Source organism: Clostridium sp. CM039, from assembly GCF_055081075.1.
The window spans coordinates 1,614,798-1,730,140 of sequence record NZ_CM143649.1 but is presented as its reverse complement, the minus strand read 5'-3'; the positions used below and the strand labels follow the sequence as shown (position 1 = coordinate 1,730,140).

The 115,343-nt window shown below is 30.7% G+C and carries 112 protein-coding genes (1 of these 112 only partly in view); 91 read left to right on the top strand and 21 right to left on the bottom strand.

The annotated features are described in order from the left end of the window. From ACWJJ2_RS08190 to ACWJJ2_RS08090, 21 genes are all read left to right on the top strand, one after another. Positions 1–2,295, top strand: partial view of a phage tail protein gene (locus tag ACWJJ2_RS08190; RefSeq protein ID WP_462954193.1) — the 3' portion only. 486 nt of this gene lie to the left of the window's left edge; 2,295 of the gene's 2,781 nt are visible here — the last part of the coding sequence; the start codon falls outside the window, past its left edge; it ends in the stop codon at positions 2,293–2,295. A gap of 10 nt (positions 2,296–2,305) precedes the next feature. Then, the gene (locus ACWJJ2_RS08185) at positions 2,306–2,992 is read left to right on the top strand and encodes a distal tail protein Dit (protein WP_462954192.1); all 687 of its coding nucleotides are present in this window, start codon (positions 2,306–2,308) and stop codon (positions 2,990–2,992) included. Beyond that, positions 2,989–5,469: a phage tail spike protein gene (locus tag ACWJJ2_RS08180; RefSeq protein ID WP_462954191.1), complete on the top strand. Its 2,481-nt coding sequence runs from the start codon at positions 2,989–2,991 to the stop codon at positions 5,467–5,469. Before ACWJJ2_RS08185 ends, ACWJJ2_RS08180 begins: the two co-directional genes overlap by 4 nt. Positions 5,470–5,491: 22 nt before the next feature. Then, a complete protein-coding gene (locus ACWJJ2_RS08175) occupies positions 5,492–5,767 on the top strand; it encodes a hypothetical protein (RefSeq protein ID WP_462954190.1) in 276 nt (91 codons plus the stop codon). A 49-nt stretch (positions 5,768–5,816) separates the two neighbouring features. After that, positions 5,817–6,482 carry a BppU family phage baseplate upper protein gene (locus tag ACWJJ2_RS08170; RefSeq protein ID WP_462954189.1) on the top strand — a complete coding sequence of 222 codons (666 nt, stop codon included), beginning with the start codon at positions 5,817–5,819 and terminating at the stop codon, positions 6,480–6,482. A gap of 164 nt (positions 6,483–6,646) precedes the next feature. Further along, positions 6,647–6,850, top strand: coding sequence for a BhlA/UviB family holin-like peptide (locus ACWJJ2_RS08165; RefSeq protein ID WP_462954188.1), 204 nt, complete (start codon positions 6,647–6,649; stop codon positions 6,848–6,850). A gap of 11 nt (positions 6,851–6,861) precedes the next feature. Further along, positions 6,862–7,776, top strand: coding sequence for a GH25 family lysozyme (locus tag ACWJJ2_RS08160; protein WP_462954187.1), 915 nt, complete (start codon positions 6,862–6,864; stop codon positions 7,774–7,776). Positions 7,777–7,809: 33 nt separating this feature from the next. Beyond that, positions 7,810–8,259 carry a hypothetical protein gene (locus ACWJJ2_RS08155; RefSeq protein ID WP_462954186.1) on the top strand — a complete coding sequence of 150 codons (450 nt, stop codon included), beginning with the start codon at positions 7,810–7,812 and terminating at the stop codon, positions 8,257–8,259. Positions 8,260–8,397: 138 nt separating this feature from the next. Beyond that, complete coding sequence (locus tag ACWJJ2_RS08150) at positions 8,398–9,309, top strand: ATP-binding protein (protein WP_462954185.1); 912 nt, start codon at positions 8,398–8,400, stop codon at positions 9,307–9,309. Between the two features lie 12 nt (positions 9,310–9,321). Next, positions 9,322–9,624, top strand: coding sequence for an STAS-like domain-containing protein (locus ACWJJ2_RS08145; RefSeq protein WP_462954184.1), 303 nt, complete (start codon positions 9,322–9,324; stop codon positions 9,622–9,624). Between the two features lie 250 nt (positions 9,625–9,874). Then, entirely contained in the window at positions 9,875–10,372 is a 498-nt protein-coding gene (locus ACWJJ2_RS08140; RefSeq protein ID WP_462954183.1) for a hypothetical protein, read from the top strand. 82 nt (positions 10,373–10,454) lie between these two features. Continuing rightward, entirely contained in the window at positions 10,455–10,718 is a 264-nt protein-coding gene (locus tag ACWJJ2_RS08135) for a hypothetical protein (protein WP_462954182.1), read from the top strand. 87 nt (positions 10,719–10,805) lie between these two features. Continuing rightward, positions 10,806–11,165 carry a DUF5658 family protein gene (locus ACWJJ2_RS08130; RefSeq protein WP_462954181.1) on the top strand — a complete coding sequence of 120 codons (360 nt, stop codon included), beginning with the start codon at positions 10,806–10,808 and terminating at the stop codon, positions 11,163–11,165. 100 nt (positions 11,166–11,265) lie between these two features. Further along, on the top strand, positions 11,266–12,795 hold the full coding sequence (locus ACWJJ2_RS08125; protein ID WP_462954180.1) for a ComEC/Rec2 family competence protein: 1,530 nt from the start codon (positions 11,266–11,268) through the stop codon (positions 12,793–12,795). Between the two features lie 9 nt (positions 12,796–12,804). Next, complete coding sequence (locus tag ACWJJ2_RS08120) at positions 12,805–13,017, top strand: DUF3006 domain-containing protein (protein WP_462954179.1); 213 nt, start codon at positions 12,805–12,807, stop codon at positions 13,015–13,017. Positions 13,018–13,261: 244 nt separating this feature from the next. Next, positions 13,262–13,462 (top strand): helix-turn-helix transcriptional regulator, encoded by a 201-nt coding sequence (locus tag ACWJJ2_RS08115; protein WP_462954178.1) that lies wholly within the window; start codon positions 13,262–13,264, stop codon positions 13,460–13,462. Positions 13,463–13,610: 148 nt separating this feature from the next. Beyond that, on the top strand, positions 13,611–14,483 hold the full coding sequence (locus ACWJJ2_RS08110) for a ParM/StbA family protein (protein ID WP_462954177.1): 873 nt from the start codon (positions 13,611–13,613) through the stop codon (positions 14,481–14,483). Next, positions 14,474–14,671 carry a hypothetical protein gene (locus tag ACWJJ2_RS08105; protein ID WP_462954176.1) on the top strand — a complete coding sequence of 66 codons (198 nt, stop codon included), beginning with the start codon at positions 14,474–14,476 and terminating at the stop codon, positions 14,669–14,671. The genes ACWJJ2_RS08110 and ACWJJ2_RS08105 overlap by 10 nt, the downstream gene beginning before the upstream one ends. A 314-nt stretch (positions 14,672–14,985) precedes the next feature. Next, complete coding sequence (locus ACWJJ2_RS08100; protein ID WP_462954175.1) at positions 14,986–15,405, top strand: hypothetical protein; 420 nt, start codon at positions 14,986–14,988, stop codon at positions 15,403–15,405. Positions 15,406–15,419: 14 nt separating this feature from the next. After that, the gene (locus tag ACWJJ2_RS08095) at positions 15,420–15,773 is read left to right on the top strand and encodes a hypothetical protein (RefSeq protein ID WP_462954174.1); all 354 of its coding nucleotides are present in this window, start codon (positions 15,420–15,422) and stop codon (positions 15,771–15,773) included. After that, a complete protein-coding gene (locus tag ACWJJ2_RS08090; protein WP_462954173.1) occupies positions 15,770–18,118 on the top strand; it encodes a hypothetical protein in 2,349 nt (782 codons plus the stop codon). Before ACWJJ2_RS08095 ends, ACWJJ2_RS08090 begins: the two co-directional genes overlap by 4 nt. A gap of 174 nt (positions 18,119–18,292) precedes the next feature. Here the strand turns inward: ACWJJ2_RS08090 and ACWJJ2_RS08085 are convergent, their stop codons facing one another. Continuing rightward, complete coding sequence (locus ACWJJ2_RS08085; protein WP_462954327.1) at positions 18,293–18,445, bottom strand: helix-turn-helix domain-containing protein; 153 nt, start codon at positions 18,443–18,445, stop codon at positions 18,293–18,295. Between the two features lie 168 nt (positions 18,446–18,613). Between ACWJJ2_RS08085 and ACWJJ2_RS08080 the strand changes: the two genes are divergently transcribed. From ACWJJ2_RS08080 to ACWJJ2_RS08065, 4 genes are all read left to right on the top strand, one after another. Continuing rightward, the gene (locus ACWJJ2_RS08080) at positions 18,614–18,766 is read left to right on the top strand and encodes a ribbon-helix-helix domain-containing protein (protein ID WP_462954172.1); all 153 of its coding nucleotides are present in this window, start codon (positions 18,614–18,616) and stop codon (positions 18,764–18,766) included. Positions 18,767–18,991: 225 nt separating this feature from the next. Continuing rightward, positions 18,992–19,138, top strand: coding sequence for a hypothetical protein (locus tag ACWJJ2_RS08075; RefSeq protein WP_462954171.1), 147 nt, complete (start codon positions 18,992–18,994; stop codon positions 19,136–19,138). A gap of 575 nt (positions 19,139–19,713) precedes the next feature. Next, positions 19,714–21,027, top strand: coding sequence for an aspartate kinase (locus ACWJJ2_RS08070; RefSeq protein WP_165414486.1), 1,314 nt, complete (start codon positions 19,714–19,716; stop codon positions 21,025–21,027). Between the two features lie 67 nt (positions 21,028–21,094). Further along, positions 21,095–22,384 (top strand): homoserine dehydrogenase, encoded by a 1,290-nt coding sequence (locus tag ACWJJ2_RS08065; protein ID WP_462954170.1) that lies wholly within the window; start codon positions 21,095–21,097, stop codon positions 22,382–22,384. A gap of 350 nt (positions 22,385–22,734) precedes the next feature. On the opposite strand, the gene ACWJJ2_RS08060 is transcribed toward ACWJJ2_RS08065, so the two are convergent. Further along, on the bottom strand, positions 22,735–25,116 hold the full coding sequence (locus ACWJJ2_RS08060; RefSeq protein ID WP_462954326.1) for a homocysteine S-methyltransferase family protein: 2,382 nt from the start codon (positions 25,114–25,116) through the stop codon (positions 22,735–22,737). Next, the gene (locus ACWJJ2_RS08055) at positions 25,097–25,768 is read right to left on the bottom strand and encodes a vitamin B12 dependent-methionine synthase activation domain-containing protein (RefSeq protein ID WP_216302873.1); all 672 of its coding nucleotides are present in this window, start codon (positions 25,766–25,768) and stop codon (positions 25,097–25,099) included. Before ACWJJ2_RS08055 ends, ACWJJ2_RS08060 begins: the two co-directional genes overlap by 20 nt. A 237-nt stretch (positions 25,769–26,005) precedes the next feature. Here ACWJJ2_RS08055 and ACWJJ2_RS08050 point away from each other — a divergent pair, with 237 nt between their 5' ends. The 6 genes from ACWJJ2_RS08050 (at position 26,006) to ACWJJ2_RS08025 (ending at position 32,994) form a co-directional block, all read left to right on the top strand. After that, positions 26,006–27,223: a cofactor-independent phosphoglycerate mutase gene (locus ACWJJ2_RS08050; protein ID WP_216302872.1), complete on the top strand. Its 1,218-nt coding sequence runs from the start codon at positions 26,006–26,008 to the stop codon at positions 27,221–27,223. Between the two features lie 14 nt (positions 27,224–27,237). Next, positions 27,238–28,728, top strand: a complete 1,491-nt coding sequence (gene thrC, locus ACWJJ2_RS08045; protein ID WP_462954169.1) for a threonine synthase — start codon at positions 27,238–27,240, stop codon at positions 28,726–28,728. Between the two features lie 231 nt (positions 28,729–28,959). Next, the gene (locus ACWJJ2_RS08040; protein WP_220320016.1) at positions 28,960–30,429 is read left to right on the top strand and encodes an NAD(P)/FAD-dependent oxidoreductase; all 1,470 of its coding nucleotides are present in this window, start codon (positions 28,960–28,962) and stop codon (positions 30,427–30,429) included. Further along, positions 30,420–31,661 (top strand): NAD(P)/FAD-dependent oxidoreductase, encoded by a 1,242-nt coding sequence (locus tag ACWJJ2_RS08035; protein WP_462954168.1) that lies wholly within the window; start codon positions 30,420–30,422, stop codon positions 31,659–31,661. The genes ACWJJ2_RS08040 and ACWJJ2_RS08035 overlap by 10 nt, the downstream gene beginning before the upstream one ends. Next, positions 31,658–32,020 carry a DUF1667 domain-containing protein gene (locus ACWJJ2_RS08030; protein ID WP_462954167.1) on the top strand — a complete coding sequence of 121 codons (363 nt, stop codon included), beginning with the start codon at positions 31,658–31,660 and terminating at the stop codon, positions 32,018–32,020. Before ACWJJ2_RS08035 ends, ACWJJ2_RS08030 begins: the two co-directional genes overlap by 4 nt. 38 nt (positions 32,021–32,058) lie before the next feature. Further along, on the top strand, positions 32,059–32,994 hold the full coding sequence (locus ACWJJ2_RS08025) for an AEC family transporter (protein WP_165413204.1): 936 nt from the start codon (positions 32,059–32,061) through the stop codon (positions 32,992–32,994). Between the two features lie 149 nt (positions 32,995–33,143). Here the strand turns inward: ACWJJ2_RS08025 and ACWJJ2_RS08020 are convergent, their stop codons facing one another. Next, the gene (locus tag ACWJJ2_RS08020) at positions 33,144–33,788 is read right to left on the bottom strand and encodes a helix-turn-helix transcriptional regulator (protein WP_462954166.1); all 645 of its coding nucleotides are present in this window, start codon (positions 33,786–33,788) and stop codon (positions 33,144–33,146) included. A 189-nt stretch (positions 33,789–33,977) separates the two neighbouring features. Between ACWJJ2_RS08020 and ACWJJ2_RS08015 the strand changes: the two genes are divergently transcribed. From ACWJJ2_RS08015 to ACWJJ2_RS07990, 6 genes are all read left to right on the top strand, one after another. After that, the gene (locus ACWJJ2_RS08015) at positions 33,978–34,406 is read left to right on the top strand and encodes a flavodoxin (RefSeq protein ID WP_216302862.1); all 429 of its coding nucleotides are present in this window, start codon (positions 33,978–33,980) and stop codon (positions 34,404–34,406) included. A gap of 62 nt (positions 34,407–34,468) precedes the next feature. Further along, positions 34,469–35,161, top strand: coding sequence for a DUF3793 family protein (locus tag ACWJJ2_RS08010; RefSeq protein WP_216302861.1), 693 nt, complete (start codon positions 34,469–34,471; stop codon positions 35,159–35,161). Between the two features lie 375 nt (positions 35,162–35,536). After that, positions 35,537–36,682, top strand: a complete 1,146-nt coding sequence (locus tag ACWJJ2_RS08005; protein WP_216302860.1) for an efflux RND transporter periplasmic adaptor subunit — start codon at positions 35,537–35,539, stop codon at positions 36,680–36,682. Then, a complete protein-coding gene (locus ACWJJ2_RS08000; RefSeq protein WP_202881874.1) occupies positions 36,672–37,361 on the top strand; it encodes an ABC transporter ATP-binding protein in 690 nt (229 codons plus the stop codon). The genes ACWJJ2_RS08005 and ACWJJ2_RS08000 overlap by 11 nt, the downstream gene beginning before the upstream one ends. Positions 37,362–37,363: 2 nt before the next feature. Beyond that, positions 37,364–38,548 carry an ABC transporter permease gene (locus ACWJJ2_RS07995; protein WP_216302859.1) on the top strand — a complete coding sequence of 395 codons (1,185 nt, stop codon included), beginning with the start codon at positions 37,364–37,366 and terminating at the stop codon, positions 38,546–38,548. 57 nt (positions 38,549–38,605) lie between these two features. Continuing rightward, positions 38,606–39,040, top strand: coding sequence for a hypothetical protein (locus ACWJJ2_RS07990; protein ID WP_216302858.1), 435 nt, complete (start codon positions 38,606–38,608; stop codon positions 39,038–39,040). 198 nt (positions 39,041–39,238) lie between these two features. Here the strand turns inward: ACWJJ2_RS07990 and ACWJJ2_RS07985 are convergent, their stop codons facing one another. Then, a complete protein-coding gene (locus ACWJJ2_RS07985) occupies positions 39,239–40,165 on the bottom strand; it encodes a complement C1q domain-containing protein (protein ID WP_462954165.1) in 927 nt (308 codons plus the stop codon). A gap of 288 nt (positions 40,166–40,453) precedes the next feature. Here ACWJJ2_RS07985 and ACWJJ2_RS07980 point away from each other — a divergent pair, with 288 nt between their 5' ends. The 7 genes from ACWJJ2_RS07980 to ACWJJ2_RS07950 all read left to right on the top strand — a co-directional run bounded on the left by ACWJJ2_RS07980 (position 40,454) and on the right by ACWJJ2_RS07950 (position 47,104). Further along, positions 40,454–41,065, top strand: a complete 612-nt coding sequence (locus tag ACWJJ2_RS07980; RefSeq protein ID WP_216302856.1) for a DNA-3-methyladenine glycosylase — start codon at positions 40,454–40,456, stop codon at positions 41,063–41,065. 257 nt (positions 41,066–41,322) lie between these two features. Next, the gene (locus ACWJJ2_RS07975; protein WP_165413217.1) at positions 41,323–41,634 is read left to right on the top strand and encodes a hypothetical protein; all 312 of its coding nucleotides are present in this window, start codon (positions 41,323–41,325) and stop codon (positions 41,632–41,634) included. A gap of 157 nt (positions 41,635–41,791) precedes the next feature. Continuing rightward, complete coding sequence (locus ACWJJ2_RS07970) at positions 41,792–42,391, top strand: acetylglutamate kinase (RefSeq protein ID WP_253198159.1); 600 nt, start codon at positions 41,792–41,794, stop codon at positions 42,389–42,391. 373 nt (positions 42,392–42,764) lie between these two features. Beyond that, positions 42,765–44,021: a Bcr/CflA family efflux MFS transporter gene (locus ACWJJ2_RS07965; RefSeq protein ID WP_216302855.1), complete on the top strand. Its 1,257-nt coding sequence runs from the start codon at positions 42,765–42,767 to the stop codon at positions 44,019–44,021. Positions 44,022–44,045: 24 nt separating this feature from the next. After that, positions 44,046–44,801 carry a sulfite exporter TauE/SafE family protein gene (locus tag ACWJJ2_RS07960; RefSeq protein WP_216302854.1) on the top strand — a complete coding sequence of 252 codons (756 nt, stop codon included), beginning with the start codon at positions 44,046–44,048 and terminating at the stop codon, positions 44,799–44,801. Positions 44,802–45,072: 271 nt separating this feature from the next. Continuing rightward, on the top strand, positions 45,073–46,818 hold the full coding sequence (locus ACWJJ2_RS07955; RefSeq protein ID WP_216302853.1) for a sensor histidine kinase: 1,746 nt from the start codon (positions 45,073–45,075) through the stop codon (positions 46,816–46,818). Between the two features lie 121 nt (positions 46,819–46,939). Further along, complete coding sequence (locus tag ACWJJ2_RS07950) at positions 46,940–47,104, top strand: ATP-binding protein (RefSeq protein WP_216302852.1); 165 nt, start codon at positions 46,940–46,942, stop codon at positions 47,102–47,104. Positions 47,105–47,137: 33 nt separating this feature from the next. Here ACWJJ2_RS07950 and ACWJJ2_RS07945 read toward each other — a convergent pair whose 3' ends face one another. Next, the gene (locus ACWJJ2_RS07945; protein ID WP_216302851.1) at positions 47,138–47,737 is read right to left on the bottom strand and encodes a TetR/AcrR family transcriptional regulator; all 600 of its coding nucleotides are present in this window, start codon (positions 47,735–47,737) and stop codon (positions 47,138–47,140) included. A gap of 134 nt (positions 47,738–47,871) precedes the next feature. Here ACWJJ2_RS07945 and ACWJJ2_RS07940 point away from each other — a divergent pair, with 134 nt between their 5' ends. The 4 genes from ACWJJ2_RS07940 (at position 47,872) to def (ending at position 52,129) form a co-directional block, all read left to right on the top strand. After that, entirely contained in the window at positions 47,872–49,542 is a 1,671-nt protein-coding gene (locus tag ACWJJ2_RS07940) for an MFS transporter (protein WP_216302850.1), read from the top strand. 147 nt (positions 49,543–49,689) lie between these two features. After that, the gene (locus ACWJJ2_RS07935; RefSeq protein WP_216302849.1) at positions 49,690–50,418 is read left to right on the top strand and encodes an ABC transporter ATP-binding protein; all 729 of its coding nucleotides are present in this window, start codon (positions 49,690–49,692) and stop codon (positions 50,416–50,418) included. Further along, complete coding sequence (locus tag ACWJJ2_RS07930) at positions 50,411–51,595, top strand: ABC transporter permease (protein WP_462954164.1); 1,185 nt, start codon at positions 50,411–50,413, stop codon at positions 51,593–51,595. Before ACWJJ2_RS07935 ends, ACWJJ2_RS07930 begins: the two co-directional genes overlap by 8 nt. 81 nt (positions 51,596–51,676) lie before the next feature. Then, positions 51,677–52,129 carry a peptide deformylase gene (gene def, locus ACWJJ2_RS07925; protein WP_462954163.1) on the top strand — a complete coding sequence of 151 codons (453 nt, stop codon included), beginning with the start codon at positions 51,677–51,679 and terminating at the stop codon, positions 52,127–52,129. A 128-nt stretch (positions 52,130–52,257) separates the two neighbouring features. On the opposite strand, the gene ACWJJ2_RS07920 is transcribed toward def, so the two are convergent. After that, positions 52,258–52,833 (bottom strand): C40 family peptidase, encoded by a 576-nt coding sequence (locus ACWJJ2_RS07920; protein ID WP_462954162.1) that lies wholly within the window; start codon positions 52,831–52,833, stop codon positions 52,258–52,260. A 204-nt stretch (positions 52,834–53,037) separates the two neighbouring features. Here ACWJJ2_RS07920 and ACWJJ2_RS07915 point away from each other — a divergent pair, with 204 nt between their 5' ends. The 10 genes from ACWJJ2_RS07915 (at position 53,038) to dptH (ending at position 66,009) form a co-directional block, all read left to right on the top strand. Beyond that, positions 53,038–53,364 carry a hypothetical protein gene (locus ACWJJ2_RS07915; RefSeq protein ID WP_216302846.1) on the top strand — a complete coding sequence of 109 codons (327 nt, stop codon included), beginning with the start codon at positions 53,038–53,040 and terminating at the stop codon, positions 53,362–53,364. Between the two features lie 184 nt (positions 53,365–53,548). Then, positions 53,549–54,346: a nitroreductase family protein gene (locus ACWJJ2_RS07910; protein WP_216302845.1), complete on the top strand. Its 798-nt coding sequence runs from the start codon at positions 53,549–53,551 to the stop codon at positions 54,344–54,346. A 359-nt stretch (positions 54,347–54,705) separates the two neighbouring features. Further along, positions 54,706–54,936: a PspC domain-containing protein gene (locus tag ACWJJ2_RS07905; RefSeq protein WP_216302844.1), complete on the top strand. Its 231-nt coding sequence runs from the start codon at positions 54,706–54,708 to the stop codon at positions 54,934–54,936. Positions 54,937–55,162: 226 nt separating this feature from the next. Continuing rightward, positions 55,163–56,041, top strand: coding sequence for a MerR family transcriptional regulator (locus ACWJJ2_RS07900; RefSeq protein ID WP_216302843.1), 879 nt, complete (start codon positions 55,163–55,165; stop codon positions 56,039–56,041). A gap of 393 nt (positions 56,042–56,434) precedes the next feature. Then, complete coding sequence (locus ACWJJ2_RS07895; RefSeq protein WP_216302842.1) at positions 56,435–56,812, top strand: HIT family protein; 378 nt, start codon at positions 56,435–56,437, stop codon at positions 56,810–56,812. After that, on the top strand, positions 56,802–57,023 hold the full coding sequence (locus ACWJJ2_RS07890) for a phospholipase D-like domain-containing protein (RefSeq protein ID WP_326492864.1): 222 nt from the start codon (positions 56,802–56,804) through the stop codon (positions 57,021–57,023). Before ACWJJ2_RS07895 ends, ACWJJ2_RS07890 begins: the two co-directional genes overlap by 11 nt. 21 nt (positions 57,024–57,044) lie before the next feature. Beyond that, positions 57,045–57,380, top strand: a complete 336-nt coding sequence (locus ACWJJ2_RS07885; protein ID WP_462954325.1) for a phospholipase D-like domain-containing protein — start codon at positions 57,045–57,047, stop codon at positions 57,378–57,380. 289 nt (positions 57,381–57,669) lie between these two features. Beyond that, positions 57,670–59,457, top strand: coding sequence for a DNA phosphorothioation-dependent restriction protein DptF (dptF, locus tag ACWJJ2_RS07880; RefSeq protein ID WP_462954161.1), 1,788 nt, complete (start codon positions 57,670–57,672; stop codon positions 59,455–59,457). A gap of 2 nt (positions 59,458–59,459) precedes the next feature. After that, positions 59,460–60,872: a DNA phosphorothioation-dependent restriction protein DptG gene (gene dptG, locus ACWJJ2_RS07875; protein WP_462954160.1), complete on the top strand. Its 1,413-nt coding sequence runs from the start codon at positions 59,460–59,462 to the stop codon at positions 60,870–60,872. Continuing rightward, a complete protein-coding gene (gene dptH, locus ACWJJ2_RS07870) occupies positions 60,853–66,009 on the top strand; it encodes a DNA phosphorothioation-dependent restriction protein DptH (RefSeq protein WP_462954159.1) in 5,157 nt (1,718 codons plus the stop codon). Before dptG ends, dptH begins: the two co-directional genes overlap by 20 nt. Positions 66,010–66,068: 59 nt before the next feature. Here dptH and ACWJJ2_RS07865 read toward each other — a convergent pair whose 3' ends face one another. From ACWJJ2_RS07865 to ACWJJ2_RS07835, 7 genes are all read right to left on the bottom strand, one after another. Continuing rightward, a complete protein-coding gene (locus ACWJJ2_RS07865) occupies positions 66,069–67,259 on the bottom strand; it encodes a cysteine desulfurase family protein (protein WP_462954158.1) in 1,191 nt (396 codons plus the stop codon). After that, positions 67,256–67,645, bottom strand: coding sequence for a DndE family protein (locus ACWJJ2_RS07860; RefSeq protein ID WP_462954157.1), 390 nt, complete (start codon positions 67,643–67,645; stop codon positions 67,256–67,258). The genes ACWJJ2_RS07865 and ACWJJ2_RS07860 overlap by 4 nt, the downstream gene beginning before the upstream one ends. A gap of 2 nt (positions 67,646–67,647) precedes the next feature. Then, positions 67,648–69,810, bottom strand: a complete 2,163-nt coding sequence (gene dndD, locus ACWJJ2_RS07855; RefSeq protein ID WP_462954156.1) for a DNA sulfur modification protein DndD — start codon at positions 69,808–69,810, stop codon at positions 67,648–67,650. After that, entirely contained in the window at positions 69,800–71,422 is a 1,623-nt protein-coding gene (dndC, locus tag ACWJJ2_RS07850) for a DNA phosphorothioation system sulfurtransferase DndC (RefSeq protein WP_462954155.1), read from the bottom strand. The genes dndD and dndC overlap by 11 nt, the downstream gene beginning before the upstream one ends. A 2-nt stretch (positions 71,423–71,424) precedes the next feature. Next, the gene (gene dndB / locus ACWJJ2_RS07845) at positions 71,425–72,510 is read right to left on the bottom strand and encodes a DNA sulfur modification protein DndB (RefSeq protein ID WP_462954154.1); all 1,086 of its coding nucleotides are present in this window, start codon (positions 72,508–72,510) and stop codon (positions 71,425–71,427) included. A gap of 142 nt (positions 72,511–72,652) precedes the next feature. Then, positions 72,653–72,853 carry a hypothetical protein gene (locus ACWJJ2_RS07840; RefSeq protein ID WP_462954153.1) on the bottom strand — a complete coding sequence of 67 codons (201 nt, stop codon included), beginning with the start codon at positions 72,851–72,853 and terminating at the stop codon, positions 72,653–72,655. Positions 72,854–73,241: 388 nt separating this feature from the next. Then, positions 73,242–73,973: a MurR/RpiR family transcriptional regulator gene (locus tag ACWJJ2_RS07835; RefSeq protein WP_462954152.1), complete on the bottom strand. Its 732-nt coding sequence runs from the start codon at positions 73,971–73,973 to the stop codon at positions 73,242–73,244. A 298-nt stretch (positions 73,974–74,271) separates the two neighbouring features. Here ACWJJ2_RS07835 and ACWJJ2_RS07830 point away from each other — a divergent pair, with 298 nt between their 5' ends. From ACWJJ2_RS07830 to ACWJJ2_RS07795, 8 genes are all read left to right on the top strand, one after another. After that, positions 74,272–75,744, top strand: a complete 1,473-nt coding sequence (locus tag ACWJJ2_RS07830) for an FAD-binding oxidoreductase (RefSeq protein WP_462953095.1) — start codon at positions 74,272–74,274, stop codon at positions 75,742–75,744. A gap of 128 nt (positions 75,745–75,872) precedes the next feature. Beyond that, entirely contained in the window at positions 75,873–77,162 is a 1,290-nt protein-coding gene (locus tag ACWJJ2_RS07825) for an MFS transporter (RefSeq protein ID WP_462953094.1), read from the top strand. Further along, positions 77,140–77,934, top strand: coding sequence for an electron transfer flavoprotein subunit beta/FixA family protein (locus ACWJJ2_RS07820; RefSeq protein ID WP_462953093.1), 795 nt, complete (start codon positions 77,140–77,142; stop codon positions 77,932–77,934). Before ACWJJ2_RS07825 ends, ACWJJ2_RS07820 begins: the two co-directional genes overlap by 23 nt. A 2-nt stretch (positions 77,935–77,936) precedes the next feature. Further along, positions 77,937–78,881: an electron transfer flavoprotein subunit alpha/FixB family protein gene (locus ACWJJ2_RS07815; protein WP_462954151.1), complete on the top strand. Its 945-nt coding sequence runs from the start codon at positions 77,937–77,939 to the stop codon at positions 78,879–78,881. An 11-nt stretch (positions 78,882–78,892) separates the two neighbouring features. Then, positions 78,893–79,669: an SDR family oxidoreductase gene (locus ACWJJ2_RS07810; protein ID WP_462954150.1), complete on the top strand. Its 777-nt coding sequence runs from the start codon at positions 78,893–78,895 to the stop codon at positions 79,667–79,669. An 84-nt stretch (positions 79,670–79,753) separates the two neighbouring features. Continuing rightward, on the top strand, positions 79,754–81,187 hold the full coding sequence (locus ACWJJ2_RS07805) for an FGGY-family carbohydrate kinase (RefSeq protein ID WP_462954149.1): 1,434 nt from the start codon (positions 79,754–79,756) through the stop codon (positions 81,185–81,187). Positions 81,188–81,677: 490 nt separating this feature from the next. Beyond that, entirely contained in the window at positions 81,678–81,953 is a 276-nt protein-coding gene (locus tag ACWJJ2_RS07800; protein ID WP_462954148.1) for a hypothetical protein, read from the top strand. Between the two features lie 37 nt (positions 81,954–81,990). After that, positions 81,991–82,593 (top strand): glycosyl-4,4'-diaponeurosporenoate acyltransferase CrtO family protein, encoded by a 603-nt coding sequence (locus ACWJJ2_RS07795; RefSeq protein ID WP_462954147.1) that lies wholly within the window; start codon positions 81,991–81,993, stop codon positions 82,591–82,593. 182 nt (positions 82,594–82,775) lie between these two features. Here the strand turns inward: ACWJJ2_RS07795 and ACWJJ2_RS07790 are convergent, their stop codons facing one another. Continuing rightward, positions 82,776–84,128, bottom strand: coding sequence for an APC family permease (locus ACWJJ2_RS07790; RefSeq protein ID WP_462954146.1), 1,353 nt, complete (start codon positions 84,126–84,128; stop codon positions 82,776–82,778). Between the two features lie 441 nt (positions 84,129–84,569). Between ACWJJ2_RS07790 and ACWJJ2_RS07785 the strand changes: the two genes are divergently transcribed. From ACWJJ2_RS07785 to ACWJJ2_RS07720, 14 genes are all read left to right on the top strand, one after another. After that, positions 84,570–85,175 (top strand): sugar O-acetyltransferase, encoded by a 606-nt coding sequence (locus ACWJJ2_RS07785; RefSeq protein WP_220287010.1) that lies wholly within the window; start codon positions 84,570–84,572, stop codon positions 85,173–85,175. 90 nt (positions 85,176–85,265) lie between these two features. Next, positions 85,266–85,964 carry a DUF998 domain-containing protein gene (locus ACWJJ2_RS07780; RefSeq protein WP_258280738.1) on the top strand — a complete coding sequence of 233 codons (699 nt, stop codon included), beginning with the start codon at positions 85,266–85,268 and terminating at the stop codon, positions 85,962–85,964. 2 nt (positions 85,965–85,966) lie between these two features. After that, positions 85,967–87,058, top strand: coding sequence for a hypothetical protein (locus tag ACWJJ2_RS07775; protein WP_220287009.1), 1,092 nt, complete (start codon positions 85,967–85,969; stop codon positions 87,056–87,058). A 458-nt stretch (positions 87,059–87,516) separates the two neighbouring features. Then, positions 87,517–87,822 (top strand): nucleotidyltransferase domain-containing protein, encoded by a 306-nt coding sequence (locus ACWJJ2_RS07770; protein ID WP_220287008.1) that lies wholly within the window; start codon positions 87,517–87,519, stop codon positions 87,820–87,822. Further along, positions 87,803–88,195 (top strand): nucleotidyltransferase substrate binding protein, encoded by a 393-nt coding sequence (locus tag ACWJJ2_RS07765; protein ID WP_220287007.1) that lies wholly within the window; start codon positions 87,803–87,805, stop codon positions 88,193–88,195. Before ACWJJ2_RS07770 ends, ACWJJ2_RS07765 begins: the two co-directional genes overlap by 20 nt. Positions 88,196–88,450: 255 nt before the next feature. Then, positions 88,451–88,666 (top strand): hypothetical protein, encoded by a 216-nt coding sequence (locus ACWJJ2_RS07760; RefSeq protein WP_220287006.1) that lies wholly within the window; start codon positions 88,451–88,453, stop codon positions 88,664–88,666. A gap of 185 nt (positions 88,667–88,851) precedes the next feature. Further along, the gene (locus ACWJJ2_RS07755; RefSeq protein WP_220287005.1) at positions 88,852–89,220 is read left to right on the top strand and encodes a hypothetical protein; all 369 of its coding nucleotides are present in this window, start codon (positions 88,852–88,854) and stop codon (positions 89,218–89,220) included. Positions 89,221–89,240: 20 nt separating this feature from the next. Then, on the top strand, positions 89,241–90,995 hold the full coding sequence (locus tag ACWJJ2_RS07750) for a tetratricopeptide repeat protein (RefSeq protein ID WP_220287004.1): 1,755 nt from the start codon (positions 89,241–89,243) through the stop codon (positions 90,993–90,995). A 227-nt stretch (positions 90,996–91,222) separates the two neighbouring features. Next, a complete protein-coding gene (locus tag ACWJJ2_RS07745) occupies positions 91,223–91,384 on the top strand; it encodes a hypothetical protein (RefSeq protein WP_220287003.1) in 162 nt (53 codons plus the stop codon). Continuing rightward, positions 91,365–91,757, top strand: a complete 393-nt coding sequence (locus tag ACWJJ2_RS07740; RefSeq protein ID WP_220287002.1) for a nucleotidyltransferase substrate binding protein — start codon at positions 91,365–91,367, stop codon at positions 91,755–91,757. Before ACWJJ2_RS07745 ends, ACWJJ2_RS07740 begins: the two co-directional genes overlap by 20 nt. 333 nt (positions 91,758–92,090) lie before the next feature. After that, positions 92,091–94,025, top strand: a complete 1,935-nt coding sequence (locus ACWJJ2_RS07735) for a BglG family transcription antiterminator (RefSeq protein ID WP_462954145.1) — start codon at positions 92,091–92,093, stop codon at positions 94,023–94,025. Positions 94,026–94,254: 229 nt separating this feature from the next. Further along, positions 94,255–95,670 carry a PTS fructose transporter subunit IIC gene (locus ACWJJ2_RS07730; protein WP_253198271.1) on the top strand — a complete coding sequence of 472 codons (1,416 nt, stop codon included), beginning with the start codon at positions 94,255–94,257 and terminating at the stop codon, positions 95,668–95,670. Between the two features lie 27 nt (positions 95,671–95,697). After that, positions 95,698–96,144 (top strand): PTS sugar transporter subunit IIA, encoded by a 447-nt coding sequence (locus ACWJJ2_RS07725; RefSeq protein ID WP_462954144.1) that lies wholly within the window; start codon positions 95,698–95,700, stop codon positions 96,142–96,144. 128 nt (positions 96,145–96,272) lie between these two features. Further along, complete coding sequence (locus tag ACWJJ2_RS07720; RefSeq protein ID WP_462954143.1) at positions 96,273–96,584, top strand: hypothetical protein; 312 nt, start codon at positions 96,273–96,275, stop codon at positions 96,582–96,584. Positions 96,585–96,953: 369 nt separating this feature from the next. On the opposite strand, the gene ACWJJ2_RS07715 is transcribed toward ACWJJ2_RS07720, so the two are convergent. The 3 genes from ACWJJ2_RS07715 to ACWJJ2_RS07705 all read right to left on the bottom strand — a co-directional run bounded on the left by ACWJJ2_RS07715 (position 96,954) and on the right by ACWJJ2_RS07705 (position 98,832). Further along, on the bottom strand, positions 96,954–97,169 hold the full coding sequence (locus ACWJJ2_RS07715) for a helix-turn-helix domain-containing protein (RefSeq protein ID WP_462954142.1): 216 nt from the start codon (positions 97,167–97,169) through the stop codon (positions 96,954–96,956). Positions 97,170–97,243: 74 nt separating this feature from the next. Continuing rightward, entirely contained in the window at positions 97,244–98,305 is a 1,062-nt protein-coding gene (locus ACWJJ2_RS07710; RefSeq protein ID WP_462953225.1) for an IS30 family transposase, read from the bottom strand. Positions 98,306–98,409: 104 nt separating this feature from the next. Next, the gene (locus tag ACWJJ2_RS07705) at positions 98,410–98,832 is read right to left on the bottom strand and encodes a hypothetical protein (RefSeq protein WP_462954141.1); all 423 of its coding nucleotides are present in this window, start codon (positions 98,830–98,832) and stop codon (positions 98,410–98,412) included. 275 nt (positions 98,833–99,107) lie between these two features. On the opposite strand from ACWJJ2_RS07705, the gene ACWJJ2_RS07700 reads away from it, so the two are divergent. The 5 genes from ACWJJ2_RS07700 (at position 99,108) to ACWJJ2_RS07680 (ending at position 104,592) form a co-directional block, all read left to right on the top strand. Beyond that, the gene (locus tag ACWJJ2_RS07700) at positions 99,108–99,929 is read left to right on the top strand and encodes a sugar phosphate isomerase/epimerase family protein (protein WP_462954140.1); all 822 of its coding nucleotides are present in this window, start codon (positions 99,108–99,110) and stop codon (positions 99,927–99,929) included. An 85-nt stretch (positions 99,930–100,014) separates the two neighbouring features. After that, positions 100,015–101,067 (top strand): zinc-dependent alcohol dehydrogenase, encoded by a 1,053-nt coding sequence (locus ACWJJ2_RS07695; RefSeq protein WP_462954139.1) that lies wholly within the window; start codon positions 100,015–100,017, stop codon positions 101,065–101,067. A 40-nt stretch (positions 101,068–101,107) separates the two neighbouring features. After that, a complete protein-coding gene (gene iolG / locus ACWJJ2_RS07690; RefSeq protein WP_216304652.1) occupies positions 101,108–102,121 on the top strand; it encodes an inositol 2-dehydrogenase in 1,014 nt (337 codons plus the stop codon). An 18-nt stretch (positions 102,122–102,139) separates the two neighbouring features. Next, positions 102,140–103,036, top strand: a complete 897-nt coding sequence (gene iolE, locus ACWJJ2_RS07685) for a myo-inosose-2 dehydratase (RefSeq protein WP_220287598.1) — start codon at positions 102,140–102,142, stop codon at positions 103,034–103,036. A 146-nt stretch (positions 103,037–103,182) separates the two neighbouring features. Beyond that, positions 103,183–104,592, top strand: coding sequence for a sugar porter family MFS transporter (locus ACWJJ2_RS07680; RefSeq protein ID WP_462954138.1), 1,410 nt, complete (start codon positions 103,183–103,185; stop codon positions 104,590–104,592). Between the two features lie 322 nt (positions 104,593–104,914). On the opposite strand, the gene ACWJJ2_RS07675 is transcribed toward ACWJJ2_RS07680, so the two are convergent. Further along, the gene (locus ACWJJ2_RS07675; RefSeq protein WP_216304528.1) at positions 104,915–105,055 is read right to left on the bottom strand and encodes a hypothetical protein; all 141 of its coding nucleotides are present in this window, start codon (positions 105,053–105,055) and stop codon (positions 104,915–104,917) included. A 379-nt stretch (positions 105,056–105,434) separates the two neighbouring features. On the opposite strand from ACWJJ2_RS07675, the gene ACWJJ2_RS07670 reads away from it, so the two are divergent. Together ACWJJ2_RS07670 and ACWJJ2_RS07665 are read left to right on the top strand one after the other, a co-directional pair. Further along, on the top strand, positions 105,435–106,595 hold the full coding sequence (locus ACWJJ2_RS07670) for a MerR family transcriptional regulator (protein WP_220320537.1): 1,161 nt from the start codon (positions 105,435–105,437) through the stop codon (positions 106,593–106,595). Positions 106,596–106,678: 83 nt separating this feature from the next. Further along, the gene (locus ACWJJ2_RS07665; protein WP_216304526.1) at positions 106,679–106,912 is read left to right on the top strand and encodes a hypothetical protein; all 234 of its coding nucleotides are present in this window, start codon (positions 106,679–106,681) and stop codon (positions 106,910–106,912) included. 178 nt (positions 106,913–107,090) lie between these two features. Here ACWJJ2_RS07665 and ACWJJ2_RS07660 read toward each other — a convergent pair whose 3' ends face one another. Next, positions 107,091–108,125, bottom strand: coding sequence for a hypothetical protein (locus ACWJJ2_RS07660; protein WP_462954137.1), 1,035 nt, complete (start codon positions 108,123–108,125; stop codon positions 107,091–107,093). 487 nt (positions 108,126–108,612) lie between these two features. Between ACWJJ2_RS07660 and ACWJJ2_RS07655 the strand changes: the two genes are divergently transcribed. The 4 genes from ACWJJ2_RS07655 (at position 108,613) to ACWJJ2_RS07640 (ending at position 112,437) form a co-directional block, all read left to right on the top strand. Then, positions 108,613–109,098 (top strand): MarR family transcriptional regulator, encoded by a 486-nt coding sequence (locus ACWJJ2_RS07655; RefSeq protein ID WP_462954136.1) that lies wholly within the window; start codon positions 108,613–108,615, stop codon positions 109,096–109,098. 263 nt (positions 109,099–109,361) lie between these two features. Continuing rightward, the gene (locus ACWJJ2_RS07650) at positions 109,362–109,943 is read left to right on the top strand and encodes a flavin reductase (protein ID WP_220287611.1); all 582 of its coding nucleotides are present in this window, start codon (positions 109,362–109,364) and stop codon (positions 109,941–109,943) included. Positions 109,944–110,157: 214 nt separating this feature from the next. After that, positions 110,158–111,150 (top strand): alpha/beta fold hydrolase, encoded by a 993-nt coding sequence (locus tag ACWJJ2_RS07645; protein ID WP_462954135.1) that lies wholly within the window; start codon positions 110,158–110,160, stop codon positions 111,148–111,150. 291 nt (positions 111,151–111,441) lie between these two features. Beyond that, the gene (locus ACWJJ2_RS07640) at positions 111,442–112,437 is read left to right on the top strand and encodes a M28 family peptidase (protein WP_258280734.1); all 996 of its coding nucleotides are present in this window, start codon (positions 111,442–111,444) and stop codon (positions 112,435–112,437) included. A 177-nt stretch (positions 112,438–112,614) separates the two neighbouring features. Here ACWJJ2_RS07640 and ACWJJ2_RS07635 read toward each other — a convergent pair whose 3' ends face one another. Then, complete coding sequence (locus tag ACWJJ2_RS07635) at positions 112,615–114,852, bottom strand: ATP-binding cassette domain-containing protein (RefSeq protein ID WP_462954134.1); 2,238 nt, start codon at positions 114,850–114,852, stop codon at positions 112,615–112,617. Positions 114,853–115,343: the final 491 nt, after the last annotated feature.

Genomic DNA, 115,343 nt, shown 5'->3' with positions numbered 1-115,343 from the left:
ATTAAGGGTGTAGGGGCACTTAGTAAGATAGGTGTTAATTTTACAGCACAACAAAAAGAACAAATTAAAGCAATGATGGGCGTAGGTAATATTGCAGGGGCACAGAAAATAATATTGGGTGAACTTAAAACGGAGTACGGTGGAAGTGCTATAGCAGCAGGAAAAACATTCAACGGTCAAGTTACAATATTAAAAAATGGATTGATGGGTATGAGTGCTTCTATAGGTAGTACTGTATTACCTTATTTAACTAAATTTACAACCATGATTAATAACAATATGCCAAAAATCAAACAAGTTCTAACGAACATGATTGATGCTGTAGTGCCTAAATTTGCAGAGTGGATAAAACTAATAGGACAAATTGCAAAAGAATTATTACCAGACTTTAGTAGTGCTACTGATGGTGTAAAAGGTAAACTGGGCGGATTTGGTAGTGCTCTAGGACTAATAACAAAAATATTAACAACTATGAAAGATAATATTGGACTTGTAAAAGCAGGACTAATAGCATATGGAGTAGTAATAGGAATACAAACCGGCATAAACATAGCACATAATGCTCAACTTGTAATACAAAAAGCTTTACAAATAGCTAAAATGATTAGAGATAAAGCCGAAACAGTATACATATGGTTATTAATTGCTGCTGATAAAGCTCAGGCTATAGCTAAAGGAGCACTTGCTATAATAACAGGTACCGTAACTACAGCTCAATTAGCACTGAATGCAGCATGGTTAGCAAATCCAATAGGTGTTGTAATAGCTTTAATAGTTGCATTAGTGGCAGGATTAGTAATTTTATTCAATCATAATAAAAAATTTCATGATTTTGTAGTTAAATCGTGGGCCGTAATAAAAGAGGTTGTTGGAAGTGCGATTACTGCAATAGTTGGATTCTTTAAAGACTTATGGACTAATATTAAAGTTTGTTTAACAAGTATGAAAACAGGAATAAGCACAATTTTAACGAGCATAAAAGAGTTCTTTGTAAATACTTGGACATCTGTTAAAGCAAAAACAGAAAGTATTTTTAATGGTATAAAAGCATTTATGAGTATGGTATGGAATGGTATTAAAACAGCTGTAATGGCTACAGTTACCCCATTTGTTAATGGTATAACTAATATTTTTAATGGCATGAAAACTGGATTGACAACAATTTTTAATGGCTTGAAAACATTCTTTACTGGAGTATGGAACGCAATCAAATTAATCTTCTTAGGCCCGATTTTATTAATATGTGATTTAGTTACTTGCAACTTTACAAAATTAAAAGAAGATGCTATGAAAATATTTAACGGACTTAAAAATGCTTTTGGTGAAATATGGGACGGTATTAAACAGATATTCTTGGGCACTGTACAAGCAATTGCAGGGGCGCTGAGTGTAATTTGGGATGGTATGATAAATAGTGCAAAAGCAATTTTCAATGGTTTTAAAAGCTTTATGTCTAGTTTATGGGATGCTATTAAAAGTACAGCGTTAAGCGTTTGGAATGGTTTAAAAGCTGGAGTAACAGCTATTATAAATGAAACAGTTAATGGTGCCAAAGCAATATGGGATGGCTTTAAATCATTTATGAGCAACTTAGGTAACAGTATTAAGTCTAATGCAATAAATGCTTTTAATGGTTTAAAAGCATCCGTTATAAACATCTGTAATAGTACAGTTAATGGAGCAAAGAACGTATGGAATGGCTTAATGAGTTGGTTTAGACAACTACCTAGTACATTACAAAGCATTGGAAGTAATATGTTTAACAGTATGCGAAGCGGTGTAACTAGCACTATTAGTGGTGTTGGAAGTGCTATCCGAAGCGGAATTGGAAATGCGATTAGCTTCTTGAGAAATTTACCGTCAGAAATGATGGGTTATGGACGAGATATGATACAAGGTATGATTGATGGTATTTGGAGCATGATTGGTAATGTTACAGATGCAGTAAGCAGTGTTGGAGATACAATAAGAAGTTACTTACATTTTAGTGTACCCGATGAAGGCCCACTCACAGATTACGAGTCATGGATGCCCGATTTCATGCAAGGAATGGCAAAAGGCATAGATAATAACAAGTTTAAAATAACGGATTCGTTAAAATCTCTTACGTCTGACATGAAAGTTAACGCTAAAATATCTACAGAAGGTACAAAAGATGTTAATTTAAACCCAACTAGTAAAAATTCTAGTGGATTTACTATAAACATAAGTGGATTTGTTAACAACAGAAAAGAAGACGTAGAAGAACTAATGGAAGAAATGGCCTTTATCGCAAAGAAAAAAGGGTTAGCATAGGAGGTGGCAAATGAATAGTTTTATATGGAATGGGAAAGACAGTTATGAAGATTTCGGGATAATTATTAATAGGCTACCACCCGAGACTATTCCCGAGTCAGATATAGAAGAAATACCTATTATTGGTAGAGATGGAGATTTAACAATAGATAATCACGCTAAGAAAAGTTATACATTACCAATTGACTGTACTTTGTTAGATTCTAGTAGAATACAAGAAGTAAAAATGTGGCTAATGGGTGGCTTAGGAGATTTAATATTTAACTGGCAGCAAGATTATAAATATGAAGCTAAGTTAAATAATAAAATAGACATAGCACAAAGCATGGAGATATGCGGAGAATTTCAGATAATATTTAAAGTCAAACCTTACAAAAAAAGTATAAATGACAATATAATAACCTTAGAAGCCACAGGAACACTTTATAATAACAGTGGTGTAATTAGTAAGCCTATAGTTAAACTTTATGGCACAGGCGATATTACGCTCATGGTTAATAGCCAAACTGTAGAATTAACTAATATTGATGAATATATAACTATAAACTCAGATATGCAAAATGCTGATAAAGATACATTATCCCAAAACAATAATATAAATAGCGAATTTCCGATTTTAGAGATTGGCAATAATATGATTAGTTGGAGCGGAGCAGTTACGAAGCTAGAAATAACTCCTAATTGGAGGTACATATGATAAATTTATATGATAGCAAAACAACAAAAGGTAATTTTAATAATAATGGTTTAGTAGTTTTAAATGATTGTATTTCTTGCAAAGTCGTAAACGAATTAAACGGGATGTATGGGTTAGATATAGAATATCCTATAGATGAACACGGTAAATGGAAATATTTATTAGAAAATAATATTATAAAATCAGATGGACAATTATTTAGGATATTTCACAAACAAAAGAAATTAACTTCCGTTTTAATAAGCGCTAGACATATTTTTTATGACCTTTTAGACAACCTATTAGAAGACGTTAGACCAATGGAACTAAGCGGTGAAGGTGCTTTAGATTGGATATTAACACGTACACAATATCAACACCCCTTTACTTCCACTAGTGACGTGCAAACAGTTGCAACAAGATATTTTATACGTAAAAACGTAGTGGAAGCAATTATGGGACAAGATGGAATAATAAACAATTGGGGTGGAGAATTAGTACGAGATAACTTCAACATTGAATTATTAGGTGCTAGAGGACTTGATCGTGGAGTTTTAGTTGCTTATGGGAAAAACATACAGGGTATAGAAGAAACTTTAGACATAGACGGGTTATGCACTAGAGCAATGCCGAAAGGAAATAACGAATTATTATTACCCGAAAAGTATATTGATAGCCAGTATATTAATAATTATCCGCATCCAAAAATAAAGATTATAGAATTTAATGATATAGGAATAGATGAAACAAATGGTATAACATTAGAAATGGCTGAAACACAGTTGAGAGAAGCTTGTAATTCTTATTTATTAACAAGTAAATGTGATGTTCCTCAATTTAATTACAAAATTGATTTTTTAGAACTTAGTAAAACAGAGGAATATAAGAATTATGCAGTATTAGAAAGAGTTTATCTAGGCGATACAGTAACAATTAAACACAGTAAATTAAATATTAATTTAAAAGCTAAAGTAATAAAAATAACTAAAAATATTTTAACCGATAGAATTGAAAAGATTGAGTTAGGAAGTTTTAAACCCAATCTAGCTACTAGTATTAATAATGCAATTCAAGAAATAAAAAAAGAAGTAGTACAAGTTCAAAGCGATTATCAAAAAGCTATAGACAATGCTACACAACTTATAACTGGTAGTAAAGGTGGCAATGTAGTAATAAGACAGAGTCAAGATGGAAAGCCTTATGAAATTTTAATAATGGACACTGATAATATTAATACTGCGATGAATGTTTGGCGATGGAATTTGGGCGGATTTGGACATAGCGGTACTGGTGTAAATGGCCCATATAATACCGCAATTACACAAACTGGTAGTATTGTAGGTAAGTTTATTACAGCACTAGAAATAAGCGGGGAACAAATTACAGCAGGAATTATTAAATCTAAAAACAATAAAACATTTATAAATATGGAAGATGGAACGTTTAATTTAGCTAATAGAATTAAATTTGATGGTGATAAATTCGATATAGATATAGGCCAGATTGGTGGAACTAATTTACTTCAAGACAGTAATTTTGAAATGAATACAGTAGCTATAACTAGTGCCAGTAGTGATGTTAGCAACGCTTGGATAAATGGAGCAAATGAACCTAGTGCTTACAGAGGAGATAGGGTCTTATTCGTAGATAGTTCCAAGGGCGGAGATGTATATGTTTATACTAGTTTAAAGACTAATGTTAAGGCAGGAACTACTTACACACTAAGCTATTACTCTCGATGTGCGGGAGAAATCTCCACTGATTTTTCTGCTTCTTATATACAATACGACACCGGAGACCACTTTCTGCTGCCCTTCTCAACTAGATTGGGAAAGCAGTGGGTAAGAAACGTTGTTACTTGGACATGCCCACAAGGTATATCTAGCATACGATTCCGTTTTGGATTGAAAATGCTAGGTTATGCTTGGTTTAATATAGATTGTGTGCAAGTAGAAGAAGGGCAATATGCTACAGCATGGACACAAAATCAAAATGAATTAAAAACCGCATCGTTTGAAGTTAATGAAGACCACGCAAGATTTACTGGTGCAAATGGCAGTTATACAGAATTTAATCCATCACAAACCGGTTTGAAATGGCACAAAAACAGTACAGATGGTGGAAAAGATTATCATTATCTAATGTATATGGGTGAAGTTAACATAAAAAGTAATGGTGGTATATGGGATGAAAAAATAATAACACTTCCCAGTGAATTTAAAGGTAAAGATTTTAGTATAGTTGTTAGTATAGGAGGATGGAATATACCCTCATATCATTTTTTAGCTGATATACATAAAACATCATATGTAGAAAGTAAAGAAAATGGAACCATACGAATAGTAGCTTCTTTACATGCGATGAAAGCAGTACCTCAATTTGGTTGTATTGGTGGAGTATCAAGCGGAGATAACACTTTTGGTTGGTTTTTAGATGGAGATTTAATATATATAAACACAGTAGGAGATTTAACAATTGCTTATACAGTAACAGCATAATAAAAGAGAGGAATGATTAATTATGGATTATACACAAATAGAACATGAAGCAAAAATGACAATATTTTATAGCAAACGCACGGGGGAAATTAAATGCGTTTGCAGTGGAATACAAGATTTTAAAATGTACGGAAATGATGCAGAAGATTACAACTTGATTTTTAATTTAATTGTAATGAATAAAGACAATTATGTAATAGAAAATTCTCATAGATTCATTATGGATTTAACTTGTGTAATACCAGTGCTATGTATTAAAAAAGAGGAAGTTGATAAATACCCAATGGCATCTGCTTAAATTGCAGGTGCTTTTTATATGTAAAAAAATGTAGAGGAGTGGTGAAAAGTTGGAAAATAAATATAACGTAAAAATTGATCTAAAAAGCAGAGAGATTAAAACAGATGCTCGATTTAGAGTTGGAGACACAAACTCAGCAACCTTGGGAATTGAACTAACTAATAATAGAGAAGTTGTAGATATTACAGGACAAAATATAACATTTAATTTTCAGAAAGCTGACGGAAAAACAGTTACGCAGGATATGACGAGTGGAGTTAAAATTGTAGATGGAATAAATGGATTGTTTGATATCGTACTAAGAAACGAGACATTACAATGTGCGGGCATGGTAAAAGCAAATATAACATTTACAAAAAATGATGAAATTACTTCTACAATAATTTTTACATTTCCCGTAGATAATTCTATAGGCGAAGGGGAAATATCCAAAAACTATATAAATGCAGTTGAAACAAAGCTAATAGAATGGGAAAGTGCATTTTATGTTGCAGAAACAGATAGAGATAAAGAGTTCAAATTTATTGCAGACACATATGAACAAGCCAGTCACGATAATGTAAATATAGAATTAGTAAATGCTAGAAAAGGTGAAAAAGATGTAGGTGCTAGATTAGATAAAACAGATACAAATAATGTAAATTCAATAAATGCGATAAAGTCAGAATTGGCAAATATATCGTCACAACCTGAATTACTGTTAAGAGTATATTAGTAGCTTTAAAAACTGCTTAAACATAAGTAACTACTTAAGTTTAAGATACTTCTAGGTATTCACATACTGAATTATATTTATGACGTACTTGGAAATTAGCACGACACAACTAAGGCACTCGAGAGGGTGTCTTTTTCTATACAAAAAATTAAGGAGATGGTGGGATGGAAGCAATAATGGTTAAAGCAGTTTCGCAAGGATTGTGGTGTGCAATGTTTATTTGGTTGTTATTTTATATCTTAAAAGAGCAAAAAACTAGAGATGTAAAGAGTGAGGAAAGGGAAACTAAATATCAAACGATCATAGAAGGGTTAACAGATACAGTAAATGTAAAACTAGATAAATTATTAGAAAAAATAGAAAAATAGGAGGTTTCATCATGAAAGGTATAGATATAAGTAATTATCAAGGCAGTGTTGATTTTGCAAAGGTTAGAGCAAGTGGGGTAGAAATTGTAATACTAAAAAGTACAGAGGGTAGAACGTGGAAGGATAGTAATTTTAGTACATACTATGCTAATGCAACTGCAGCTGGATTGAAGGTTGGAGTTTATCACTACCTTCGAAATAATAGCACTCAAGACGAAATTGACAATTTTTTAAGCGTAATAGGAAATAGAAAATTTGATTGTAAGATAATAATAGATATAGAAGAGAATTTCGGAAGTGTAGCGCAGAACAGTAAAAGAGTAAGAGACTTTGCAGACATATTAATTTCAAAAGGATATGAAGTAGCCTTATATACAGGAGATTATTTTTTTAAAGATAATTTGAATAATTCTGTAAAAGATATTCCACTTTGGGTAGCACACTATGGTGGCACTCCATTTTCTAAAAATATAGGACATCAATACACAGAAACAGGCCATGTAAACGGAATAAGTGGGAATGTAGATATTAATAATTTTACAGATGGCATATTTTTAAAAGGATGCAATAATACTTCAAATATCAAGCCTTCTGATCCTGCGACAAGCGATAATGATTGGATTAGAAGATTACAACAAGAGTGCAATGCACAGGGATTTAGTAATCAAAAAGTGGATGGATGGTACGGAGAAAACACACTAAATGGTTGTCCAATGGTAAAGCCCGGTGCAAAAGGAACTATTACAAGGTTATTGCAAGAAAAGCTCAATGCTCTTACCTATAATACGAATGGTGTTGATGGAATATATGGATCTACAACTCGTAATGCTATATTTAACTACCAAAATAATCACGGGCTCAGCGCAGATGGAATATGTGGGAAAGACACATGGAGAGAAATAATAAAACAACAAAATATACAATAAAAAATATAAAATTAAGAGGAGAGTGTATTATAAATGAACAATTTTTTAACAATATTATATCCAATACTATTAACAATTTTAACAGGGGTTTTAGGTTATGTAGGTAAAGAGATAGTAAAACTAGTGCCTAAACTAGTATCTTTTGTGGTAGCTAAAATAGGGCTCACAAACTATCAAAAAAATAAACTGGTGGCATTAGATATTTTTAATGTAATAGAGGAGGATAAAAGACTAGGTAAACTAGTAAATTCTAAAATAGATAAATTTGAAACTCTTATAAAAATTAAAATACCGGGAATAACGGATTCAGATATATTACTATTAAGACAGAGTATTGCGGGAGAATATAATAAAGATAAGCCTATAATTATAAAGGCTATGGAAGAACCAGTAACTATAGCATCACCAATTATAAAATATTTTGCAGCGGATGGGATAACAGAACTAAAACCCATAATTATAACAGACCAAGTAGAACAATAATTTTAAGCCTGAGGTTAGAGAAATCTAGCTTCGGGCTTTTTCTATTTTTAAAAACATAGTATCATTAAATCGATTAAAGGGATTTGTACCTATTTGTAGAAGTATACATATAATATATGCAAGGAAGGGAATAATAAAATGGATAATCATAGTATAAAATTAAGCAAAGTTGTTTGTATTTCAGATATTATTGAACAGTTTTCGTTCTTATCTAAATTGAAAAAAAATTCAGAAATAGCTTTAAATATTGAAATTCCAGATAAAGTTTACCCAGAATATCTAACTATAGTTGTTTCAGTAATTAAATATTATAAAAATTTAGGTATAATTATTAATATAAATGTACATAATCCAAGTAATAATACTTATGTTTCAAGAATAAATTTCTATAAAGAACTTGAATTAGAACATGGTGAAGATTTCACAAGACATAATAGCACGGGTAAATTCGTAGAAATAACAAACTTTAATGGAACTAATAATGTGGATATAACTAATAACATATTAAAAATAATTAGAGATAAATGCAATGTAAATTCTAGTGTTGTGAGTTGTTTAAATTACTGTTTTTTTGAGATGGTAGATAATATTGAAAATCATGCTGAATCACCAATTGGAGGATATACAGTTGCACAAAATTATCCATACAGAAAAGAATTAAGGTTAGTAATTATAGATAATGGAGTAGGAATATATAAATCTCTAACTAAAACAGTGGGAACAAAGTACGGTGGGTTATCTCCGGAGAATTCACTTTTACATTGTATTAAAAAGGAAGTTACCAATGGAAAAGGAATGGGTAATGGATTATATCATGCCAAGGAGTTTATTGTAAATAACGGAGGTGATATGGAGATTTATTCAGGTTCTCACTGTCTTAAAATCAGTGATGGTAAAACTAAAGTCATTCATACTCCACATTGGCAAGGTACATTGATTTATGTTAGAATAAATACAAACACTACATTAAATTTTGAAAGCATATTCGGAAATGATGTACCGGAGACAGTAATTAATTCTGATGATTATATAGATAATTGTTTATGGTAGGAGGTGGATACAATGATATTAAATTTCAGTAACTTTGGAGAATCATTAGGCACAAGGAAACTTGGTTCGGAAATAAGAAGAAATGTTATATCTAATATAAGTTCTCAAGAAAAAATTGTTTTTGATTTCCAAGGAATAGACGTGATATCGAATTCATTTGCAGATGAGTGTTTTGGTAAGTTAATTGATGAAATTGGAATTATATTAGCTAAGCAAAAGACTACATTCACGAATACTAATAGTAAGGTTTCGTTTGTAATACGAAAGGCAATGTCTGACAGGATCAGGATAAATTCGAAAAGAACATGTTGTTAATAGAATGTAGAAAAGTCATGGGTTGCAAATAGTAGCTCATGGCGCTTTTCCCATTTCTGTATAAGAAATTGTAGTATGGCAATAATATATACGAAAAGTAAAATAAGTAATTGCATGTATAAAATCCAGTGCTACAACAATAGCACTGGATTTTATTTTTTTAAATTTTTTAATTTGGAATGAGTATTCAATTTAAAGGGATTTACATTTTCTTATAGAATTTACCTATATATGTGGAGGTAGTATGATTATGGATAATTTATATGAATTTGATACAAACCTATTGAAAACTTTACCTAAAGTTGATAAGAATACATTAACTAGATCACTTGGATTTTACCCGGCAGCTCCAATAACTGTAGTAGATAAAGAATCCGAAAGAAGACTACAAAGCATTGAGCAAAAAAGAAAAGAAAAGGAAGAAAGAGATAAGCGGAGTTTAAAACTTCAGTGCGAAAGCAACGAAACGCAAAAACTAATATTATTTCTTATGCAATGTGTAAATAAAGACAATAAAGAGATTATTCAAAAACTTGGTGGACTTATAAATTCCATAGAATTTGGTAACAACGTAGAAGAATGCAGTTTGCTTTTAATCCAAAAGGAACTTGAACATATTAAAGAAAACTCAAATGATTTACAAAGTGACTTTATTTCAGCAGCGAAACAAAACCTATTGGACAAAGGTGTAGATTATACAATCATATTTATTTTGCAAGCGCTTAAAACTATATTTTTAAAACCTTAAGATTAAAGGAAAACTTTACCCCTTCCAATTTAAGTAATATGTTGTATAATATTAATAAGAACATATGTTTTGGAGGGGTAATATGAAAATTGTAGCAAAACCAATTGAAGTTATATCTGTAATGGATACTAAAGGGAGCATTACCCCTTTGAGGCTAAGAATTGTGAGGGAAGATGAATCTTTACAAGTAATTAAAGTAGATAAAGTAATTACTAGAACACAGGAGAAGTTTGCAGGTAATTTAATGATTGTATTTGCCTGTCAAAGCCTAATTGGGGATAGTGAGAAAAGATATGAACTTAAATATGAACTCAATACTTGTAAGTGGATATTGTTTAAGATTTAATCGATTTTGTTAGATGCTGAATTTCATACTCAAACTAGGTTTAAAACATACGGACATGGCCAATACTTCTAAATAGAGGTGATGGCGATGTCTTTTATAAAATACGTACTAAAAACTAGAGATTTGGGACTAATAAGGAAGAAGTTAATTGCAGTGTACATATTAAATGTAACAGATATTATATTTACAATTTTTCTAATCAACACAGGTATGTTCTTAGAAATCAATTCTGTCATGGCACCATTTGTAAACAATAGTCAATTACTAAGCATATTAATTAAGGTAGTAATCCCATTTGTACTATTGTTTTGGGTATACCAAAGAATGAAAGATGCTACAGAAAAACAGCTATACCAGTCAAATATTATCATTAATGGATGCTTAATATTTTATGGAGCTTTAAATATATTACACGTTTTTGGGAGTATATTATATATAGTTTTATAAAGAGAATTCCAACAATAAAAGGAATTTTAAGTAATTGTGTGATTATGGTTGATATGGTATGATTCTATAGGAATTTAAATATAAGGGGGGACTAAAATCAATGAAAGATATTTTCAAATACATACCTGGATTTAGGACAGATAAGAAATGGAAAAAGATAGTTGCAATAATATATTATATATTTTGTTTACTTATGATGGTAGCTGGAATAGGTGCATTTTTAATAATGACATCCATCCCATTTATAGGATTTGCTATTCTAAGTCTCATAAAGAATAGAAACAAAGTGGTAGTGTTAACGCTCGTTGCAGGCATAATAATGTTTAGTATGGGGGCAAAATTAGATCACGAAATTTCTAAAAACATAACTGCAAGTTCGACAAAAGAGATTGCAACTAGTAAAATAACTCCTGAAGTAAAGACGAAAACTCAAGAAGAAATTAAAAAAGAATCTGTTGCAAAAGCTAAGGCTGAAAAGGAAGCTAGTGAAAAGGCAACTGTGGCCCAAAAGATTATAGATGATGCAGCTGCAAAGATGAAAGCAAAAGCTGATGCCGAGGCCAAGATTAAAGTGGAAGAAAATGGAGAAATGAAAGTGCATTACATAGATGTAGGTCAGGCAGATAGTATTTTAATACAACAGGGCTCGAGCTTTATGTTAATAGATGCTGGGAACAATGCTGATAGTGAGTTAGTTAAAAAGTACATAACCGATCAAGGGATTACTAATTTAGATTTTCTAGTTGGAACGCATCCCCATGAAGACCATATTGGCGGACTTGATTATGTAATAAATAGTTTTAAAATAGGAAAAGTCTATATGCCAAAAGCTATATCAACTACTAAAACATTTAAAGATGTAGTCAATGCTATTACAGCCAAAGGATTAAAAGCTTCAGCACCAACTCCAGGAGAAAGTTTTAAATTAGGGGAAGCGACATGCACTATATTAGCTCCTAATGGAACTGGATATAAAGATACTAATAATGACTCAATAGTTATTAAAGTAACTTTTGGAAATAACTCATTCTTATTTACTGGAGATGCAGAGGATGTATCGGAAAAAGAAATGTTATCAAAAAATTATGACCTTAAATCAGATGTACTTAAAGTAGGCCATCATGGTAGCAATAGTTCAACGACACAAGGATTTTTAGATAATGTCAGCCCCAAATATGCCGTTATAAGTGTTGGAAAAGGAAATGATTATGGTCATCCTGTACAATCAACAATGGATAAATTTAAAAATAAAAACATAGCGGTATATAGAACAGATGAAAATGGTACTATAATTGCTACATCAAATGGTAAAGATGTTAGTTTCAATGTAAAACCAGGTAGTTATAATGGAGCTAAAGAAAAGGCAGCAACTAATAATAATAGTGAAAGTGTAAGTAATAAAAAAGTAGTTGCACCTGTACCGGTTAAAGAAGCAGTAAAGGAACCAGTTCAAGAAACAGCTCCAGAGCAAACCAATAGTGGTGGAATGGTTTGGTTATCTGCGACAGGGAACAAATATCACTCAATAAATAATTGTGGTAAGATGAATCCAAGTAAAGCTAGACAGGTTACGTTAGAAGGAGCTAAAGCTAGTTATAGTCCATGTTCTAAATGTGGACCACCACAATAGGAGGAATTTATGAAAGTAATTATTGATAGATTTGAAGGAGCTTATACAGTGTGTGAAAAAGAGGATAGAACTATGATGGATATACCTAAAGATAAGATTCCTTCCGATGCTAAAGAAGGAGATGTACTTAGGATCAATAATAACATAATTACTATTGATATAGGAGAAACTGAAAAAAGGCGTAGAGAAGTTGAAAGATTAACTGAAGATTTATGGGAATAAAATTAACCTCGGCTGTTACACCGAGGTGTTATTTATTTTGACATTTAGATCTTAGATTATCGATAAATAACAATACTACACCCAGGGGGATCCCAGTGAGGTATTGTTTTTTTATTACTAAAATAAAAGGATATTTAAATTATAGACTATTTTTCAAATTTTATTCACTACATCCATCAAAATAAAGGAATAATTTAACATGTGCAGAATATAACTCATAAGATACTAAAGAGGGTGATTATATTTGGGTGTTAAAAATAGACTTAAGGAAATTAGAATGAGAGAATATTTGATGAGCTCTAGTGAATTTGTAAAGATTCTAGGTGTTCCAATAAGCACCTATTCACAGTGGGAGAATGGAAGTAATAATCCACCTCTAGGTAAAGCTTTTGATATTGCAAAAAAATTAAATAGAAAACTCGAAGAAATATGGTACTCAGAGTAGTACCATATTTTTTTACATAAAAATTAGTAAAAATATAAATTTATTTCTATAAAGTAGGAAACATTTTAGGAATATAGACATAATATATATTAAGGAATTAGAAAAACTACTAAAAACTTTGCAATATATAAATTAAATGGAGGAAGTAATGAAAAGAGGAATAGATGTTGGCAATTATAGTTTAAAAGAATTTCCAAATACTAATATTAAAAGCTTAGTAACTACAGAGGAAAATATTTTAGGATCAAAGATTTGTTTGGAATATGAGGGAAAACGCTTCTATATAGGAGAGGGGAATTTTGAAACAGAATTAAACAAAAGCAGTAAAAATAACTTTTTACCTTTGTTACTAGCGGGCATAGCATTAAACGGTTCCAATGATGATGTGTTTCAGCAAGTAGTTTGTGGTTTACCTATTAATCAATATAAGACTAACAAAGAGTCTCTGATTGACTTAGTACTTAGTGATAGGGTAAGAGAAATAAAGCTTAATGGAGAAAAGAGAAAAATTATAATTACTGATTTTGCAGTATATCCTGAAGCTTTAGGAGCATATTACTCGCTTGATATAAGTGATGATGTAATTATAGTTGATATAGGAGGGAGAACAACCGATATAGCTTATATCGCAGATGGAAAGTTAAAGGAATCTACTACTACCGTGGTTGGAACAATTGGTATCTATAAAGACATAGAAGATAAATTGAACTCCTTATATAGCTTAGATTTAGATATACCAATGGCAGAAAGGATATTAGATAAAGGGTATTTTGAGATAGATGGGGCCAGAACTGATCTAACTTTTGTCACTGATATACTGAAAAGAAATTTTAATAAAATTAATGATGAGCTGAGTATGAAGTTTCCGGCAAGAACTGAAAAAATAATATTAGTTGGTGGAGGCTATAAATTATTTGAAAAGGCTTTTAAGAAGAGATATGCGAATTCATTTGTGGCTGAAAATCCCATATTTGCAAATGCAATAGGATTCAAAAGGGTAGGTGAAATGTCATGGCAGTGAAACCAATAGCTTTAAGTTTTAAAGATAATCAAGAAGATATGGAACTCTATGTGTGGATTAAAGGCCACAGTAATTTAAGTGGTTTTATAAAAGATATACTGAGAACTGTTAAAGGAAATGAAATATCTAAAGAAGAAAATAAGAACTTAAAAGTTAAGAAAATGGAGTTAATAAATATGGATTTCTAATAAAAAAGACCATTTTCTGAGCGAAAATAGTCCATTTCATAATGGCGATACTTGTATCATGTCGCAAACCCTTACTGCTTGCTCTCGCTACACAGCCTCAAGTTAGCTTATTCATCTAACATTTGAAAGGTGCTACTTTTCACACTATATTAACTATTTGTTAACACGATATTAACAAACTACATGAAAGCTTGAATTAAATCTACTGCAACGATCATACCTGCACCAAATGCGAATAAAAACATGAACTCACGTCCTCTCTATTAATTTAATATAGTTTAACCAATATCCAATCAATTATACGGAGGGAATCAATGGAACTATTAATTATTAAAAATAATAAAACTATAGTTAATCATGAATTTAAAAGTTTAAGCAAAAAACATGCTGAGGATATGGAATTGATTGCGACTAAAATAAATGGTAATACCAGGACTAAAAGGGCAGCTGTGTTTTTGCTAGGTAGTTTACTGTATTTAAATGATATTGCAGTTATGGCAGCTAGTAAGGATCCTTTAAAAACATTACCCATGGTTGGTAACAAAATATATGGCATTATACAAATGTTTGGGTGGTTTATATGCGCAATAGGTTGCGCAGTTGCAGTTTTAAAAGCTCTTATGGAGGGTGATACAAAAAGTATTCCTAAAATAATGATGCGGTTCGGTATGGGATTTGCTTCACTTTATTTATTCCCAGCATTTTTAGATATGATTAAAGGCATATTCCAATAAAGGGAGGTAATATTATGTTATTAAATAAATTATTAGCAGTTTCAATTGAAAAAGTACCAATAGTTAAAAATATATATGATGCTTCAAATACACTTAAGAAACCTATATTTGATACAACTAAAATTTCTTTTATGGATAAAGCTGAACACTTTTTTAATGCCACCGACAAAATTATTACTTGGGTAACTCATCCAATATTGATTGTAAATGGTTTAGCTGGAGCAAGTTTTTATGTAGCATCTGCAATTGGGATTACTGGTTTGATATTTTATATTATTGGTTATAAAAAGGGCATGCAATATGTTGTTGGAAGTATAGTTGGTTATACTTTAATCCAAATAATAAACTGGGGAGCGAATTTGCTATGATAAGCATGAAATTATCAAAATATATTGAGATTATTAATCCTGTTTATGTGACTCTCAAAATTGTTCCAGATACGAGCATAAGAAATTATAATTCCAGTACAATATCAAAGGCAATGCATTACACATATAGGACTATAACTCAACGTATTCAAAAAGAAGAAAAAAAATTAAAATGGAAGTTTGAAATGCCATCAAAAGTTAGTTTTTTTATAGATATTAAGAAAAATGATGTTAGTTTTTATTTTATAGTACCAGAGCGCCATCTAACTTTGATAAAAGAAAAAATTACGAATACCTGGCCCAAGGCAGCAATTACAATTGCCGCTGAAATTAATCCCTTTTCTCGGGAGGCTGTTAAATACCAATTAAAATATGCTAAAGAAGATGCTATGAGCCTTAATTTGGATAAGAAATGTAATGAGCCTTTAAATGGTATTTTAAATGTATTAGATGTACTAGAGGAAGGGGATAGAGTAGGGATATTCTACAACTTCATACCAGTACAACAAAAGGGATGGAGACAAGAATATCAAAGGACAATGGATAAAATAAAAAAGAATGAGTTTATAGATAAGGAAAAATTTAATATCACCTATATATTAAAAACCGGAGCCATGATACTGATAAATTTGGTTCAAGATTTTATGGATACTCTTGGTGATTTTCTTGGTAGTGAACCTAAAAACACAACTTTAACATTAGCAGAAGTCGCTATGAGCAGTTTGATTTTAGAAGATGTAAAGAAACCAACTAGGGACACTATAAGTAAAAAAGATTCAACAGTAATAAATACACAAATATTAGTTATATCTGAAAGTGAGGATAAGCGTAGGCAAAACAATACAGCGATAGGAGTATGCGAGAGCTTTAGTACAATAGGGGATGATAATAAACTAATATATAAAAAGATTAAGCCTAAGAATGTATTTTACGTAAATGATTTCAAAATTGCAGGATGTGAAGAAAATAAATGTAGCATTGAAGAATGCCAAAATTTCTTAGAACTTCCAGGCAAAGAATTGTTAACCCAACATAAAATAATTGAAAAAATTGACGCATTAGAAACTAAGGTTCCTGAACAACTACAGACTGGGATTATAAGAGCCGGAATAAATAGGTATAAGGGCATACCTTCTAAGGTTTATCAAACGGAGGATGAAGAACTTAAGAACACTATAATGTGTATTTGTGGGCCTAATAGGAGTGGTAAAACCACATATATAGCTAATATAGTAAGAGATGTAATGGAGAATGGAAGAAGTGTAATTCTACCTGATTTTTGTGGTAAATGTGAGTTGTCAGATGCACTTGCAAAAGTTATTCCAGCTGACAAAATTATTAATATAGATTGTAATGACCTTAAGAATGTACAGGGATTTGGCTTCAATGAAATAGTACCTCGTGATGAAAGTATAGAGGCTAGATATATTTGTGCTAAGAAAAAATCTGCTAAATTAAAAGAGTTAATTAATTTAATTAACTCGGGTGAGTCAGATTTAGAGGGCAGAATGGAAAGATATTTAGAGTTTGCTGCACTTGTAGTATTTGTGAGTAATGGTCCTGTAAATGATGTATTCAAAATTATAAAAGACCATGTACTAAGACATAAATATATTGATAGTATCCCTACGGAGCTTGATGATACTATGGAGGAATATGTGGAGGAATTACTTGAGATTGACGAAATAGGCAAAAGTGCAGATAATAAAGGAGAAGTTATTGGAACCAAGATGGGAAGCACCTCTGCAATACTTAGCCGGATACATCGCCTGAAAGAAAATGCATACATTGAAAAAATGCTTAAGAAAGATTGTAAGGATAATATAAATTTAATTGATGCTATGCAAGGTGGCAAATTAATTTGTATAAGGATGAGCACTGATATGTTTGGAACCAATGCGGAAAAAGATATATTCGTGTGTTACTGGATGGTTAAGATGTGGGCAGCGCTACAAAAAAGATTTAATGATGTAGAAACAGAAAATCTAACTCAGACAGTGATCCTGATTGATGAGTTATACCAGGTGAAAAATTGTGAAATATATTTGACTAGTATATTAAGCCAAATAGCTAGGCACAGAATTAAAATTATTTTAAGTTGTCACCATCTCGCACAAATTCCAGTAATTCAAAATGAAATGAAAAGTGCGCTCTGTAGTTATACATTTATAGCTGGTAGCAACAAGAAAAACTTTAATGCTATGAAAGAAGAGTTTGTTGATAAAGGATATGAACTGGAAGACTTACTACATTTAAAGAGACATAATGCGTTGAATTTATTAGCGTATGAAGATGGATATTGGGCAGGGATAACACAATTACCACCACCAATTAAGAGGATATAGTATAACGATATATCCTCTTTCTATGTTATTATCAAAAATACTCAGCTTAAGACCATATGATTATTATAGGTAATATCTATAAGGGGTATTTACGTAAATTGTATTAGAATTGAAATTAACAGGGAGATATTTTAAAATAAATCCACCACCAATAAATAAGAGCCTTATTAACTCTTATTTATATTTTATCAATTTACTAGGGACCACATTAAGGGTTTTGCTTATTCTTATTAATAAACCCACCTTAATATCCCATTTATTATTTTCAATTTCACTTAAAAAGTTTCTGCTTATGCCTATTTTTTTGGCGAGTTGTTTCTGCGTCATTCTTTTAGCCTTTCTAATACATTTTATCTTTAGTGTGTACATTTCCATGTTTTAATTATATAAATATAGTGGTATCGGTGTATACAGGTAAGTTATGGTAAGTGACATAACCTTGTGAGTCTTGTTTGCATATTATGTTCCTTATATAATTTATTAAGAGGTGATGGTATGTTAGTACACAGGGTTAGACTGGGAAGTTCAGTAGATAAAAAACTAAATGAAGGATTGAGAGAATTATCTAAACAAACCCGGATACCAATATCAAAGCTTTTGGATGAGGCTATTGAGTTAGTTTTAAGGAAACATTCTGCTGAAAAGTAGGGTGTTTTGTTATTTTTTGTAATAATTTGCTGTGAAATTGTCGAAAGTGTCGAGGCGCTCGACACATTTTGGATTTATAATGAATATGTGGTAAATAATAATAAAAACTTTAAAATTTAAAAAAATAAGAAAAATATTACTATTTGCAAGTAAAATTACGAACAACTGTTCTTTGCTTGATGCAAATAAAATGCTATGTTTTATGAATACTTAGGGGGATAACAAATGACAAATAATGATGCAATAACAAAATTAAAAGAAAAAAACGCTGTATTAGAAGTGGAAAATAAAAAATTGAAAATTATGAATGTGAAACAGGAAGAAGTTATTAACCATATATACAAAACATTAAAGGCTGTTGCATTTTTATAAATACATAAAAAGCCACGTAATGATAGTAATTCATTACGTGGCTTCGTCAAAAATTCGTCAAAAATTAATATTAAACATTAACTAATTTTCATTATATAGGTTTTAGATAGTTTCACTTAAAACGTTCATATCATTAACATTAACTAATGTTTATTATATTATTTTTTAGATTTATCATATTAGAAATAAAGAGTACTAACCCAAGGAGGAATGGATTTGAAGAATTCCATATCCAGTAATTGTATGTAGTTTTATAATCAAAATAATAATAAAAGCTGTGAAGTTATAACTTCACAGCTTTTATTATTTAAAAAAAATAGATTATGTGGCATAAATATGTCGAAAATCAGGTGACATTTTGTAAAAAACGAGTATAATTAATTCAACACTAAATTACCATTAATTCATAGTACAGGAAACAGGGCGATATTTTCTGAAAGGAATATAAGTGAATATTTCAGCTCTGCAGGATATGGGTTAATAGATTTTTTTATAAAAGGTAATTTATATGGGTGCCTTCTGTAAGTTGGAATTCATAAGTTTTTTTAAGTTAAGACATTTAGGGGGTAAAAATTATGGAGGTTATAGTTGCAAAATTTGGTGGGAGTTCAGTATGCGATAGTAAACAATTTCAAAAAGTAAAAGATATTGTCTTGTCGGATGTTAGGCGGCGTTATGTTGTGCCATCAGCTCCCGGGAAAAGAAATAAAGGTGATTATAAGATTACAGATCTTTTATATTTGTGCCATGAGCATGTAAAAAAATCACTACCATTTGATGAATTATTTAAATTAATTGAAGAAAGATATACTGTTTTATGTAGTGAATTAAAGATTTCTATTGATATGTCAAAACATTTAAGAGAACTTAAAGAAAAAATAATTAATGGAGCTTCAGAAGAATTTGTAGCAAGTAGGGGAGAATATTTTAATGCTTTAATATTAGCCGAATATTTGGGGTACGAATTTATTGATGCTGCTGAGATTATTTTTTTAAAGAAAAGTGGACGATTGGATGAAAAGGCAACCTACGATGCCGTAAAGACTAGGTTATCAAAAGTAGAAAAAGCGGTAATTCCAGGATTTTATGGTTCTTCCAAAGATGGTGAAATAAGAACCTTTTCAAGAGGTGGTTCAGACATTACCGGGGCAATAATTGCTAGAGGTGTAGGTGCGAAGCTATATGAAAACTGGACAGATGTGTCAGGTCTCTTAATGGCGGATCCTAGTATTGTTAATAATCCCAAACTTATTGAAGAGGTAACATATAAAGAACTTAGGGAACTTTCATATATGGGTGCAAATGTTTTTCATGAAGAGGCAGTTTTTCCAGTTAAAAATCATGGAATCGCAATAAACATAAAAAATACTAATAAGCCAACAGATAATGGAACCTTTATTTTAAGTAATAAATCAGAAATTAAAGTTGGAAACATTACAGGGATAGCAGGAAAAAAAGATTTTACAGTAATAGCAATGGAAAAGACACTTATGAACAAAGATATAGGATATCGTCGCAGGATTCTTTCAATTCTAGAAAGTAATAATGTATCTTTTGAGCATATCCCATCTGGGATAGATTCAATTTCATTGGTAATTGACGATTCTGAATTAGAGAATAAAATTGATGAAATATTAGAAGAAATTGAAAATCAATGTAGTCCAGATTCACTAATAATTCACCCAAATATGGCTTTAATGTCAGTGGTTGGAGAGGGTATTATAAGAACGAAGGGGATATCTGCTAAAGTACTTAGCGCATTATCAAAATATGATATAAATATTAGAATGATCAATCAAGGGTCAAGTGAGTTAAGCATAATTATTGGTATAGAAAATGAGGATCTTGAAAATGCAATTAGGGCAGTTTATAAAGCATTTGAAAATTAATAATTACCTGTGGATAAGAAATAATATTTAAGAGCCGCAAGAGACAATTTAAAAGGGGGAAATTAATATGGAAAAGGTAAAAATAGCGATTTTAGGTTTTGGAAATGTTGGGACAGGTGTATGGAAAATACTTCACGAAAATAGAAAAGAAATAATGAAACGTTCAAATTATGAAATAGAAGTTGCTAAAATACTCGTAAAAGATATAAATAAAAAAAGAGATATAGATGTACCTAAGGAAATATTAACAGATAGTATTGATGATATTATAAATGATGAAAGTATAAAAATTGTGGTTGAACTTATTGGTGGAAGAAAAGAAGCTAAGGAGTATATGATACGCGCAATGAAAGCTAAAAAACATATTGTAACTGCTAACAAATTAGTTATCGCGAACTGGAGCGAAGAGTTATTTAAAACAGCAGAGGAAGAAAACGTATTATTTTATTATGAAGCAAGTGTGGCTGGTGGAATTCCAATAATACGTGAAATAAATGAGAGTCTTACAGCCAATAGGATTGAACAGATAATTGGAATTATAAATGGAACAACTAATTACATATTAAGCAAAATGACAATGGATGGAATTAGTTTTGATGAGGCACTAAAAGAGGCTCAAGAAAAGGGTTATGCTGAAGCAGATCCAACCTCTGATGTTGATAGCTTTGATGCTGTATATAAGCTTGCGATAATGTCTTCTCTAGCATTTGGAACTAAGGTAGATCACGATTGTATTTACAGAGAAGGAATAAGAAGTATTAGTGATATAGATATAGAATATGCTAAAAAATTTGGTTATACAATAAAGCTTTTAGCAATAGCTAAAGAAGAAAATAATAAATTAGAGTTAAGAGTACATCCAACAATGATACCTTCGAGCCACCCAATGGCAAATGTAGCCGATGCATTTAATGCGATTATGATAAAAGGAAATGCAGTTGGAGAATTAATGCTATATGGAAAAGGCGCTGGAGATTTACCAACTGGGAGTGCAGTTGTAGGTGATATAATATCCATATTAAGAAACAATGTGAAGCCTTCTGATGCAAGGGCCCTAAGTGACGAAGGTGATTTTAAAAGAGTGAAAAAATCAGAAGAAAATGAATCAGAATTCTATATCAGACTTAACGTTAAAGATAAGGCAGGAGTTTTAGGAGATACAGCAAAAATTTTTGGAAATAACAATGTTAGCATCGTATCAGTTACTCAAGATGTAATGCTTGAAAATTATGTAATATTGGCATTTATTACACATAAGAGTGAAGAAAAGAATATACGAAATTCATTAGAAAAAATAAAAGAACTAGAAAATGTAAACAAAATAGAAAGTATAATAAGAATAGAATCATTTAATTAATAGAATAAAAACAATCAACAATTTAATGGATTTTTTCGTCCTTCGATTTCCTTCCAGGGTCGAGCAAGGGTCCCGACATTGAATATAGATATGCATAATGGTATGAACTATCGACCAGAGTGACTCGAAATAAGAAGCGCAGAAACATTGAAATTCCATTTAGAAATTCTTGTTTTGCCAATATTAAATACTCGTGAGCCTGACAGGAAGTCAGGCTAGTGAACCGGCCGTAAGCCGAATGTGAGCGTCAGAGAATTTAATATTTGCAAAAGATTAGAATTTCTTAATGGAATTTCACGTTTCAAGCTCTTATTTCGAGTCACGCGGTCGAAAGTTCATAGGATGCACTCTTATTCACACTTGAATAATTTTCTCGCAAATTTTACAGTTTGAGTTGCATCTTTTGCATAATAATCTGCTCCTATCATTTTTGAATACTCTTCATTTAAGACAGCGCCTCCAACAAGAACAGTGCAATCCAAGTTATTGTCTCTAAGTGCTTTTATTGTTTCACCCATGCTCCTAACTGTTGTGGTCATAAGTGCACTTAAACCAACTAATTTAATGTTTCCGCTGCGAACTGCATTAACAACTATATCCTCGTGTACATCTTTACCAAGGTCAATTACCTCAAATCCATAGTTTTCGAGTAGGATTTTCACTATGTTTTTTCCTATATCGTGTATATCTCCTTTAACAGTTGCAAGCACAATTGTACCTTTGCTAAGTTTTTTATCCGTGCTTGCCATCATTCTTTCTTTGATTACCTCAAAAGATTTCTTTACTGCTTCTGCAGATTGTAATAATTGAGGAAGAAATATTTCTCCGCTTTCATATTTTTGGCCCACAATATCAAGTGATGGAATTAGATATTTGTTTACAACTTCAAGTTCTGACATAGTTTTCAAAAGTTCTTTTGTTATTTTCGAAGATTCTTCTTTCAAACCATCAATAATAGTTTGATTTAAATCTTTAGCATTTACAACTTCTTTACCAACTGGTTTTCCTTCAAAGGATGAATAAGCATCTATATATTTTTTTGAAGCTTTATCTTTATTCCATAAAACATTAAATGCATTAATAGTCGCCATCATATCGGGGGATAGAGGATTGAGTATTGGTGCATCAAGGCCAGCGGTTAATGCTGCAGCAAGGAACGTTCTATTTAATAGTTCTCTTTGTGGTAAACCAAATGATACATTGCTTACTCCAAGAGTAGTTTTAACTCCTAGATTAGATTTAACAAGTTCAACTGCTCGAATTGTCTCTTTAATTTCACTTTGCTGCGCTGATGCAGTTAAAACAAGACAATCTATTATAATATCTGATTTATCTATTCCGTACTCTTCAGCCTTTTGTACAATTTTCTGGGCTATTTTAAGCCTGCCTTCAGCCGTTTTTGGAATGCCATCCTTGTCAATAGTTAAACCTATTACACATGCACCATATTTTTTAACAATTGGAAATATGGAAGCCATTACTTCGTCTTTACCATTAACAGAGTTTATTAGTGGTTTTCCGTTATATATTCTCACTGCTGACTCAATTACGTCACATCTAACACTATCAATTTGAAGGGGAAGATTTATTACGCTTTGTAGTTCTTTTATTGTTCGTATCATAACCTCATGCTCGTCGATTTCAGGAAGTCCCACATTTACATCTAGTATATCTGCTCCTGCATCTCTTTGATTAATAGCTTCATAGAGTATATAGTCCATATTATTATTTTTTAAAGCCTCTTTAAGTTTCTTTTTGCCTGTAGGATTTATTCGCTCACCGATAATTTTTATTTGTCCTCCAAGGACTACTGTTAAAGAGGGGGAACTTACTGCCGTTATTCTTTTAACATCACGGCGTACAGGCTTTAATTTTTTAAGTTCAGCCTTTATAGCTGTTATATGCTCGCAAGCGGTACCACAGCATCCACCGAAAATCGTAACACCCATTTCTGCCATAATTTTTGCATACTGCGCAAATTCATGGGCCTGAACATCGAAAACTGCGTCTCCATTTACAAGTTTAGGAAGACCTGCATTAGGTTGGACTATAACAGGAATACTTGAGTACTTAAGTATTTTTGTTATTATTGGAAGCATTTCATTTGGTCCTAAAGAACAATTTACCCCAATTGCATCTACTCCAAGACCTTGAAGTACGTTCACCATAGTTATTGGGTCTGTTCCCGTTAATGTGCGCTCGTCACCTTGATACGACATTGTACATACTATTGGAAGAGAACTATTTTCTTTTGCCGCAAGAATGGCAGCCTTTGCTTCATAAATATCTGACATTGTCTCAATAAGAATTATATCAGCGCCTTCCCTAGAGCCAATTTTAATCTGCTCTGCAAAAGCCTCATATGCATTATTGAATGATAATGTTCCAAGTGGCTCCATTAATTGACCAATAGGGCCAATATCAAGTGCAACAAGATTATCACCAGCCGCTTTTCTTGCAATTCTCACAGCACTTCCAACAATACCTTCAACGGTATATTGCGTGTCTTTAAGCTTATAACTATTGGCACCAAATGTATTTGTGGTAATAACGTCACTTCCTGCATCTAAGTATTCTCCATGTATTTTTTCAATGATTTCTGGGTGCAATATATTATAGCTTTCTGGTAATTCACCCATCTTAATTCCGTATTTTTGCAGCATTGTTCCCATAGCTCCATCAAATAATAAAAAATTATTAAAGTTTATTTTTCTACACACAATATCTACCATCCTTTCTGAATTCACAATTTTTATTTTTACAAATTTTACATTTTTGTAATTTGTCAATTGATTTTAAACTTGCAACTTCACTAAGACCTATAAGTGCTGTTACCGATTTTCTTGGTATCATGATACTATTTTCAGTAATAGATAGTCCTATTTTTTTATAAGCATCTAAAACATTTAATATTTCTGACCCATTATCAATAGAGAAGTCTCCATATCCAGGGCTGTATCTAGTTGTAATATGCAAATTATCTATTAAGGCATTTTTCATAATCTCATCTTGCAACTCATTACATAAGGTTTCTATTGCGGTGGTTGCACAGGCGTCCATAATTAAACCCTTTGTAATATTAAATCTTGAATAGTAAGATATTCTACTATCCACATTTATCCCTAATGTTGCGGCCATAACCACACATTTTCTTGAATTTACTAGGAGATTTATTATATCTGCATCTTTTAAAACTAACGTACTACCCAAGAGGAAAATCTGATCATTTTTTCTTTCAATATCAAAAATTTCATATACAAAATTTTCTTTACATATGTCAATAATCTCACCGCAACATTCATCAACTAAATCAATTATACTCTTATTAATAATTTGATTTTTATAGCCCAAATATCTTAATACTTCTTGTTTATCAATTACCATAGTACGCTCCAATCAGTTTTACTTTTAGAATAAAGTATAAATACAATAATTGCAAATATAATATATTTTATGAATATTTATGAAATGTATGTTTGCATTGACATTTGATTTTATATGAGTTACAATAAAAAACAATAATTTGATAAAGCTCTTTTTTACGTATAGTAGTATAAAGAATGATAGTCAGATGCTTATGGTTAATACATATAATAAATAATAATAAAAAGGAGTATTAATATGAAATATATTGTAGTACTAGGAGATGGAATGGCAGATTATCCTGTGAAGGAACTTAACGACAAAACACCTCTTCAATACGCTAATACGCCTACTATAGATTATATGGCAAAGCACGGCACTCAAGGATTAGCGAAAACTGTGCCAGAGGGTATGCCGGCAGGCAGCGATACAGCAAACATGGCTGTTTTGGGATATGATCCATTTGTGTACTATAGTGGACGTTCACCATTTGAAGCAGCAAGCATGGGAGTCCAAATGTTAGATACAGATGTAACATTTAGATGTAATTTGGTAACGGTATCTGATGACCAGCCCTATGAGGAAAAAACTATGATTGACCATAGTTCTGATGAAATTACAACGCAAGAGGCAGGAATATTAATAAAAGAATTAAGTGAGTATTTAAACGCTGAGGCAATAAAGTTTTATCCAGGTATTGGCTATAGGCATCTTATGATATGGGATAACGGACCATACTCTTGGAAACTTACACCACCACATGACATTCTAGATAAAAAGGTAAAGGATTATATGCCTAAAGGACTTGGTAGTGAAATATTTGAAGAAATGATGAAAAAAAGTTTCGAATTTTTATCAGGGCATGATATAAATAAAAAGAGAGTAGCAAGGGGACTAAAGCCAGCTAATTCAATATGGATCTGGGGTGAAGGAAAGAAACCGCTCTTATCTAGCTTTTATAAAAAATATAATTTAAAAGGCTCAGTAATTTCTGCTGTTGATTTAATAAAAGGAATAGGAATGTGTGCAGGGATGGACATTATTGATGTAGAAGGGGCTACTGGAAATATTAATACTAATTTTAAAGGTAAAGCAGAGGCCGCTCTAGGCGAAATGGCAAAGGGGAATGATTTTGTTTATATTCATGTTGAAGCTCCAGATGAATGTGGACATAGATGTGAAATAGAAAATAAATATAAAGCCATAGAGTACATAGACAATCAAATAGTAAAGGTTATAAAAGATGAAATGGATAGAACTGGTGAAGATTATAAAATGATAATACTCCCAGATCATCTTACACCACTCGTACTTAGGACTCATACAGGAGAGCCGGTTCCGTTTTTAATATATGAAAGTAATAAAGAAAAGGACAACCTAAATGGCTCTTATAATGAATTCGCGGCTAAAGAGACAGGACTATATTTTCCGGAAGGATATAAGTTAATGGATTACTTTATAAAAGGTAGTATATAGGGGGAAAAAAATTTATGAAACAAATATATTATAAGAGTACTCGCGGAAATGAAAAAGAAGTAAAATCCGCAGAAGCTATTGCAAGAGGACTAAGCGAGGATGGGGGACTTTTTGTACCAACATCAATACCAAAGTTAACTATAGGACTTGCTGAATTATGTCATATGAATTATAAAGAATTAGCATTTACTATAATGAAAGAATTTTTAACTGATTACGATGAAAAGGATTTATTAGAGTCTATAGATATGGCTTATGATGAAAAGTTTGATGTGTCAGCTATTGCGCCGATTTCAAAGAATGGTGGATTATATTTTTTAGAATTATACCATGGACCAACTTTAGCATTTAAAGATATGGCTTTATCAATATTACCTTATCTTTTAAAAAATGCAGTAAAGAAGTTAAACATTGATAAAGAAATGGTTATTCTTACGGCCACATCTGGTGATACAGGCAAAGCAGCACTAGAAGGTTTTGCAAATGTAGAAGGCACAAAGATAATAGTCTTTTTCCCACAGGAAGGTGTTAGTGAGATTCAAAAAAGGCAGATGTTAACGCAATCTGGGGATAATACTTTTGTAATAGGAATTGATGGAAACTTTGATGATGCACAAAATGGAGTTAAACAGATGCTTACAGATGAGGGCCTTCTCAATAGATTAGAAGAAAATAATAAAATGTTCTCATCAGCTAATTCAATAAATATTGGAAGACTAATACCACAGGTTGTATATTATTTCTATGCATATGCTCAGCTTTGTAATATGGGAGACATAAAAATAGGGGAAGAGATAAATTTCTGTGTTCCTACTGGTAATTTTGGCGATATATTGGCAGGATACTATGCAAAGAAAATGGGATTACCAATTAAAAAGCTAATTTGTGCTTCAAATGAAAATAAAGTATTATTTGATTTTATAAATACAGGCACATATGATAGGGTAAGGGATTTTGTAATTACTATGTCCCCTTCAATGGATATATTGATTTCAAGTAACCTTGAAAGACTTTTATATGCTATAAGTGGGGAAGATTCAAGTAAGATAAAAGACCTTATGAATAAGCTTAAAAAAGATGGTAAATATGAGATTGATGATGATATGAAAAAAGGGCTAAAGGATTTCTTTGGAGGCTATGCAAGTGAGGAGGATACGGCAAAGGCAATAACTGAGGTTTATAAAACTACTAATTATGTAATTGATACACATACTGCAGTTTCCTATGCGGTTTATCAAAAATATTTAAAAGAATCAAAGGATAGTGCGAAGACAGTTATTGTGTCGACGGCAAGCCCATATAAATTTACGCCAGATGTTATGAAATCAATAGATGCAAAATACACAGGGCTAAATGACTTTGAATTAATAGTGGAACTTAGTAAAATAACAAAGGTCGATATTCCAGTAGGGATAAAAGATTTAGAAACAAGACCAGTACTTCATAAAACTAAATGCGCAAAGAATGAGATGCAAATACAGCTTGAAAAGATTCTTAAAATATAGTAGGATCAACCTATTGTTAATATTAAATTCCCTCAGACTATTTAATTAGTTTGAGGGTTTTTCTTTTATTAATAACAGGGTTAGACATAATTGGTTAAATATTGAAAGGATTTATTGACAATATATTTATAAATAGTTAGAATAGTATTGAGGTAATTTAGTATACTCAATCAACTTAATATGAAAACTTAAATATTTATATTATTGAAAATAGAGTAAGGGGTGATGTAATTGAAAAAGCAGCAATATGATGTAATCGTTATCGGATCAGGAGTAGTTGGTAGTGCAATTGCAAGGGAACTTTCAAAATATGAAATTAATATAGGTGTATTAGAGAAAGAACTAGATGTAGTATGTGAGACAAGTGGTAGGAACAGTGGAGTGCTTCATGCAGGATTTAACAGCAAACCTGGAACACTTATGGCAAAATTTTGTGTACAAGGATGCTTAGGATTTGATAAAGTTGCAAAAGAATTAGATATACCCTTTAAAAGAACGGGGAAACTTGTAATAGGCTTTAGTGAAGAAGATATGGAAGGATTAAAAGATTTAAAAGCACTAGGAGAAAAAAATGGAGTTCCAGGTCTTGAAATTGTAGGTCGTGAAAAAATTAAAGAATTAGCACCTAATGTAGAAGGGACAGCAGCTTTATATTCTCCAATGACAGGTGTATTGGATCCATTTATATATACAATTGCATTAGCAGAAAATGCTTGCCAAAATGGTGTGGATTTTTATTTAGGTAGAGAAGTAATTAACATTGAAAAAAAAGAAAGTTGTTATAAAATTACTACAAAAAATGGAGAAACTTATTATAGTAGATGGGTAATTAATAGTGCTGGATTAAATTCTGATAAAATAGCAGGTCTGGTTGGTGTTACAGATTATACAATATATCCATGTAGAGGAGAATATTTTATTCTTGATCAAAGCATAGGCAAGTTTCTTGAAATTCCAGCCTATCCAGTTCCTAATAAGAAAGAGGGAGGTCTTGGTGTACATCTTACGCCTTCAATTCATGGCAATATATTTATCGGACCAAGTGCTCAGTATATAGATGAAAATGATAACTATTCATCAACTGAGGATGTTATGGACATGCTTATAAAAGAAGGCACAAAAATATTGCCTCAAATTAAAAGAGAACATTTTATTAGAAATTTCACAGGAATTAGACCAAAGCTTGTTAGTAAAGAAAAAGGTGGATATGCAGATTTTGTAATAGAAGAAAGAAAGGAAATCCCTAATGTAATTAACTTAATTGGAATTGAATCGCCAGGACTCACTTCAGCAGTCCCAATTGCAGAATATGTAGTAGAAAAAATTAAGAACAAGGAGAATTTAAAAGAAAATAAAAAATTTAATCCTATAAGAAATGCAGTAGTAAAGTTTATAGAACAATCTGAAGAAAAACAAGATGCACTTATAAAAGAAAATTCAGATTATGGAGAAATTATTTGTAGATGTGAGAACGTTACAAAAGCAGAAATTATACAAGCAATAAGAAATCCATTAGGAGTAGATACATTAACAGGCATTAAATATAGAACAAGATCTATGATGGGAAGATGCCAAGGTGGATATTGTCAAACTAGAATTGCAGAAATAATTATGAAAGAAAAAAATAAAAAAGTAGCTGAAATAACTTATTTAAGAGAAAATGGAAAAATGTTTTCTGGGGAGGTAAGACAATGGAAGTAATTCAAAAGGAAGCAGTTATAATTGGTGGTGGCCCAGCTGGGCTTGCAGCAGCTCTAAAACTAAAAGAAGAAGGTATAGAAGATGTTTTAATATTAGAAAGAGAAGAAAAGCTTGGTGGAATATTAAAACAATGTATTCATGATGGTTTTGGTTTACAAAGATTTAAGCAGGCGCTTAGCGGTCCTGAATATGCGGCTAGATTTGTAGAACAGGTAAAAAAAGCGAATATTGAATTACAAACAGGAGCGACTGTAATAAATATTACAAATAACAAGGAGGTTACAGCAGTTACAAGGGAAGGGCTAAAAAAATATAAAGCTAAAGTAGTGGTGCTCACCATGGGTTGTAGAGAAAGAACAAGAGGAGCTATAAGCATACCTGGGACAAGACCTGCAGGTGTATTTACTGCTGGAGTAGTTCAAAGCTATATGAACCTAAAAAATATTATGGTTGGAAAAAGAATTGTTATACTAGGTTCTGGAGATATCGGACTTATAATGGCAAGGAGACTTACACTAGAAGGAGCAAAAGTATTGGCCGTAATAGAAAAACTACCTTATCCTAGTGGATTGCCAAGAAATATAGAACAATGTTTAAATGACTATAATATTCCCTTATATTTAGGTCATACGGTAACAAACATCAAAGGAAAAGAAAGATTGCAAGCAGTAACAGTGAGTGAATTAGATAAGAATGGACAAATTATTTCAGGCACAGAAATAGAATATCAATGTGATACATTAATACTATCTGTTGGTCTTATTCCTGAAAATGAGTTATCTCTTAAAGCTGGAGTAAAAATTGATGAACGAACTAAAGGACCTATTGTGGACGAAAATTTACAAACTAATGTAGAAGGAATTTATGCAGCCGGCAACGTGCTTCATGTGCATGATTTAGTGGATTTTGTATCTGATGAAGGAGAAAATCTTGCTAGGGCAGCAGCAAAATATATAAGAAATGAAAAACAAAATGAAAGTCATATTTTAATAACAACAGATAAAACTATTAATAATGTAGTTCCACAAAAAATAAGTGGGAAGCAAGATGTAGAAGTAACTTTAAGGGTTAGTAGGCCTTCAAGAGATGGAGTTATAGAAATTGTGCAGGGCGAAAAAGTGATTAAATCAAGGAACTTTAAAAAATTGAATCCTGCAGAAATGATACGCTTAACATTAAAAAAAGAGGATATTATTAGTGAAGAAAACATTAAGGTGGTGGTATCACAATGAATAGAGAAATGACATGTATAGTTTGTCCTAATGGTTGTGAATTAACTTTAGAACTAGAAGAAAACATTATCAAAAATGTAACTGGAGCTTCCTGTAAAAAAGGAATAGCATATGCAACGCAAGAAATACAAAATCCTAAGAGAACTATTTCATCATTAGTTAAAGTAAATAATGGAGAAATGCCACTGGTTAGTGTAAGGACAACAACATCTATTCCTAAAAACAGGATATTTGATGTTATGAAAGAAATTAAGAATATAGAAGCTGATGCACCTATAGAAATTGAACAAGTGATTATTAACAATGTGTTGGGTCTCGGCGTAGATATTATTGCTACAAAGTCTATAGGTAAGAAATAAATCATTATAATTAATACGACAATTAAAGGGGGGTATTTATGGAACTTTTAAATGCTTTTGGTAGTATATTTAGTATTGTTATAATGATAGCTATTGGATGGTGGCTAACGAAAAAAAATTGGATGGATAAGTCCGGTGCAAAGCTATTCGCAAAAATTGTTATCAATGTAGCGTTACCGGCTTTGATGATTAGCAATCTTATGAAGGATTTTGACAGGGCAAAGCTTTTAAGTTTAGGGAAGGGTATTATAGTTCCAATAATTTCAATAGCTCTTACTTATTTAATTGGCAAGACCTTTGTAAAAGTTTTTAATGTTACGAAAAATAGACGTGGTTCCTTTGCATCTATGTTCTTTGTATCTAATAGTATATTTATTGGATTGCCAGTAAATTTAGCTCTATTTGGTTCAAAATGTGTTCCTTATGTTTTGATATACTATATAGTTAATACTACATTCTTTTGGACTATAGGTGTTTTTGAAATAAGTAAAGATGGGAATGGAGGATCTAATAAATTTGCATCACCGGATACTTTAAAAAGAATATTTTCACCTCCTCTAATGGGATTTGTAGTAGCTATAATATTAATACTTTTAGCTATTCCTGTACCTGCATTCCTAATGGATACTTGTAAATATTTCGGAAATTTAACTACCCCTTTATCTATGTTATTTATAGGTAACACAATTTATTATGTAAATTTAAAAGGAATACGTTTTAATAAGGATATGTGGGGCGTTTTATTGGGAAGATTTATAATATCGCCACTATTGGTAGTGTTAATATGTAAATTCATTCCTTTGCCTCAAATCATGAAAAATATATTTATTATTCAAGCAGCTATGCCAGTAATGACTACTACTGCTATAGTGTCTAAATCTTACGATGCAGATTACCAATATGCTGCTATTATGATTGCTCTATCCACGTTGTTAAGTCTATTTATAATTCCTATATATAAAATACTCCTTTGATAAGATATATGAAACAAAATAAAGAATATATAAAAAGCCTTCTTTTCATTTAAATAAGTGAAAAGAAGTCTTTTTAATAAAAATTTACTTTGTTTCAAAGGCATCTAAAAAAACGCTTGGGAGTTGTTTAGTAACACCATAGGCATGCTCTAGATGGTCCTTTTTCTATATTCATTAGGTGAAACGCTTACATATTTCTTGAAGGTGGTACAAAAATGACTTTGACTATTAAACCCGGATTTGGTAGAAATCACATCTAAAGGATAAGAGGAATTATCTAGGATATCTTTTGCCACATTTATTCTATATATGTTTATATATTCACAAAATTTAAAACCGGTGTTCACTTTAAAAAGATAACATAGATAGTTGCTACTTATATGAATGTGAGTTGCAACTTTTTCTAGGGTTATTTTTTTCTCAATATTTGAGTGAATATAGGCCAAAGCATTGTTTACAATTTCATTTTCTGATGCTTTTTTACCATTATTAATGACTTCCGTGTAGCTTTTAATAATTTTTTCTCCTAAAGAAATTAAGTCTTCCTTCAAATGACAAGTGTCCATGAGCTTAAGATTTTTATAGCATAAGTCCTCCAAGGGGATTGAATTGTTAATACAGAAATAGGTGTATATAAAGATATTAATTGAATATATTAGTTTTTTTAATTCATCTGGGCTACTCGACGAAGATAAAAGTATATTTATCTTTTTTATATATATGGCATTGGCAGTTTCTAAGTTGTTATTTCCAATACTTAAGACCAGTTCAGTGTGATTGAGTAAATTTTTCATCGCATCTCCTTAATATTTTTAAAAAAGACAATAATAATTTTAAAAAACCTCTAACTTAAATATATTATAATATAATCAAGAATGATAATCAATATCAATTCAATAAGATAATATAAATTAAGTCTAAAAATGCATTGGAATTATTACCACATGAATGTACAAAATATTTTATATGAGGAGGAAATTGATTTGAAAAATGTAGTTATTATTTATTGGAGCGGAACAGGGAATACAGAGGCTATGGCAGTAGGGATTATGGAAGGGGCAAAAAATGTAGATGCAAACGTTAGACTACTTAATGTGAACGATGCAAAAGTAGAGGACGTAATAAATGCAGATGGAGTAGCTTTGGGATGTCCATCTATGGGCTCAGAGCAGCTTGAGGAATCAGAAATGGAACCATTTATTGAGTCAATTGCGAGCGCAATAAGCGGAAAAAACACTATTTTATTTGGTTCTTATGGATGGGGCAATGGAGAATGGATGGAGGATTGGCAAGAGAGAATGGAAACATATGGTGCTAACATTATAGTAGATGGACTTATAATTAATAACGATTCTGATAAAGAAGGTATTGAAAGGTGTAAGGAAATAGGTGCGTTATTATCAAAAAAATAAAAGTAAATTTAATATGAAGTTGATAGTGTTAACACTATTGTGAAATTAATGGAGGGTGTTTTATGGGAATAGTAGAGTTAAGGGGATTGTTAGAAATTGTAGATGGTTATGATGATTTGGAGTATTTATTTTCAGTTATAATACGTAATGCAGGACCAACTATTAAAAAGCATAAGACATCATCTTTAATTAATTTTAGTAATAGTAATAGAAACTCAAATAACATATGGGAAAGATATAAAGATGAAGTGAAAGCTAAACTAGATATTGATTACTTTGAATTAAAAAAGGATATAACAAATACGTTTGTACTATTTTATAATAAAGAAAAAATCAAGTTAAGTATAAGCGATAATAAAAACATGGAATTTTTAAAAAGATTTGGATACAATGAAAAAATGAATATAAAGGAATGTTTATTGCTTTTAGGCAAAAGATTCGAAAATATGTGCCCTCACGAAATTGGGATTTTTTTAGGCTATCCTCTAGAAGATGTAGTATCCTTTGTTGATTATCCAAATGCTAAATGTAAAATGGTAGGTTATTGGAAGGTATATCATGATATTGAAAAAGCAGAAATTATTTTTAATAAATATGATGAAATTAAATTTACCATCATGAGATTAATGATGAAAGGGATGAAACCAACAGAACTATTAAATAAAGTTAATCAATTAAAACAAATAGAAGAACAAAAGCGTGGAGAATCTATATTTCAATATATGGAAAGCAAAGATATGTATAGAGTTCAATAATATTAATTAGTATATAGTGAATCTAGAGTAAAATAAACGGTGAAATTTTTTAAATAAAATTTCACCGTTTTAACTTTTATATATTTAATTTTAATATCGACTTCAGAAGGAGATAATTAGATTAAATTCCGTTTATGTCTAAATAATGACGATTAATGCATTTTGTATTGAATTATAGATCTTTATGAAATATGATATAAATAAAGCATGCTTAAATAAGGAATAAAACCATATTTATGGATGCAAAAAAATCATAAAACAAAGTTTTTGCTGCAAATGTTGTAAATCAAAGAAGAATGTGGTAAAATAATTCTGAAAGTTGTTATTAATTTAACATTTTTTTTTATTTAAAGTGTATTTATAGGGGGGAAATCTATGAAAAAGAAACATATTATTTTTTTAAGCATTATTGGTGTAATAATACTATCTGGAATTATTGCATATGTAGTTAAGAACAATAAAGATTCAGCAGGTAAGAAAGGTAAAGAAGTAGCTTTATATACAATACCGGCTAAAGAGAAAATATTTGTAAACGGTGTTGTTGTTCCTGAAAAAACGGAAAATATATATAGAGATGAAACAAAAGGAACAATAAATAAGGTTTCGGTTACGAATGGACAAGTAGTAAATAAGGGTGATGCTCTTTTTACATACAGGAACAGTTTGGTTACGGATGAGATAGATAAGGGAAACCAAGAAATTACTAATGCTAACAAGCAAAAAAAGAAATTAGTCGATAAACAAGAAGAAGCAAAACAACTTTTAGAAAAGCAGAAGGAAGAAGCAAAACAACAAGCAGAACAGGCTGGTGTCGATCCAGCTGCCATGGGTGCATCGGCTGCAGCAGGTACTGAGGCTCAAATTAGTGGCTACTCAGATCAAATAGATGCTGTGCAAGCACAAATTGATACTTCAAAAGGGATGCTTAAAAATTCAAAAGAGAAAGAATACACTTATATAAAAGCTCCTATAAATGGAAAAGTAATATTAAATGATTCTAAAGATATGACGAAACCATATATTGTAATAGAGTCTACTACAGTTTATGTAAAAGGAAATATTAATGAAAAGGATCAAACAAAGGTAAAGGAAAATCAAAAAGTGGATATACTTATATTCGCTATAAATAAAACCATAACAGGAAAGGTGAAAAGTGTAGGAAATAGTCCAGCAGCGCCAGATGCAGCGGCTGGGGCGCAAGGTGCTACAGGTGGAGCTTCTGCTATATCTTATTATGATGCAAATGTATCCTTGGATTCACAAACAGATGTTATCAATGGTTTTCATGTACAAGCCACAGTGAAACTTAAAGAAGAAGATATGAAAATACCAAAGAGTGCAATACTTGAGGAAGCTGGAAAGCAATACGTGTTCAAGGTTGTGGATAAAAAGTTAAAAAAACAAGCAATTACTTATAAAAAAGGTGTGGAATCAGAAGTTGTTGTACTTAGTGGGCTAAATGAAAATGACCGTATAGCGAAAACTACTAAAGAAATGAAGGAAGGTATTTCTGTTGAGTAATCTTATTGAGTTAACAAATATTAATAAGTATTATAAGTTAAAGGATTCTAAATTACACGTATTGAAGGATATAAATTTAACTATAGAGCAAGGTGACTTTGTTATGATAATGGGGAAATCAGGTAGCGGAAAAACTACACTTTTAAACCTTCTTGGTTTTCTTGATCATTTTGATAATGGAAAATATGCGTTTAATGGCAAGGATGTTACTCATCTTAGTGAAAATGAAAGATCAGAACTTAGAAATAGTTATCTGGGGTTTATATTTCAACAGTTTCATTTGATAGATTCATTGACTATTGGTCAGAATGTTGAGCTTCCTTTGCTTTACAAAGAAGGCACTGATGTACCTAAAAAAGAAAGAGCACACCTTGTAGAAAAATATTTAGATACGGTAGGATTGCTTCATAAAGAGAAGCAATCACCTTCACAATTATCTGGAGGACAGCAACAGCGTATTGCAATAGCAAGAGCTCTCATTAATAATCCTTACGTGATTTTAGCTGATGAGCCAACAGGCGCTCTAGACAGTAAAACCAGAGAGGAAATTATGAATATACTAAAGAAACTTAATGAAGAAAATAAAACAATAATAATGGTAACACATGATGACGATTTAACTAAATATGCTAGCAAAGTAATCCATTTAAAAGATGGAGTGATAACAAAGGTGGATTAGATATGTCTATAATAAATTTAATCAAAACTTCAGTATACAGTCTAAAATCACATAAATTAAGAGTTTTTCTCACAATGATAGGAATAATCATAGGTATAAGCTCTGTAATATCCATTATGTCAGTTGGTAATGGGTTAAAGGTAAAAATGAATGAATCTATGGCGGATACAAGCGCAAATAAAATAAATGTTAATTTTGAACCAGAAAACGTTGATGCGGATTTAACCTTGATTGAACCCTTTAGCAAATCCGACCCATATTCTCTTAAAACAGTGGCTGGAGTAGAAAAGGTTGAGGAATCAAAGGATATGCAAGGAATGGGCGGATATACATCAGGCGAGGCTGCGTATTTTGATAAAAAAGAATACATTGGACTAGAAGATTATGATGATAAAGAAATAAATGTTAAGTATGGCCGTTCTTTCAAAAAAAGTGAAAATTCTAAAAAGTTAATTATATTGGGTTATAAAGCAGCAGAAAAACTTTTCGAATCTCCAGAAAAGGCAATAGGTAGTGGAATAACAGTAAATGGAATTATATACGAGGTAGTAGGAGTTCTAGAAAAAGAGGGTGCATTCTCTCTAACAGGGGAAACAAGTTTAATTTCAAAGGAGTCAAAAGAAGATATGAATACAGAGACCGCTATTTCAAGCTTAGATGTTTATCTTAAAGCTGGTGAAGATAAAAATAAGGTTTTTGAAAACATAAAAAAGGAGCTTATAGTGGCTCATCCTAATTTAAAAGGTGAGTATAAGCTTCAGGATCCTCAGGCAGCGACTAAGATATTTGAACAAATTATTGGGTATTTAACTGCTTTCATAGCATTGATTAGTGGTATTTCCTTATTTGTTGGGGGAATAGGTGTAATGAATATAATGTATGTTTCTGTAACTGAGCGGAAACGAGAAATTGGTATACGTAGGGCTATTGGGGCAAAACCTAAAAGTATATTACTCCAATTTCTTATAGAAGCGATTATGGTGACAGGGCTTGGTGGTTTACTTGGTATATTATTCGGATTTATTTTTTGTAAAATAATTGGTGTATTTATGCCATTCCCTCCAGTTATGAGCGGAGAAAGCGTTATAGGAGCAACTGCAATCTCTGTTATTATTGGAATAATTTTTGGAATTATACCAGCAATTAATGCATCGAAAATGGATCCAATTGAGGCTATTTACAATTAAATCTTGGTGAAAGCCATTATTATATTATTATAAAATACATTTGTTGGAGGTAAAATTATGGAAAACGTTAAAAAACCAAAAGTAGGAGCAGGTATAAAAACAATGTCGATTATTCAATTGATTGTTAGTGTATTTGGATTATCTAGTATAAAAAACTTTTCTAAGAAAGATGAACTTAACGCTGCGAATAAAGCTGCGGGTGAATTATTAAATATGGTTCTTCCAGAAGTCACAAATTTAAGTATAACTATTGGGTTGGTATTCTCAATAATATTAGCTATAAGTGTTATTTTGATTTTAATGAAAAAGGAATTAGGGATATATATTTATTTTATTGCTACAGTGGCTCAAATAGCATATACAATTGTAAATAATGGATTTAATCCTTGGATGCTTGCTGCTTTAATAATGCCTGCACTTATGGGATTCTTTATTTGGAAGAAAAGAGAAATATTTAGTACTGACACTAAAACAGAACAGATAGATGTATAGTACCTGTTATTAATAAGAACAAAGAATAATATTAGATTAAAAATCCTGTTAACTTACTATGTTAACAGGATTTTTAGCATTTGATGTCACAATAAAAAGATGTATAATGCCATTCCTAAAATATTTTTAATTATGTAAAAAGGCTGCCGTCGATAGGCAGCCAGTTAAGGTAATAAAATTAGTTATAATCTGTTGATGTTAAACAATTCTGAAGACAGATATAGTTCCAATAGCCCCAGCTAGACCTGCAAGTACTATACTAATAGGACCATTTGAATTGTTAGCAAATCTAAAAGATTGTCCTGCTGTTGCGGCATAAACCTTGTTAGAGCCATTTACAGTTGGATTTGTTACTAAAATAGATATACCACCAATAACAACTCCACTAGGGGATTCTTCTAAATCAAGTTGTAAAGCAAAGGTTAAAGGATCTGGAGTAACAGCAAACTTCCAGTCGATTACATAAACACCTGTTGTATTAATTGTAAATATACCTGTTGTTGGATCATAACTTAAATCAGGTCCTACAATATCTACAGTATCATAAATAATAGTGCCGCCAACTGGAATTGATATTTTATTTGTTGTTATAACACCATTTGCATACGAATTAAAACTTGGACCAGTTGCTCCAGTAGCTCCGGTTCGTCCAGTTGCACCAGTTGCTCCAGTTCGTCCAGTAGCTCCGGTTGCTCCAGTTGCACCAGTTCGTCCAGTTGCACCAGTAGCACCGGTTGCTCCGGTTCGTCCAGTAGCACCGGTTGCTCCGGTAGCTCCAGTTGCTCCAGTAGCACCGGTTGCACCAGTTCGTCCAGTAGCTCCAGTTGCACCAGTAGCCCCAGTTGCTCCAGTTCGTCCAGTAGCTCCGGTTGCACCAGTTCGTCCGGTTGCTCCGGTTCGTCCAGTAGCTCCAGTAGCTCCAGTTGGTCCAACTATGCATTTTATACAGCAAGGATGACAACGATCGTGTTTGTCATCACAGTGTGGTCTATCGTCACAGCGGTCTTTATCATTACAGTGTGGTTTGTCATCACAATTGTGGTTTTTAGGAATTAAAAAGTCATAAGGTTCATATTCATCGTCAGATTGATATTTTTCAGAAGAAAAATCATTGTATTTATTCAATATAGATACCTTCCTTATTAATAATATTTTTTCTATTTAAAGAGCTTGTACTTTCTCTTATTTAAGATGTTCACACTTTCTATACATAATATGCAGATGCCTTGTTTTGTGTTAAAGATATACATTAAAAATTTAGTTGAAAAAGTACTATTCCAATTATTGATGTGAAAATTATTTGTTTTGCAAAAAACAGTTATGTTCGTCATTGATTAAAAATGGTTACTTATATATAATATAAAGATATGGTTAAAAATAGATATTTATTATAGGTTTTAGGAGGAAGTTGGAATGAGACTTATTAGAGAATTTTATGCCAGAGAAGCTTTGCAGGTTGCTAAGGAACTTTTAGGAAAAACACTTGTACATGAAGTTAATGGAGTAAAGTTAAGAGGAAAGATAGTTGAAACAGAAGCATATATTGGATCAATAGATAAGGCTTGCCATGCTTACGGGGGAAAACATACACCAAGACTTGAGACTCTATATGGTATGCCTGGCATCGCATACGTATATTTTATTTATGGGATGTATCATTGCTTTAATGTAATAACAAAAGAAGAAGGAATTGCTGAAGGGGTTTTAATTAGAGCTATTCAGCCAATAGAAGGTCTAGACGAAATGTCAAAGCTAAGATTTAAAAAAGGTTATAATGAATTGACAAAAGCTCAAATTAAAAATTTAACCACAGGCCCCTCTAAGCTCTGTATAGCTATGAATATAAATAAAGAAAATAACAAACAGGATTTGTGCATAAGTGAACTATATATTGAAGACGCAGTGGAAAAAGAAAAAATTGAAATTATAGAAGCTAAGAGAATTGGAATTGATTATGCAGAAGAAGCAAAGGACTTTCTATGGAGATTTTACATTAAAAACAATATTTGGGTATCTGTAAAATAGAGAAATTACATCATCTCTAAACTAATCTGGTATTTTTTGAATGGTTCTTAATCCTGTCTTTACAAGATTATAATGCATATCCACCATTTATATACTTCCTTTCGCTAATAAGTATTAAAACTTCTATTATAGTTATATGATTATTATTTAAATCTTGGTTAGTTGGCTGAATAGGGAATGTTTCTTTTGATAAGAAAATTGACTATAATAATATTGATATTGAATCATTATAATAAAAATGAAGGGAAGTAATCGGAATGAGTTTTTTATTTAAAGACAATGATAAAAAAGATGGGGTACAAGAAATTAAGTTTGGGAAGATTATAAATAAAAATAGAAAAATTATAAGGGAGGCAACATTTAGAATATTAAGTACTGCAATTATATATAATGATGAAGAAGATTATTATGATACATTGGCAACATGTGTTAATGAAAATAATGTAATAGAAACAATAAGCATAGAGGGATTTGATATACATGAAAATGTAGTAGATCTTAAAGGTGCGTATATTGACTATGAAGAAGATTCAGAAGTAAACTTCACTGGGACAATATACTATTTGTAATTTTATGTAGATTATGAAAAGAATTGAAAAAAATAGAGAGGTTAGTATATCGTATACTAACCTCAATTTGTTATGCCCTTCTATATTCCTTTTTTTATGGGTACTTATTGCTCACATAAGCATATTATAGTATAAAAATTAGAAAGTGGTGATAACAATGTATTTATTTCCATATGATGCATCTTGGATGGTGGCGCAACGGCACATTACTGAGCCTAGGATAATTAGTGAAGCAGAAGTAGATTTAAGAAATATTATGCGGATACTTTGGGAACAACATATTGTCTGGACGAGGATGACAATAACAAGCATAATAAAAGATTTACCAGATGTAGATTTTGTTACTAAGCGACTTCTTCGAAATCCAACAGATTTTAAGTTAGTATTAAAACCTTTCTATGGGGATGAAATTGCTTCTCAATTTAGTGAGTTATTTAAAAGTCATCTTGTCATCGCCGCACAGCTTGTTAAAGCAGCCAAAGCTGGCTATAGTAAAGAGGCAGCAGATGCTGAGAAAAGATGGTACGCAAATGCAGATGAAATCGCAGTTTTCCTTGCTAGAATCAATCCTTATTGGTCTCAAGAAAATTGGAAAATAATGTTATATGAACACTTAGCTATGACCAAAGCAGAGGCAATCGATATACTTACCAACAATTACGAAAGAAGCATCGCAGTATACGATGAAATTGAAAATCAAGCCCTAAAGATGGCAGATGTTATGGCAGAGGGCATTGTTAAACAATTTTCAAAATAAGTTATCAATTCATCTTCTGCAAAGCTGTGCAGCTCTGCAGGAGATAATTTAATTATAAAAAGTATAGATAATTAAAGGCATATAGGGTAAAATTAAAAATATGGCACTTTATGGTTAAACAAAGGAGGAGTATTTTGGAGATTAATCAAATATCACAATTATTAACACAAGCTAATACTAGTGCTAATATTAATGACATAAATAATTCAAGTCAAGTTAATGCTTTGTCACCACAGGCGATAATTTAGGAAAATCCTAATTGAAGTTTATCAGGAATGGAGCAGGAGAAATCCTGTATTTTTTTTTGTGTAGGTTTATAAGGACATGTAATAACTTGAATGATGTAATATGCTATTATTTTTGGAGGCAAAGAATGGAAAACGAAGAAAAGATATGTGACAAAAAGGAAAAGAAACAAAAATATTTGGGAGATAAGGGCTTCATAATGTTTATAGCTTTTTTAAGTGCATTTATCCCATTATCTACAGATATCTATCTACCAGCGCTTCCTAAAATGGTTGAAAGCTTTAACACATCGGAAGGTCTAGTAAATCTTACATTAATATTTTTCTTTATATTTTACGCTGTAGGAACCCTATTTTGGGGACCCCTTAGTGATAAATACGGAAGGAAAAGAGTATTACTTATAGGATTATCTGTATATACTATTGGAAGCATTTTATGTATATTTTCTGTAAATGTTTACCAACTAATTTTTTATCGTATTCTGCAATCAATTGGTTGTGGGGCTGCAACAGCGGTGGCAACAGCTATAGTAAAAGATGTATATAGTGGTAGGAGGAGAGTAACCATAATAGCTTTAGTTCAGTCTATGGGAATGATATCACCTATAATTTCTCCAGTTATAGGAGCAATGATACTAAGTGTTCTTTCTTGGCGTGGAGTATTTGTGGTGCTATCTATAATAGGAGCTTTAGCCTTAGCTGGAAGCATAGCCATGGAAGAGACACTAGAAAAAAGATATACAGGAAGTATATTTAAATCCATAGGAAGGTTAGGCGTAGTTGCAAAAAATAAGAGCTTTATGTCACTTCTTATAATACTTTCACTGATATCTGCTGCTTCTATGTCATTTATATCATCCTCCTCGTATATTTATGTAAATGGCTTTGGATTAAGTGAAAAGGTATATAGTTATTATTTTGCTTTAAACGCGGTGTTTTACCTACTAGGGCCTTTACTATACATTAAATTATCAAAAAATTATCATAGTAATTCAATAATAACTGTCTCATTTATTGTGTTTAGTATAAGTGGGGTATTCATTTGTACGATAGGTAATTTAAGTCCTTTATTTTTTACATTATCATTAATTCCTGCGTCTCTCTTTGGTAACATTATGGCACCTGCAAGAACTAACCTTTTGCTTGAACAGTTACAGGGCGATATTGGTGCAGCATCCTCATTAATGAGTTGCGCAATGACCTTTTATGGTAGTATTGGTATGTTTATAATTTCTTTGAATTTTTCTAATAAAATAGTGGTAATGGGACTAATGCATTTAATAATAGGAATTATAAGCCTTATAGCATGGCTGATTATCTCTAAAAAACCATATATTAGACAGGTAACCTATCATATAGAGGTAGCAAATAAAAATGCTGAGTAATTATTTCAGAAGAGGGGTAAAATAATGGGAATCATTCATATGTTTAATTTATCAACGATGCAATGGATATGTTTAATAATATCGGCTGTCTTAGTAGGCGTTTCAAAGACCGGAATAAGCGGGTTTTTGATGCCTGTTATACCAATTATTGCCAGTGTATTTGGAGGGAAGGAATCTACAGGTGTTATACTTCCTATATTAGTAATAGGGGATGTTTTTGCAGTGTACTATTATAATAGACATGCTAAGTGGGAAAATATAAAAAAACTTTTGCCATGGACAATCATAGGGTTACTACTAGGTGTTATAGTTGGAAACTTTATTAATGATAAACAATTTAAGGCCGTTATATCTATTTCAGTTTTACTTTGCTTAGTCGCTTTAATTTATACTGAAAAAAAAGGTGAAAATATAAAAGTCCCAACAAATAAATGGTTTTATGCAATGGCTGGAATTGCTACTGGCTTTACATCCATGATTGGTAATGCTGCAGGACCTATATTCAGTGTGTATTTGTTAACTATGAACTTCAAAAAAAACGATTTTATGGGCACAACGGCTTGGTTTTTCTTACTTGTTAATTTGGCCAAATTACCATTGCAAATTTTATTCTGGCATAATATTGCCTTTAAGACAGTTTTACTTAGCATTGGTATGGTGCCAGCAATTGCATTAGGAGCCCTTTTAGGGATGCTTATGATTAAAAAAATTAATGAAAAAAACTTCAGATATATTATTATAATCATGACATTTATAGCAGCAGTAAGACTATTGGTATAAATTTAGAAAAAACAGTAATTCGATTTATAATCATATTCTACGCACAAGGATATAGTAGATTTAATGATTTAGATGAAATTTTTTCTTTTCCCAATTTTGATAAATAAAAATTATTAAATAAATGAAAAAGCTGTGAAGTAATTACTTCACAGCTTTTAATATTAGATATAGAATTTTTAATATCCTATACGACAATATTCCCCTAATTTAGCAAAGTTACTATGATAGAATGTTTTTAATAAGAGGGTATGTTACTTAGGAGGAATTATTTATGAGGAAAGTTAAATTTTCAGAACTAATAAATATTGATTCACTAAAAAAGATGGCTGAAAATATTTATGCTGCTGTAGGCATTAATTTTGGAATTGTTGATATAGACGGCACAATTATTATTGCAACGGGATGGCAGGATATATGCACTAAGTTTCATAGAGTTCATCCAGTTACATGCATGCAATGTTCCATTAGTGATCAATATATTAGTGACCATATTATGGATGGTGCATATATCTCTTATAAGTGTCTAAATAATATGAGGGATATTGCATTACCTATTGTTATTTCCGGAGAACATTTGGCTACGATTTTTTTTAGCCAATTTTTTTATGAAGATGAAGTAATAGATAAAGAATATTTTGCAGCACAAGCAATAGAATTAGGGTTTGATGAAAAAGAGTATCTAGATGCGTTAAGCAAGGTGCCTGTTTATTCTAAAAAGAAGGTTGATCATATAATTGAGTATTATTCAGGGCTTATTATGACGCTTGCCGAAAGTGGTTTAAGGCAACTTACGTATGAAAATTCTCAGAATGAACTTGAAAAAAGCCAAAAATATCTAAGCGCAATTTTTAATTCCGTAAGTGATTCAATATTCATTCATGATGTTTATGGAAATATAACGGATGTAAATGGAACTGCTACCACTATGTTTGGTTATTCTCGAAATGAATTAATAAGTATGAATGTATATGATATTATCTCAAAAAAACAGGACAATATTGAGCTTTATATAGATGCATTAAGTAATAAGAAAAACGGTAAGGACCATCTGATACAAGAGTTTATAGTTAAAAATAAAAGTAACAAAGATTTTTGGGTAGAAGTTAATGTTCATGCTACAAAGATTCATGAAGATGAAGTAATTATAGCAACTGTGCGGGATATTACAGAAAGAAAAAAGAATGAATTAGCATTACAGAATGAGGCTGCTGAAATAGAGAAGTTAAGATCTGAATTTTTTGCTAATATTTCTCATGAGCTAAGGACTCCGTTGAATATAATATTAGGTACAATAAAAATCATTGAAATGGGCGTTAATGATGAAAAAAACCCTATTAATAGAGAAAAGATTATTAATAATATAAATATTGAAAAACATAATTGCTTTAGATTGCTAAAATTAATAAACAATTTAATTGATTTAACTAAATTGGATGTAGGTTTTTTTGAACTGAATATGGTTAATTGTAACATTGTTAATATTGTGGAGGAAATTACGTTATCTGTAGCAGAGCATTTTAATAATAATGGCTTAAGTCTCATATTTGATACTGATATAGAGGAAAAGATAGTGGATTGTGATCTAGAAAAAATTGAAAGAATAATGCTTAACATGCTATCCAATGCTATAAAGTTTACAACTCTTGGTGGAAGCATATTTGTTAATATATATGATGGTGAAGAATACATAACTATTTCGATTGAAGACACAGGCATAGGAATACCGGATGACAAGGTAAATCTAATATTCGATAGATTTCGGCAGGCGGATAAATCGTTTACAAGGAAATATGAAGGAAGTGGTATCGGATTATCGCTTGTTAAATCGCTGGTAGAAATACAAGGTGGGACAATAACAGTTGAGAGTAAACATGGAGTTGGTACTAAGTTTTTTATAAAACTTCCTGTTAAGGTATCGAAGCATGATAGCAAAGAAGAAAGTATTAAGTCTATTGATAATAGCATAAACGATTTTGAGCAAAGAATAAAAATTGAGTTTTCAGATGTCTATAAATAGGATATGATGGATAATATTTAATACCTAATCCATTTCGGCAAGTAGAATCTTCAAGAACTCACCTCCACAAAGATAGACGAAGCCACACGATCTGTGTAGCTTTGTCTATCTTTGATTTAATTTGGTTGAAAATGCAATAAAATATGGTGTGAATGATGGGAAAATTAATATATTACTTAAAAAGATAGATAATGATAAAATATCGATAGTGGTTTCAGATAATGGTGTAGGTATACCTAACAATGAGATTCCTAATATCTTTGAGCTTTTTTATGATGAAATCTAACTTTGGGCGAATGTATTAATGTTTCTCTAATCTTTATAGTAATAATTTTTTTATTATTTCTGCACATTCTTCTATTAAAATATCTTTGTCTAGATTTGATTTCTCATTAAAAATAATTTCATGACAGGTACCTTCAATTAAAGAATATAACAAAAAATTCTTTTCACTTTTGTTTTTTAAATTTAGATCAAAATTTTTAAATTCTTCTTGATATTTATTAAGCAAAAGTTTTTGTTGCTCACGAACTTGGTATCTAATTTCATTATCTATATAGCATAATGTCATCATTTCTTGATGAAATTTTGAATATATTTTGTGGCTTTCTAGTATTATATTTATAGTGGTGTTTATCATTAAATCCAAATCATTTGTATCTTTAATTTTACTCAGTTCCTTAACGCTATGATTGTAAATAGTGTTCCCATATAAATTTGTGACTTCTAAAAATATATCCTTTTTATCCTTAAAATATGCATATAGACTCCCCGTAGCGAGCTCTGCTTCCTTAGCGATTTCGGCTGTATTAGTGTTAAAATATCCTTTATCATTAAATATTTTTAATGCAGCATCAATTATCTTTTTTCGCTTTTCAATTGACCTTTTTTGAACCGGTATTCTTATTTTACTTTTCATAATATCACCTGGTTAAATTTTAATATAAATAATATATTTTGTCAATAATATGAATTTCGTTTCATGTTATTGACATTTTTAGATATAAAAACTATAATATGAATATGAAATGAGTTTCACATTAGGAGGGTCTTATGAAAAAAAGTAAAGTTATTCTAGGTTTTACAGCATTAATTATCGGTTGTTTTTTAGGAGTTCTGGATAGTACTATAGTAAATATAGCATTACCAGATATAGCAATTTATTTAGGAAAAAATATTAATGATGTAAGTTGGATTACAACTGCGTATTTGTTATCATTTTCAGTTTTTCTAATTATAGGTTCTAAAATTGCAGATCAATTCGGGAGAAAGAAAATTCTAATAATAGGGCTATTTATATTTGGGTTATCATCACTACTTTGCGCAGTGGGAAATTCATTTATATTTTTGATCATTATGAGATTTTTTCAAGGGATAGGTGCTGCAATTATAACCCCAGTTGTTTTACCTCTAGGACTTGAGATTTTCGGCAAAGAAAAAAGAGGCTTTGTAATAGCTGTATCAGGTGGAATTACGGCTCTGGCAGCTGCTGTTGGTCCACCTATAGGTGGTGTGATTCTCCAGTATTTAAACTGGAAATATATTTTCTATGTTAATGTTCCAATGTCTATTATAGCTATACTTTTTGCAGTTATATCTTTAAATGAATCTTATGATACTACTGTTTCAAAAAAAGTAGACATTCTAGGTGCAATTTTACTTATGATAAGTATATGTTGCTTAGTTTTCCCACTTCTTAAAGGAAACGATTATGGATGGCAATCAAAAACAATAGTATCACTTTTTTGCATATGCATTTTATCAATTATCGCATTTTTATTTGTTGAAGTTAAAACTAAGGAACCAATGCTACCACTTAATTTGTTCAAGGAAAGTACCTTTACGGCCTCTTGCATTTTATATATGACGGCAGGTTTTGCAACAGCTTCGCCACTTTTATTATTAAATTTTTATTTAGAACAGATATTTAACTATTCTCCTCTTAAATCTGGACTTGTACTGATGACTCTTTCACTAGCTTCGGTATTAGGTATTCCCCTAGGTAGTATTTTGGTTAAAAAGATTGGAGCAAGACTTGTTAATTTCTTAGGAATAATTATTGTTGGAGTAGGTACAGTGTTGTTATCGCAGATAAATATAAACACTTCAATAACAAGCATGAGAACAACGCTTGTTATTATGGGAATTGGATTTGGATTTTCAGTACAATCAATCGCTTCATCAATAAAATACCTACCTGTAGAAAAAAGTGGTATGGCATCAGGAATTATTAATGCTGCAAGACAAATTGGGATGTGTGTAGGCATTGCAGTTCTTGTGAGTATATTAAACACTAATGTGACAAATGCAACTAATAATATTAAACAAGATGTTACGACCAAAATAAATTCACAAGCAAACCTAGATCCAATTATTAAAGAAAAAATGTTAAGTAAAGTTAATAATTTAAATCAAAATTCAACGTCATTTTCAAAGGAAGACGTCATTAAGGATATTGATAATCAAGGTAAAATGATGATAGCTAAGGTACCTAATGATAAAAAAATAGTAGTTTTAACGTCAATTAAGGAACAAAAAAACAAAGTAGAATATCTAATAAACTTCGGTCAAAATATTAAAGATAAGGAACTAAGCAACGCTTTTGATAATACGTTTGTAGTTTCCTATGCTATAGTTTTTATATTGTCTATATGTGGTCTATTTACTGATAGAAAACTACGAGAGGATGAAAAGATTATGCACCATACCCTTGGGGATAGATAAGTCGGAAAAAACCACGCTAAAAAATAGTAAACTATGGTATAATTTACTTATAAATTGTTGCAAATTGTCAGAACTTACGAAGGTAAACAGTTGAAAGGGGCAATTTTAAAAATATATCAATAAGATTTTACGCAAGGGGGAATTAAATTGTTAGAGGTAAAAAACCTTACTAAAAAGTTTAAAGATTTTACAGCGGTGGATGGAGTTTCTTTTGAAGTTAATAAAGGAGAAATATTAGGTCTCATCGGAGAAAATGGAGCTGGAAAAACAACTATAATGAGAATGCTTGCAACTATGCTTAAGGTAACAGAGGGGGAAGGAAAAATCTCAGGCCATGATTTAGTAAGTGAGCCTGAGAGTATTAGAGAGGAAATTGGAATTCTATTTGGTGGAGAGGTTGGCCTATATGACAGGCTTACAACAAGAGAAAATATAATGTATTTTGCTCAATTAAATGGAATGAACGCATGCGATGCCAAGAAAAGCATTGAAGAGCTTACGCGAGAACTTGAAATGAGTGAATTTATAGATAAAAGGGTAGGGAAATTTTCAAGAGGTATGAAACAAAAGGTAGCAATTGCAAGAAGTATTGTCCATAAGCCTTCAGTTATGTTATTTGATGAGCCAAGTACCGGACTTGATGTTTCTGCCACAAGACTCATTCAAGATTTTATATTTAAGTGTAAGTCAGAAGGTAAGGCTATAGTTTTCTCAAGTCACAGTATGGTAGAGGTTGAAAAGCTTTGTGATAGAGTTGTAATAATACATAAGGGAAAAGTTGTGGAACATGGAACAATAAGTTCGCTTAAGGCTAAATATAATAATGAAGACATGGAAGATATTTTTGTTAATCTTATTGGAGGTAATCATGAATAAATTAGTGAGTGTAATATTGTTTAAAGAACTTAAGGACATGCTTAGAGATAAAAAGACAATAATAGTAAGTTTGTTAATTCCTCTTTTATTAATGCCTATACTTAGCTTTATTATGGGGAAAACTATGAATAGTGCTGAGGATTCTGTTGAAAAAAATATAAATATCGTGATGGTCGATAAGGGAAATAGCAGCATTGGGAAGATATTAAAAAATGATAAAACTATTAAATTTAAAACGGGCATTGATGGGAAAGCCGCAGTAAAGGATGGAGAAGCACTACTTTTTATAGAAATACCAAAGGATTTTGATGAATCTATTTCAAGTGGTAATGTTTCTGATTTAAAGATTTTTTATGATAATACAAATACAAAATCATCTATTGCACTTAGCAAGGTAACGGAAACAGTAGATAAATTAAGTAAACAAATAGTTGCAAATAGATTAAAAAAAATAAATATTGATGCAAAGATATTAACCCCGATAAAAATTGCTGAAACAAGTTTTCAAAAAGAAGACAAGGCACAAAGTCAAATGTTATTAGGTATAATGATTCCTATGTTTATACTCCTTTACAGTGCAACAGGGACAATTGCAGCAGCCACAGATCTAGGAGCAGGTGAGAAGGAAAGAGGAACACTTGAACCACTTTTAACAACAAAAGCTGGGAGACATTATATATTAACAGGAAAACTCTTTGCAATAACAATAATGGGATTTATAGTATCGGTATGTTCAATGATTGGTCTTCTAATTGCAATGAAAATACCTGGTGGAATGTTCGGAAACGGAAGTTCTTCAGTTGGTCTAAGTTACAAAGCAATAGCCTTAATTGGAGTAATAGCAATAATAACAACGATGTTTTTCGGTGCACTTGAACTAGCGGTAAGTATATATGCTCGTTCCTTCAAGGAAGCTCAAACTTATTTGGTACCATTTTCAATAATTCCGATATTTGCCGCTTATGGAACTATGTTTATGGATTCAAAAAACATACCTTTTCTTTATTTTAATATACCATTGCTTAGTGTAAGCTCAGTGGTTAAGGAACTTACAAGTGGAATTTATAATTATGGTCATATAGGAATAACAATAGTATGGTCCATAGTTTATACGATAGTTGCTATTATGCTAGCAAAACATATGTTTAATAAGGAAAGTGTAATATTTAGATCTTAATAATTTAACCTGTAAAATAAACGAAGGAATTAAATTGTATAATTAGAAAATCGAGAGCATAGCAAAGTAGGTGTAATTTAAATGGCATTAAGACAAATTAGATTTTTTGATGATGAGATACTAAGAAAAAAGAGCAGAATAGTTGATGTGGTAGATAATAAAATAAGACAAATACTAAATGATATGGCAGAAACTATGTATAATACAGAAAATGGCGGAGGATTAGCAGCTCCACAAGTAGGTATATTAAAACAATTAGTTGTAATAGATATGGGGCAAGGACTTATAAAACTAGTTAATCCAAGGATAATTAAGCAGGAAGGTATTCAAGAAGTTACAGAGGGATGTTTAAGTATTCCAAATACATTTGGAAAATTAAAAAGACCTGAAAAAGTAGTGGTGCAAGCATTGGATGAAAATGGTGATGAAATTATATTGACTGGTACAGGAGATTTAGCAAAATGTTTTTGTCATGAAATAGACCATTTAGTAGGTATTCTTTTTACTGATTTAGTTACTGAATATATAAAGTAATGTTATTGAACTTAACCATGTTAAATGGATACTAAAAATAAACAACTACCGTAAATTATATTGAATTTACGTAAGCTGGCATCGCTTTTCATATGGTGTCAGCTTTGCTTTTAGTTGAATATATCTGGTTATTTTATTATCCTTTTACCTATTATAAATTTTTCTTTATAATATCCAGTTAACTCAGATGTTTTTATAACATCACCAGTTTTAGGGGAATGTATAAATTTGCTGTTTCCGATATAAATTCCTACATGGGATACTTGAGATGGAAGATCTGGGTTTGTCATAAAAAAGACTAAATCCCCATTTTCAAGATTATTTATATTAATAGAAACACCTTTATTTATTTGGTCCATAGTTGTTCTGGGTAAATTTATACCAAAATGTTTATAAGCATACTGAATAAACCCAGAACAATCAAATCCACCTTTTACATATTTACCTGTAGCATCTAATATTGCGGGAGTTGTACCACCAAATAAGTATTTCATTCCTAAAAACGTATTTGAATATGACACTAAATCATTACCAGTTATTAATGATTCATATTGTTGTCCATTTTTAATATATTTAGCTTTGTTTAATGGAGTTTCAAAATTCGAAAAAATAACAAAAATCATATATACTATTGTTACTACTAAAACAATTAACATTATTAACCAAAGTCTTACTGGATTCCTTTTATTAAAAGATTTTCTCATATTGCCCCCCACACTACAATGTTTAATATAACCTTATATTAAATTACTATATCATTTCTAAAAATATTCTAAAATGTTTAGAAAAATCAAGAACTATTACAATACTTACTAATAGCCAATTTTGATTAATAGACAAATTTATACTATAATATATTCATCAAGAATGTGATTGAGAGCATTTAGATATTGGGGAGAGGATAATATATGGAATATATAGGAATGTTAGCATTCTTTTTAGCTATTTCAAATATGGGATTAAGTGATAAAGTTAAAAAACTAAAAGAAGATGTTAAAAAAATGAAGAATTCAATGAAGGGGGAAGTCAAAATGTCTGAAATACTAAAAGAACTTGAAGGTAAAAGATGTACGCTTACAGTGAGTGGAAGTTTAGGGGAACTAATAGATTGTGAAGTTATAAATGTGGATGGTGAATGGATGAAGGTAAATCAATTTGCAAAAAAAGATCAACGTAAAATAAGGATAATTAGAATTGATAATATAAATAATATAAATGATGTGTCAATAATCTAATTTCTATTAAGTATAATGGATAGGTATTTAGCGTCTATCCATTATTTTTTTTATCGATAGGGTTACATCATTTTCAATATGTAATGTGATGTATTACCCTAATTTAGCAAAGATTATATGGTAGAATGGGTCGAATGAAGGTTTAGATAATAAAATGTGAAATTTTAAAAAGGGGATGAACAAGATGGATTTTATAACTGTAAATGAAAAAAAATGTATTAAATGCGAACAATGCATTGTGGAATGTCCAGCATATGTTCTAAAGATGGGAGAAAAGGGACCAGAAGAAGTAGCAAATACCACTTGCATTGCCTGTGGACATTGTGTTGCTATATGCCAGATGGAAGCTATAGATAATAAAAAAACACCACTCGCACAACAAGTTGATGCAAAAGATTTTGCTAAATTAAATGCAGAGCAGGCGGAGCATTTTCTAAGGTCACGTCGTTCTATAAGAAATTATCAAGATAAATCTGTATCAAGAGAAAAATTAACAAAATTAGTTGATATTGCAAGGCTAGCACCTACTGGAAGTAATAGTCAAGGTATATCATTTGTTGTAGTTGAGGACAAGCAATTAGTTAAAAAAGCTGCTGAACTTACTATTCGAATGATAGAAAAATCTCCACTAAAGGATGCATTAAAAGGATTAATCAGTACTTATAGGGAAGACGGGATTGATTCAATTCTGCGAGGTGCTCCAAACTTAATTATAACCACTGCAGACAAAGGCTTTTCAAACGGGAGGGCTAATTCTATTTCTTGTCTGACTTATCTAGAATTATTTGCTCCTTCACTAGGACTTGGAACTTGTTGGGCTGGATTTTTTGAGTATTGTGCATCCATTAAGGGTTCACCAATGCTTAAATTATTTAATATTCCAGAAGGAAAGACGATAACAGCTGCCGTTATGGTCGGATATCCTAAGTATAGCTATAAGAAATTAGTTGATAGAAATTCATTAGAGGTTACTTATATATAATATTATAGGGAGATTAAGTATGTTACATACAATTTTAGGGGCTCATTAGCATTTACTCTAAATTTTCAACTGTTAATAAAGTAATTTAAGTTAAAGTCCTAATCAGTGGACAATATAAATTTCATTGATTAGGGCTTATATATATTGTACTGTGTGCTTAAACATTCTCTTTAGAAATCATTTTTGGTGGTTTTTATAGTTTTGAAAATTATATAACAAACATTTATGATATAATTGGTACATATTATAGTATGGGTGATATTTTTGATAGTAGTGATAATTAAATTATTTATATAGTTAAAATTATAAAAAAAGTTAATGTAGGGACCTTCTAAAAATTAAAAATTGGAGGAATAATTATGCAAAAAAAATTATATAAGTCTACCACAGATAAACAAATAGACGGCGTTTGCGGTGGTATTGCTGAGTATTTTGATATAGATGCTACAGTTATCAGATTAGCATGGGTACTTTTAACGCTAATATATGGTATAGGTATATTATTTTATATAATATGTTGTGTTGTTTTGCCAGTTAATCATAATACTCATTATGATGATGACGATACAATTCAATTTAAAGAATTATAAATGTAGGAACTTATGCTGGACAAACTATAAACTATCTACATGTACACTTGTTTTCCAGATATATAGGTGATGTGACTGATCCAAGGGGTGGGGTAAGGAATTTAAAAGAAGCTTTAATTGAGTATAATGGATAGGCATTTAGTGCTTATCCACTATTTTTTTGTCAATTGACTATTGACAGTTCCCCTAGAGGATAGTTTAAACTCAATTTTAGGAGGCGATGATAATGAAAATTAATGAAGTGATGAAAGAAACGGGAGTAACTAAAAAGGCAATTTATTATTATGAAGAGGTGGGACTTATTAGACCCCAAAAAGAGGAAGAAAGCAATTATAGAATTTATACTATGGATGATATTAATAGACTAATTACTATTAATGCTTTAAGAAAATTGGATTTCTCTATTAAGGATATTCAACTTATATTATTAGAAAAACAGGATGTTGCACAAGTTATAAAAAAACAGTTAGACATCATCAATGAAAAAATTAAACTGCTCGATAGCAGTAAAGGAGTGTTAGAAAATTTGATTGAACAAGGAATAGATTCAAATATTGATAATTTAAGGGTGTCAATTCAATGTTTAGAAGCCAAATCTAAAAATATTGCTGGATATATGCAAAAGGAACTTCATAGGATACTACCAGGTAATATGGGGAAAATGTTTGCGATTCATTACGGACAGTTTTTGGACGAACCGCTAGATACTAAAGAAAAAGAGAAGGCTTGGATGAACCTTATAAATTTATTAGATGCTAAGGAAGAGGTTCAATATGCAGAAAATATAAAAGAACTAATTGATGAAATGTTTGGAAAGTATAGCGACAAAGATCTGATGGAATTAAATGAAAAATCGAAAAGTGTAACAAACAAAATATTAAAGCGAGATGTGGAAGTCAGTGAGGAAGTAAAAAATGAGGTCAAAGCAAAAATTGTAGAATACGAAAAAACGCCTCAATATCAAAAAGATTTAAAATTTCAGCGGTTTATGATGGATAATATAGCTCCTATTTTCAATGAGATTGAAATATATTTATGTATTTTAAGCACTAGATTTGAGAAGTTCAATAAAATTTTACGTGCTTCAGCTAGCACTGAAAATTAGGTACCCATTTTCTTAAGATTATATTATGATAAGGCAGGGATAATCCTTGCCTTTATTTTTATTTGTTATAGTTATGATAATAGTATAAACGATTTTGCACTCAGAATAAAAGTTGAGTTTTCAGATATATAAAAATAGTTTAGATATGCTTGACCAACGGATAATTTTAGAGGTATTGTATTGATATGATTTAATTAGAATCTTGTTAATTTAACAAGAATTTAATTCAACACTTAACTGCATTATCTAATAACATGCTGAAACCATTGATTCTATGGAGTTAAGTCTTAGTTTATAATTTAGTTAGATTTAACTAAATTTAATAATAGATTTTAACAATGAAAAAAGCAGTATGGATTCATACCTTAATACAAAATAAAGGCGGCGATACTAATGTCAGAATGTATATTTTGCGACTACGATGAATCAGAAATAATAGTAGAGAATAAATTGGCCTTTGCTATACTAGATCATTTCCCAGTAAATAATGGTCATTGTTTAATAATACCAAAGAGGCACTTTGCTAACTTCTTTGAGGCAACGGAGGAAGAGGTTAAATCAATATATAAATTAATGCACGAGGTAAAAGAAATGTTTGATATTCAATATGAACCAGCTGGATATAATATAGGTATAAATGTAGGGACTTATGCTGGACAAACCATAAACCATTTACATGTTCACTTGATTCCTAGGTATATAGGTGATGTAGCTAATCCAAGGGGTGGAGTAAGGAATTTGAAAGAGGCTTTGGTTGAGTATGATGGTTGAAGTAGATGTAATTAATAAAGGTATAATTACCAGTGATTCTATTGCGTTTAAAGAGGCAACTCAAGATTATGATTCAAACTGTTCTACGGGAGACAATGATTATTTGCTCCCTAAATTACAAGCTTCATTAAAAAGGGCAAAGAGCATAGATATTATAGTAGGATTTTTAATGGAATCAGGTGTTAAATTGCTTATTAACGATTTAAAATAGGTAGCAGATAGAGGAGTTAGAATTAGAATTTTAACAGGAAATTATCTTAATATCACTCAGCCTCAAGATTTATATTTAGTAAAGGATGCTCTAGGTGATAAAGTAGATTTAAGGTTTTATAATATTGCTAACAAATCATTTCAACCTAAATCATACATATTTGAATATGAAGAGGATGGAGATGTTTTTATAGGATCTTCCAATATGTCAAGTTCTGCATTAACTAGTGGCATTGAATGGAATTATAGATTAAATAAGAATAAAAACCCAGAAGATTTTACACATCTTAAAAATGTTTTTGAGGACTTATTTTTAAATCATTCTATAATTATTGATGATGAAATGCGGCGTTTATAGTTCCATTCTTTCGTAAATCTAAAAAAAATGATAAATAAATAGTTGGATTCCCATTGAAATTTTAGCTTTGTATGATGGATAGGCAATTAGTGCTTATTCATTATTTTTTTTGTCACTTATAGAGGAGATTACTACTTTTGTTAAAAATATGGTAAAATAGGAATGTAAATTAATATATAAATTAAATGTGATGATGAAAAGAGTTTAGAAGTTATAGATAGTGAGTATGAACCAAAATAGTCAAGTACAGGATAATAGTGGTATAAACTTCCTAGAAGGAGGGAATATAGTGAGCCATGTAAAAGAATGCTTAATAGAAGAGTTAAAAAAATTGAAAGAGTCATCAAAGGAAGCAGTAGAAACCCTAGATTCTTTAAGTGAGTTTAAAGAGTACATGCATGTAAAAAGAAAAGTTCAAGATGAATTATATGACTTAATAGAAAAATCATCAAAATCACCAAAATCTCAATTAATATTGGTTTGTGGTGGAGTTGGTGATGGGAAATCTCACTTGATATCATATTTTAAAAATAAATATACAAGCTTAATGGATGGATTTGTTCTACATAATGATGGCACTGAAAGTTTAGATCCAGAAAAGACTTCAATTGATACTTTAAATGATGTATTACAAAATTTCTCGGATGATAAATTAAATAATGGTGTAATCAAAAAATGCATATTAGCTATAAATTTAGGAACATTAAATAACTTTATCGATTCAAAATATGGATGCAATTTTAATGAATTAAAACAGTATGTAGCTGATAAAAAAATATTAGAAACTAACTTAGCTGAAAATTGTTTTGATGATGATAGATCATTTCAGTTTATAAACTTTAGTGATTATCATATGTATACTCTAACTGAGGAAGGGGGAAGGTCTCAATACATAAAAGATATAATAAATACAATTACTGGAAAAGATGAAAAAAATCCGTTTTATACCGCTTACAAAGAAAAATGTTGTGACAGCTGTGAGTGCAGTGAAAGATGTCCAATTAAATATAATTTTGAATTATTAATGGATGAACAAATTAAGAATAAAATTATAGACCTATTAATAGAAGTAATAATTAAAGAAAAAATAATTATTTCTACAAGAGCCTTTTTAAATTTTATGTATGACATTATTGTAGATAATCGTTTTGATAATATAACATTATTAAAAATTAAAAACAAATTAAAAAAGATAAATTTTAAAGAGTATTTAGAATGTATGATGCCGAATATTATTTTTGATCATAAAGATTTATCTAAAATATTAGAGGCATTAGAAAAAATTGACCCTATAAATTTAAGAGATGAAGAAATGGATTCAATTATTATAAAATTCAACAATTCTAATAATTTATTTAGTATATTCACTGAAAATATTGATATTAAAGATAACAATTATTTAATATTAGCTTTGAACAATAAATCTTTAAAAGAAGAAAAACTTGATACCATTAAAGACAAAGAGGCATTAAGAACAAATCTAATTAAGTATTTCTTAAGATTGTATTCATTTAAATACATAGGTGAAGATATTTCGTTTAGAGATGATTTGTATTATGACTTTATAAAGGATTTATACTACTGGAATAATGGAGACAAAAGGGAACTCAAAAAGATACTCTTAGATGTAAAAGACGCAATATACAAATGGAACGGTGACAATAATGAAAAAGAAAGAATTAATATAGTCATTGGTAAAAATCAAGGTAAATATAAAGTAAGCCAGAAATTAAATGTTATAGGTGATATTGAAAATTATATTGAAGAGAATGATGAAGAATTATTTAAGTTTATACCAGAAATGATCTTAGAATTTAAAAATAAAAACAACAGTAAAATTGAAAAAATTGCAATTGATTATCATTTATATAAATTACTTATGAATATTAAAGATGGATACAGACCTAATAAAAAAGACAAAAATAACTACATTAATTTTGTTGAGTTCATGAATAAAATCATGCCATTAGGTTCACAAAATGAAGAGCTATCATTTGAATATAATATTGCAGGGGTAATTAAAAAGTACAAATTAGAATTTGATGACTATGGCGAATATAGTTTTATGGAGAGATAATTATGAGATATACAATAAATTTTGATGAAATTAAATGCGATTATAAGTTTAGTGAAGAAAAAAAATCATTACAACACAATGCAGGTAAGAAAATAACTATTTTACCTTATACAACCCAATATAAAGAGATATTTAAAACAAAAATCATAAATTTTTCTTCATGCATAGGGGAATTCTCACGAAGGCTCACTAACAGATCAGAATATAAGGAAGACATAAACGCAGACTTAATAAAAAATGTTATGAATAAAGTTAAAATGGAAGAAGAAAACAAAAGTGCATTCAAGGGTATAATTAAAGAATTATTCTTCGACAAATATGAGAAAATTGAAATTTTTCATCCGAAGGTTTTAAACTACATAACTAGTGAGGATATAACAAATAAAAAACTTGGACAGTTCTTATTCGATGTACTTGTAAATAAGGATGAAGAAGTTATAGATATCATAAAGACTGCATATATTGATAAGCCAGAGAATATTCTTTTGAAGCTTGTTGTAGGATATTTGCCTGAATTAGGAGAAATAAATAAGGCGAGTAAAACTACATACAGAAATTTTATGCCATATATATCAGACTTATTTATGGAAGACCTTAAATATATGTTAGATAAACCGACCTTTTACACTAACAGTATAGAAAAATTATTGATGTATTATTACTTCTTTTATGTTTCACAATTATCAATCAATTTAAATAGGATGTTTGAAGCAGATATAACTAAACCTATTGAAATATATTTCAATTTGGATTGGGAGAGGAATATTTCTAAATCTAGGATAAGCTATTCCAATGGTTGGAAGATTATTGAAAATTCTACAACTACATTATTTTCGCATGCTAACTGTTTGGAACTCTTGAATCATAGTGATAAGGAATCGAACTTCACATACTTAGATTTAAAGAATATTATAGGGGACATGGATAGTGAAGAACTAAATGAATTCAATTCAAATATTAAAATGTTAATTAAAATTTATAAGGACCATATAGATGATGTTGATTTTGATTCTTGTAATCTTGCAGTTCACTATGAGAATGATGAAGCGTTTCAACAGGTATATGAGTTGTATAAATTAATAAACTATCAATTTGTGAATTCTGGAAGAAAAGGTAGACAACTTGATTATAGCGCTTGGTTTACAGAGTTTTGCAAAGTAAACTTTCTAAGAAGAAGAGGACAATCAGGATACACCTTAAATTTAACAGAAGACAATTTAATTTTCATAACTAAGTTATGTACAAAAAACAAGGAGAAATTAAAATTAAAAGACTTATTTAAAGAGTATGAAAGACGTGGTATTTTTTTTGATAGAGATTCTCAAAACAAGATAGTTCAATTATTTGAAAAATTAAATATATTAGAAAAAAAGAGTGATAGTGGGGATGCACAATATGTTAAATCTATTTTATAATTATTTATCAAAAAAAATTATCAGTTATTTGAATGAAGTAAACGTTAAAAATGGTGATAAATTTAATATACAATTTGAAAAAGAAGCTCAGGTAAAATGCTTATATGACGAGTTAGAAAATGCTTGTACGGCAGAGGAATTTAAATATACAGCAAGTATTGATGAGTACAGAACGTTTAGTTTTAATGTTAATGGAGTCAAAGTTATTGTTGCGGCAACTATTAATAATATTAAACCAGACTTTTTAACATTATTACGTAATAAAGCAGGAAGTAACGAAGAATATTTATTTAAAAATACGGCAATATTATTTATTCATAATTCTACTCTCGATAGTATTGTTGGTGGTACTGTAAGCTTTCAAAGAGAAGGAATGCCTTTTCATATAAAGTCTATAGTTGAAGACATAACAAAAGAAATAAAAGAGAGTAATCTTGAAAGGGTAGATAAACTTATAGTTAAGTTTGACTTAGATAAAAGAACAAATCAAGTTCATGAGGACAACACATCTTTATTTCAGTATGAGGATGTATTAAAGGTATTAAATAGTGATGGAATAAAAGAAGCGGAATATAGAAATTTTGGTTTGTTTTATGATCGAAAATTAAATGATGAAATTATCAGCGAAAAGGATGCATTTAACAGATTAAAAGACAACGCGGATATATTTACAAAGGTAGATAATATACATAAATATGGTGATCCAGAGCAACAATTAGAGAAGAGTTTTGATGATGAGGGTGTGGATAAACTAAAAAATCTTAATTGGGAAGATATTAAGTATAAAGATGTTAAACACTCTATGGACACAAAAAAAGATAAGAAGAAATTGGAATATGAAGAATGTAAATTATATGACATTGATGAAAGTGAATATTGGGATAAAGAAGAAGGCTCAGGAGTGGCCAAACAGAGAATTAGAAATATATTAATTTTTAATAAGAACAAATTAAAGAAGATCAAAATAGAGTATATTTTTGATGATACAATGAGACAAAAAAATATAACTTTAGGCAAAAACCAAGAAGCAACAGCTAAAGCTTCTGGAAAAAAGTTAATAGTTGAAATAGAACATGAAATAGATGGAATACATTTTAATAGCATAAAATATGAAGATAAAGACAGCAGTAAGGTTAAATTTGAATTTAAGATATTAGTTCTTGACTTTGATAGCAGCATCTTTGGAAATGAAGTTATAAAAACAAATTACAATGTCTGTATGAAGGGAAAGGAAAATCTCTTACTTCTTAATGTAGAAGATAAAGAAATAGTTTTAAATCCAACAGCAGCATCTATTGTTAAAGTAGCATTATCTGAAACAAATGGAGAGATTATAATTTCTTCATTAGATGAAAGAGTGGTGATATACAATGACTTAGGAGCTGATGAAACTACTGGTATTATTAAGTTTAATTTGAATATTGATGAGATGATTATACCATTAGCAATTAAGGATGAGGGTAGCAAAGCGGTAGTGATAACTGGTCAAAGCGTATGGTGTTTAAAAAGAGAAAAGAAAAGTAGTTTCCAATATATTAATAATAAATTAATACAGGGTACTAGAGATTATTATGCAAGAGATGAGTTTAGGGAAAACATAATAAAAGAAAAAGAAATAATTATAAGTGGCGGATTGTATTTCACTGAAAAAGACGATGAATTAACCTTAGAGGATATTGATTTAGATGGAGAATTAAAAGTATCTTATATGCAGTTAATTGAGTATTATAAAGTTAATGAACTAATACCAAGTATAGCTTATTATAATGAGGAATTAATTCAACTAAGTAAAAATTATGTAAACAAGTACTTAGAAGTGGCAGACAACATTAAAAACGGTGATTACATAAAAAGTGAAGAGGAAAAAAATTTATTAAAGATAGGTACAATAAACAAAGAAGACGGAGATCGGGAAATAATATTAACACCGCTACATCCTTTAAATGTTGCTTATCAAATTAGATTAAATGAGGTAGTAGGAAGTGAAGAAATTCCTTATGAACTAACTAAAAAATTAGATTCAATATATTTACTTCCATATCTTTGCCCAAGAGAAGGTAACCTTTATAGGCCAGTGGAACAACAACATTCACCAGAATGGAAGTATTATGTTGATTATAAATTACCAAGGTATAAAGGCTCAAGAAACTTTGTTTCAAAGTTAGTTAGAGAAAAGATTGATGAATTCATTGAGCACTTCTCTTATATGTTTGAACTTACGCCAAAGGCGGCTATTAAAATTAATCTTATAAATACAGGAGATTGTAAGGAAATATTACAAGGTATAATTGAATTTTACACTTCTAAGCTTTTGAAGAAAGTAAAACCAGAGTACTTGCTAACTATAGATATAAATATATACTCTGATAAAGATACTTTAAATGTATTTGAAGAAATGTCATTTTACAATACACCAGCAGAAACAGAAGAAAACTTAGGGGTAGACTTTAAATTTAACGATAGTAGTAATGATTACTCAAAGGAGGATGTATTAAGTATTTATAGAGACAAGGTGCATTTTTATAAGAAGAATAGTGAAAGTAGTAATTATGAATATTGTCATGTATCTTTTTATGAGATGGATCAATATGCTGAAGAAGAAGACAGTATTATGAATGATATAAAGACAGGAGTCTCCTTCGAAGGGTTAATATCAGGGGTACCTTCTAAGTTTCTAGGAAGCTCTTATAGAACTGGGTTTGGAATCAAGTATATGAAACAACATGAGAGTAACAGTTTATTAAAACTGGCTATAAAATTAAATTCTTTAGTTAAGGTTATAAAAACAAATTCACCTTATGAAGAAAACACTTGCAGAACAACTTCAATATCAGAAGAAAATAAAAAGCTATTAGATAAAATTTATGATTCTTCACATTGGGTAACATTCATAGATCCTAAAGTTGATTTAAATTTCTTTAGGAATGATGAAGAAGCAAAAGACTTATTAATAATTCACTATAGTGATCAATATACTTCAGCAAGTGGATATGATGCAATTACTGTTACACGTAAATCTAAACAGTATGAAGCGATAATAAATGAGTTCTTACATGAAAAAAACATGGACTGTAAACCCGGTGCAGCAATAGATGTTATAAATTGCTTTAATGCTGTAAATGGAGATTGGTTACTAAGATTAATATCAAGTAATTCCCAATTCCCTAGAGAAAAACTAAGTATAATTTCAGCTATAAAATTAAGCCTTGCATATTTCTACAACCCTAATATAATATGGGTACCAATTTCTTTAGAAGAAATTCTAAGAGTATCTGGTGGGGCGGGATTAAACAAAGCTGATGGATTATTCTCAGTCAAAAATCTAGGTGGAAAAGGAAAATACTCAGATGATCTACTACTTGTAGGAATAGAAAATACTGGTGAAAAACTAAAGCTTCATTTCTATCCAATAGAAGTAAAAATCGGAAAAAATCAACCAGGTGTTATAGAAAAAGCATTAGAACAAGCATACAAAACCAGAGAATTTTTTGAAATAAACCTTATAGATGAAGAAGATGAAAAGAGAAAAGCAAGCAAGAAAATCTATAGAAACTTCATCATGCAACTAGTTATAGTAAGTGCAGAGAAAATGAAATTATACAACATCTTGGGTGAACAGCATTGGGATGACATAATTGAATCAGAGGTTAGAACTAAACTTCTAAATGATGATTATATTATAAGCAATGAATTAGATAAATATATAGGTCGTGGTGCGGTAATGTCATTTAAAGAAGGGGTGATATACAGCACAGCCTCAAAATTTGAACAATTTAAAGAGCAAAGATTTAAAGTCATAAATCTTTCTGAAGAAGAAGGGTATAGGCATATTATATCTAATATATATGAATTAAGAGAAAGAATCGTTAATGGAGACACTGATTTTGTAAAAGAAGAACTATTATGCAATATGTATGGAGTTCCAGAGGGGGTATCTCTTACTGACAAAACAGTTACTGGGAAAAACGAAACTATTTATTTTCCAAAAGACATACCTATGGAAATTTTATTTGGATATGAAGCATTAACTAATAAAGAAATAAAATGGTATCCAACAGACACAAATAAAACCTTCCATACTAATACTGGTATAATTGGAACAATGGGTACGGGAAAAACTCAGTTTACAAAGTCCTTAATATATCAGCTTCATGCTAATGAAAAATATAATGTAGGTGGTAAAAAACTAGGCCTATTAATATTTGACTATAAGGGCGACTATATAGATAGTGATTTTGTGAAATCCACTAATGCTAAGGTGTATAATATTTTTCATTTGCCATATAATCCTTTATCATTAGTATTAACAGGAAATCCAAAGCCGCTTTTGCCACTTCATACTGCGAATACGCTAAAAGAAACTATTTCTAAAGCATTTGGATTGGGTGTTAAACAAGAAACATTGCTCAGAGATAAAATAATGGAGGCATACGAGAGAAGAGGGATAAGTAAAGCCAATAAAGACACTTGGAGTAATCCAGCACCTACGTTAAACGATGTGTGTAAATTATATCTAGAAAATGAGGATGTTAAAGAAGACAGTCTTTATGCGGCACTTATGGATATATATGAATTTGAAATTTTTGAACCAGATATGAAAAAAACCAAATCTTTGTTTGAACTAATAGATGGAGTAACTGTAATTAATTTAGCAAGTTATGATACAGGTATACAAAACTTAATAGTAGCAATAACACTAGATATATTCTACATTCAAATGCTTGTGTTGGGTGAAAGTAAAACAGAAGGTCAGTACAGGCAGTTAACAAACTTAATATTAGTAGATGAAGCCGACAATTTCTTAAGTAAAAACTTTGAGAGCTTAAAGAAAATACTAAAAGAAGGAAGAATGTTCGGAGTAGGGACAATACTTTCTACTCAGTTATTAAGCCATTTCTCTACAGGGGATAATGAGTATGCAAACTATATTTTATCTTGGATAGTTCACAATGTATCTGATTTAAATAATAAGGATGTTAAATTTATATTTAACACTAAAAATAAAGCGGAAGAAGACAATGTATATGGTAAGATAAAATCACTAGAAAAACATCATAGTTTAGTTAAGTTTGGTAATGCAGATAGACCTATTTATCTTAGAGATAAGGCATTTTGGGAATTTATGAAAGAAAAATAAAATGTATATATAAAAATACAGCCTAAGCAACTAGGCTGTATTTTTTAATTAAATATAGATTAAATTTTAGCTTTTATTATGTTTTCAATGTTACTATTTTTCCCCAGGGTAATTCGAATAAAGCTACTACTTTTATTTTTAAGATTAATTTCTTTAATAACATAAGAAGGTTCTCCAATTCCACAAGCAGACCCAGAGGAAATAGCAACCTTATCTGCCATATCCTTAATCATAATATCATTAACAATACTAGGAATTAAGACTCCGATAACTCCAGGGATATGATGTTCTGGGTCTCCTAAAAATTCAACACCAGGATGTCTCTCAGCAAGCATTTTCTTAGTTTCAATTTCTAATTGAGAAATTTTCTTAATATATTCATTCATATCTCTTTTAGCGATTTCACAAGCTTTACCAAAGCCTACAATGTTATGAACAGCAGAAGTTCCAGCTCTATACCCTCTTTCTTGTAATCCACCATGAATTAGTGATGTCATTTTAAAATCTGAGAGACTGTTCTGTCTTATAAATGCTGCACCAACGCCTTTTGGTCCATATATTTTATGAGCTGACGCGGAAAGAAAGTCTACAGGAACCTTTTTAACATCTATATTTATTTTACCTAATACTTGAGTGGCATCTGTGTGGAACAGTAGACCTCTTTCTTTTGCTATAGCACATAACCTTTCAATATCGTTTAGTGACCCAATTTCATTGTTTCCCCACATAAAAGAAGCAAGTATGGTGGTTTCTTTTATTGCATTTTTAAATTGTTCTTCTTGTACTTGAGCATATCCATTTACAGGAAGAAAGGATACTTCATAACCACGATCTATTTTCTTAGCCAAACTCTTTTTCTTTAGAAATTGGCTAGCGACTGTGCTTTCAGATTTATTCCAAAATACATCTCCATTTAAGAATTTGCAGGTTTGGAGAATTGATTTATGTTCAACGGTAGAAGTGATTATGTGATTTCCTTTTTCTTCATAGTATTTTTTATAGTCAGCTACTCCTTTAATTATAAAATTATTACTTTCAGAAGCGCCTCCTGTAAAGATTATTTCTTTTGGTTCTGAATTTATTAAAGCTGCGATTTGATGCCGAGCTTTTTCTACGGCTTTATCTGCATTCATAGCCAATGTATAATATCTACTAGATGGGTTACCATACTCCTCTTTTAAATATGGTAACATTGCTTCTAGTACTTCAGGATCAATTGGAGTAGTAGCGCTATTATCTAAATAGATCATATATTAGAATCTCCTTTTTGTAGTAAGTTAGTTAAAAGTTTTTCTAAATTACCACCTGAATACTTATATATTTTCGATAGAAGTTCAGCACCTCTATCCATATGAAGTTTCATATAATGTGGGTAATATTCATCATCAGTTATATGTCTTCCAAGTTTAACTTCTATAAGTGATTTATATATTGAATCAAAATCACCAGTAACGGTGGCTCTTTGAAGGTCAAGGCCAGTAATGTCTGCATTTTTGTATTCGTCTATAGAAGTTGATTCATTCAATGACATAGAAACGGCCATTTTACTCAAAGTAAATGGTTTAAGGTTTGAGCTTTTGCTTAATTCTTCAAATATTTCTTTTGTTCTTGTTGATGTTCTTAACCTAAATCCCATAATTACACCTCAAAATATCTATTTTCGACTTCGGTTTTTCTTAAATCAGTATTGTATAAAAGTAAATACTCGTCACATACATAGGGTTTAATAACATTATACAATTCAGAATCAATTTCTTTATTAGTAGAAAGAATAATTACCTGTTTACTTAATTTTGGTAGATACTTAGTACTTAAAGAGTTTCTATGAGTTTCATCTATACGAGCATAAGGAGTATCAATTATAAATGGTATTTCTACACCAGAACTTTTTATAATAGCCCAAATTAAGCAAAGTATATAAATCTGTTTTTCCCCATTTGAAAAATCATTTATATTGACTTTTGTACTTAGGTTAATATAATTAATTGAAAAGTCGTTTAAAATTTTATCCTCAAGTGCTTTATTAGTTTCGGCATTATAGTGCTTAAATAAATCTTTTAAGAAGTTTGGACCATACTTTTTAGATAAACCATCAAATCCAATATTTTTTATTATATTTACTATATCGGTAGGAACATAATCCTTGTTTATGTAAAGAGTAGAGTTAAAGTTATCGTCAATAATAATGCTGTTTACATAGTTGTCTTTTCTAATAATAGTGCTAAATATAGCTATAAACTCATCCTGTATTAAAGAAATCTTATCTCTAGTTAAAGTAGTAAGTAATTCATCTAAATATGAGATAAGGCTGTTAGAAATATCCAGAATATTAATGTTTTGTAACAGGGTAGTGTAATCATTCTTTGCTCTAGTAAGATGGTATTCTTTGTTTTTTAAATCTTCGTACTTCGATTCAATAGTTGCTTTTTTTACAGCTAAAATACTTTGAATTTCTGTGATTTCTTCATTTATTGAATGGATTGATTCTAAATAGCTATTCAATATATCTTCAGAAATTGTTAGATTTAACTTTTTCCTTAAATCTTTTAATATAGAACCTATTTTTGCAGTCCTAGCAAAATTATCATTGATATTTTTACTGACATGAGATCCTTTTGATAATATATTATCTATAGTGAAATTTATTGAATTTTTCTGTTCATTTGATAATTCTAAAATATTAGATACATTTTTTATTTCTTCATAATCATACATATTAGCAAGGAGAGTTGACGCTATTTCATTGTAAATATCATCAGATTTACTTGTATTGATATGATGCTCTAAAAATGATTGTTTTATAATTCTACCAGACAGCTTATCTTTTATACTGTTATATGAATTTAATGAATCCTCTTTATGTATTTGAGTCTTTGTATCTTTTAAAAGATCAGTTAATAATAAAAATGGAAGAGTATCGTTACAAAAATCCTTAATAGATTGATGTATATCGCTACGTTCATTTTCAAGTCTTGTAATTTCTGAATTTAAAGCAGTTCTTTCACCCTCTAAAAGTCCACCACTATTTTTAAAATTATCTTCAATTTTAAATCTGTTAATTATTAGGTTGTCAAGATGTTCTTCATTTAAAATTATAGTTTTCTTTAATTTTAATATCTCATCTTTTATAGATTTCGTAGTAGTAGATAGTTCATCAAATTTATTTTGAGATTCTTCTAACTGAGCACTAAATTTTGATTGAGTTCTTTGATGAGTAAGCAATTGTTTCTTTAATACTTCAAAAGTATCATAATTAAATAGTTCAAGCACTGATTCCTTTAGGTTGGTACTAGCATTTTTACCAGTAAAGAAATCACTTAATTCTTCACCATCAAAGAAGAAAAAATCAAATAATGATGGCGGAAGTACAGATTTTAAATATTTATCAAAATACAATTTATCTTCTTCATTTAATTCTTTGCCATTTAAAAACACTTTAAATGACTCATATAGCTTTTGATTAGAATAAGCCCATGAACGTTTTAAATAATATTCTTTTATTTCAGTTCCTTCATTAAAAGAAATACTTAGAGCTATTATACATTCTATCTCTTCATTTTTAAATGCATTGTCATTTATATTGTTTTTAATCTTAGTTAAGTAATTATGATTTTGACCTAAGTAACCATAAGTTGTAGGTCCATATATACATAATTTTATTGCTTCGAATAATGCTGATTTGCCAGAGCCATTTTCTCCACCAATTAAAACAATGTTTTTGTTACTTTGAGGAGTAAATGAGAATGTAGTTTCATCTTCATATGATCTGAAATTTTTAAGTGTAATGCTGTTAATTATCATTTTCTATCTCCTCAACTATACTTTTGTGCAAATACCTTTGATTAAGGATTTTATTAATTGATTTATCTAAAATATTTCGGTTAGTAAAGCATTTGTATTTATTGGTTTCTATTAAAAGCTTATTAATCAAATCATCTGAAATATTATGCTTTTCACATAGAGTAGATATTTCTGCTAATGTATGATTATCAAAAATAGCCTTTTTATAATCATCCCAAGGGAGTCTTTCTCTTGTAACATCATGATATAAGTCCACTAATGTTCTACAAGTTAAATCTTCTTCTTCGTCCCATATTCTATCTATTGATTCAAGTTCTTCCGTTGTTATAAGTTCAATTTCAAATTCTTCATTTATAAGTTCTTGAGTTTCTAATAGTTTTTTTAATATTAATTTTCTTGCTTTAAAGTTAAAAGGACCGTATCCAACGACGTTAATGAAATCACCTTTATCATCAGTTTGTATTTTAGATTTATCTATTATTACATTCACTGTATTGTCTATTAGTGGTAGTAGTTCTAAATAAATTTTATCTTTATCAGTAGAAATGATATCTTTGCCTTTTTCTATAGAAGTATGAGAAATCTTCAAATCAATATAAGGTTCACCATAATCATTAGTAAAAATATGGTCATCATTTATAGTGTAATCATCTAAAAAAGGAAGCTTTTCTAAATAAGCTTTTTTATAATAATGATTTCCATCTCTTCTATATTGCATTCTATATTCATGTCGGTTACGAATACTTAAAATCCAAGACCTGAAATCTAGTAGTGGTTGAAGCCAATCTTCTCCATTTTCAATAAAACCAGTAAGGGATTTATCTTCACTTACAACGGTACAGAGCCAACATCCAAACCTGGAATTTCCACATGAAGGGTTTTCATTATCATTAGTAACAGTAAATGGGCATTCTCCAGCATCTGCACCCCTATATAGTTTAAATAAGTCGTTGTTGCTTGTTCTCCAAGGAGTCTCTCCATTATTGTTAAGTAAAATATCCCAAACGTTATCAGTAGTTAATTCTACAATTGGATTATACACATAAGTATTTTTAAGGGAAACATGAGGGGTTAAAAGGTAACCATTAATTTCTCTATTTCTTATTCTTATACCTCTTACTATGCTTTCAGATTTTCTTACGCCAAGAAGAACGACAACCTCACCATTTTCTTTAACCTTTTCTTGAATGAATTTGTTAGAGGGTTTAATCTTAAGACGCTCAGTGCACCATCTAAATCTTACAGAAGTAGGGGTAGGTAAGCCCTTGCCAATTATATTAGTCCAATAAGTATTAGTATAATCTGGATGAACCATATGCGTATATAATGGTAGTCCTTGATCTTTCGCACTATTATTTATTAACTTAGAGTTTTCTTTTAAATAGCCAAGAATTATTGGGTTTTCAATTAAAGTATCGGAGGATACAACATATATATCCTTAAATCTGTCTTCAGGTGATAGACTTTGTAGCATCATAAACGTTAATTGAACTACAGCAGTACTATCTTTACCGCCACTATAACCTATAACCCAAGGTCTTTTATCATTTTTGTATACTCTTTTCATCTCTTCGAGTATGTCATTTACTGTTTTTTGTAATTCTATATTCATAATTAATCATCCTTTTTGCAATCTTTTTCTAGTTTTCGCTCTTCCTTAGTGAGAGGAAGATTTAACTTAGTTTTTATCAGATTGTTAGTTAGTCTTACATAAGAAGCACTCTTAACGATTCTACCAGTAGGACCAATTACTCGATCTTTCCAATCATCTAAATTAGATCTGTGCCAATCTATGGTTTTAATGTTATAAAGTATTTCTTTCCAATCATTAGGGTTGTTTTTATATAGATAATTTCCAACTAAGCCTAAAGCCTCGAGAACAACACCATTAGAACTAATATAATCAGCCCTAAAAAGATGAGGATTGATATCTTTATTGAATACAAATTGCCATTCCCTCATATGTTCACACAATTCATCCCAAAATTCTTTTACGAAAGTAAATGTTTTAGAATCTTTTATGTTTAGTTTGCTCACCAATTTTTTATTAGTCTCATTTATGCTGCTAAGAGTAAAAAGTTTAGGAGAAAACTTGGACAAAGATGGATTTTCTTTATCTGTAAAATGCTTTAAATACTTATTTTCTTCAAGAAGAGACTTAGTAATCATAGCTATTGGATCTTTTGAATCGTACAATATACCAATCGATTTAGATACGTTAATAGCATGTTTATTTAAGTCGGCAAATATTTGTTGACTTCTTTTTAAACCCTCATCAATAAATAAAACAACAGATATTGTTTCATCACCAATTTCAGGTGCAATTTTTAAAGATTCCTCTATGGCTGCCCTTCTATGCTGACCGTCATTTATAAGAAGTCTACTATCCATAGAAACCTTAAGGGTACCTATTTTTTCATCAAAGTCTTTATTTAGAGGAGAAAATTCAAAATCACCATCTATTGAAGCCGTTACAGACGAGAAAACATAATCCTTTGGATTATTAACAATATATGATGCCATTTCAGGAATTCTAGTCTTATTAAGAACTCTCTGAGCTCGATGCTCTGGTGGCAATTCATTCTCGTTAAATATAAATAGCTTAGATAAAATTGAAAGGGGACACATTATAACAAAAAAGTCCCTAGTTGCTTGAATTCCTTTGATTGCAGGGAATGTATAAAAAAAATTCGTTCTCATAATATTACTCCTACGTACGTATAAGTACTCTTAAATAGTATATTACGTACGTATATATAAGTAAAGAGTTTTATGTTGGAAAGAGAACGAAAGTTCGCTAAAATTAGAGAGGTGTACATGGAAATAAGTAAGCAGGGTACAATTATGGTATGGTATTATGATCAATTATTTCAGAAGAAGCACCTGCCAATGAGAGTCTAGAATGAATGTATTCTATAGCCTCAGTCTCTGAAAGCCCTTCAAAATCATAATTTATTATGATCCTTTGCTTTAATGCTTCATATAACTGTTCTTCTAAGATGTTATTAAGTATAGAGGTAGGGTTGGAAATCCAAGATAACATAGAATTACGAAGAAGGATACGCCTCTGTATATGGAAACAATGGAAAAGGGGCAGAACGAGATTCAAGGAACTTAAAAAGAAAGGGCTATCAAAACAAAAGGCTTGGGAATATGCAAATACACGAAGAAGTTATTGGAGAATATCCAAGAGTCCAATTATGAAAATTGCATATAAAGATAAAGATAAAGACCTAGAAAGTCTAGGTCTAATCAGTATAACAAAATATTATCTTAGAACTTGTTAGTTATTATAGAACAGCCTTGTACCGAACGGTATGCAGGGTGGTGAGAGAGGTCGGCTAATCAAATAATGATCAGGGCCACTAAAAACGGACATTGCAAGTACCTCCGATCGTAGGATAATAACTATGATATAACTTACGTAAATACTATATATCCTCTTGCTCAGTATTTATTTGTTTTTGTTCAAGATTATCCTGACGATTATTAAAAATAATACGTTGAATAACTTCCTCTATGAAAATAAAAAAAACGATTCTTGATTTTTCATAAGGTTTTAAAATATCTGGTTGAAGGAATTTTGACATCCAAAAGATCTTACTATAATTAGTTAGTAAGGATTCATTGTATTCTTCAACAATCAATAAAACTTGACAATTTTTCTCTTTTGCAAGGTTGTTAATTCGTTCGAAAGACTTGAATTTACCTGTTGTAGAAAAAATAACAAGTAGACTTTTGTCATCAAGTAAACTCTCCACAGAAATTTCATCAGGGACAGCAATAACAAACTTATTTGTGTTGATTCTTAGTTTGTATTCAAAATATTGGGTAGCAATAAACGAAGGGCCATAACCAAAAAGAATAATTTTTTTATAAGAATTTAACAATTCAATAAATTCATCAACTAAAGATATATCAAAATCATCTATAAAATTTTTAATTCGTTCAAGTTCTATTGAAGATCTGTTTTCTGGAAGGTTCTTACCATATAAAAAATCAATATATTGTTTATAATTATTGAATCCAAGCTTTTTCGCAAATTTAGAAATCTTAGACACAGAACAATCACAGGTTTCAGCTGCTTTTGTTATTGTAATATGGGTAGCAGTTTTTGATAAAGTAATAAGAGTTTCATTAATCATTTTTTCTAAAGGATTCAATTTGTTAAAGTCAATATTTATCATAATCACTATTAGATAATCTCTATAGACAATCTAAATTTACTCCTTATTTTATTAAGTAATTTAACAATTACTTGTATTTTGATTGTAACACTAGTGAAAGTGTTAGTAAAGTCATTAAATAAGGATATTCAATAAAGCGTGGAAAGTTTTCCGTTTAGAAAGAACAATAAAGATGAAAGCGAATAATTTTCCTAAAAAACGTTGACATACAATTCTGACTATAGTATTCTATCATTGTAGACCGAATGAATTAGAGGTTAAGGAGGCAATGTATATGAATAAGGAAAAAATACTAGAAGATTTGAAGTGCATTTTATTAGAAGAACAAATTAATACGAATTATGATGATTTGTATGATGCATCGGCAGATCGCTATAAAAAATATGCAAAAGCTAAAAAAGTACTAGATGTTCCATTACCTACAGCAATTGTGTTCCCAAAGTCTGTGGATGAGGTCAAATCCCTTTTAATGTATTGCAATAAAAATAATGTTAATGTAATTCCAAGAAGTGGTAAGACTGCAACAGAAGGTGGCCTAGAAAACTGGAAGGAACTAACACTTGTAATTGATGGTAAGCACCTTGATAAGATTATTGAAATTGATGAATATAACATGCAAGCAACAGTACAAGCAGGAGTTCCTCTACAATTAATTGAAGATGAACTTAGAAAGCTAGGATTTACAACAGGACATTCTCCACAATCTAAACCAGTTGCTCAATATGGTGGACTGGTAGCAACAAGAAGTATTGGACAATTCTCAACTTTATATGGTGGAATTGAAGATATGGTAGTAGGATTAGAATGTGTTTTCCCAGATGGACATATTTCAAGAATTAAGAATGTTTCACGTCGTGCAGGAGGTCCTGATATAAGGCACATTGTTATCGGCAATGAAGGAACACTATGTTATATTACAGAAGTTACGGTTAAAATATTCAAATTTTTCCCAGAGAACAATAAGTTTTATGGTTACCTTGTAAAAGATGTTGAATCTGGAATCAAAGTATTAAGAGAAGTTATGGTTAATGGGTATCGCCCATCTGTTGCTCGAACATATTCGGAGGAAGATGCAAGACAACATTTCTATCACTTTTACAAAGGTAAATGTGTATTGATATTTATGGCTGAAGGAAATAAAGGAATGGTAAATGCTATTTGTGAAGGGATTGAAGATGCAACTGAAAAATTCAATGATAGCATTATTGAAAAAGTTGATAGCAAACTTATAGAAGATTGGTTTAATCATTTGAACTGGTCACAGCAAGATATTGATGATGAGTTCCAAGGAATGATTGATAATGATAAGCATGATGGATATACAACTGAAATTTCAGCTAACTGGGAAATGCTTCCTAAAATATATGATGCTGTTCTTAACAGGATTAAAAATGAATTTAAGCGTGCAAACGACTTGACAATGCTCGGTGGACATTCATCTCATAGTTACATAAACGGAGCTAATATGTACTTTGTTTATAATTATAATATCAATTGTGCACCAGAAGATGAAATGAGAATATACCACCATCCAATACAAACAATTATTGTAGAGGAAACAATAAAACTTGGAGGATCTATGTGTCACCACCACGGAATTGGCAAGTTCCGTAATGAATGGACAAAAGCAGAACATGGTTCAGCATATTATATGTTAGAAAAATTAAAAGAAGCTTTTGATCCAAATGGCATTATGAGCTTTGGAACTATTTACCCACAAGAAGAAGGCATTAAATATCAAAAATAAACTACTTACATCGGCTTAAGAGTAAATTCTTAAGCCGATGTAATACACACCAAGAAAAGGATTACAAGACTTAAAGTGTGTCTAAAAAACCTTTAAAATAAAAATTAGTTATTGAGGGGGGGAAATGTATGAATAATAAAAATTTCAAAAGGTATTTTCAACTTATGCTAATCGTTTTAGCAGCAGGAGCAATATTCCCTATCATTTATTTGAAGACTAATTATCAGGAAACTCTTTTACAGGTTTTCAATATGACATTACCTCAATTGAATTCTATTTATTCAGTACTCGGAATTGTATGGGTAGTTGGTTATTTTCCGAGTGGGTTATTAAGTGATAAATTTTCTGCCAAGTGGTTATTATCTATTTCACTTATTGGAACAGCAGCAGCTGGCTTCTGGTTTGCTCAAATTCCTAGTTACAACAATGTAGTTGTTATTTACGGTATATGGGGTATATTCTCCGTATTTACATTCTGGAGTGCTCATATGAAGATTGTTAAATTACTTGCCAAGAAAGAAGAAGAAGGACGATTTTTCGGAATACTTGATGGTGGACGTGGTGTAGTAGAAGCTTTACTGGCAAGTCTTGCACTTTATATTTTCACTAAGGTAATAGGAGGCAGTACAGGTTTAGCAGATAAGAGGTCAGCTATAGCATCAATTATATATATGTACTCAATAGTGGTATTTGTGGTTGGTATACTTGTTACAATCTTCGTTGAAGATGATAAGAAGGCTGGATATCAAAATGGCGCTAGTGCAGCTACTAAACAAAAGGTTAAGTTATCAGATTTTGCGGGGGTATTCAAGAATAAATATGTGTTTATAATGGGTGGAATTATATTCATGTCCTATGCAGTATATTGGACAGTTTATTACCTTGGAGGGTTCTTACAATCTAACGCTGGAGTAGATGCTGTAAGCGTAGCAACTATTATGGTAGTTGTACTTTGGATGAGACCTATAGGTGGAATAATTGGAGGATTTTTAGCAGACAAATTTGGGAAAGAAAAAACTCTTAGTTGTGCACTTTTAGGTGCGGTAGTATGTCTTCTCCTAATAGCGCTTTTACCAACTAGTTTAAGTAAGAACACGTTCTATGTGTTAATTGTATTAGGAGGAATATTCTTATATGCCATTCGTGGTACTTATTGGTCATTGCTTGGTGACGCAAAGATTGACGACAAGATAATGGGAGCAGCAATAGGATTAATATCTTTAGTTGGATACCTGCCAGATATTATATTACCGATATTTAATAGTTCTCTATTTAAGACCTTCGGAGATAAAGGTGGATATAATGCATACTTCATAGCAAGTGCAGCAATGGGCGTTGTTGGTATAGTATTAGTAACTGTGTTTACTACTCTTAATAAAAAGGAGAAAGCTAAAGTTGAAAATTATTTGTCTAGTTAAGTTCGTTCCAGATGTGGATAACTTTACGTATGATTATGAAAAAAATGTATTAGTTAGAGAAAATGTAAAGTTAATCCTTAATCCAGAGGATGCCTGTGCCTTAGCCTTTGCTTTGAAAATAAAAGAAAAAAATTCAGAGACTTTTGTTGAAATAGTTAGTATGGCTCCAAAAAGCACTATTCCTCTCATAGAGGATTTGCTGAGACTCAATGTGGATAAAGCAACACTTATATCTGATAAACGCTATGTGGGCAGTGATACCTATGTAACCAGTAAAATTATAGCTAAGTATTTAAGGGAAGAGGAATATGATTTCATTCTTACTGGAAGTCATTCCTTGGATGGGGATACCGCGCATATCCCTTCACAAATTGCTGAAATGTTACAAATTAGTCAGCTATCTAATATTGTCAAGGTTTATGAGGAGAGTTTAGAAAATGGTAGTGTGATAGTACTGGTTGATTGTGAAAAAACCTTCTCAAAATATGAGATGGCACTTCCAAGTGTTCTAAGTATAGGAAAAGAGAGCAAATATAAATTGCCTTTTGTAAAATATAAGGATTTAGAGCTTTATGTACGAGATAGGATATCAGTGATTACAAATGAAGAATTGGAGTTTCTTCAAGATGAAGTTGGTATTGAAGGGTCATTAACGAACGTAAATAGAACCTTTGTGAGGAAGTTTCAAAAGAAAGAAAAAGTGGTTGTGCATAATGATGATGAAGGAATTGAAATGGTGTATAAATTTTTAAAAGATAAAGGATTTGTTTGATTATGAATAGAAGTTTAATTTACTTTGATGAAGAAGATTTTCAAAATTCCATAGATTTATTAGAAGTAGTAAATCAGATTTATAAAGATAGTGAATATGAAACTTATGCTATTTGTTTTAATCATAATGATGGAGTAATTGATGGTAAATTTGATTATCTAATTACCATTCAAAATCAAGAGATAAAGAATTATGATGTTCAAAACATAACAAATTGCATAGAAGAATTACATCATATTTATGATTTTGATAGCATACTAATTCCGGCCACCTACTTAGGTAGAATGCTTGCTCCAAGACTATCAATGAGACTTAAGGTTGGCTTGGTTGCAGATGTTACAGCCATTGAGCATAATAATGGTAAAGTAGAGATGGTAAGACCGGCATTTAGTGGTAAAATTTTGGCTGGTATTGTTAACAGGAATTGTAAGACCATTATGATGAGTGTAAGACCAAATGTATTTGTCTATACCACAGATACTTTGAAGAAAACAGAAAAAATTAACTTTAAACCAACTACCGTGGAACCAAGCAAAATTAGACTACTTACAACAATAGAAAAAGAAAATGTAAAAGATATAAGAGAAAGTGAAGTTTTGGTTTCAGGTGGAGGGGGTGTAATAGAAGATTTTGCACATCTATATTTCTTAGCCCATGAATTGAATGGAATGGTGTCTGCGAGTAGAAGTATCGTTGATAGTGGTATTGCTTCTCGAAGTATTCAAGTAGGGCAATCAGGAAAAACTGTGAGTCCCAAATTATACATTGCATTAGGCATTTATGGATCACTTCAACATATTGAAGGATTAAAAAATGTTGAAAATATAATTTCTGTAAATATAAATAAGGATGCGCCTATTTGTAGTTTGGCAGATATTGTTGTTGAAGGAGATGCCATAGAGTTTATTGATAAGTTAGTAGAAAAAATAAATAAAAGTAGAATTTAGGGGGAATAAAAATGAATATTACAGATTTTAAAATGGATTATTTTTCTTTGAAAGGTAAAAATGCAATTGTAACTGGTGGTAACACTGGCTTGGGTCAAGCGTTTTCTTTATCACTGGCAAAAGCAGGAGCAAATATATTTATGCCAAGTTTTATGCCAGATGACGCAGAATTTAATAAATTAATCGAAGAAGAAGGCGTAAAAGCGATATATATGGAAGGTGACATAACAAAACCAGGTGTTCCAAAGGCAATAATTGATAAATGTGTTGAAACATTAGACTCAGTGGATATTTTAGTAAACTGTGCAGGGATCTGTTTAATTAAACCAGTACTAGAGTTTGGTAGAAAAGAATGGGATCCAATGATAGCTATTAATCTTACAGCAGCATTTGAAATGACTCATGAAGCTATACAATATATGATTCCACAAAAGAGCGGTAAGATTATTAACATCTGTTCAATGTTCTCTTTCCTCGGCGGACAATGGTCACCAGCTTATACTGCTTCAAAGGCCGGTATTGGAGGTTTAACAAGAACATATGCTGATGAATTAGCACAATATAATATCCAAGTTAATGGCATTGCACCAGGATATTTTAAAACTAAAGCTGCAGAATTTTCAATGAATGATCCAGAAAGAAACAAAAGGATTATGGATCATACACCAGAGGGAAGATGGGGAGATGTTCACGATTTAATGGGATCAACAGTATTCTTAGCAAGTAAGGCTTCCCAATTTGTAAATGGTCATGTTTTAGCAGTTGATGGTGGTTACTTATTGAGATAATCAAATAACAAATGCACACAAAACTAAGGTTTTTGTTTTAATAAAAACATTAGTTTACTACAAAAATTTTTAGGGGGAAAACAAGTGAGCGATAAATATGTAATTGGAGTAGATAGTGGTTCCCAAAGCACAAAAGTTTTTATTTTTAACCAAAAGGGTGAAGTTATTTGTAGCGTGAGCCAAGGGCTTAACCCAATGATTACAAGAAAAGCTGGTTATGTTGAACATCCAGATGATGATTTATGGGATAGTCTTAAGACTGTATTCCCAAAAGTAATGAAGGAATTTAAAGGCGATATTAAAGATATTGTAGGCCTTGGACTTTGTTCTATTCGTTGTTGCAGAGTATTTATGAAGAAAGATGGTACATTAGCAGCACCAGTTATGAGTTGGATGGATGTGCGTTCGTATGCAAAATTTGAAGATGATTCAGAAATTGGATATACATGTCCAACTTCTGGATATTTAACACATCGGTTGACAGGAGAATTTAAGGATACGTCTGCAAACGCTTTCCAATGGCAATTTCCTGTAGATATGGATACATGGGATTGGTCTAAAGATGAAGAACATTTCAAGAGTTTTAATATTCCTAAAGAAAAATTATTAGAGCTTAAGATGCCAGGAACAATACTTGGATATATAACTGAGGAAGTGGCAAAAGAAACTGGACTTCTAGCTGGACTTCCAGTTGTTGCTACTGCAAATGATAAAGCAGTGGAGGCTCTTGGTTGTGGGCTTATAGAGCCTAATGTAGGACTTATTTCTCTGGGCACATATATAGCTTCTATGGTTTGTGGTAGTAAAAATGAACCTGCTCCTTCTAATTTTTTTACAAATTTATCATGTATTCCAAATGAGTATTTGTATGAAAGTACTGGTGTCAGGCGTGGAATGTGGTTAATTTCTTGGTATAAGAGCATTATTGGTGAAGAATATGCTGCTAAAGCAAAAAATGAAGGATATTCTGTGGAAGATTATTTAGAAAAAGAAGCTGTAAATGTACCAGCAGGTTGTGATGGATTGTTAACAATTCCTGATTGGCTTGCACCAGCAGACAAATTATATAAAAAAGGGGTTATTCTTGGATTTGATGGACGTCATACAAGAGGACATATCTACCGCTCATTACTAGAGGGAATTGCATTAACATTAAAGAATCATTACGATGCTATGACATGTGAACTAGGTATTAAACCTGAAAAGATTATTATATCTGGTGGTGGCTCAAATAGTGATCTTTATATGCAAATTTTTGCAGATATATACGGTGTAAAGACTGTTAGAAATAAAGTGAATGGTGCAGCAGCCTTAGGATCAGCAATTTGCGTTGCTGTGGCTACTGGTTTATATAAGGGTTTTGATGAAGCAGTTAATAATATGGTAAAACAAAAAAATGAATTTATTCCAAATGAGGACAATCATAAGATATACAATAAAATAAATTCACAAGCTTATAGAGATTTACCTAAGCTTATGGAAGAAACATTAAAAATAGTTTATAATGCATGTAATTAATCATAGTGTAGATTACCAATTATAGGTGGGGAGGATACATATGAAACCTTTGATACTAATTACAAATGATGATGGTGTATATTCCCCAGGTTTATGTGCAGCTGCAGAAGCTGTACAAGACCTGGGGAATTTGCTTATTAGCAATCTCAGTCGCAAGTTCTTTCAGAAAATGCCCCGGGGGATGTTAACAAATTGTGAAAGCAATTTGTTTTGCTATCAGATTGCAGGGATGAAAACCTGAAACATATATTTCGGTAGTTTTTTAGACATTAAAATATAATCCAATGACAGTTATAGAATGTCAATCATAGTGTTTAAGCAAATATTAAAAGTGATTACTGAACGGGTGGAATCCCTTCAAATATATTAAGATTAAAATAGTTAAGTAGCATATATTGAAAAATCTAACGACAATTCTCCTTAATTATGAAGCAATTACCATATGATAAAATAAAGTATTAGATTATTTAATTCCTTATACTTGAAATTAATGTTATATTTAGTATGCAATCAAACTACAATTACGACAAAAGAAATCTCAAGTGATTCTGATATAGATTATTATGTTTTTAAAATAGATACATGGAAGAAGCGTCACAGAAAAATTGAAGTGGTTGTAAAGCTTTATAATGGAGAGTTAAATTTAGATAATGTAAAGCTCTGTGATGGATACTGTTATCAAAGCTTAAGTTTATGTGTTATAGATGATGTATTTTTAATTGGAGTAAAACATACAAGTACTAGAAATCCATTAGAGGTTACTTAGATATAATACTTTATATAAGAAGGGTGGTGCATACAACATGAGCAAAGTAAAGCAAAACACATTTCTCGAGTGTGTTATTGTAGTGATGACCACAGGTGGGGTAGGGTTTTTAATTCTATTCCCTTTTATGAGTATGAGCTCCTTAACATATAGTATTTCACTAAACCTCTTACTGATGATTTGGATGTCTATAGTGGAAACATTATTGAGGCCGGAACTCAAATCATCTTATTTTAATTGTCACCGGATTGAGGATGAAGGTAAAATATACAGGTATCTTGGTGTTAGTTTTTTTAGAAAATTACTAGTATTAAGTAATTGGGAGAGAAGTAGAAAAAAGGAAACTCCTATCAGAAAATCTTTAATTTTATTAGAGTATTATGAATACAGAACCCGGACTTCTGAATTTGGACACGTAATTATAGCTATTATAATTGCAATCATTACCGTATATGTTTGTATGGCATATTCATTTAAGCAAACAATATGGTTAATATTTTTTAATATATTTCTTAACATATACCCTATTATTGTCCAGCGGTATAATCGGCCACGGGTACGGCGAGTGATTAATAAACATAAGTTAAAACATCCTAATTTTGCTAAAGAAATTGATAATATAGTGAAGTTTTATTACTAGGTATTCTTTGTATCATATAAAATTATTAGCAACCTCTAAGCTTTGTTGTTAATACATATATAAATACTTTAAAAGCCACTTCCGAAAGGAAGTGGCTTCTGCTTATTTGTTAATATGGTATATCAATAATCGTGATTAGAAACTTATCTTCATTACAACATCTTTTAATTAGATATTAGCTTCTAATTAAGTTCTGTTTTGTTCGAAAACATAGAACCAATAGCCATTATAATTGCAAAGATAATTAGATATGCAACAACTGCCATTTTATGAGAAAAACAAGCAGCAATTATCATGAATATGCATCCTGCTAATGAAATAATAGGCATTACGAATCTTTTAAATGAGCTTAGATCCTTTTCTTTTTTCATTATCATAATAAAAATAGGAATATATAATGCATAAATAGTAACTATAGGTAATTCTGATGAATCAAAACAAAAGAATCCGAACCAAGGGTTTGTTAAGTTAGCGCCATAGAAGTATAATAACCATATAGCACAAAGAAGTAGTCCCAGTATAGATGAATTTGTTGGCATATTAGTCTCACTATCTATTTGTTTAAATATTTTTGGTTTTGGTCCAAAGCCCCTTGCTGCTAATGAATAAATACCACGAGTACATCCGAGCATTAATCCATTCAAAGTTCCGAGGCAAGAAATAATAACAAATACAAATATTAGAGAACCAAATGTAGAGGAGAATGTTTTTTGAAATGCCAATTTAGCTCCAGCTTCTCCGCCTTTCATCATAACTTCGTTTGTTACAGCTCCAGCTAGTCCTATGTAGTAAAGAATATAAACAGCCATAATTAGAAAAGTTCCTCCAATAAGAGCAAGTGGAAGATTTCTCTTTGCATCTTTTAATTCAGCATTGATACTTGTAGCAATAATCCAACCCTCATATGCAAAAGCTGTAGCAACAACTGCTGTAAATAATGCATTCGTAGTATTTACTTCTTTTACTACTGTTGTAAAATTAAACATAGTCATACCATTATTGATACCTACGATTGTCCCAATTATACCCATTAAAATCAGCGGGATTAGTTTTATAATAGTTGTACTAACTTGAAATTTACCAGCTAAAACTGGTGATAATGCATTTAAAGCATAGCTACCTATCAAATATAGACATGCGATAGTCATACACTCTCCACCTGTAATTGGAAATCCCAATAATACGCAGGTATATCTAGCTGAAACCCATGATAAAACCGATGTCAATGTTGGATAGTAAATTAGTGCCATAAACCAGCCAACATAATATCCATATTTCTCACCCATAGCAGCTTCTGCATAATCAACTATACCATTTACTTTCTCGTATTTAGTTGCCATTACAGCAAAAGTATAGGCGCAAGAAATCATAATAATACCGCCAATAATCCAAGCCAAAATACCTAGTGGAAGACTTCCTCCAGTTGCAGTTAATACTTTTTCTGCCTTAAAAAAAACACCACTGCCGATTACGATGCCAACAACCATTGCTATTGCAGTCATTAGCCCGTACTTTTTTTCTAATTTTGGCTTCATAATTAACCATTCCTTTCGTAATTTATAATTTTCAGATAATTGATTATATCATTATATTTTACTTTTTTATAGGGATAAAACCAATATTATTGTTGCCAATATTTACATCTTTGTATATCCTTCAAATTTGTATTTTGATAAATACTATCGCCTAAGGGGCCTGGACAGCAACCTGAAAAAAGGTAGCAAAGCGACAGCTCATATCATTAGATATTGGTTTACTTTATTAAGAGTGTATTGATATTCTGAAAGTAACACAATATCAATTGAGTTACTTTCATATTGAGGCTATTACCCATTTTAAAAGAATTGTAAATATACATAATTCATGGTAATTATGGTATGATTAAATATATATTTTATGACAAAGTTGTAAAAAGATACGACGTATGAATCTTTTATATTCTGTGAATTAAATCTATTATTTTTAGGAGGCAAACTATGAAAGAAGAAGAAAAAATATTTGCGGGCAGGCTGTTTGATGCCCGTACGAAAGAACTTCGAGATATTAAGCATAAGGCACATATTCTCTGTCAGAAATTCAATTTGCTTGAAGAGTATGATGAAAGTCGTCTGCCAATTATTAAAGAATTTATCGGAAAAATAGGAGAAAAATATTATTTCCAAGGCCCTATACAATTTAATTATGGGTGTCATACGTTCATCGGTGAGAATTTCTTTGCGAACTTTAATACCACGATTTTAGATGATGGTAAAATTTATATTGGTAATAATGTTATGTTCGGACCTAACGTTTCCCTCATGGCATCATCACATCCACTCATTTCGGAAGAGAGAAGTGCCATGAAATATATGGATGGCCATGTGTCTATGTCCGAATACGCAAAGGAAATCTACATTGGAAACAATGTTTGGATTGCTTGCAACGTGGTGGTTTGTGGCGGTGTTCATATTGGAAATAACGCAGTCATCGGCGCTGGCAGCGTTGTTACAAAAGATATCCCAGATAATTATATTGCATACGGTAATCCGTGCAAGCCAATAAGATTAATTACAGAAAAAGATTCAAAGTTAAGCTTACTGTAATTTTTTAATATCCAGTATACGGTAATAATATTATAATTAATTAATAAATTTGTTATGTAATAATAAGATAATATCGGGAGGGTGTAACCAATGAAAAAAATTGAAAAAATATCTATGCCACTGGGGATGGTTGGTGTAATTGGATATATGCTACATACTATTATTGGAAACTTGCTATGGAAACAATATAATGCCATTACAACAGATATTAGTTCTCTAACAGCAGTTGGTGCTCCAAATGCTGTAATCCTTAAATTTTTTACAAGTGTATATGGTATTTGCACAATTTTATTTGTGGCAGGACTTATCATTAAATCTTTTAGAAAATATCACTTGGTAACACGAGTAGGATATGTTGTGATGATGATTATGCAGATTGTTTCCATGGTTGGCTATAGCCTTTTTCCATTGACGGGTGATAAAACGGTTATGAATTTTCAAAATAGGATGCACATCGTAGTAACAGTTGTGGTAATGTTCACTACAATTTCATCCTGTTTTATACTTGCAGTTGGATACTTAAAGCAAGAAAAAATAAAAAAACTCGGAAGGTTTGTTTTAATAATGTCCATTGTTATAACACTAACAGGAGCAACCAATCCCATAGGAATGGGTATGAGACTTAATATTTTAGGATTAACAGAACGATTGGTTATTTATTCCTTGCAATTTATGATGTTTACACTATCCTATTATTATACTTTCAATAAAGATGAGAAAAGTTATTTGGATACCTCAGCTTTAAAAGTGGGGGTATTTTATAAGTTTATGGTGAAGGAGAAATTGTGATTATGCGTAAGTTCAAATCACCATTTATATTAATAATAGCATCAATGTTAATAGTACTAGTATTACTTTTTTTACTCCATATGAAACAATCTAGAGAGAAAGCAACTTCTAATAAAGACTTTAACATAGGAGTAATTGAAACAACTGAACAAGATAATAAAAGCGACTTAACTTTTTACAATAAAGATTTAAAAAAAACTGGAACACAAAAAATTAAATTAGGGTCCATGGGTTCGTCATTTGACCTTCCAAGAATGTATGGTAAGAATATGTATGTTGTTCCAAAAGGAATAGGTAATCAGAAAGAGTTAACTGTAATTATGGAATATAATACTGAAACTAGTAAATATAAAACATATGATATGAAGCAGCACGGTATAAATAGTTTTGCTGTTAATGATAAAGCAATCTACAGCGCAAACACTTTAAGTAATGAATCCATAATAAGTTGGTATGATAAGCGTTCGGGAAATGTAAAAACAATATCGAAGGAAGGGATTTATATTGACCGTATTGACTTGTATAATGGTACTTTATATGCTTTTGCAATGGAGAAAGATAACGATGGAAATAAATCTCATTTGTATTTAATTGATACAAAAAGTTTTAAGATTACAGATATAATAGATATAAGTAAAAGTGGTGAAGGCCACAATTACTCAACTAAAATAGGTGATGATATTTATTTTACTAACCAATATGAAGTATCTGATACTGAGCGAGGATCCTATAATTTAAGTAAATTTAATATTAAAAATAAAACTGTTTCAAACATAAAGCTTAAAGAAAGGTATCCATTTCAAATATTAAATTATAAAAATAAATTAATAATATCTCATTATGATTTAGTTCAAATGCAAGGAAATAAAATTACTATATATGACCCCGGGACTAATGAACAAGATGTTGTAACTCTTGAAAACAATTTGGGACAAATAAGTATTAAAGATGATAAGCTTTATTCAAAGGATGGAGAATATTTATATGTTTACAGTATTAACAATAAAACTTTTAAATTAATAAACAATGTTGATATTTATACAAAGAGAAAAAATATCCTATTTTATTATGTATCCGGATTTTTTACTAAATAGAGGTAAATATAGATAAACCTTATTTTTTATGTATTGATGAAATTTTACCTGCGTTCTATTAATATGAGAAAAATTTGCTTATACAATGCATGAAACTATAGTGAAATATTTACCGTCACAAGTTACAATTGAGTTGAAAATGGTCTTAACATTTAGAAGAACTGTTAGTCAATAGTGTAGTAGCAAGGCGGTTAGAAGGCTGTAACTTCAGTTCTTCGTAAAATATAATTTGATGACATTTATAGAATACCCATTATAGTTTTTAAGTTTATAGTGTAAAAATTATTAAAGCATTCATATATTCACCTAAAAGCTTTTTATAGTTTATTATTTTTAAGTGTTTTTCAATATTTTAGTTTTAAATAATTTTATATGTGCTAAAATAATAAATATGGTGAAAACTAGTATCTAAAAAATGCATAAAATTCAAGAAATATATCTAGAAAGGTAATAATAAAATGATTGATGAAAAATTGGTTGTTAAATTAAAAGAAATTTTTGAAAAGTATAAAGAAATTGAAAAAGTAATATTATTTGGCTCGAGAGCGAGGGGCGATAATAAATATAATTCAGATATAGATATTTGTATAGTTGGGGCAGGAATGATGCACTTGACATTAGCTAATATAAATATGGATATAAGCGAAATAAATACGCCTTTAAGTTTTGATATATTATCATTTAATGAGTTAAATAAAGAAGAATTAATAAAGAATATATTAAAGGAAGGGGTTGTTATATACAATGGGAAAGAGATTAGGTGAAAAAGTAAGCGATTTTGTAAATGCCTTAGCTAGATTGGACGAAGCATTAAAAAAGGATATTACAGATGATATAATAATTGATGGAATTATTCAGAGATTTGAATTTACATTTGAGCAAAGTTGGAAAGTTATGAAGTCGTATTTAGAAGAACAGGGTATAATAGACGAGGCAATATCTCCACGGAGTACTATTAAGATAGCATATAAGCATAGGATAATTGTTGATGGGGAAATTTGGATCGAAATGATGTTAGATAGGAATAGAACATCACATATGTATGATGAAACAATAGCTAGAAATATAGTTGAGCGAATTAGAAAAAGTTATATTACTGAATTTAATAATTTAAAAGTTTTTTTGCAAACATATTAATGAGATATCGAGAAGCAAGAACGTCATTTAATTTTGTGAAATTGTTTTATATAGAAGATGACTTATCTTTATATTTAAGAAAAATAAACTTGAACCAGAGCAAACAAAACAAATGTTTGCTCTGGTTCTTTTTTTATTACATTAATATACTGATTTATGTTGATGCACAGAAGAAGAGCAAGGGTATATGCAAGAATTATTTGAGATAGTGTTTCATAGATTGACTAATCGAAGGAGCGCCATATATGTAGCCCAATGATAGACTTATTGAATTTAAATAGAGGCAGTAGAAATGATTTTGCATATCTCGATGGGAAAGTATTACTGATTCTATCCAAGGATGATGAGACATTTAGTGGGGGAATAAAGCAGGGATTGATTGAACTAATGCCAAATCCGAAAATATGTGATTATTTAAGTGGTGGACATCTTGCTTTGTTTTTAAAAATAGATTCATATATTAAGCAATAACCCCCCCCAACACATCTCCAAGTTATTCTAAGTTTTTAGCTTCTAAATATTAGTATGGTGTAATATATGGCATATTGAGACTTACTTATAAATAGTATTAAGATAGTCGTTATAATTTATTTTATATATTTAAATATGATTCGAGGGACCTCATAATATGTTTTGAGTGAAGGGAAGTATTAGAAATGAATAAAAGTAAGCAAGAAAAGTGGAATTTATTATCTGCAGTTATGTTCATTGTGTCATCAGTTATGATTTATCTAGGATATGATAAACTTACAAACTATTACTCTAGTGATGTGTCATCTTTAACTAAAAATTCTTATGTTGGAGGAGATGCATACAATTATATTATTAATGGAACTAGGGCAACTTCTTTTTTTGTCTTAGCAACAATGTTTGCTATCCTTGGAGTTAGCTTCATTATGATTGGATATTTGGATAAAATCAGCAATATAAAGCAAAGTGAGAGAATCATCAATCTTTTAGAGGGTTTAAACGAAAATAGTGGACCTAAAAACGATAATTTAAATAATACTCTACCACCACTTTAATAAATCCGGGGGGGACAATAATGGCTGGAAATAGATATACAAATATCAGGTATATAGATCTTAATTATTGGTTTAAAGATTGGCCAATAGAAATAATTAACGGTTCTTTACTTTATGATGTTACTTACGATAATGTTGTTCTTCAGTTGAAAATATGTAATATATCAAATGAAAATATTTCATCAGTATATATTTCAGTTGAATGTTTTGATGATGCTGGAGATAAAATGAATGAAAACAATAATATCATTATACATTCTTATCAAGACTTGGACGTAAAACCCAATAATACTTTTGGTGAAAATGTGGCTGTACCACTTATAAATAAAAATGTAAGAAAAGTTAACATACATGTTCAAAAAGTTGTTTATAAAAATGGAGATATTAAGAAAATAAATAAAGAATGTCAATTAAATAAAATAACCGAAAGAACTAGGATAAATGTTTTAGGGGACATGTTAATCGGCGAATTAAAAAGAATTAAATTAGAAGGGAATTCTTTCGGTATTGAGTTCATTCCAGAAACTTTAGAAGGGTTAGGTTGGTTATGTTGCTGCGGAAGATTAAATAATATCTCTAACTTAGCGTGTTGCAGATGTGGACGAGATAAAACATGGCAGTTTGATATTATCAATAAAGTGTATTTAGAAAAGTCCTATAATGATTATCAAATTTACCAAGAAAAAATAAGGTTAAAAGTGAAAAAGGAAAAACAAAGAGATGAGGAAGAAAGAGAAGAACAAATTAAAATTCAAAAAGATATAGCACAAAAGAAAAAATACAAAATGATTCAAACAGCTAAAGTTAGTTCTCTATTGACAATATTATTATTTTTTATTATTTTTGCATCTATTAGGTATATAAAACCAATGGTAATAAAAAACCAACAATATGGAAATGCAATAAAGTTATTAAACGGTGGAAAGTATAACGAAGCATTACTAATATTTGAAAATTTACTACATTATAAAAATGCTGATGAAGAAATTAAGGAAACACATTATAGATATGGAACTGAGCTATTAAAAAGCAATGAATTTGACAAAGCATTGTCGCAGTTGCAGCAAATATTGAAATATAAAGATAGTAAAAAACTAATAGATAAGACACACTATCAATTTGGTAGAAAATTAATGAATGATAAAGATTACTTAATTAGTATAGAAAACTTCAATAAAATAACAAAAGGAAATGTTGAATTTTATTCTAATGCACAAGAAAATATAGAAGAATGTAAAAAACAATTTATAAAGTTAAATGTAACATTGGCAAATGAGGCTATAAGTAGCAAGGAATATGATAACGCTGAGAAATATATAAATGAACTTTTAAAATTGGATAGTAAGAGTGCTGATGCTAAAAAATTGAAGAGTACAATTAATAGCAATATTGCAGAAGATAATATAGCGTTAAAGGTATCCTTAGCAAATAAGTTGAATAATAACAGCAATGGGGAAGTAAAAGAATCTTATTTAGATCAAAAAGAGTTATCTATGAGTGGGGCGATAAATAGGAATCTAAATGTTCATATGAAACTTTTTTTTAACAGCAATGAGGTTTCAGGAACATATTATTATGATAAGTATAAAACGGACATTATACTTAAAGGCGTTTATGATATGGACAATAATGTTACCATGAATGAGTTGGATAATAATGAAAACATTACAGGCGTATTCAAAGGGAAGATTTTTTCAAACGGGGAGTACATTGGTAGTTGGTCGAATCTTGATGGAACAAAAGAAATGCCCTTTGCTATTAAGTTATGCAATTAAAAATCTTTTATGGATAGAAAATTTAATTAACGTGATTTATGCCCAGTACCAAATAATGAATGTAGTTAATAGTGTAAAAGTTATTAAAGCATTCATATATTCACCTAAAAGCTTTTTATAGTTTATTATTTTTAAGTGTTTTTCAATATTTTAGTTTTAAATAATTTTATATGTGCTAAAATAATAAATATAATTCAGATATAGATATTTGTATAGTTGGAGCAGGAATGATGCACTTGACATTAGCTAATATTAATATGGATATAAGCGAAATAAATACGCCTTTAAGTTTTGATATATTATCATTTAATGAGTTAAATAAAGAAGAATTAATAAAGAATATATTAAAGGAAGGGGTTGTTATATACAATGGGAAAGAGATTAGGTGAAAAAGTAAGCGATTTTGTAAAAGCCTTAGCTAGATTGGACGAAGCATTAAAAAAGGATATTACAGATGATATAATTATTGATGGAATTATTCAAAGATTTGAATTTACATTTGAGCAAAGTTGGAAAGTTATGAAGTCCTATTTAGAAGAACAGGGTATAATAGACGAGGAAATATCTCCACGGAGTACATTTAAGATAGCATATAAGCATAAGATAATTGTTGATGGGGAAATTTGGATCGAAATGATGTTGGATAGGAATAGAACATCACATATGTATGATGAAACAATAGGTAGAAATATAGTTGAGCGAATTAGAAAAAGTTATATAACTGAATTTAATAATTTAAAAGCTTTTTTGCAAACATATTAATGAGATGTCGCGAAGCAAGAACGTCATTTAAATTTGTGAAATTGTTTTATATAGAAGATAACTTATCTTTATATTTAAGAAAAATAAACTTGAACCAGAGCAAACAAAACAAATGTTTGGAAGGTTCTTTTTTTATTATCTTAATATACTGATTTATGGGAAAAGTGTAAATTTGAATATGTTTATATTAGAGATATTATAAAGATGGGTTTTGGTATAATATAATTTGTGAGGTGTAATAGATATGTTATCATGTATAAAAAGTATACATTTTAGAAGATTAAGAATGAGAGGAATAAAAAACAATTAAATATTAATATAAGGGTGGTAAACATGATATGTAATTTAAGATTGCAAAAGATTTTACACATATTATTATGTGTTGATAAGATAGTTACTGGAGAATATCTCTGTAATACATTAGGCGTCTCATCTAGAACTATAAGAAGTGATATAAAGGAATTAAACTATATATTAGAAGATAAAGGTGCAATTATTTTATCTGAAAAATCAAGAGGGTATAGAATTGAAATTCTTAAAGAGAAAACATTTAAGGAGTTCTTAAGTGAGAACAAAGAAAAGGATATATCTAATAATTTAACAGCTATAGAAAGGGCAGAATATATAATAACAAGGTTATTAATAAATGAGTTAAAAGGAATGGAAGGAATAACTCAAAATGAACTCGCAGATGAATTATATGTAAGTTTATCATCATTAAAGAATGATATTAAACTTGCAAAAAATACTCTAGTAAAATTTAGTACTGATATAGAGAAGATTGGTAATAAGGGAATTAAAATTACTGGAAGTGAAGAGAATATACGTTATTGCATCAATAGATATGTTTTAGCTAGTAATAAAGAAATAAAAAATAACGTGCATATCCAAATAAAGAAAATTTTAGGAGAAAAAAACACATATATAAATTATATAATTAAAAATAATATTTCTAAATTCAATTTTAGATTATCGGACATAGCATATAGAGATATACAATCTTATTTAATAATAATGATTACTAGAAACTATTATCATAAAAATATTTCTTATGATGCGGATATTAGAAAAAAGTTAAAAAGAGAATCAAAAATTAAGATAGCTAAAAGTATATGTAATGAAATAAAGGATGAATTTGGAATTGATTTAATCGAAGAGGAAATGTTATATCTGACTAAACATATAATGGCAAGTAGTCATATGGAAACAAGCAAAGAAACAGAAGAATATTATGTAGAGGAAGATGCAATACTACGAAAAATATTAGCATCAATAAATAATAGTTTTAATATCAATTTTACTAATGATAATATGCTTATCAATTTCTTAGGTCATCATCTTAAAGTATCAATAAATAGAGCGAGATATGGAATTAGGGTAGAAAATTCTATGCTGAGTGTAATAAAAAATAACTATCCTTTTGCATTAGAGCTTTCACTTCTCGCAAACAAGATTATTAAAGAGGAAACAGACCTTAATTTAACAGAAGATGATATTGGATTTATTGCTCTACATTTTGCAGCAGCCATTGAAAGAAAAAATAAAAACAGAGAATCTAATGCAAAGAAAGTCATAATAGTATGTACAACAGGTGTTGGGACATCTCTGCTTCTTAAAGTAAAGTTAGAATCCCATTTTAAAAATAGGTTAAATATTGTAGATACTATTCCGCGATATGAATTAAATGATGACGTAATAGAAAAAGCAGATTTAATAATATCTACAGTTCCTTTAGATATTAGATTAGATAAGGTTATATATATTAAAAGCTTATTAGATAGTGAAGAAATTAAGCTTATTGAAGAAAAGATAGACAATAAAATTAATAATACAAATGGTCTTGTAAGTAAACTTAAAGAAAATTTATTCTTTAAGAATGTTGTGGCTAGTAATAGAGACAATTTACTAGATTTTATGACAAAAGAATTAATTAAAAGAGATTATATAAATGAAAATGTAAGAGAAAGTATTTTTAAAAGAGAAGAGATAGCTAGTACAGAAATAGGCGAATTAGTTGCGGTGCCACATCATATGAGCGAGGACATAAATGAGTCTTTTATTGCTGTTGCCGTATTAAGGAAGGGAATTACTTGGAGTAAAGAACAAGTACAATTAGTTTTACTTATAGGTATGGCGGTTAAAGATAGGTATGAATGGAAAAATTGTTTAGAGCATTTATATAAAAATATTATAGACATTGAAGTTGTGAAAAATATTATTAAATGTAATGATTTTGAAGAATTAAATAAGATAATAAGCAAATTTTAAAGATAAAACTTCGGTGGGAGGATAAATCTCCTTCTGAAGTTTTATTTTTGCTGCATCTAAGATGATGATTTAAAAGAATTGTAATTAACTAAAAGTAGATATTTAATTTCCGCTATAACAGGAAAAAGTGTATCTATGAATATGTTTACATCCAATATATAATAAAGACAAGAAATGAATAAAGCATTTGAAGTTTCTTAATTAATAAAGTAAACGGAGGATGAAAGATATGAAATTATTAGCAGTTACATCATGTCCAGTTGGAATTGCACATACTTATATAGCCGCAGCAAAGTTAAGTAAGATGGCAAAGAAAATGGGAGTAGAAATTAAAGTTGAAACTCAAGGAGCAACGGGCGCAGAAAATGTAATAACAGAAGAAGATATAAGAGAAGCTGATGGAATAATAATTGCAGCTGATAAAGCAGTAAGTTTAGAAAGATTTGAAGGTCTTCCAATGATAGAGTGTCCAATAACTAGAGCTATTAAAGAACCAGATGTTCTAATACAAATGTTTTTAGATGGAAAAGTAGAAAAGAAGAAAGAAAAAAGGATGAAGAGTGTTGATGAAAGTAAGAAGGAATTAAAATCTAAGCAACCAACTTTTTATAAGCACTTAATGGGTGGCGTTTCATATATGATTCCAGTTGTAGTTGTTGCAGGACTATTAATAGCAATGGCACTTGCATTTGGTGGAAAACCTACTAATGCAGGACTTGTAATACCAGATGAATCATTTTGGAAAATTATAGAGAAGATAGGTGGAGCAGGATTCCTATTCATGGTACCAGTATTGTCTGGATTTATTGCGTATTCAATAGGTGATAGACCAGGTTTAGTACCAGGACTAATTGGTGGATATATTGCATCGAATGGATCTTTTTATGGGTCAGAAGCGAATGCTGGATTTTTAGGCGGTATAGTAACAGGATTTTTAGCTGGATATATAGTTAAGGGATTAAAATCAATTAAAGTTCCAGACATGATTAAGCCAATAATGCCGATAATAGTAATTCCAATTATATCAACATTGGTAACGGGATTAGTATTTATATTAGTTGTAGGTGGACCAATAACAATAACATTTGAAGCATTAAAAAGTTTTCTAGTAGGTTTGTCGGGCACAAGTTCAGTAATTTTAGCTACTATATTAGGTGCAATGGTCGCATTTGATATGGGTGGACCAGTAAATAAAACAGCATTCTTATTTGGTGTTTCAATGATAACAGCAGGCAATCCAGAAATAATGGGTCCTATTGCAGCAGCAATAGCAATTCCTCCAATAGGAATGGGTATTGCAACATTCTTAAAAAAGAAATACTACAGTAGTGAAGAATTAGATGCTGGTAAAGCAGCATTTGCAATGGGGCTTTGTGGAATAACAGAAGGAGCAATTCCATTTGCTTCACTTGATCCTTTAAGAGTTATACCATCATTAATGGTAGGTTCAATAGTTGGCGCTAACATAGCTATGTTAGGTGGAGTTGCTGATAGAGTACCACACGGTGGCCCAATAGTTGCTTTAATGGGTGGTATTGACGGAATATTAATGTTTTTAATAGCAATAATTGTAGGTTCAATTGTTACAGCATTAATGATTAATTATCTAAAAGGTATGAAAATAAGAAAAGAGCAAAAAGCTTAAAAAATAAGGAATACAAGGAGAAAAAATATGAGTAAATTATTTGATGTGAAATATATGGATTTAGATTTAAATACATCTGAAAAGTTTGAAACTATAAAACATTTAGCAAACTTAATAGATGAAAGATTAATAGACGTAGATAAATATGTAGAAGATGTTAAAGCAAGAGAATCAATATCAACAACAGGAATAGGTGATGGAGTTGCTATTCCACATGCAAAGTCAGCCTGGGTTAAAGTACCAACAGTTGTTGTGGGGAAAAGTTTAAGTGGAATAGAATGGGAAAGTCTTGATGATGAACCGGTGAACATTGTATTCCTAATAGCAGTACCAGAAGATGGAAAGAATGAACACTTAAAGATTCTTCAAAGACTTGCTATAAGCTTAATGGACGATGAGATTAAAGAAGAAATAGTAAATGCAACAGATAAAAAAGTTATAGAAGAATTATTAAATCACAATACAGAGGGATAAGTAAAATAGTAAGCTATGAATGTAGAAAATTTCTAAATTCATAGCTTTTTTATATAATAACAACTAAATTAGATACAGATTGAATGATTTAATAGAACTTGTCTGGATTTTATATCCGTATGTTTTCTATGACAAGAGACGCTAATGAATTTTTCCATGACGAAAAAATTGATGGAGATATTTATTTTTCAGGAGGATATGATTTGCTTCAAGAAGTTGAACATATATTTTCCTATGATGAGATCGAGCATTATGAGGAATTAGGGATCGATGCCTATGAAGAAGATTCTTTTGAAATTATTAGATGGTTCTCGGAAATATGGAAGAAAATTATTGGAACAAAAATCAACATTCCTTCGTACTTATGTTTACATGACGATATAAGATCTTTTGATCTAATAAATATGGAATGGATTTCAGACGATGAAAAGTGGATATAAAAATAAACTATCAACCAACTAATTATCGCGATTGCAACGATATTAATATTTAAAAATGTTGTGAAATGACCAGGTTCGGATTCAGATGTTGAGCCGATAAAAACTATCACCTTAAGTATATACTTAAGTGATGACAGCTACGAAAGTTGCTCAATGTCTGAAACGAGCTATTGAACGATCCCGCGTTAGCTCTACTATAGAGATTAAATCTTTCTCCTCTTTTGTAATCATTTCACCCTTGTCACAGCAAGAACAAATAGTTATATCTATTCCCCTCTTATTTATTTTTCTATTTAGATTTTACGATAATTGTATTTAATGCAATAAAATTCTGCCTATTTTATTATGAGATATTAATGTTTAAGTCTACTACCGCGTTCTTTTTCTATATTCATTGGGGGAAACATTCACATATTTCTTAAATGTAGTACAAAAATGACTTTGACTATTAAAACCAGATTTAAAATAAATCACATCTAGTGGATAGGATGAGTTGTCTAAGAAATTTTTTGCTACATTTGTTCTACATATGTTTATGTATTCACAAAATTTAAAACTAGTATTCTCTTTAAAAAGATAACACAAGTAGTTTCTGCTTATATGAATGTGAGTGTAGATTGCAATATAAAATGTCCGAAATTTTCAAGAAAAATATAATGTTAAGTTGTAATGGTTTTCTGTTCCATCATATTGGCAGATAAACCGTTGAAAATCCTTCTTGGATAATTGTTGATCCAGTGCTGTATTCGCATAATTTGTTTTTTAGAGAATGCTGAAATATCCACACCTTTTGGGATAAATCGTCGTATCATTTTATTGATATTTTCGTTTGTGCCTCGCTCCCATGAACTATATGGGTGAGCATAATACACTTTAGTTCTCTTTCGTTTATTTCTTACTGAGTTCTCAATACCCTCGAAATCAAGGTTCTCACAGCCGTTATCACAGGTGATTGTTTTAAATGTTTTCGAGAATAACATTCCCATTTTACGCTCCAATTTGTCCAATTCTTTCACGACAGCCGCCTGTGATTTAGATGGTATTTTAAAGACTAACTCCTTACGAGTTACTCTTTCACTTAACACCATCAAGACAGTTTTTGTACCCTGTTTGCCAACTACAGTGTCCATTTCCCAGTGGCCTATCTCATCACGTGCAGCTACCGCTGCAGGTCTCTCCGATATGCTAGTTCCTTTGGTATTGTTATACGCTGATCTTATTTTTTTATAGTTTCTCTTTTTAGCATTCTTTTTAACAGGCAGATCTTTGTTACTTATATTTAAAAACAAATTATTATCCAAATAGTTATACACAGTTTTGAAGCAAATAGTTGTTTCAAATTGTAGATCTTTATTTGTGATATTTTGAATAGCTGCATACGGAGATTCGCCATCTATACCAATAGCTTTTTCTAAGTACTTCACCAATTTATGATCTTTTCCTATTTTTAATGCAGGACCTTTAGCGGTACCTTGTTTGTCATGCTCTGACTGCCCAATTTCTGCGCTATATTCCATGCGAGTGGTTAAGTCACTATTCAATAGTTCTACAATTCCTTTAGCAATTTCACGCCTTATTGTACGTTCTGAACGCCCACCTATTTGCTCCGCAATACGAGTTGAATTAAGTCCCATTTTGTGTAAAGCTTCTAACTTTATGCGTTCCTCGTATGTTATGTGTTTACCTTTTCTGCTCTGTGTGATAAAATCTAATTGACTCATTTGAAATCCTCCCGTATATGTTGGTTTAGTCACTTAACATTATACAAGAGTATTTCTCTTGAGTCTTTATTTTTTGTTACTCTTCGGTCATTTCATTATACAACTTACCTTATATGAATGTGAGTTGCAACTTTTTGTAAGGTTATCTTTTTTTCAATATTTGAATGAATATAGGCCAAAGCATGTTTTATAATTTCGTTTTCTGATATTGATTTATCATGATGAATGGCTTTTATGTAGCTCTTAATAATTGCTTTCCCTAAAGAAATTAAATCTTCCTTTAAGTGATAATTGTCCATAAGATTAAGATTTTTATAGCATAAATCCCCCAAGGTTATGGAATTGTTGTTGCAGAAATAGGTGTATATAAAGATGTTAATTGAGTAGAGCAGTTTCCTTAATTCATTTGTATTACTGGATAATACTAAAAGTACTTTTACCTTTTTCATATATATCATATTGGCATTTTCTAAGTTATTATTCTTAATGCTTAAGGCAAGTTCTGTGTGATTGAGTAAATTTTTCATAGCATCTCCTTAATATTTTAAAAAAATATAGTAATAATGTTAAAAAAATCTAATTTAAAACCATTATAATGTAAATAAGAACGATAATCAATATCAACACAATAAAAAATGTAAATAAAATTGTTCCCTATCATAATGAAGAGGGACGGTAAGGGTTATCAGCAGTTACTATACCAATAGCAATATGAATGTACATAATATTATCAAGAGGAGGAAAAAAATGAAAAAATTAGTAATTATTTATTGGAGTGGAACTAAGAAAGAGGTGATTGTGTATGCCTAAAATAAGTTACAACACTAATGGATTAAGAAAACTGGAGTTGATTGAAGCCATCAACAAGGTAAAGAATTTTGGCTACGATGGCTTAGAAATGTCATTTCACGATAACCATATTAATCCATTAAACGTGAGTAGAGAGCGATTATTGCAAGTAAAAAAAATATGCAAAGATATAGATATCGTATGTATTGCTACTGGCGCGGATAAGTTATTAAGTTCTGAACCATTTGAACCATCATTAATAAATACTGAAAAGGAGGGCAGAAGAAAAAGAATTGATTTGTTAAAAAAATCAATAGCTGTAGCTAAATATTTAGAAGTACCTGTTTTAAATTTTGCAAGTGGAAAATTAAAAGAAGGTATGGATAAAGAAAAAGCTATGGAGTATCTTTGTGAGGGAATTGATACCTTATTAGAAGAAGATGACAAAATAATACTAGCAATAGAACCAGAACCTAATTTTTTTGTCGGTACATCAGCTGTTGCAGTAGAATTAATTAAAAAGATAAATAATCCAAGATTTAGGTTGAATTTAGATATTGGACATGTTTATTGCTGTGAAAATGATTTTTATGGAGCTTTAGAAAATTCTTTACAATATACACGCCATATTCATATAGAAGATATTAAGAATAAGGTACATTATCATCAAATACCTGGAGAAGGAGATATAAACTTTCAAAAGGTGTTTGAAATCCTAAAGAAATATAACTATGAAGATTATGTAAGTGTAGAGTTATATAACCATTCAGAAATGTGTGATAAGGCATTAAAGGAAAGTAAAGAGTACCTAACTAATGTAATCGATAGTTTTTAGTATAGTGGGAATGCATTATTAGATATAAAAGGATATATAGATGGTCTCAAAACAAATAAACAAATAAAGGAAGAGGGTAATAAGTATGGTTTTAGAAAAAACGGGGCTTTTTAAAAACAAAGCTGTAATGTTAAGTGGTCCCCAAAAGATAGAAGTTAAAGAAATAAAATTGAACCCAATCAAGGATGGTGAAATACTCATAAAGGTTAATTATGTAGCCCTTTGTGGTTCCGATATAAAACTATATGAAGGAAAATACTTAGGTCCACATAGTTATCCCATCATTTTGGGACATGAATGGGTAGGAAAAATAAGTTCTATTGGGGAAAATGTAAAAGGAAATTGGAATATTGGAGATTTAGTAACTGGGGATTGTTCTATCTATTGTGATGAATGTACTCTCTGTAAAGAGAATAAAAATCAATGTGACTATGTACAAAAAAGAGGTATAACAATTGACGGAGCATGTGCACAATATATTATTGAAAATGAGAAGTATATTTATCATTGCCCAAAAATTAGCAAACATAAGGCGTTTGTTCTAGCAGAACCTATGGCTGTTGCTGTACAAGCAATAACCAACAGAATTGAAAAATCAAAATTAAAAAAAATTAATAATGCTTTGGTACTAGGTGCCGGCGGGATAGGCGTGATGTCATTATTTGTATTACGAGAGATAGGTATCCCTAATATTACAGTGGCAGATATAGAAAGCAAGAAACTAGAGTTGATTTCTTCATTTGATTTTTCTAATGTAAATACAGTTAACATGGATTTTAAGGATAGTATAGGGGATTCAAATAATTGTTATGATCTTATCATTGAGGCTACTGGAAGTGGAGAAGCGTTTAAGAAAGCACTTATTCTAGCTGAAAGATGTGGAACTGTCATTTGCATTGGTCATCAGAACTATATTGATTTAGATTTTGAAACAGTTATTAAAAAAGCATTAAGTATTTATGGCAGTATTGGCGGTACAGGAGGATTTGAAAAAGCAATACAAATAATAGAGAAGAACAGTGAAAATATTTCAAAAGTAATTACTGAGACAATACCATTGGACGACGTTGAAAAAGAGTTTATTGATGGATTAAAAATATCAGATAATATTAAAATTGCGATAAATTTACAAGTATAAACAAGTATCATATGCTGATTAAGAGGGGGTACGGGGCAATATGTTAAAGGTTGGAATTATTGGTGTAGGAAGAATTGGGAAGGTACATGGAGAAAGTATATCAAAATATGTTAAAAATGCTGAAATTAAATCAATTGCTGATGCATACTTAAACGATGCTACAAGAGAATGGGCAAAGAGTAAGGGAATACTTGAGGTATATACTGACTATAAAAAAATATTAGAAGATCCAGAAATTGATGCAGTATTAATTTGCTCCTCAACAGATACACACTCACCAATCTCAATAGAAGCAATAAGAGCAGGAAAGCATGTTTTCTGTGAAAAACCAATTGATCATGATTTAACTAGAATAAAAGAAGTCATTAATGAATTAGGTAAATCTAAGGTTAAGTATCAAGTAGGGTTTAATAGAAGATTTGACCACAACTTTAAATCAATTAAGAATGCGGTTGCTAGTGGAAAAATTGGAGAACCTCATATTTTGAAAATAACTTCAAGAGATCCTGAGCCACCTTCAATAGATTATGTGAAGATTTCTGGTGGCATGTTCTTAGATATGACAATTCATGATTTTGATATGGCTAGATATCTTTTAGATAGTGAAGTTGAAGAAGTTTATGCACTCGGTAATGTATTGATAGACAACGCTATAGGCGAAGCTGGGGACATTGATACAGCTATTATAACATTAAAGATGCAAAACGGAACTTTAGCAGTAATTGATAACTCAAGGCAGTCAGCTTATGGATATGATCAAAGGGCTGAAGTGTTTGGATCATTAGGTCAGGTTTCAATAGCAAATGATAGCACTTCATCGGCAGTAATATCAAATGAAAATGGTGTTACAGGAGAAAAACCATTATTCTTCTTCCTAGAAAGATATATGCAGGCTTATGCGCAGGAAGTAACAGAATTTATTGACGCAATTGTAAATAATACAGATACACCTGTAGATGGTGAAGATGGGTTACAAGCTGTATTAATTGGTGAAGCTGCTACAAAATCATTACATGAGAACAGACCAGTTAAATTATCTGAAATTAAATTTTAATTATGAGGGGTGTTAATTATGTTAGATAGTAAAAAGGTCAAATTAGGTATTGCTCCAATTGCATGGACAAATGATGATATGCCAGATTTAGGAAAAGAAAACACTTTTGATCAGTGCTTGAGTGAAGCCGCATTAGCTGGTTTCCAAGGAACAGAGGTAGGAAATAAGTATCCAAAGGATGTTAAAGTTTTAAAAAAGGCTTTAGAGCTTAGAGGGTTGGAAATTGCAAGCGGTTGGTTTAGTTCATTCTTAACCACGAAACCATATGAAGAAACTAAGGCGGAATTCATTAAGCATAGAGATTTTCTACATGCTTTGGGAGCTAATATAATCGTTGTAGCTGAGCAGGGACATAGCGTACAAGGTGAAGTAGATACTCCAGTGTTTGATGAAAAGTACCATTTTAATGAGGAAGAATGGAAGCTGCTTGGAAATGGATTAAACAAGCTAGGAAAGTTGGCCCAAGATAAGGGAATGAAGCTCGTTTACCATCATCATATGGGAACAGGAGTACAAACAACAGAAGAAATCGACAAGCTTATGAGCATTACTGATGAAAAGTTAGTTTACTTGTTGTTTGATTCAGGTCATTTAGTATATTCAGGTGAGGAGCATATAGAAATACTTAAAAAATATATAAATAGAATCAAGCATGTTCATTTAAAAGATATTAGACCGGAGATAGCAAAAAAGGTTAAAGATGAAAAACTTAGTTTCTTAAAAGGAGTTCGATTAGGAGCTTTTACAGTACCAGGTGATGGAAGCATTGATTTTAATGCAATATTCAAAATTTTAGCAGAAAACAATTATGAGGGTTGGCTATTGGTGGAAGCAGAACAAGACCCTGCAAAGGCAAATCCATTTGAATATGCAGTAAAGGCAAGAAAATATATTAAAGAGACATGCGGACTATAATCTCCCTGTAAGTATATTAAATTTATGTGGTGTATTTTTACTATACTACAATGAAGGGAAATATAAAAGTTTACCGGTTAAAAGTTAGGGAAACCAATGCTTTCTGAATTTAACAAGCTACTAATTATGAAGTAGGAGGAATTAGTATGGAACAAAATCTTAAGAAAAAAAAATTCCTAAGCAAAATAGCTTTTATATCAACTTTGGGTGGACTTTTATTTGGATATGATACGGGGGTAATCAATGGGTCCTTAAGTTATATGGCTAGAAAGGATCAATTGGATTTAAACACTATCACTGAAGGACTTGTTACAAGCGGATTATTATTTGGTGCAGCTATAGGTGCAGTAGTAGGAGGACGTTTATCTGATAGATACGGTAGAAAAACAATAATTAAATTTCTTGCTATAGTTTTCGTCTTTGCAACTTTAGGTTGCTCAATTTCATCTAGTGCATCAATTTTAATCTTTTGTAGATTTATATTAGGACTAGCGGTGGGAGGAGCATCAGTTATTGTACCAACATTTTTAGCTGAAATATCTCCTACGCACTTAAGGGGAAGTATTGTCACCCAAAATGAAGTTATGATTGTTATTGGACAACTATTAGCTTATATATTGAATGCTATTTTAGGAAATGTTTTTGATACTCCTGGTATTTGGCGCTATATGATAGTCATTGCTACTATCCCAGCAATTATCTTATGGGTTGGAATATTAACAGTTCCTGAAACCCCAAGATGGTTAGCCGCTAACGGAAAATTTTATCAAGCATTGGAGATTTTAAGAAAAATTCGTAATGAAGAAGATGCAGAGGAGGAAATTAAGGAAATAGAACAAGTTATTCAAGCTGAAAAAAATTTAGAGTGTGCTACTTTTAAAGATTTAAATACTCCATGGATTCGCCACATTGTATTAATTGGAATCGGAATAGCCGTTACACAACAAATCCCAGGAATTAATATAATGATGTATTATGGAACAACAATTTTGGAAAAAGCCGGTTTTGGAACTCGAATGGCATTAATAGCTAATATAGCAAATGGATTAATGTCTGTTATTGCGGCAGTTATCTATATGAAATTTTTTGCAAATAGATTTGGTCGTAGACCCTTATTATTAATAGGACTTTCTGGAACTACCTTAACTATGCTTGCAATGTCTATTCTTACAAATACGTTAGCGGGTTCAAGTATGCTTCCATACGTTGTACTTATATTTACTGTGATTTTCTTAGCTTTCTTCCAAGGGTGTCTTGGACCAATAGTCTGGTTATTACTAGCCGAAATTTTCCCGATAAGAATAAGAGGATTAGGAATGGGTATTGCAGTATTTTTCCTATGGACCACTAACTTTTTTATTGGCCTTCTTTTCCCTACAATATTAAAAGGGTTAGGTTTATCTGGTTCATTTATGGTATTTGTAGTGTTAGGCGCTATGGGTATGATATTTGTATATAAATGTGTACCAGAAACACTTGGTATATCTCTTGAAGAATTAGAGAAAACTTTTAAGAATTATAAAACAAAAAATACAGGGATAACTATAGAAAAATAAATAGTAGGAATTACATATAGACAAAGGTACATTTAAAAAAATAGGTTCTTAATTAGTGTGATTTCTAGTCAATAATAATAAAGATTATTCTTATATGTCATCTTAAGTAACCCCATATCTATGATAGGGGGTTACTTGAGATGACAATGATCTTAATAGGGGTTATTGCAACATTAACCTTTATAAATCAAAGAAGCAACATATGGTTTTTTAAATGTAATATTTATTATATGCGTTTCCCAAATAGCATGTTCTTCCATGTATTTGTTTATTCTTCCTCTAAATTTTGTTCTTTACCATATTTATTACTTACATCAAGAAATTATTTCCCTTTCTTTTTCTTTTTAAGATTTCCTTGTCTACCAATACTTTCTGTAGGTTTTATCTTGGACTTTGCCTTGACGCTCTTAGCTTTCTCCACTGACTTGTTAACAGCTACCTTACCCTTAACAATTGCCTTCATAATATCCCCCTTTTGATTTTCTTTTATTCTAATATGGTAATTTGCCCTATTATCATATTGTACGTATTTATCATAGAAATAACACTTAAAATCATAAATAGTACCACAGTGACTTTCACAGCGTTAATGGCAACCGCAGTCGCAAGCTCCTTAGAAAAACTCCCTGGGGGATATTAATAAATCATGGATATAATTTGTTTTGCTACTTTGTCTAACTAAATTAGATGCTCTATGCTCTTAAAAAAAGTAAAAAAGTGTTGACCCTAACACTATGTCATAGTGTAATATAAAAATAGAGTTTAACGACATTGGCAAAACTCATAGACGGCGAGTATTAAACAGTATTGATAGCTCTAAAGTCAAAGTTGGAGGTGCAGCAATGAAAACAATAAAACAAGTTTCGGATTTGACAGGAATAAGTGTGCGCATGCTACATTACTACGATAAAATCGGATTGTTAAAACCAAGCAATTTTACAGACGCAGGTTACAGACTTTATGACGATGAAGCTCTTGAAACCTTGCAACAGATTTTATTTTTTAAGGAACTTGATATACCACTAAAAGAAGTTAAAGAAATCATGGCTAGTGCCCACTTTGATAAAATGCAAGCACTAAAAAGTCATGAAAAATTGCTTATACTAAAACGCAACAGATTGAATGGTTTAATAGAACTTGTAAATAAAACATTAAAAGGAGAAACCACAATGAGTTTTGAAGAATTTGATATGAGTGAATATTATAATGCACTAGAAGAATTTAAAACTGAACACAAAAATATTATAATTAAATCTTATGGTAGTATGGATAAATATGATAAATTTATTGGAATGTGTAAATCTAAGGAAGCTGAGATTGCTAAAATGGCTATAAAGCAATATGGAAGTATTAAAAAATATGTTAAAGCTATGAAGAAAAATTTTAATAGTGATATGTTTATTAAAGAAGAACAATATGATAAGTTTAAAAAAGATTGCTTGGAAGATAAGCATCCTAAATTAAAAGAACTATATAAAAAGCTTGTATCTGACTTAAGTAAAGATCCTTTTTCAAAGGGAATTCAACAGATTGCTGAAGAAATAACAAATATAGCTAAAAAAGATTATGAAATTTTCAAAATGGATAATGGGGATGATTATTGGTACTCTATGGTAAAAATTTATTTAGTATATCCTAAGTGGATAGAAGAAGTTGATAAGAAATATGGAAATGGTGCATCTAAATTTATCGGAGAAGCCCTAAAAAATTATTTGGCAGATAAGCTGCCTAAAATAAATACATTATATGAAAAGCTTACATCTGACTTAAGTAAAGATTCTTCTTCAAAAGAGATTCAACAAATTGTTGATAAAATTGCAGCTATAACTAAAAAGAGTCTTGAATCTTTAAAAGTGGATGTTGGAGATAACTATTGGGGTTATACAGCTGATCATTATTTATCAAATCCTACGTATATAAAAGTAATCGATAAGGAATATGGCACTGGTGCATCTAAATTTATTGGAGAAGCTTTAAAATTTTATTCTGAAAATAATAAGTAATGAATTATTCCAAGCACTCTCAATTTCTTGAGATGTTTCATTTTTAATGAAGGCTTTACATCTGGATTTTCTATCCGTTTTCTATGACAAGAGATGCTAATGAGTTTTTCCATGACAAAAGAATTGATAGAGATATTTATTTTTCTGGAGGATATGATTTGTTTCAAGAAGTGGAACATATATTTTCCTATGATGAGATCGAGTATTATGAGAAATTGGGGATCAATTACTATGAAGAAGGTTCTTTTGAACTTATTAGATGGTTTTCGGAAATATGTAAGAAAAATCAACATTCCTTCGTACTTATGTTTACATGAACGATATAAGATCTTTTGATCTAATAAATTTGAGAAGTGTTTAGGCACATGCTGAATATTAGTTCCAGCATGTGACCAGTTTTACAATTATGTCCATTGAACCCTATTTGAATCTACCCAAATAGATATTTTAAAGGTATTAATGATCTATTACTAAGTAAATACAAAATATTTTATACTAGAATTTTACTGAAGACACAAAACATAAATTAACTGCAGCTCCATCGGTTCCAGGAATGTCAATTAATGCTAAACTTGCACCAGTTGCTAAAACAGTGTTGTTGCCTGATATTATATTGTCTCTATTTGAATCTATATTAGCAACACTTTTACTAATATTATCTTCAAACAATAATCTTAGCTGTTCAGAGCAACATTGCTTACAAGCATCTGACATATCTTTAATAGTTTTATCCAAAGCAACTTTCAATGCATCTGGTACTTTATCGGAAGAACTATCTACTAAAGCGGAAGCTTGTATTAACTCAATTTCACAAAGAGATACAATTGTTCCATCTTTAAATTGAACTAATACCGCTGTGGATGCATCATTTGCATCAGGATAAAATCTATCTATGCTGTCATTAGTTACAGGTGGTTGTGGTGCTACTGTTTCAACCCTTATGTTAGTTGCACTAACGCTAAATAGATAACCTAAAACTACTCTTAAACTTGGTAAACAGCATTCACAACTACTTGGCCCGGCAGGTCCTTGAGCTCCAGTATCGCCTTTCGGTCCTTGTGGCCCGGCAGGTCCTTGAGCTCCAGTATCGCCTTTCGGCCCTTGTGGCCCGGAAGGTCCTTGAGCTCCAGTATCGCCTTTCGGTCCTTGTGGACCGGAAGGTCCTTGAGCTCCAGTATCGCCTTTCGGTCCTTGTGGACCAGCAGGTCCTTGAGCTCCAGTATCGCCTTTCGGTCCTTGTGGACCAGCAGGTCCTTGAGTCCCAGTATCGCCTTTCGGTCCTTGTGGACCAGCAGGTCCTTGAGCGCCAGTATTGCCTTTCCGTCCTTGTGGACCAGCAGGTCCTTGAAATCCAGTATCACCTTTCAGCCCTTGTGGACCAGGTGGACATTGTGGTGGGCATAGTTTTGGTTTACAACAAGTTTCACAATATTTTTTTTTATAATTTGTACAATTTTTACAACTTACAATATCATTCTCATCAATAGCATGCCAATAATACCTACTGTTTGGTCTTTGATTAATCCCCATAATATTTTCCTCCTTAATTCTAATAAAAAGCTCTACTTTATATAATATGTGACTATGACAATTATGATAATTATCTTATTTGTTGGATGTGTGGTAATAATACTATGAGTAAGATTTATAATGACAATAGTAAAGTAGGCAATATATCTGATACTTTTGGTTTAGATTAAAGTTCAGGAATTGCCCCACTTGATTTCACTGTACATGTATTAAGAAAGCTTGTTGTATTTTTACCAGAAGTATTAGATACCTTTTTTATTGGGGTATTTTCATATATTGTACATCAACTTAAAAAGGCAGTAATGTCTTTTTTCTATATAATCTGCTAATATCATAGAAATAACACGAATGATGAATGGTTATACGACTTTGTCTCTATTTTTTCAGATGTAGCTCAATGCTTAGAATAATTACTTTAACATTGTTGAAATAGAAACAAAAGTATAATATAATATTGTTAATACACTAACGGGTGGGAGGCCAGGCCATGAACAAAGAAGAACAGGTCATAATGGGTTTCAGGGACTTATTAAACAAGATAGTTTCGCTTAATAAGGTTAAGATGAAAGACAGTCTTAAGGGCTATAAGTCTTCTGAAGTACATTGCATCGAATACATTGGAAGAAATGTAGATTCAAACGTGACAAGACTTGCGGAGTCCTTTTATATGACTAGGGGTGCCATAAGTAAACTAACTAAGAAGCTCATAAAAAAAGGCATTATCGAAAGCTACCAGAAACCGGATAATAAGAAAGAAATCTATTTTAGGCTTGCTGAGCAAGGGAAAGTAATTAACAAAGTCCATGAGCAGTTGCACAAAGAGTTTCAAGAGCGGGATAAAGCCGTATTTGAACAGGTAACCGAGGAACAATTTGATATCATGCTTAGCTTCGTGGAAAAGTATAGTAGGCATTTGGATGCAGAAATAAAGAAGCAAGGTGTAGATATAAAAAATCCAAATGATTCTGAATAATGGGGTTGTATAAAAAAGTAGCCTAAAGGGGCTGTATCAAAACGCTGAAACATCAGCGTATGATACAGCCCCCTTTATTATTGACAAGGAAACAATAAAGTGATAGAATGGTTATGTTGCCAAGGAAACATAACTATTCTTTTTCGAGAGGTGAGAATTTTAAATGTGTAAATTTAAGTAAATCAATACACAATCTACAGAACAAACCGTTATATAGTATATATAATAATACTATAAATAGACCAGACATAAAAGGAGAAAAAATGAAAGAAAAAATAAATCATGTAAATGTCAAAGAGATGAATTTTGATCAATTATTTAAACAAATTTCTACGGAAGAGATATGCGACAATGTACTTACGTTGGTAGGTCCGTTGGTAGGAAAAGAATTTACGGTTATTACTGCGGGCAAGGAAGATCATTATAATTCCATGATAGGCAGTGGGGGTGGTTTGGGAACTCTTTTCAAAAAGCCCACCACTTGGTGTATTCTTCGAGCAGACCGTTATACGCTTGAAATAATTCAAAAAGAGCAAACATATACGCTGTCTTACTTCGCGAATGAATATAAGGAACAAGTGCTCCTTTTGGGAAGTAAATCAGGAAGAGATAGTGAAAAAATGAAAGAAGTTGAATTGACAAGGGTTCAAACTCCTTCCGGTGATATGTCTTTCAAAGAAGCCAGACTAATTATTGAATGTAAATTAACGCAACTTACTACCCCCAATCCCAATGATTTTTACACACAAGAAACTAAAGACTATATAAACGAAGCTTACAAAGAAGCAAACCATTATCGCAAATTTGCATTTGGGGAAATCACCCATGTTTGGGTAAAGAAATAAGAAGAAACCAGAATTAACGCAGAGAATAATAAGTCATTCTCTGCTTAAGTCGTAGGGGTTAAAAATAGGGTTGTTTTTTAACAACTCTTTTTTTAATTTTCCATAAAATTGCAAAATATACAATTTTATGGAATTAAAATATAAAATATGGTATATTCTTATATGTAAGGTATATTTAACTATCTTATTTTTAAAAATATAAGGGGGCGTTAAAATGAGAGGAAATGTATCAAAAAAGCTTATATCTACTGTAGTAGCGGCTACACTAATGTTGGGGTCATTCTCAATAAATGCATATGCTAAGGAAGATAATAATCAATTTGAAGGTAAGGTAAGCATAGGCGATTTCGGGCTATATACTAAAATAGCGGGAGAGGGCAAGGTTTCTGTAGTGTTTGATTCAGGTTATAATGATGGTATAAATACTGAAAGTGATCCCCAAAAAGGTTGGGGAGAAATTCAACAGGAAATATCTAAATATGCAAGAACAGTAACATATGATAGAGCAGGGCTTGGAAAAAGTGATGACACTGCCAATAGAGAACCATTAAATGATAAAGATAGGCAACTATTGATGAATAATAATTTTTGCTCAGTATCATATGATAGCTCAATATTTGGAAAAGGTAATGGCAAAACAGCCATTGATAAAGCTCGTAACTTACATGCCCTTTTAAGAGCAAAAGGTGTTAAAGCACCTTATCTTTTAGTAGCTCATTCAATAGCTAGTTTAGATGCTGTTGAATTTACAAAATTGTATCGAAAAGAGGTTGCAGGCATAATTATGGTAGATGGTTCAGGAAAGAATGTTATGGGGGATGCGATGAATTTCATTAATTCAAATATGCCAGAACTGAAAGAATCTCTCTTAGGTCAGTTTACTAAAGCGGATGGCACAATAGATGAAGTATTACAAAGTGAGCAGCAGGTGTACCAAGCAGGAGATGTACTTAGAAATGTACCATTAACTTACCTATCAGCAGATGATGAAGGTATGGGACCCATATATCAAGCAGTTGTAAACGCAGAACAAGAAGATTGGCTTAGCTGCTCTAATTACTCTAAAAGAATACCAGTTCCAAATTCTGGACACTATATATATATAGACCAACCTCAGTACGTAGTAAATGCAATTAAAGACATGATTAATACTATAGAAAATAAAAATTCACCACACAAGGATGATAATCAAAAGATTATGAAATAATAATCGGTACTTTGTTAAGGTCAATTCAAGTAAAGTTTGCGCTAGATTAAGAGGATGATTTCTGTATTGTGAACAGGAGTTATCTTTTTTTATTGGCCATTCTAAGGGGGTCATTTTCAGGATTGCAGCTAAATCTTGAGAAAACAAGGATTTTATATTGTAAAGATGATGATAGAAAGGGAGATTACCCAGATTATAAAATTTCGTTTGAGGACTATTTACAGAAATGATTGAATAGCCATAATAATATTGGAAAGAATTATAAATATAAAACTGTTAGGAGGAATTTATATGAAGCCTATACTAAAATTAAGTGTTATATTGGCCATGGTTCTAACTTTTTCATCTTGTTCTTCTCCAGAAGTTAGCCAAAATTCTAAGACAACTACTGGAAACCATGGACAATCAGTACAAGTATCGCAGGTTCAAACTCCTGTAAAGATTCCAACTATTAAAGAAACAGTTGCTACTTTATGCTCAGATGAGTTTCAGGGGAGATTAACTGGCTCAAAAGGAAATGAAAAAACTGGCGAATATATTGTGAAAACTTTTAAAGACATAGGATTAGACCCTTTTTTTGATGATAGTTATTATCAAAAATATTATCTGGGAGTTAACAGCAGTTATAGAGGCGGAGAAAATAATATTAAACTTAAAATGGTTAATAATGTTGTAGGAGTTATAAAAGGTAAAAAAAGCGAAAATGCAGTAGTGATATCAGCTCATTTTGATCATTTAGGATATGTGGATGGAACAATTATTAGGGGAGCATTAGATAATGCTTCGGGGGTATCAGCCTTAATAGAAGTAGCACATAAACTAAAAGAGAAATCTAAAGCAAAACCATTTGATACGGATATAATTTTTTGTGCCTTTAATGGAGAAGAAGTTGGATTAAAGGGGAGTCAAGCTTTTGTCAATGCTGTTACATCTACTAATTATAATTTCTATAACATTAATATAGATTGTGTAGGAGCTAAAAAAGGAGGAAAACTTGCTCTAAAGAATAAGAACGAGCTTTCCAATAAGTTATATGGCGCAGTAAAAACTGCTTTTAAAAAGGATAACATTGGATTTGCAGATACTGTGGTGCATGGTTTAAGTGACCATGTCAATTTTCAATCTATGGGGATTCCCAGTGTTTTTATAGCACAAGAAAATGTTGAGAATTTAGTCCATAAACCCACAGATACTCCGGACACTTTAGATTATGGGCAAATAGATAAAATTGCAAATGCTATAAGTGATTTTATAGGGGCAAATGATGGAGTAATATTTATACAATAGTTATTGTTGAAAAAGGAGACTAATAAAAAACTATATTTATATTTCATCACAAGTAACCCCATATCTAATGATATGGGGTTTAATATATTTAGATTATATTGATGTCTGAATGTAACACTAGAATTTGTACTGTATGTTATAATAACAATATTTAGTAAAATGCACTTTATCTCTAAACTATATATATTTAGCAGTAAGAGATTCTTTACATTTAGTTAACTCTAAAGGTGTCCCCTCAAAAATTACATTTCCGCCTCTTATACCACCCTCTGGTCCAAGATCTATTATCCAATCTGCGCTCCTAATAATATCCATATTGTGTTCTATTATAATAACAGTATTTCCATTATCAACAATATTTTCAACTATGCCTATGAATTTTTCTATATCAGACATGTGAAGTCCAGTTGATGGTTCATCCATAACATATATTGAACCATTTTTATGTAATTCGTTAGCAAGTTTCAACCTTTGGCATTCTCCACCGGATAATGTATCAAGTGTTTGACCTAAAGTTAAATATCCAATTCCCATTTCTTCTATTGACTGTAACTTTGTCTTAATTTGTTTATTATTAAAAAATACTAAAGCTTCCGAAACAGTCATATCTAGAACATCTATTATTGTTTGATCTTGGATAGTATATTCTAAAACTTCTTTTTTGAACCTTTTACCAGCGCATTCTTCACAAGTGTTTTTAGTATTCTCCATAAAAGCAAGGTTTGTTTCAATTATTCCAGTGCCATTACAATTTTCACAGGCACCTTTTGAATTATAACTAAATAGTGATGCATTGACGTTATTATCTTTTGCAAAGCCCTTTCTTATGTTATCCATTATTCCACCATAAGTGGCTAGGCTTGATCTAGAATTTGCGGAAACCGCACTCTGGTCAATTAATATAACATCTTTATTTTGATTTGGAAATTCCTGTTTCATAAGTGTACTTTTCCCAGAGCCTGCAACACCTGTTATAACCGTTAATACCCCCTTGGGGACCTTAACTGATATGTTTTTTAGATTATTTGTATTGCAATTATTAACTTCTAGATATCCATTAGGCTTTCTTGTAACTTTTTTAATTGAAAGACTACTCTTTAAGGCATTTCCTGTAAGTGTGCCAGATGTGAGTAATTCATCATAGCTTCCTTCAAATACTATATTACCGCCTTTGGTACCTGCATATGGACCAACATCAACAACATAATCAGCGATTTTTATGACATCTGGATCATGTTCAACTACAATAACTGTATTTCCTTTATCTCTGAGCTTTTGTAATAGATCATTTAATTTATGAACATCTCTTGGATGAAGCCCAATACTTGGCTCATCAAATATATACAATAAATCTATAAGATTACTATTTAAATGCTTAACCATCTTTATGCGCTGAGATTCACCACCTGATAGTGTTGAAGTCTCCCTATCAAGGGTTAAATATCCCAGGCCTATATCAATAATATTATTGAGTTTTTCTTTTATACTATCAATTACCGTGGAGACTTCTTTAAAATTAATTTCGTCTATAACATTAATAAGTTCATCAATTTGCATTGACATAAAATCTGAAATGTTATAACCATTAATTAAAGAACTTAATGCTTCTTGATTTAGTCTTTTACCGTGGCACAGAGGGCATTCTGCTGACATCGTTAATTTACTAAGCTTTTTCTTTGAAGCCTCAGACATTTCCTTATCACTATTTAAATATGATCTATTAAACTTTAGAATTAACCCTTCATAAGTTATATTCATTGTTCCAATAACATTTACTTTTATCTTTTCAGGGGGGCCATATAAAAATTTCTCTAGTTCCTCATCTGTATAATCACATAGATTCTTATCATTATCGAAAAAGCCAGATTCAGCAAATATTTTCCATGGCCAAGAACCAATACCAAACCCAGAGAGCAATATAGCACCTTCATTAATTGATTTATTTTTATCTAGAATTTGATCCATATCTACAGTTAGTTTCATGCCAAGGCCCTCACACTCTGGGCACATACCACTTATATCATTAAAAGAAAACTTATTTCGTTGAGCTATATGAGGAATAGCTATTCTAGAAAAGAGCATTCTAATGAATGGGTTAATATCTGTAATCGTTCCAAGGGTTGACCTTGAACTCGCACCAATTCTTTTTTGATCAATAATTATCGGTGTAGATAAATTTCCTATATATTCAGCTTTCACTTCGCCATACTTTGGTAAAAAGTTTCTAATAAAGGCACTAAACGTCTCATTTAACTGACGTTTTGCTTCCTTTCCTATTGTATCAAAAACAATAGAGGACTTTCCTGAACCAGATACCCCAGTAAATATAGTGATTTTTCTTTTAGGTATATTTAATGAAACATTTTTTAAATTATTTTCTCTACATCCTTTTAAGATTATAAACTCTTCCTTCATCTTATCTCCTCCATCGATCATTCTTCTGTTGCTCTTACTATATCTACATTTATATCTAGTGTTTCTATAACTTCTTTTAAATAATCCTAGTTGCCAACTTTTATTTGATAAAGCATTTTAAATATAGACATCATACCATAATTTAATTATATAACATTAATGCAACCTATAAACTTGCTGGAGAAAAATCTATGATCGTTTGGGGTAAGATGGATTAATAAATGAACTGCGAGGTAAACATTTAAATACAAGTGTTACCCAAGATGAATTGCCGAATAGCGATAAGTTAAAAATATAAAATAGCTTTTATAGTATAATTAAGTAAATGATTTAATAATGAGTAATTTCAAGTAAAGCCGTCCTAAATAAGAGTTATCTGAAATTTACATGTAAATTTAAATAAAAAGTTTATTATAAATTCAATTGTGTATTAAGTATTAAAAAATTAGTTTACAAATCTGGACATCAAAAGAGAGGCTTTATAATTTACA

What these genes read in the sequence shown, in the direction of transcription:
- ACWJJ2_RS08185 (WP_462954192.1), top strand. Translation starts at nt 2,306, where the DNA reads ATGAATAGTTTTATATGGAATGGGAAAGACAGTTATGAAGATTTCGGG.
- ACWJJ2_RS08180 (WP_462954191.1), top strand. Translation starts at nt 2,989, where the DNA reads ATGATAAATTTATATGATAGCAAAACAACAAAAGGTAATTTTAATAAT.
- ACWJJ2_RS08175 (WP_462954190.1), top strand. Translation starts at nt 5,492, where the DNA reads ATGGATTATACACAAATAGAACATGAAGCAAAAATGACAATATTTTAT.
- ACWJJ2_RS08165 (WP_462954188.1), top strand. Translation starts at nt 6,647, where the DNA reads ATGGAAGCAATAATGGTTAAAGCAGTTTCGCAAGGATTGTGGTGTGCA.
- ACWJJ2_RS08160 (WP_462954187.1), top strand. Translation starts at nt 6,862, where the DNA reads ATGAAAGGTATAGATATAAGTAATTATCAAGGCAGTGTTGATTTTGCA.
- ACWJJ2_RS08155 (WP_462954186.1), top strand. Translation starts at nt 7,810, where the DNA reads ATGAACAATTTTTTAACAATATTATATCCAATACTATTAACAATTTTA.
- ACWJJ2_RS08150 (WP_462954185.1), top strand. Translation starts at nt 8,398, where the DNA reads ATGGATAATCATAGTATAAAATTAAGCAAAGTTGTTTGTATTTCAGAT.
- ACWJJ2_RS08145 (WP_462954184.1), top strand. Translation starts at nt 9,322, where the DNA reads ATGATATTAAATTTCAGTAACTTTGGAGAATCATTAGGCACAAGGAAA.
- ACWJJ2_RS08140 (WP_462954183.1), top strand. Translation starts at nt 9,875, where the DNA reads ATGGATAATTTATATGAATTTGATACAAACCTATTGAAAACTTTACCT.
- ACWJJ2_RS08135 (WP_462954182.1), top strand. Translation starts at nt 10,455, where the DNA reads ATGAAAATTGTAGCAAAACCAATTGAAGTTATATCTGTAATGGATACT.
- ACWJJ2_RS08130 (WP_462954181.1), top strand. Translation starts at nt 10,806, where the DNA reads ATGTCTTTTATAAAATACGTACTAAAAACTAGAGATTTGGGACTAATA.
- ACWJJ2_RS08125 (WP_462954180.1), top strand. Translation starts at nt 11,266, where the DNA reads ATGAAAGATATTTTCAAATACATACCTGGATTTAGGACAGATAAGAAA.
- ACWJJ2_RS08120 (WP_462954179.1), top strand. Translation starts at nt 12,805, where the DNA reads ATGAAAGTAATTATTGATAGATTTGAAGGAGCTTATACAGTGTGTGAA.
- ACWJJ2_RS08110 (WP_462954177.1), top strand. Translation starts at nt 13,611, where the DNA reads ATGAAAAGAGGAATAGATGTTGGCAATTATAGTTTAAAAGAATTTCCA.
- ACWJJ2_RS08105 (WP_462954176.1), top strand. Translation starts at nt 14,474, where the DNA reads ATGGCAGTGAAACCAATAGCTTTAAGTTTTAAAGATAATCAAGAAGAT.
- ACWJJ2_RS08100 (WP_462954175.1), top strand. Translation starts at nt 14,986, where the DNA reads ATGGAACTATTAATTATTAAAAATAATAAAACTATAGTTAATCATGAA.
- ACWJJ2_RS08095 (WP_462954174.1), top strand. Translation starts at nt 15,420, where the DNA reads ATGTTATTAAATAAATTATTAGCAGTTTCAATTGAAAAAGTACCAATA.
- ACWJJ2_RS08090 (WP_462954173.1), top strand. Translation starts at nt 15,770, where the DNA reads ATGATAAGCATGAAATTATCAAAATATATTGAGATTATTAATCCTGTT.
- ACWJJ2_RS08085 (WP_462954327.1), bottom strand. Translation starts at nt 18,445, where the DNA reads ATGACGCAGAAACAACTCGCCAAAAAAATAGGCATAAGCAGAAACTTT.
- ACWJJ2_RS08080 (WP_462954172.1), top strand. Translation starts at nt 18,614, where the DNA reads ATGTTAGTACACAGGGTTAGACTGGGAAGTTCAGTAGATAAAAAACTA.
- ACWJJ2_RS08075 (WP_462954171.1), top strand. Translation starts at nt 18,992, where the DNA reads ATGACAAATAATGATGCAATAACAAAATTAAAAGAAAAAAACGCTGTA.
- ACWJJ2_RS08070 (WP_165414486.1), top strand. Translation starts at nt 19,714, where the DNA reads ATGGAGGTTATAGTTGCAAAATTTGGTGGGAGTTCAGTATGCGATAGT.
- ACWJJ2_RS08065 (WP_462954170.1), top strand. Translation starts at nt 21,095, where the DNA reads ATGGAAAAGGTAAAAATAGCGATTTTAGGTTTTGGAAATGTTGGGACA.
- ACWJJ2_RS08060 (WP_462954326.1), bottom strand. Translation starts at nt 25,116, where the DNA reads ATGGTAGATATTGTGTGTAGAAAAATAAACTTTAATAATTTTTTATTA.
- ACWJJ2_RS08055 (WP_216302873.1), bottom strand. Translation starts at nt 25,768, where the DNA reads ATGGTAATTGATAAACAAGAAGTATTAAGATATTTGGGCTATAAAAAT.
- ACWJJ2_RS08050 (WP_216302872.1), top strand. Translation starts at nt 26,006, where the DNA reads ATGAAATATATTGTAGTACTAGGAGATGGAATGGCAGATTATCCTGTG.
- thrC (WP_462954169.1), top strand. Translation starts at nt 27,238, where the DNA reads ATGAAACAAATATATTATAAGAGTACTCGCGGAAATGAAAAAGAAGTA.
- ACWJJ2_RS08035 (WP_462954168.1), top strand. Translation starts at nt 30,420, where the DNA reads ATGGAAGTAATTCAAAAGGAAGCAGTTATAATTGGTGGTGGCCCAGCT.
- ACWJJ2_RS08030 (WP_462954167.1), top strand. Translation starts at nt 31,658, where the DNA reads ATGAATAGAGAAATGACATGTATAGTTTGTCCTAATGGTTGTGAATTA.
- ACWJJ2_RS08025 (WP_165413204.1), top strand. Translation starts at nt 32,059, where the DNA reads ATGGAACTTTTAAATGCTTTTGGTAGTATATTTAGTATTGTTATAATG.
- ACWJJ2_RS08020 (WP_462954166.1), bottom strand. Translation starts at nt 33,788, where the DNA reads ATGAAAAATTTACTCAATCACACTGAACTGGTCTTAAGTATTGGAAAT.
- ACWJJ2_RS08010 (WP_216302861.1), top strand. Translation starts at nt 34,469, where the DNA reads ATGGGAATAGTAGAGTTAAGGGGATTGTTAGAAATTGTAGATGGTTAT.
- ACWJJ2_RS08005 (WP_216302860.1), top strand. Translation starts at nt 35,537, where the DNA reads ATGAAAAAGAAACATATTATTTTTTTAAGCATTATTGGTGTAATAATA.
- ACWJJ2_RS07995 (WP_216302859.1), top strand. Translation starts at nt 37,364, where the DNA reads ATGTCTATAATAAATTTAATCAAAACTTCAGTATACAGTCTAAAATCA.
- ACWJJ2_RS07990 (WP_216302858.1), top strand. Translation starts at nt 38,606, where the DNA reads ATGGAAAACGTTAAAAAACCAAAAGTAGGAGCAGGTATAAAAACAATG.
- ACWJJ2_RS07980 (WP_216302856.1), top strand. Translation starts at nt 40,454, where the DNA reads ATGAGACTTATTAGAGAATTTTATGCCAGAGAAGCTTTGCAGGTTGCT.
- ACWJJ2_RS07975 (WP_165413217.1), top strand. Translation starts at nt 41,323, where the DNA reads ATGAGTTTTTTATTTAAAGACAATGATAAAAAAGATGGGGTACAAGAA.
- ACWJJ2_RS07970 (WP_253198159.1), top strand. Translation starts at nt 41,792, where the DNA reads ATGTATTTATTTCCATATGATGCATCTTGGATGGTGGCGCAACGGCAC.
- ACWJJ2_RS07965 (WP_216302855.1), top strand. Translation starts at nt 42,765, where the DNA reads ATGGAAAACGAAGAAAAGATATGTGACAAAAAGGAAAAGAAACAAAAA.
- ACWJJ2_RS07960 (WP_216302854.1), top strand. Translation starts at nt 44,046, where the DNA reads ATGGGAATCATTCATATGTTTAATTTATCAACGATGCAATGGATATGT.
- ACWJJ2_RS07955 (WP_216302853.1), top strand. Translation starts at nt 45,073, where the DNA reads ATGAGGAAAGTTAAATTTTCAGAACTAATAAATATTGATTCACTAAAA.
- ACWJJ2_RS07945 (WP_216302851.1), bottom strand. Translation starts at nt 47,737, where the DNA reads ATGAAAAGTAAAATAAGAATACCGGTTCAAAAAAGGTCAATTGAAAAG.
- ACWJJ2_RS07940 (WP_216302850.1), top strand. Translation starts at nt 47,872, where the DNA reads ATGAAAAAAAGTAAAGTTATTCTAGGTTTTACAGCATTAATTATCGGT.
- ACWJJ2_RS07930 (WP_462954164.1), top strand. Translation starts at nt 50,411, where the DNA reads ATGAATAAATTAGTGAGTGTAATATTGTTTAAAGAACTTAAGGACATG.
- def (WP_462954163.1), top strand. Translation starts at nt 51,677, where the DNA reads ATGGCATTAAGACAAATTAGATTTTTTGATGATGAGATACTAAGAAAA.
- ACWJJ2_RS07920 (WP_462954162.1), bottom strand. Translation starts at nt 52,833, where the DNA reads ATGAGAAAATCTTTTAATAAAAGGAATCCAGTAAGACTTTGGTTAATA.
- ACWJJ2_RS07915 (WP_216302846.1), top strand. Translation starts at nt 53,038, where the DNA reads ATGGAATATATAGGAATGTTAGCATTCTTTTTAGCTATTTCAAATATG.
- ACWJJ2_RS07910 (WP_216302845.1), top strand. Translation starts at nt 53,549, where the DNA reads ATGGATTTTATAACTGTAAATGAAAAAAAATGTATTAAATGCGAACAA.
- ACWJJ2_RS07905 (WP_216302844.1), top strand. Translation starts at nt 54,706, where the DNA reads ATGCAAAAAAAATTATATAAGTCTACCACAGATAAACAAATAGACGGC.
- ACWJJ2_RS07900 (WP_216302843.1), top strand. Translation starts at nt 55,163, where the DNA reads ATGAAAATTAATGAAGTGATGAAAGAAACGGGAGTAACTAAAAAGGCA.
- ACWJJ2_RS07895 (WP_216302842.1), top strand. Translation starts at nt 56,435, where the DNA reads ATGTCAGAATGTATATTTTGCGACTACGATGAATCAGAAATAATAGTA.
- ACWJJ2_RS07890 (WP_326492864.1), top strand. Translation starts at nt 56,802, where the DNA reads ATGATGGTTGAAGTAGATGTAATTAATAAAGGTATAATTACCAGTGAT.
- dptG (WP_462954160.1), top strand. Translation starts at nt 59,460, where the DNA reads ATGAGATATACAATAAATTTTGATGAAATTAAATGCGATTATAAGTTT.
- dptH (WP_462954159.1), top strand. Translation starts at nt 60,853, where the DNA reads ATGTTAAATCTATTTTATAATTATTTATCAAAAAAAATTATCAGTTAT.
- ACWJJ2_RS07865 (WP_462954158.1), bottom strand. Translation starts at nt 67,259, where the DNA reads ATGATCTATTTAGATAATAGCGCTACTACTCCAATTGATCCTGAAGTA.
- ACWJJ2_RS07860 (WP_462954157.1), bottom strand. Translation starts at nt 67,645, where the DNA reads ATGGGATTTAGGTTAAGAACATCAACAAGAACAAAAGAAATATTTGAA.
- dndD (WP_462954156.1), bottom strand. Translation starts at nt 69,810, where the DNA reads ATGATAATTAACAGCATTACACTTAAAAATTTCAGATCATATGAAGAT.
- dndC (WP_462954155.1), bottom strand. Translation starts at nt 71,422, where the DNA reads ATGAATATAGAATTACAAAAAACAGTAAATGACATACTCGAAGAGATG.
- dndB (WP_462954154.1), bottom strand. Translation starts at nt 72,510, where the DNA reads ATGAGAACGAATTTTTTTTATACATTCCCTGCAATCAAAGGAATTCAA.
- ACWJJ2_RS07840 (WP_462954153.1), bottom strand. Translation starts at nt 72,853, where the DNA reads ATGTTATCTTGGATTTCCAACCCTACCTCTATACTTAATAACATCTTA.
- ACWJJ2_RS07830 (WP_462953095.1), top strand. Translation starts at nt 74,272, where the DNA reads ATGAATAAGGAAAAAATACTAGAAGATTTGAAGTGCATTTTATTAGAA.
- ACWJJ2_RS07825 (WP_462953094.1), top strand. Translation starts at nt 75,873, where the DNA reads ATGAATAATAAAAATTTCAAAAGGTATTTTCAACTTATGCTAATCGTT.
- ACWJJ2_RS07815 (WP_462954151.1), top strand. Translation starts at nt 77,937, where the DNA reads ATGAATAGAAGTTTAATTTACTTTGATGAAGAAGATTTTCAAAATTCC.
- ACWJJ2_RS07810 (WP_462954150.1), top strand. Translation starts at nt 78,893, where the DNA reads ATGAATATTACAGATTTTAAAATGGATTATTTTTCTTTGAAAGGTAAA.
- ACWJJ2_RS07800 (WP_462954148.1), top strand. Translation starts at nt 81,678, where the DNA reads ATGTTATATTTAGTATGCAATCAAACTACAATTACGACAAAAGAAATC.
- ACWJJ2_RS07795 (WP_462954147.1), top strand. Translation starts at nt 81,991, where the DNA reads ATGAGCAAAGTAAAGCAAAACACATTTCTCGAGTGTGTTATTGTAGTG.
- ACWJJ2_RS07790 (WP_462954146.1), bottom strand. Translation starts at nt 84,128, where the DNA reads ATGAAGCCAAAATTAGAAAAAAAGTACGGGCTAATGACTGCAATAGCA.
- ACWJJ2_RS07785 (WP_220287010.1), top strand. Translation starts at nt 84,570, where the DNA reads ATGAAAGAAGAAGAAAAAATATTTGCGGGCAGGCTGTTTGATGCCCGT.
- ACWJJ2_RS07780 (WP_258280738.1), top strand. Translation starts at nt 85,266, where the DNA reads ATGAAAAAAATTGAAAAAATATCTATGCCACTGGGGATGGTTGGTGTA.
- ACWJJ2_RS07775 (WP_220287009.1), top strand. Translation starts at nt 85,967, where the DNA reads ATGCGTAAGTTCAAATCACCATTTATATTAATAATAGCATCAATGTTA.
- ACWJJ2_RS07770 (WP_220287008.1), top strand. Translation starts at nt 87,517, where the DNA reads ATGATTGATGAAAAATTGGTTGTTAAATTAAAAGAAATTTTTGAAAAG.
- ACWJJ2_RS07765 (WP_220287007.1), top strand. Translation starts at nt 87,803, where the DNA reads ATGGGAAAGAGATTAGGTGAAAAAGTAAGCGATTTTGTAAATGCCTTA.
- ACWJJ2_RS07760 (WP_220287006.1), top strand. Translation starts at nt 88,451, where the DNA reads ATGATAGACTTATTGAATTTAAATAGAGGCAGTAGAAATGATTTTGCA.
- ACWJJ2_RS07755 (WP_220287005.1), top strand. Translation starts at nt 88,852, where the DNA reads ATGAATAAAAGTAAGCAAGAAAAGTGGAATTTATTATCTGCAGTTATG.
- ACWJJ2_RS07750 (WP_220287004.1), top strand. Translation starts at nt 89,241, where the DNA reads ATGGCTGGAAATAGATATACAAATATCAGGTATATAGATCTTAATTAT.
- ACWJJ2_RS07745 (WP_220287003.1), top strand. Translation starts at nt 91,223, where the DNA reads ATGATGCACTTGACATTAGCTAATATTAATATGGATATAAGCGAAATA.
- ACWJJ2_RS07740 (WP_220287002.1), top strand. Translation starts at nt 91,365, where the DNA reads ATGGGAAAGAGATTAGGTGAAAAAGTAAGCGATTTTGTAAAAGCCTTA.
- ACWJJ2_RS07735 (WP_462954145.1), top strand. Translation starts at nt 92,091, where the DNA reads ATGATATGTAATTTAAGATTGCAAAAGATTTTACACATATTATTATGT.
- ACWJJ2_RS07730 (WP_253198271.1), top strand. Translation starts at nt 94,255, where the DNA reads ATGAAATTATTAGCAGTTACATCATGTCCAGTTGGAATTGCACATACT.
- ACWJJ2_RS07725 (WP_462954144.1), top strand. Translation starts at nt 95,698, where the DNA reads ATGAGTAAATTATTTGATGTGAAATATATGGATTTAGATTTAAATACA.
- ACWJJ2_RS07720 (WP_462954143.1), top strand. Translation starts at nt 96,273, where the DNA reads ATGACAAGAGACGCTAATGAATTTTTCCATGACGAAAAAATTGATGGA.
- ACWJJ2_RS07710 (WP_462953225.1), bottom strand. Translation starts at nt 98,305, where the DNA reads ATGAGTCAATTAGATTTTATCACACAGAGCAGAAAAGGTAAACACATA.
- ACWJJ2_RS07705 (WP_462954141.1), bottom strand. Translation starts at nt 98,832, where the DNA reads ATGAAAAATTTACTCAATCACACAGAACTTGCCTTAAGCATTAAGAAT.
- ACWJJ2_RS07700 (WP_462954140.1), top strand. Translation starts at nt 99,108, where the DNA reads ATGCCTAAAATAAGTTACAACACTAATGGATTAAGAAAACTGGAGTTG.
- ACWJJ2_RS07695 (WP_462954139.1), top strand. Translation starts at nt 100,015, where the DNA reads ATGGTTTTAGAAAAAACGGGGCTTTTTAAAAACAAAGCTGTAATGTTA.
- iolG (WP_216304652.1), top strand. Translation starts at nt 101,108, where the DNA reads ATGTTAAAGGTTGGAATTATTGGTGTAGGAAGAATTGGGAAGGTACAT.
- iolE (WP_220287598.1), top strand. Translation starts at nt 102,140, where the DNA reads ATGTTAGATAGTAAAAAGGTCAAATTAGGTATTGCTCCAATTGCATGG.
- ACWJJ2_RS07680 (WP_462954138.1), top strand. Translation starts at nt 103,183, where the DNA reads ATGGAACAAAATCTTAAGAAAAAAAAATTCCTAAGCAAAATAGCTTTT.
- ACWJJ2_RS07675 (WP_216304528.1), bottom strand. Translation starts at nt 105,055, where the DNA reads ATGAAGGCAATTGTTAAGGGTAAGGTAGCTGTTAACAAGTCAGTGGAG.
- ACWJJ2_RS07670 (WP_220320537.1), top strand. Translation starts at nt 105,435, where the DNA reads ATGAAAACAATAAAACAAGTTTCGGATTTGACAGGAATAAGTGTGCGC.
- ACWJJ2_RS07665 (WP_216304526.1), top strand. Translation starts at nt 106,679, where the DNA reads ATGACAAGAGATGCTAATGAGTTTTTCCATGACAAAAGAATTGATAGA.
- ACWJJ2_RS07660 (WP_462954137.1), bottom strand. Translation starts at nt 108,125, where the DNA reads ATGGGGATTAATCAAAGACCAAACAGTAGGTATTATTGGCATGCTATT.
- ACWJJ2_RS07655 (WP_462954136.1), top strand. Translation starts at nt 108,613, where the DNA reads ATGAACAAAGAAGAACAGGTCATAATGGGTTTCAGGGACTTATTAAAC.
- ACWJJ2_RS07650 (WP_220287611.1), top strand. Translation starts at nt 109,362, where the DNA reads ATGAAAGAAAAAATAAATCATGTAAATGTCAAAGAGATGAATTTTGAT.
- ACWJJ2_RS07645 (WP_462954135.1), top strand. Translation starts at nt 110,158, where the DNA reads ATGAGAGGAAATGTATCAAAAAAGCTTATATCTACTGTAGTAGCGGCT.
- ACWJJ2_RS07640 (WP_258280734.1), top strand. Translation starts at nt 111,442, where the DNA reads ATGAAGCCTATACTAAAATTAAGTGTTATATTGGCCATGGTTCTAACT.
- ACWJJ2_RS07635 (WP_462954134.1), bottom strand. Translation starts at nt 114,852, where the DNA reads ATGAAGGAAGAGTTTATAATCTTAAAAGGATGTAGAGAAAATAATTTA.